Below are 112188 nucleotides of genomic sequence, written 5' to 3'. Positions count from 1 at the left end.
TTCATGTTCGACAGCATCAGGTAGGTCACGAACAGCATGCCCAGCCCGCCGATGATCGGAGCGGTCAGCGTCCGCCACCAGTGCGCGGTCTCGGGGTGCTCCTTCTTCACGTGGAAGTAGACGATCGTCGAGACCGAGCAGAGCGTCTGGACGATGAGCAGGCAGATCGTCGCCAGGATCGCGACCAGCACGAAGAGCGTCGCGTAGGGGTCGGCGTCGGTGATCCAGCAGACCACGAGGAGCGCGACCGCGAAGCAGGTCTGCACCAGCGAGGCGACCCAGGGGGAGGCGTGGCGCGGGTGCGCCTCGCCCATCCGGTGCCACAGCAGCCGGTCCCGGCCGAACGCGAAGAGGTAGCGCGCCGCCGAGTTGTGGATCGCCAGGGCGCAGGCGAACGAGCCGAAGACGACCAGCCACTCGAAGGCGGTCACCGCCCAGGCACCGACGTACTCCCGCGTGGGTGCGTAGAGAAGGTCGAACGGAGCCGCGCCGGAGGCGAGCTCGACCGACTTCTGCGCGCCGTTGGCGCTGATCGTCATCCAGGAGATGAACGTGTAGAAGACGCCGATGCCGATCACGGCGATCAGCGTCGCCTGCGGGACGATCCGCTTGGGATCCTTCGACTCCTCGCCGTAGATCGCGGTCGACTCGAAGCCGACCCAGGACCAGAACGCCATCAGCAGGCCGAGGCCGACCACGCCGCCGGCGACACCGTTGGCGCTCAGCGCGCTGAGCGGGTTGACGGAGTCCCAGATGATGCCGTCGGGGCCGCCCCCCTTGAACAGCACGGTGAACGCGGTGCCCGCGAGCACGGCGATCTCGAGGACGAGGACGACGCCGAGCACCTTCGCGGCGACCGAGATGTCGAAGTGGGACAGTACGGCGATCGCGACGGCCGCCACGAGGGCGTAGGGCTGCCAGCCGACGTCGATGCCGAGCTGGACCGAGAACGCCTGGTCGGCGAAGACGGAGAAGATGCCGATCAGGCCGGCCTCCATCGTCATGTAGGTGAACATCGACATCACACCGGCCGCGAGGCCGGGGATGCGGGACCAGCCGCGCGAGACGAACGTGTAGAAGGCACCCGCCGCGGTGATGTGACGGGCCAGCGCCACGAAGCCGACGCTGAAGATCGTCAGCACGACCGTCGCGATCATGAAGCCGGCGGGGGCGCCGACACCGTTGCCGAACCCGACCGCGACCGGGAGGTTGCCGGTCATCGCCGTCGTCGGCGCCGAGAACGCGACGACCATGAAGACGACGCCGACCAGGCCGATGGCGCCGGGCTTGAGCCGGGCCTGCTGCTGGGGGGAGTCGTCGACGCCCGACGGAGAAACGGGGTTTGCAGACATGCGCTGCCACCTTTCGATCAGATGTCGGGAGACTAGGCCGGAAAAAGGTCTAAAGACAAGACCTACAAACCTATTAGTTCGAACATTTACCCTCGCGAAACACCAGGACCAAAAGGTCTATTGACTAGTCCTTAAAGCTCCCCTACGCTCGGCGCGGGCGGAGGACGAGGAGGACGACGATCGTGAGCACCTGCGGCGTGGTGGAGGGCCGGGACACGGTGGGACGGCCCACCGACGGTCTCGTGGAGGCCGCGCGCGCCGCCGCCGACCACGGCCGCGCGGCGGCGAGGACCGGCGAGGTGTCGGCGCAGATCCCCGAGCTCGGCCGGGTCGATCCCGACCGGTTCGGACTCGCGGTGGCGCTCCTCGACGGCACCGAGATCCAGGTCGGCGACGCTGACCAGCCGTTCTCGCTGCAGAGCGTCACCAAGCTCTTCGCGCTGTGCGCCCTGCTCCGCGACGAGCCCACCGCTTGGGAGCACGTCGGCTGGGACGCCTCGGACGCCGGATACGGCTCGGTCTCCGAGCTCGAGGCGCACGCCGGGCGGCCACGCAACCCGTTCGTCAACGCCGGCGCCCTCGTGGTCACCGATCGGCTGCTCCACCACACCGGCGATGCTGCCGGAGCGGTCACCGACCTGCTCCGGGACCTCGGCGGCGAGCACGTCCAGCGCGACCGCCGGGTCGCGCTGTCCGAGGCCGCCCACGACCACCGCAACCGGGCCATCGCCCACGTGCTGGCCGAGCACGGACGCCTCCTGCACGGCGTCGACACCGTGCTCGCCCAGTACTTCGAGCAGTGCTCGATCACCGCGTCCGCGCTCGCCGTCGCCCGGGCGGCGCTCCTCCTCGCCGACCGCACCGGCGGGCGCGGACCACTCGACGCCGCCGCCGTACGACGGGTCAACGCCGTGCTCCTCACCGCGGGGATGTACGGGGCCGCGGGCGACATCGCCTACCGCGTCGGCCTGCCGGCGAAGAGCGGCATCGGCGGGGGCGTCGTGGCCGTCCTCCCCGGGATCGGCTCGATCTGCGTGTGGAGCCCCCGGCTGGACCGCACCGGCAACTCCACCGGCGCCGTGGCAGCCATCGAGGAGTTCGCCCGGCTGGCCGGCTGGTCCGTCTTCTGACCGGCCGAACGACCCTCCCGAACGACCCTCTCCCGAACGACCCCTGGACCGGAGGCCCCATGACCACCCTCCCGATCGACCGGCCGCTGATCGGCATCACCTACAGCTCCGCCGAGCTGGCCGAGTTCCTCCTGTGGCGCAGCATGTTCCGCGGCGTCGTCGCCGCGGGCGGCGTGCCGGTGGCGATCGACTGCCGCGACCCGCAGCCGCACATCGCCGACCTGGTCGGCCGCCTCGACGGCCTCGTCATCAGCGGCGGCGGTGACGTCGACGCCCGTCGGTACGGCGCCTCCCCGGACGACCCGCTGCTGCGCGGCGTCAACCCGCACCGGGACGAGGCCGAGCTCGCCGCCCTCGACGCGGCCGTGGCCCGCGGCCTCCCCGTGCTGGCGATCTGCCGCGGCGCCCAGCTCGTCAACGTCGCCCACGGCGGCACCCTCTACGTCGACCTGGGCCGCGACCTGCCCTCCGAGCTGCGCCACCGGGAGAGCGAGGAGGCGCTCGGCGAGCCCCTGCACGACGTCGAGGTCGTCGCCGGGACGAAGCTGGCGGCCTGGACCGGCGGCGGCACGATCGGCGTCAACAGCCAGCACCACCAAGGGATCCGGACCCTCGCCGAGGGTCTCGTCGCGAGCGCCCACGCCCCCGACGGCCTGGTGGAGGCGTTCGAGCACCCGGCCACCCGGCTCACCGCCATCCAGTGGCACCCCGAGGTGCTCTGGCCGGCCGTGGACCACGCCCTCGGCCTGCTGAGCGGGTTCGTCGGGGAGTGCGGCCGGGCGTCCTAGTCCGCGACGTCCACGCACCCGGTCAGCGGGTCGCTCGACACCGCACCCGCGCCGTCGAGCGCATCGGCGGCCCGGGCCCGACCGAGGTTCCACTCCAGCCAGTCGTCCGCGGCGGCGGTGCGACCGGCCAGCGCGCACACCCGGTCGCGACCGGTGCGCTCGGCGAGCGCCGGGACGGCGTCGTCGGAGAGGTCGCGCAGGTAGGTCCAGTCGATGCGGCCGGTGTCGTCGTACCGCGCCAGGTTGTGCCGCGCGACCCACGCGTCCGGGTTGGCGAGGGCGAGCCCGAGCAGGCCCACGACTCCGCTGAGGAGGGCGAAGCGCGGCAGCCACGCCCCCCGCAGCGCGATCCCGCTGACGACGACGGCGAGGACGAGGACGCCGAGCCAGCCCTCGAAGACGTCGACGAGCAGCCGCAGCCGGGTGAAGCCGTAGGCCTCCTGGTAGACGTCCATCCGGTACAGCGCGGACGCGACGACGACGAGCGTCTCGACGCACAGCGCGCCGAGGGCGACCCGGAGCCAGAGCCGGTCGGACGCTGTCTCGCGCGGCGCCTTGCGGGCGGCGCCCCAGATCACGAGCAGGGTGAGCGCGGTCGCGACGGTGAGCTGCGCGAAGCCCTCGTGGACGTACTCGGCGTAGGTCAGTCCCGTCGTCCGGCGCAGGTAGGCGTGCCCGCCGAAGACCACGGTCGCCTGCGCGACCAGGAAGACCGCGAACACGCCGACCACGACCAGGACCGGCGCGAGCCACTCGTACCGCCGGGCCACGCTGCGCGCCGCCGGGGCGTCGCGGTCGACCCGCGGCGGGTTGAGGGCGAGGTACGCCGCCGCGAGCACCGTGCCGCCCACCGCGATGGTGACGAAGCCGCGCAGCACGAAGGTGTCGATGGTCAGGTCGGGCAGCAGCGCGTCGACCCACTCGGCGACCAGCGCGTCGGCCGACGCGAACAGCGCACCGAAGACGACCAGGCCCAGGGCCGACCAGACGACGGTGCGCAGCGCCGCCGCACCGTGCCCGACGACGGGGAGAGCGGCGATGGTCCGGCCCAGCCAGGGCATCCCGCGCAGGCCGGCGACCGGCCACATCAGCCCCGCGAGCACGAACCCGCCGAGGCTGCGGCCGCGCGTGACACCGCAGACGCACAGCGCGGCGCCGGCGAGGAGGCACAGCACGACCACCCATTCGGCGTCGCGTACGACGGCCGTGGCGGCCAGCAGCACGCAGAGTCCCGCGCAGGTGAGCGTGAACGGGTCGCGACGGTCCCGACTCGCGGACAGGACGACCGCCCCCGCGGCGAGCAGGACCAGGAAGGTACCGATGCCCAGGGCCCGCTCGGGCAGCACCAGCCCCCCGAGCAGCCCGGCGCCGAGTGCGCCCAGCAGCAGGCCGGTGCGGGCGGGGACGCCGCGCTCCGGCCAGAAGCCGCCGAGCAGGTCGTCGGTGATCGACGGCGGCGGGGCCGGAGCCGGGAGCGGGGGTGGGGCGGTCGGGACGGGCACGGCGACCTCCGGGTGCGAGGAGACGGGCGGGACGGGTGCGGCCGGGCGGGCCACGGGGTCGAGGGGCAGGTCGACCCGGACCCGGGCGCCGACGGTGCCGGCGGGCGGGTCAAGGAGACCGATCGTGCCGCCGTGCAGGTCGGTGACCCACCGGGCGATGGCGAGACCGAGCCCGGTGCCGCCGGTGTCGGCACCGGCGGCCCCGGCGGCACCGGCGGCCCCGGCGAGTCCCCGCAGCGTGCCGAAGGGCTCGAACACCCGCTCCCGCGCGTCGGACGGGATGCCCGGGCCGTCGTCGCGGACCTCCAAGAGGTACCTGTCGTTCTGGCGCGCGACGGTCACCACCACCGTGCCGCCCGACGGGCTGTGCCGCGAGGCGTTGTCGAGCAGGTTGGCGACCAGCTGGTGCAGCCGGGCCGGGTCCGCGGTCACCACCAGGTCGGCCGGGACGACGCGGACGTCGTACTCCACGTCGCGTCCGAGCACCGCGGCCTCGGCCACGCACCGGTCGAGCAGGTCCGCGACCCGGACCGGCTGCGGCGAGAGCGGCGCCCGGCCGGCATCGACCCGGGCGAGGTCGAGCAGGTCCTCGACCAGGCCGCTCATCCGCTCCGCCTGGGCCAGGGCGGTCGCCAGCACGGCCGGGTCGTCGGGGACGACGCCGTCGACCACGTTCTCCAGCACGGCACGCAGGCCGGCGAGCGGCGTGCGCAGCTCGTGGCTGACGTTGGCGACCAGCTCGCGCCGCTGCCGATCGACGCCGGCGAGGTCGTGCGCCATCGTGTTGAACGCGCGGGCCAGCTCGCCGACCTCGTCGCCCGAGCCGTCCGGCACCCGGACGTCGTAGTCGCCCGTCGCCATCCGGCGCGCGGCGGCGGTCATCTGCCGCAGCGGCGAGGTCATGCCGACCGCGAGCAGCTGGGTCAGCGCGAGCGCGAGGCCGATGGTGACGGGGATGGTCAGCCACGCGGGGACGCCGCCGGCCCGGCCGAGTGCGGCGACCAGGGCGGCGAGGGTCGCGCTGGCCGCCACCAGGAGGCCGAGCTTGACCTTGATCGAGCGGACGCCGACCAGGGGCTGCGGCGTGCTCATGTCGTGCCCTCCGGGACCTCGAGCGCGTAGCCCACGCCGTGGGCGGTGCGGACCAGGTCCGCGCCGACCTTCGCCCGCAGCCCCTTCACATGGCTGTCGACGGTGCGGGTCCCGGTCGCGCCGGCCCAGCCCCACACCTCGGCGAGCAGCCTCTCGCGGGTCACGACCGCGCCGGGGGTGGCGGCGAGACAGAGCAGCAGGTCGAACTCCGTCGGCGTCAGCCGCACCTCCTCCGCACCGCGCCACACCCGACGCGCCGGCCCGTCGACCCGCAGGTCGCCGAGCTCCAGCGCCCGGCGGCCGGCGAGCTCCGCGGCGCGGTCCACCCGCCGCAGCAGGGCGGCCACCCGGGCGACCAGCTCGCGCATCCGGAACGGCTTGGTCAGGTAGTCGTCGGCCCCGACCCCCAGGCCGACCAGCACGTCGGCCTCGTCCGTGCGGGCGGTGAGCATGAGCACCGGCACCGGGCGGTCGGCCTGGATCCGGCGACACACCTCGTGGCCGTCGTACCCGGGCAGCATGACGTCGAGCAGGACCAGGTCCGGGGCGTGCTCGCCGTACGCCGCGACCGCACCCGGTCCGTCGAAGGCCCGCACGACGTCGTACCCCTCGGCCCGGAGCCGGTCGGCGACCGCCTGGTTGATGACCGGATCGTCCTCGACGACGAGGACCCGGCGGTGCACGCTCTGCGCTGGCATGACCCCGAGGCTACGAGTGCGGAGGGCCGGGAGGCGGGGACGACGTGTGCAGGTTCTGTGCAGATCACCGGCGGGTCAGGCGCGCGCCGCCAGCTCGTCCTCGATGTAGCGGTCCCGGGTGGCGTAGAGCCCGCACAGGAGGAGCGGCACGCACAGCGCGAGGAGGATCAGGATCGACAGGGTCCAGGTCCCGGTCGCGGCGTGCAGCACGCCGACGCCGAACGGGCCCACCGCGGCGAGCAGGTAGCCCGCGGACTGGGTGAAGCCGGAGAGCGCCGCGGTGCCCTCCGCGGTCCGGCTGCGCAGGCCGATCAGGGTCAGCACGAGCGGGAAGGTGCTGCACCCGACGCCGATGGCGAGTGCCCACAGCCAGCCCAGTGGCCGCGGATCCGCCAGGAAGCCGAGGTACCCGATCGGGTAGCACGCGAGGAGCGCGACGAGCAGCCAACGCTGGTCGCGCAGGCGGCCGGCCAGGATCGGGATGAGCAGCGACAGCGGGATGCTCGCGCCGGTGACGACGCCGAGCAGGACGCCCGCGGTCTCGGCGGAGTAGCCCGCGTCGCGACACATCTGCGCGAACCAGCCGAAGACGGCGTACGCCTGCAGGGACTGGAGCCCGAACGCGACGGCCATCGCCCACCCGAGCCGGGTGCGGGCGATCGCGGTGATCCCGAGGGAGCGGGTCCGGCGGCCCTCGTGGAGGTCGTGCCCGATCAGACCGATCCACGGCAGGATGGCGATGGCGGCGGTCACGGCCCAGGCGCCGAGACCGGCCGTGTAGTCGACATCGCCGCCGCCGGCACCGGCGATCGGCACGCTGAGCGCCGAGGAGAGCGTGAGGCCGATCGCCATCGACGTCGAGTAGACCGCGGTCAGGAGCCCGACGTGGCCGGGGAAGTGCAGCTTGACCAGCGAGGGCATCAGCACGTTGGCGGCCGCGGCGCCGGCCAGGGCCGCGAAGGACAGCACGAGGAAGAGCCACCCCTGGTGGACCTGGCCGCGCCACCACAGGCAGCCGGCCAGCAGCACCAGCCCCAGCAGCGCCACCCGGTGCAGCCCCAGCCAGGACGCGAGCCGCGGCGCCGCACCGCCGACGAGCGCGAAGCAGAGGACGGGCAGCGTGGTGAGCAGGCCCGCCTCGAAGTCGCCGAGCGGCACTCCGGCGCGGATCTCCTCCAGCAGCGGACCGACGCTCGACGCCGCCGGTCGCAGGTTGAACGCCAGCACCACGATCCCGAGGACGACCAGGAGGCGTTGGACGCGGTTGTCCCGGACGACGTCGGTGGAGGCGGGCGCGGTCACGACGTCATGTAACACGCCCGGACCGGCGCAGCTTCCGGCGGGCTACCGTCGAGTGCCGCTCAGCGGTAGGTGACGCGACGGACCAGCACCTCGAACGGACCGCGCCGGTCCCGACGTGCCAACAGGTCCGCGAGGGCGACCGAGGCGACCCAGGTGGCGACCGCGAGCAGCGCCGTGCCGGTGACGGTGAGGGTGCCCGCCAGGTCGAGCAGGTACGGCGTGAACACCACCGCCCACACCACCGACTGCAGGAGGTAGCAGGTCATCGACCGCTGGCCGGTCGCCGCCAGCGCGTCGATCAGCCGGCCGCGCCGGCCCTCGACCAGTCCCTCGAGCGGGCGCGCGAGGAGGACGATCAGCGCGGCGTACCCGAGCCCGCCGAGGACGCCGGCGGCGTCGTGCAGCGGCCCGATCAGCTCGAGCACGTCGGCGGACGGTACGGCGGTGGCGCCGGCCAGCATCAACGCGACCGGCTGGGCGCCGAGGACCGCGACGGTGATGCCGACGGCCGCGACGGCGCTGAGCAGGCCGCGGTAGCGCTCGGGCTGCTCGAGCACCCGGCGGCGACCGGCCCACAGACCCAGGAGGTACGGGCAGGCGAACCCGATCGGCCCGAGCAGCGCGATGAGCGCCACCGCCGCCGGCCGCTCCGCGAGCTGGGTCGCCAGGTCGGGCGGCAGCATCGCCACGTCCGGCGGGTCGGTGCTGACCGACGAGGAGTCCGCCGACGGCAGCGCGGTGAGCACGAAGAGGAGGCCGGCCACGACCAGCAGCCAGCGGTCCGACCAGCGCACGGCCCAGGCGCCGACCAGCAGCAGCACGCCGTACATCGCGAGGATGTCGCCGACGAAGAACAGCATCGCGTCGACCACGCCGACGGCCACGAGCACCGCGCCGCGCCGCCAGAGCAGCCGGCGCACCTCCCGCGGCGCGGCGCCGGACGCGGTCTGGCGGCGCACGATGTGCGCGACGCCGTACCCGAACAGGAAGCCGAACAACGGGAACGCCCGGCCGTCGACGAAGGTCGCGACCACCCACGTGACCGCGGAGTCGAGCGCCGAGACGTCCACCGGGAAGCCGCCCCGGACCGACGCGCCGGCCGACGTGCCGGCCGACGTGCCCGTCAGGAAGTAGTGGGAGTTGGCGAGCGCGATGAACAGCAGCATGCAGCCGCGCGCGAGGTCCGGCCCGAGCGCCCGTGCCGAGAGCGCGACAGGACCTTCGCTGATGGTGCGCACCCGTCCAGTCAAGCCGCGGTCCCGGCGCCCGCACATCGGACCACGGTCGCGGACCGCCCCTACTTCGGTCGGGCCTTCCAGCCGCGTGCTAGCGTCCGCCTCGCCAGTCGTACTCACGTAACTCGTGGGTCAGGGAACCCGGTGAGAGTCCGGGACTGACGCGCAGCGGTGAGGGTGACGGGCGGGGCAACACGCCACTGGTGACGGACAGCTGACACTCGGCTGACCGGCACTGGGAAGGCGCTCCGTCCGGTCGATCCCGAGTCCGAAGACCTGCTGGCCGTGGACCCGCTCGGGTCCGCGTCACCCACCCATACAGGCTTCGCGCACGAGCCTCGGACCGAAAGAGTGACCCCGATGATCAGGCCGTCCCGTCGTACCCGGACTCTCCCTGCCCTGCTCGCCCTCCCCCTCGCCCTCACCACACTCTCCGCCTGCGCCGGCGCTCCCGAGCCGGAGCCGAGGAAGGTCGCCGACGACGGCTTCCCGGTCGAGGTCACCAGCTGCGACTTCACCTCCACCGTCACGGCGCCGCCCGAGAGTGCCGTGACCATGAACCAGGGCGCGACCGAGGTGATGCTGGCGCTCGACCTCGCCGACCACATGGCGGGAACGGCGTACCTCGACGACGCCGTCCCCGAGCGGTGGCAGGCCGCGTACGACGAGGTGGCGGTGCTCTCGAAGGAGTACCCCGACAACGAGACCCTGCTCGCGGCGGAGCCGGACTTCGTCTACTCCTCCTACCTCAGCGCCTTCGACGCCGACGCCGCCGGCCCGCGCGACGAGCTGGCCGACCTCGGCATCGCGACGTACAACTCCCCGTTCGGCTGCGGCGAGGGGCACGAGCGCGCGGAGATCGCCTTCGACTCGGTCTGGGGCGAGATCGAGACCGTGGCCACGGCGTTCGGCGTGCCCGAGCGCGCGCAGGCGATCGAGGAGGGACAGCAGGCGGCGCTCGACGAGCTCGCCGACAGCCGGCCCGGCGAGGGGCACACCGCCTTCTGGTTCGACTCCGGCGACAAGACGGCGTTCGCCGGCGCGGGTCAGGGCGGGCCGCAGCTGATCCTGGACGCGGTCGGCGCGACCAACGTCTTCGCCGACCTCGAGGGGAGCTGGGCCGACGTCAGCTGGGAGCGGGTGGTCAAGGCCGACCCCGACGTCATCGTGCTCGCCGACGCGAGCTGGTCCACCGCCGACGACAAGATCGCCCTGCTCGAGAAGGACCCGGCGCTCAAGGAGCTGCGGGCCGTGCGGGCCGGGGCCTATGTCGTCGTGCCCTTCTCCGAGTCCACCCCCGGCGTCCGGCTGGCCGACGGCGCGGTGTCGGTCGGCGCGCAGCTGGCCGAGCTGAACCTGGGCTGATGCTCCAGGCGACCCGGGCGACCCGGGCGACCCGGCCCAGGACGCGGGCGTCCCTGTCCCGGTCGGCGCGGAGCCGGCCGGGGACCGGGCTGGCGGCCGGTGCGGTGCTGACCGCCACCCTGGCCGTGAGCATCGTCGTGGCGGTCGGGATCGGCTCCGTCACGGTGCCGATCGGCGACGTCATCGACGTCGTGCTGCGCCGCCTCGGGCTGCCGGCCGACGGCGTGACCGCTATCGACGACCGGATCGTGTGGCAGCTGCGGATGCCCCGGATCCTCGGCGCGGCCGCCACCGGGGCGGGACTCGCCCTGGCCGGCGCCGTGCTGCAGTCGCTGACCCGCAACGACCTCGCCGACCCCTACCTGCTGGGCATCTCCGGCGGCGCCGCGGTCGGCGCGGTGAGCGTGATCGTGCTGGGGGTGAGCGTTGCCGGCCTGGTCGGCGGCGCCGCGCTCGGCACGGCGGCGTTCGTCGGCGCGCTGGTCGCGCTGGTGCTCGTCCTGGCCCTCGCCACCGGCCGCACCGGCGACCTCCCGCCGGCGCGGACCGTGCTGGCGGGGGTCGCGATCGGCCAGGTCTGCGCGGCCTACACGTCCTTCGCGGTGATGATGAGCGGCCAGCACGATGCCGCGCGACGGGTGCTGGCCTGGACGATGGGCTCGCTCGCCGGCGTGCGCTGGCACAGCGCGACGGTGCTGATCGTCGTCGCCCTGGTGGCGCTGGTCGGCATCATCGCCCACGCGGGGGACCTGGACGCGTTCGCGTTCGGCGACGCCTCGGCGGCGTCGCTCGGCGTCTCCCTCCGGCGTACCCGGTGGGTCCTGCTCGTCGGTACGGCACTGCTGACCGCGTGCCTGGTCGCCTACACCGGGGCGATCGGGTTCGTGGGGCTGGTCATCCCCCACGTCGTCCGGTTGGTCTGCGGCCCCCTCCACCGGCGGCTGCTGCCGCTCAGCGCCCTCGCCGGCGCGGTGCTGATGATCTGGGCCGACACGGCCGCCCGCTCGCTGGTCGAGGGCCAGGAGATCCCCATCGGCGTGGTGACCGCCGTCCTCGGCGCGCCGCTGTTCGCGTACCTGCTGCGGCGCGAGTCGAGGTCGGCGTGATGGGCTCATGAGACTGACCGCGGAGGGTGTCTCCTGGGGTGTGCGGGAACGCACGATCCTCGACGACGTGTCGCTGGACTGCGCCCCGGGGACGGTCACCGGGCTGCTCGGCCCCAACGGCTCGGGCAAGACGTCGCTGCTGCACGTGATGGCCGGGCTACGGCGCCCTGGCGCCGGCACGGTCCGGCTCGGCCCGGACGACGTGCACGAGCTGCGGACGCGGGTACGGGCGCAACGGATCGCCGTCCTCGAGCAGCACTCCTCGACGTCCCTGCCCCTGACCGTGCGGCAGGTCGTCGAGCTCGGCCGGATCCCGCACCGCGGGCGCTGGCCGGCCTCCCGGGACGAGGGCGCCGCCGAGGTGGCCGAGGCGATGCGGCTCAGCGGGATCACCCACCTCGCCGACCGGGACTGGCACACGCTGTCGGGCGGCGAGCGACAGCGGGTGCAGCTGGCGCGCGCACTCACCCAGCAGCCTGCCGTCCTCATGCTCGACGAGCCGACCAACCACCTCGACCTGTCCCACCAGCTCGACCTGCTCGCCGCCGTACGCGAGCTCGGCCTCACCACGCTCGCCGCGCTCCACGACCTCGACCTGGCCGCGGCCTTCTGCGACCGGCTCGTGGTCCTGCAGGACGGCCGGGTGGCCGCGGCCGGTCCCCCGGAGGAGGTGCTCACGGCGGAGCTGGTCGACCGGGTCTACGGCGTCGAGGCCACCGTCGGGCGCCACGAGCACTCGGGTCGCCTGCACGTCGTGTGGCACGACGCGAGGGCCGCCCGGTGAGCCGCGCCGTCGTCCTCGTCCCGCTCGGCGTCGACGCCGAGCGCCACGCCGACGAGCTGCGCGCCATCGCCGCGGCGACCGGGGCGTCGGTGGCCTTCCTCCAGGCGGGGACGCCGAGCCTGGCCGACGAGCTCGACCGGCTGGCCGGCACGGGGACGCAGCGGATCGAGCTGGTCGGCCTCGGGCTCGGGGCGCCGACCGCCCGCTCCTGGCTGCGCCGGGTCGCCGGGCACTGGCAGCGGGAGAACGACGCCGTCGAGCTGGTCGTCGCCGGCCGCGCCGTGACCGGCGACGAGGCGCCGCTGACCTCGCCGGCCTGGGAGGACGTGCCCGGGCATGCCCGGCAGGTGCTGGTCTGCCGCGGGCCCCGCTGCTCGGCGCGCGGCTCCGCGGCCACCGCGGCGGCGCTCGACGCCGAGCTGCGCCGCCGCGGGCTGGGCGACGACGACGTGCTCGTCACCCAGACCGGATGCCTGTTCCCCTGCAACCAGGGCCCGGTGCTGGTGGTCCACCCCGACGACATCTGGTACGGCGACGTCCGGCCCGGCGTCGTACCGGACCTCGTCGGCGAGCACCTCGTCCGCGGCAGGCCGCTCGCGGAGCGCCGGCTGCACCGGCCGGGAGCGTGACCGGGGGCCGGAACTGTAACTGTCTTTTGTTGCCACTACCGCACCCGTAGACCGGTACGGCAGTGGCAAGAACGGATAGTTACAGCTCCTCGGGCCGGCCGGGCGGGAGCCGGCCACTCAGCGCACGCCCGGTCCCTGTCCGGCGCCCTGCAGCAGGCGGACCACCTCGCGCGGCTCGTCGACCCAGAACCCGACCCGGTCGACGACCCGCTCGCCGTCGTTCGTGACGAGCGGGGTCGGCCCGACCAGGGTCAGCTCCACATTGGTGCGGTTGCCCGGGCCGACGAGCAGCAGGCCGTCCTCCTCGTGGACCGACCTGATCATGCCCTCGAACTCGTGCTCGACGCCGCGACTGTGCGTGATCGCGTCCAGCGGTACGTCGACGTGGAACCGGGGGCCGCTGCGGATCCGGATCCGGTCGGGGAGCACCAGGTGGCGGCGGACGTAGAACGAGCCGGCCATGCCGAGCATCCACAACGCACCCCAGAGCCCGACCACGAGGAGCGGGACTCGGACGGCGTGCGCCCAGGTGGCGTCGACGGAGCGCAGGACCAGCTCGAGGGCGATGACCTCGACGAAGGAGCCGAAGATCCACAGCCACATGACGGGGGCGGTCAGCTGGGCGTAGCCGATCTGGACCGCCCCCTCGGGGGCGTCGGGACGCCGGGTGATCCAGCGAGCGAGGTTGCGCCAGATCGCCAGCTCGAGCAGGACGATCTCCTTGACGATGCGCCAGGTGCGGTTCATGACCGCGCTCATGACTGGCCCTCCTCCGACTGGGCCTCCTCCATGAGTGCGGCGAAGCGCGCGATCGTCACGTCGAGGACCGCGGCGAAGTCGGCCAGCCTCCGGGCCGGGAGGTCGCCGAAGAGCTGCCGGGCCAGGTCGTCGTAGCTCTCCTGGTTCTCCTCGATGACCGCGAGCCCGGCGGCGGTGGGCGTCACCAGGGTCGCCCGCCGGTCGGTCGGGTGCGGCTCGCGGGTGACGTGGCCGGAGGCGACCAGGCCGTCGACCAGGCCGGTCACATTGCGTGGCGTCACGTCCATCGCCGCCGCGAGCTGCTGCTGGGTCGTCGGGCCGCCGAGGCCGAGCTGCCAGAGCAGGTGGATCCGCGGCGCGGTGAGCCCGGACGCCTTCTCGTAGCGGCCGAGGTCGCTGGAGATCAGCATCGACAGCTGCATCAGGCGGTCGATCGCGTCGCGGGGGGTCGTTCGCTGCATATGGTGAAGTTACTACATCATTACGTCACTTCACAATCAGGAGGCGGACAGCCGACGACCTGGTCGACGACCTTGCGCAGCGCGGTCCTGAGCACCCGCTGCTCCTCGTCGTCGAGGACGTCGAAGACGAGCCGACGCACCTGGGCGACGTGACCCGGCGCCGCCTTCACCAGCTCGGCGCGCCCCGCCGGCAGGAGGATCGCGTTGGTGAACCGCCCGTCGGTCGGGTCCGGCTCCCGCCGGACGAGCCCGCGGTCCTCGAGCCGCCGGACCAGGTGCGAGAGCCGGGACAGCTCGGCGTTGGCGAGCAGCGCGAGCCGGCTCAGCCGCATGGTGTGGTCCGGCTGGTCCGCGAGGCCGGCCAGGACGTAGTACTCGAGGAAGCTCAGCCGGGCGTCCGCCTGGAGCTGGCTGCCGAGGGCGCCCGGCAGGGTCGCGAGCACGAGGTGCAGGGCCTGCCAGGTCTCCAGCTCCTCGGGCGTCAGCCAGCGCGGCTCGCCCGCGCTCCGCGTCGCCTTCCGCGTCATGGGTGCAGCATAGGTCGGCGGCGAGATGACTTGAACATTCATGTGTCTTGCCCGTACCCTCGATGACATGAGCCTTCACGTCGAAGGTCGCGAAGGAGTCACCCCATGAACGTCGTCGTCTGGATCGCCACCGGCCTGCTCGCCGCACTGTTCTTGATGGCCGGCTCGATGAAGGTGGCCAAGTCCAAGGAGCAGATCCTCGCCGACCCGCGGATGGGCTGGGCCGAGGACTTCTCCGGCGGGGCGATCAAGCTGATCGGCGCGGTCGAGGTCCTCGGCGCGATCGGCCTGATCCTGCCCGGCGCCTTCGACGTCGCCACCGGCCTGGTGCCGGCCGCGGCCATCGGGCTCGCGATCACCATGGTGGGCGCGATCATCGTCCACGCCCGGCGCGGCGAGACCCAGAGCCTCGTGATGAACCTCGTCCTGCTCGCGCTCTCGGTCTTCGTCGCCGTCGAGCGGCTCGGCCCGCAGGCTTTCTGAGCCCCCGGTCCCACTGCCTCCGATCGCGTCGACCCACCTGACGCGATCGGGGGCGCTACCCGGTCAGTGGGCGGCAGCGGCCTGCCCGGCGCCGCCCTCCCGGTCGGCGCGCAGGATGCTGTAGGAGTAGCAGTCGCGGAAGGCGCCGGCCCGCCACTGCGCACCCCGCACCGTGCCCTCGCGGGTGAAGCCGGCCCGCTCCAGCGCCCGCTGCTCGGCGATGTTCTCGACGTCCGTGCACGCCTCGACCCGGTTGACGGTGGTGTGCTGGAAGAACAGCTCGGCCAGCGCCCGCTGGGCCGCCGTACCCGCGCCGCGGCCGCGCGCCTCGGGGCGCAGCCAGATGCCGATCATCGGGTTGCGCGACTCCGGCATCGGCCCCCACTGCTGCCAGACCCAGCTCACGCTGCCGAGCAGCTGGCCACCCGCGGCGGCGCACACGGCGAGGCCGCCGAACTCACGCAGCGCCGGGGAGTAGGGCTCGGTGCGCGGTGGACGCGGGCCGAAGTCGTCGTACGTCACGTCGCCGCCCGCCAGCAGCGGCAGGTCCTCGACCACGACCGGGCGCAACACGATCTCCACTTTCCTCATCCCTTCGGGTGGTCCGGCGCTGTAACTAACTGTCCTTGCCACTGCCGTACCGGTCTACGGATCAGGTACTGGCAACGACAGGTAGTTACAGCTCCTCCACAGCAGCACGGCCGCGGCGAGCTGCAACGCACCGATCACGACCGCGAGGAGCGTGACGTGCCCGTCGACCAGCGCGCCCGCGAGCACGCCGCCGGCCAGCGCGCCGATGCCCTGCACCGCCGCGAAGACACCGTACGCCGTGGCCCGGCGCCCGACGGGGACCAGATCGGCGACATACGCCTTGACGGCGGAGTCCTGCACGCCCGCGCCCGCGCCCCACACGACCACGCCGGCCAGGACGAGCCCCAGCCGGTCGGTGAAGACGCACAGCGGCACCACCGCCACGAGGACCGGTACGACGAGCAGGACGCGGCCGCCCCAGCGGTCGAACAGACCGCCGGTCGCCAGCGCGGCGACGGCCCCGACCGCCATCGCGAGCGCATAGACCAGGGGGACGGCGGCCGCGGCGACCAGGCCCGCCTCGACGAAGCGGTACGACATCACGCCGAAGGTCATCAGGCCGGCGGTGGTGAGCGCGGCGGCCAACGAGAACAGGTGGAACGCACGGGGCAGATCGGCGCCCACGGCCGCCGTGCGGACCTCGGCCCAGGCGCTGCGCGGTGGGCGCCCGCCCGGCTCGTCCTCGGACTCGTCGGTCCCGGCCAGGGTCGCGATCGGTGCCCGGCGGCGCAGCTGGGCGAGCAGCAGCATCGCCAGTGCGCCGGGGATCGCGAGCACCGCGAAGCCGGGCCAGAGCAGGCCGGTGAGCGCGGCGATCCCGGCGAGCAGCAGCGGACCGGAGAAGGCCCCGATCTGGTCCAGCGCCTTGTGGACCGCGAAGCCCTTGCCGCGTCCGGTCGAGGTCGCCATGCCCGCCAGCAGCGCGGACTTCGCGGGACTGCGGACCGCCTTGCCGGTGCGCTCCAGCACGATCAGGGTGGCCGCGACCGCCAGCCCCGCGCTGCCGAGGAAGGGCGTAACGGCGAGCAGCGGCACGCACACCGCCGTCATCGCGTACCCGACGACGGTGAGCCGCCAGTGCCGCCGGCTCCGGTCCGCCCAGGGCCCGGTCGCCAGGCGCAGCACCAGCGCCACCGCCTCGCCGGCACCGGTGACGATCCCGACGGTCAGCGCCGACGCCCCGAGGCTGCCGAGGAAGGGGCCGGCCATGGCCCGCATCCCCTCGTAGACCATGTCCGCCGCCAGGCTCACCAGCCCGAACGCGAACACCGTGCGCCACGGGCTCCACGCCGGCCGGACCCGGACCCGGGCCCCGGCCCCGGCCGAGGCGGGGACCGGGGTCGATGGCGGGGTCGGGGCCTCGGGACTCACCCTCAGATCCAACCAGCCCCACTGACGATGAGCAGCAGCCCGAAGAGCGCGAAGAGCGCGGCGGCGCCGTACTTGATGACCCGCTCCGGCAGCTTCCTGCCGAGCACGGCGCCCACGCCGATCGCGAGCGCGTCGGCCGCGACCATGCCGACCGTGGAGCCGAGCCAGGTGCCGAACCAGCCCTCCTGCGTGGCCAGGGTGATGGTGGCGAGCATCGTCTTGTCACCCAGCTCGGCGAGGAAGAAGAAGACGCCGACGACGAGGATCGCCCGGCCGGTCGCGCCCGCCGCCTTGCGCTCGTCGTCCTCGGTCAGCTCGTCGCCGCGCAGCGTCCACAGCGCGAAGCCGAGGAACGCGATGCCCGCGCAGACCTCGATCGTGCCCTGGTAGTCGCCGAACGCGTCGCCGATGGCGTACCCGATCCCGACCGACGCGAGGTGCACGATCGCGGTGGCGGCCGTCAGGCCGATGATCACGTCCCGGGCGCGGTAGCGGGTGGCGAAGGTCATCGCCATCAGCTGGCTCTTGTCGCCGAGCTCGGCCACGAAGATGACCGCGGTGCTCAACAAGAAGGCGTACATCTGGTTCCTCTCCGGCGCCCGGCCGGAGGCGCTCGAGCACCCCGACGCGGAACCCGTCGCGATGACGTGCCTTCGACCAGGCACGTCCATCTCTCATGGGTCGCGCATCTGGTCGAAAGTCTCGTCCGCCACCGGAGGTGGCCTGCTGCGCCGGGCCCGCAAACGTCACGGGCCAGTGTGTCGACACAGCCGTTGAGGACTACTCCCCTTCGATGTCGTCAGTCTAGGCGGGCGTCGTCCCGGCACCCAATCGGGGTGCGGGCCCCTCAGTCCGCGCCGGGCGCCAGCGCCGCCGCCAGCGACCGCAGCACGTCGGGAGCGACGCGGTAGTAGGCCCACCGGCCGCGCTGCTCCCGCGTCGCCAGTCCCGCCTCGACGAGCAGCCTCATGTGGTGCGACACGGTGGGCTGGCTGAGCCCGACCGGCTCGGTCAGGTCGCAGATGCACGCCTCGCCGCCGGGCGCGGCCGCGATCAGCGAGAGCAGCTTGACCCGGGTCGGGTCGCCGAGCGCCTTGAACATCCGCGCCAGCAGCTCGGCCGTGGCGTCGGAGACCAGGCCGCCGGTGACGGGCGCGCAGCAGGCGGCCAGGTCGCTGGGCTGGATCACCGGCAGGGAGGGGGCCATGGCGCCATTCTGCCTGATCCATTGACATCTGTCGATACGTCAGCCAGGCTGTCGCATCGAAGAACGTCGATGCAATAGGGTCCCGAGTGGAGGAGTACGTGATGAGTGAGCGTCCCGTCGTGGTGATCGGCGCCGGCCCGCAGGGCCTGGCCGCCGCCGCCCATCTGGTCGAGCGCGGCCTGGAGCCGCTGGTTCTGGAATCCGGCGCCGGCCCGGCGTCCGCCGTCGCGGAGTGGGGACACGTCCGGCTGTTCTCGGCGTGGCCGGAGCTGGTCGACGCCGCGGCGGCGCGGCTCCTCGAACCGACCGGCTGGTCGGCCCCGGCGGGGGGCTACCCGACCGGAGCCGAGTGGATCGCCGGCTACCTCGCGCCGCTGGCGGAGGCCCTCGGCGACCGGGTGCGGTACGACGCCCGCGTGACCGGGGTGTCGCGCAAGGGCCGCGACCGGCTGGTCGACGCCGAGCGGGCGGCGCAGCCGTTCACCGTCCACGTCGTCGACGCCGCGGGCACCGAGGCGCGCCTCGAGGCGCGCGCCGTGATCGACGCCTCCGGCAGCTGGCGCGGGCCGAACCCGGCCGGCGCGGACGGGCTGCCCGCCCTGGGCGAGCGGGCCGCCGCCGGCGCGATCGCCTACCAGGTCCCCGACCAGGCCCACCCCGAGCGCTACGCCGGACGCCACACCGTCGTGGTCGGGGCCGGCGACTCCGCCTTCAACGCGATCCACGAGCTGGTCCGGATCGCCGACCAGGCCCCCGGCACCCGGATCACCTGGGCCATCCGCCGCGTGGTCGGCGACGGCACCTTCGGCGGCGGCGCGGCCGATGAGCTGCCCGAGCGTGGTGCCCTCGGCCAGCGGGCGAGGCGGGCCGTCGAGTCAGGTGTGGTCGAGCTGGTGACCGGATTCCGCACCGCGGAGATCCGCCAGGAGGACGGGCGGGCGGTGCTGGTCGGCGAGGACGGCCGGGCGCTGCCCGCCGCCGACACCGTCGTGGTGCTGACCGGGTTCCGCCCCGACCTGTCCTTCCTCTCCGAGATGCGCCTCGACCTCGACCCGACCCTCGAGGCGCCCCGCCGGATCGCGGCCGAGGTCGACCCCAACCTCCACTCCTGCGGCTCGGTCCGCGCCACGGGTGCCGCGGATCTCGCCCAGCCGGAGCCGGACCTGTACCTCGTCGGCATGAAGTCCTACGGCCGGGCGCCGACCTTCCTCGCCCTGACCGGCTACGAGCAGGTGCGCAGCGTCGTCGCCGCCATCGCCGGAGACCACGAGGCCGCCGCGCGGGTCGAGCTCGTGCTGCCCGACACCGGGGTGTGCGGTGGCGCGGGCGTGTTCGACGACCCCGACGCGGCCGGCGGTGGCTGCTGCGGGCCCGCACCGGCGTCCGCCCCGGCCCTGGAGGTGTTCGAGATCGGCCGGTCCCCTGTCGACGCCTGACCTCCCCTCGCGGTCCCGCCGCGTGCTGGTCACGCTGTGCGTCACGGTCACCGTCGCGTACGGCGTCCTCTACTACGCCTTCACCGTGCTCGCCACGGGGATCGCGGCGGACACCGGGTGGTCGGGGACCGCCGTCACCGCGGCGTTCTCGGCGGGCAGCCTGTTCGGTGCCATCGCCGGCATCGCGGCGGGCCGCGCCCTGCAGCACCGCGGCCCTCGGGTGGTGATGACCGCGGGCAGCGTCGTGGGGGCGGCAGGCGTCGCGGTGGTCGCGACCGCACCGTCGCTGCCGGTCTTCGCCGTCGGCTGGCTGATCGCCGGCGCGGGGAGTGCCGGCACCTTCTACCCGCCGGCCTTCGCGGCCCTCACCCACTGGTACGGCGCCCGCCGGGTCCAGGCGATCACGACCCTCACCCTGGTGGCCGGGTTCTCCTCGACCGTCTTCGCGCCGTTGACCGCCGCCCTCGGCGACCGGACCGGGTGGCGGGCCACCTATCTGGTCCTCGGCGGGCTGTTGGCGCTCACGGCACCCGCCCACGCCGCCGCGCTGCGGCTGCCGTGGCATCCGGAGCCGGCCGCCGACGCGCGCCCGGCCCGGCCGATCTCGGACCGGAGCATCCTGGCCAGCCGCACCTTCGTGCTCCTGGCCGCGTCGGGAGCGCTGACGTCACTGGTCATGTACGCCTCGCTGGTGCACCTCGTCCCGCTCCTGCAGGACCGCGGCACGAGCGTCCAGCTCGCGGCGTGGGCGGTCGGCCTCAGCGGCGCCGGACAGGTCGTGGGCCGCCTGCTCTACCCGGCGCTGGATCGCCGGATGGCACCGAACCCCCGCGCCGCGGCGATCATCCTCGTCCTCTCCGTCACGGTGCTCGCGCTCGCGGTGGTCCCCGGCCCGGTGCCGCTGCTGATCGCGATCGCGGTCGTCGCCGGCGCCGCCCGCGGCCTCTTCACCCTCATCGGCGCCACCGTCGTGAGCGAGCACTGGGGGCCCGACCGGTACGCCGCCCTGAACGGCGTCTACAACGCGCCCCTGGGCGTGGCCGCCGCGCTCGCTCCGGCGGCCGGCGCCGCGGTCGCGGCCGGGACCGGCGGCAGCACCGGCCTGTTCGTCGTCCTCGGGTGTCTCGGCCTGGTGGCGGCCGCGCTGACGGCGGCGGCCGGCGCTGGGCCGGCCGTCAGGACGCCGGGCGCAGGAGCGGCACGAGTCGGTGGACCCGGGTCGCGAGCTCGTCGTGGGCGCGGTCGAACGCGGCCTTCGTCCCGGCCGTGACCGGGTCGGGGACCGACCAGTGCACCGGCGCGACGGAGCCGAGCTCCTCGTGCGCGCGGTCGCAGACGGTGACCAGCAGGTCGTCTCCCCGGGGCGCGTGGTCGAGGTCGCCGAGGTGCCGCGGCGTCACGTCAGGCAGGTCGAGACGATGGCGGCGCGCGGTGGCGCGAGCGCCCGGCGCGATCCGGTCGGCGGGGTGGGTGCCCGCCGACGCCACCGGGATCGCGCTGGCCCGGCGCCACAGCGCCGCTGCGAGCTGGGAGCGCGCGGTGTTGGCGGTGCACACGAACACCACCCGGCCCGGCATCGCGAGGGGCGGGCCGCTCAGTGAGGCGACGGCGTCCGGCAGGAGCCGCCAGTAGCTGCGACGCCGGTCGCCCTCCGAGCGGTGCCGCTCGATCACGCCGGCGAGCTCGAGGATCCCCAGGTGGTGGGCGAGCAGGTTGGACGGCGTACCGAGGCGGGTGGACAGCTCCGACGACGCGGCGTCCCCGACCGTGAGCAGGTCGACGACCTGCAATCGGGTCGGGTCGGCGAGCGCGGCGTACACCTCGACCCGACGGCCCACCTTCGCCATTTGCTCAGCGTTCATTGCCTCAATATTGACTGAGCAATCTCGCTCGGTCAAGATGTCCGGCGTGAGCCTCGCCGTCCCGCTGTCGCGCCGCCTCCTGGCCGAGTTCCTCGGCACCGCCCTCCTCGTTGCGGTCGTGGTCGGCTCCGGCATCGCGGCCGAGACGCTCTCGCCCGAGGACGTGGGCCTGCAGCTGCTCCAGAACTCCACGGCGACCGTCCTCGGCCTCGCCGTGCTGATCGTGTGGTTCGGGCCGGTGTCGGGGGCGCACTTCAACCCCGTCGTCTCCGTCGCCGACTGGTTCCTCGGTCGGCGCTCCGGGACCGGTCTGCGACCGCGCGAGGTCGCCGCGTACGCCGTCGCCCAGGTCGGTGGCGGCATCGCCGGCGCCGTGCTCGCCAATGTGATGTTCGAGGTCGACCAGCGCCTCTCGACCAAGGACCGGCTCGGCAGCGGGCACCTGGTCGCCGAGGTGGTCGCGACGGCGGGCCTGGTCGCGCTGATCTTCGCGCTGGTCCGGACGGGTCGTGGCGCCCTGGCCGCACCGGCCGTGGGTGCCTACATCGGCGCGGCCTACTGGTTCACCAGCTCCACCTCGTTCGCCAACCCCGCCGTGACGATCGGCCGGGTGTTCACCGACACCTTCGCCGGCATCGCGCCGGGGTCCGCTCCCGCCTTCGTCGGCATGCAGCTCCTCGGCCTGGTCGTCGGCGTCGCCCTGACCCTCGCGCTGCATCCGACTCCCACGCCGACCCCCACTCCGACCGTCGAGGAGAACCGATGACCACGCCCACCGTCCTGTTCGTCTGCGTCCACAACGCCGGCCGGTCCCAGATGGCCGCGGGCTGGCTCCAGCACCTGGCCGGCGACCGGATCGAGGTGCTCTCCGCCGGCTCGCAGCCGGCCGACCGGATCAACCCGGTCGCCGTCGCCGCGATGGCCGAGGAAGGCATCGACATCGCGACCGAGCAGCCCAAGGTGCTCACCGAGTCGGCCGTGCGGGAGGCCGATGTCGTGATCACGATGGGCTGCGGGGACGAGTGCCCGTTCTTCCCGGGCAAGCGCTACGAGGACTGGGTCCTCGACGACCCGGCCGGCCAGGGCATCGACGCCGTGCGGCCGATCCGCGACGAGATCCGCCGCCGCGTCGAGACCCTGGTCGCCGAACTGCTCTAGCCGTCTGGTGCTGATCGGCCGTATCGACCACGCTAGAACGCAACAGGCAGTCCTGTGGTCCCCCCGAATCGTGGCGATCTTCCTTATGCGCCGAGCCGGGGGGGTAGGTCCAGGGCGGCTCAGAGGTCAGGTGTTGTTGCGGATGTAGGCCGCGAAGCCGGGGATGGTGAAGCGGAGCTTCCCGCGCCCGGTCGGTTCGATGAAGCCTCGGTCGATGAACTGTTGCCGTGGTCGGCTCACTGCGGTGGTCGGCACACCGAGTTCGGCGGCGATCGCGGCGCGCTCCACTGGTCCATCCCCTACGGCTGCCATGGCTGTGAGGAACCGCTGCTGCTCAGGGGTTGCGCGGGCAAGACGGGTGCGGAACAGGCCTGTCATGCGGTCCTCGATCTCGTCTTCAGCCTGCCGGACGTGACCGATCGTGATCGTGGTCCCCGGACCCGGGCGAGCAATCCCCCAGGTGGCGTCGCCGATGAGCTGCACCTTGTGCGGGTAGCCGCCGGCCAGGTCGATCGCGGCCATGATCGCGTCGTCTGACCATGCGACCTGGTGATGCTCTGCGGGCAGCCGGATCGCTTCGGCAACGGCTACGTCGTTGAGGAGGCCAAGCTCGACGAACCGTGACCGCTCGCCGAATGTGGCTGCTTCGGTAACTGCCGGTGGGAGTGAGGGCAATCCGGCGGCGATGATCGCGACTGGGGTTGGGTCCGGTGCGCCGTCGAAGTGCTGTAGTCCGATGAGGAGGCTCTTGCGGTCCCCCAGCTGTGCTTCCTGGAACTCGTCGACGAACACGACGAGCCCCTTTGCGTCGTGGTTGTGGGCGAACCGTCCAGCGTGCTCGAGCAGCTCGTCGAGCACGGCGGTGCCCGTCGTGGTCTTGTCGTCGGATGTCAGGGTGGCGCCGACCTTGACGCCCGGGATCCCGAGCTCGACCTGTACCTGGTCCAGGCGGTGCAGCAGCGCTTTGGATCGTTCACCGAAGGAGCGCTCCTTGAGGGCGGCGCTCAGTGCCTGGACGAGATCGGGTGACATCGGGCGGTCATCGCGGCCGGTGACCCACACGGTGAGGAATCCGTCGGCGATGGCGTCGCGCTGGGCCATGCGCAGCAGGGATGTCTTTCCCAGTCCCCGAGGTGCGTGGAAGGCGAGCAGCGGTCCGCCTGATCGGCCGAGCATGCTCAGTCGGGAGACCCTGTCGCGGATCAGCTCGCGTTCACGGCCGCGGCCGGCCAGGTACTCGGGCAACGAGCCAGGTGCGTACGGACTCGGTTCCATCGAGACCACCTTCACCGCATAGATCGGTATAGATCACCGAGAAGTATACGCATCTATACGGCGATAGGGGTATGGAGCAGGCGTAACGGTTCCCTCGGGCGCCGACGTCGGGCCGCCCCGCCGTGGCCTTGGTTGAGGATCTCAGTGTTAAGAGGTTCCGCCAGTTGAGAAGATCTCGTCCGCCACGCCTCAAGTTGACGGCATCGGGTCTAGCCGGGGGTGCTCCACCGCGGCGCGTGGTCCTTGTCGACCAGCACCGCGCGGACGCCCTCGACGAAGTCGTCGCTCGCGATCATCGCGCGGGCCGCCTCCAGCTCGGCGCGCAGGCACTCCTCCAGCGAGCGGCCGCGGCCCTCGACGAGCAGGCGGTCGGTCACCGCCAGGCTGGACGGCGACGCGGCGTCGAGCGCCGCGCGCGTGTCGCGCGCCCAGCCGGCCGCCGGGCCGCCGTCGCCGACGAGCCGGGCCAGACGACTCCGGATGCCCGCGAGGTCGGGGGCGCTGAACACCCATTCCAGCTCGGGCCGCACCGGCGCCAGCGCTCCGGCCTCCCCCGGCTCGTCGGGGGCGAGCTCGCGCAGCAGCTGCTCGAGCGGACCGTCGTAGGACGCGATCAGGTCGGGCAGCCGCGCCAGGTCGGCGGCCGAGCAGGCATGGGTGGCGAGGCCCAGCGCGAGCGCGTCGGCGGCGCCGATCCGGGCACCGGTCAGGCCGAGGTAGCGGCCGGTGTGGCCGGGCAGCCGGGGCAGGAAGTGGGAGCCGCCGACGTCGGGGAAGAAGCCGATCTTGGTCTCCGGCATCGCGAACGACGCCTCCGGCGAGACCACGACGAAGGTGCCGTGCACGCTGAGGCCCATCCCGCCGCCCAGGCAGATCCCGCCGACCAGCGCCACGACCGGCACCGGGTAGCTGCCGAGCAGCGCGTTGACGGCGTACTCCGTCTCGAAGAACCGCAGGCTCTCGTCGTGGCGTCCGGCGAGGGAGTTCTCGCGGACCTGACGGATGTCGCCGCCGGCGGAGAACGCCCGCTCCGAGGCGCTCTCGACGATCACGGCGCGCAGGCCGGCGTCGCGCCACTCGTCCAGTGCGGTCCGGATCCGCTCGACCATGCCGAGGGTGATCGCGTTGAGGGCGCGGGGGCGGTCGAGCACGATCCGCCCCACCGGCCCGAGCCGTTCGATGCGTACGTCGTCGCCCGGGTCCACCACGGACCGCAGTCTCCCAGAGGCCGCGCCCGGCCTCGCCCGAGGGCGGCTGGGTACCGTTCACGGCGACACGCGATGACCAGCCGAGCCCGAGGAGACACCCCGTGGACGACCTGTTCGAGATCGACCAGACCCAGCGCCTGCGTCGCGAGGAGGCCGCCGCCCGGCTCCGTGCGCTGGCCGACTCGCTGGAGCGGCACAACAGCGTCACCTTCGAGCGCGAGGGTCGCCGGATCACGGTCGACGTCCCGGACGAGGTCGAGCTCACGGTCGAGGTCGAGATCGGCGAGGAGAGCGAGCTGGAGATCGAGCTCCGCTGGTGAGCCGGCCCCGTGCGAGGCTGACCCCCGTGGACGGCGAGCAGCTGGCGGGGTGGCTCGAGGGGCTCGGGCTGGCCGACCAGCTCGGCGCGGCGGGGCTGCCGAGCTTCGAGCGCGACCTCGGCGGCGTCGCCCGCTGGCGCGACCCGGGGACCGGTGCCCCGCTCACCGACGACCAGCTCGCCGACCTGGACCGGGTGCTCCACCAGGACGGCGACGACCCGGCCCACGCCGTGCCCCTCGCGCTGGTGCAGCTGCGCCGCCGGGCCGAGGTCCGCGCCGGGCTCCTCGCGTCACCGACCCACACCTACGCGAGCCTCGCCGAGGTGCGCGGGGTGTCGGAGAACGCCGCCCGGTTCGCGGTCCACAAGGCGGCCGAGCGGGGCGCGCTGCTCGTCGTACCGCATGACGGAGGCGTGCTCGTGCCGGCCTTCCAGCTCGACGAGGACGGCGAGCTGCGACCTGAGCTGGCGGCGGTCCTGGAGCCGCTGCTCGCCTCGACGATGGATCCGTGGCAGGTGTGGACCTGGCTCACCCAGCCCGCCGGGCTGCTCGGCGGGCTGGTTCCCCACGAGGCCGTGCGGGACGCCGACGAGGCGCCGATCGTGCGGCACGCCGCCGTCCGGCTGGCCGAGCGCGCGACGCGCTGACCCCCCGGCCGGTCTGGTGGCCCGGCCGGGCTAGTGCCCGGCCAGCCGGCCGGTGAGCCGGCCGTGGAACTCCGCGCTGACCTCGTCGAGGCCGTGGATCTCGACCGCGACGCCCCGACGCTGGTACTTGGTCGTGACCGCGTCCAGCGCGGCCACCGTCGAGGCGTCCCACACGTGCGAGGCGGACAGGTCGATGACGACACGGTCCGGGTCCTCGGCGTACGCGAACTGCGCGTAGAGGTCGTTGCTGGAGGCGAAGAACAGCTCGCCGGTGACCCGGTAGTACGCGACCACGCTGCCGTCCTCGGCGGTGACCAGCTCGCGCTCGACCCGGGCGAGGTGGGCGACCCGGCGGGCGAAGAGCACCATCGCGACGAGGACGCCGACGACCACGCCGATCGCCAGGTTGTGGCTGACGACCGTGACCACGACGGTCGCGAGCATGACCGTCGTCTCGGAGCGCGGCATCCGGCGCAGCATCCGCAGCGAGTGCCAGTCGAAGGTGCCGACGGAGACCATCACCATCACCGCGACGAGCGCGGCCATCGGGATCAGCGCGACGACGTCACCGAAGCCGACGACCAGCACCAGCAGGAAGACACCGGCGAGGAAGGTCGAGATCCGGGTGCGGGCCCCGGAGACCTTCACGTTGATCATCGTCTGGCCGATCATGGCGCAGCCGCCCATGCCGCCGAAGAACCCGGTGATCACGTTGGCGGCGCCCTGGCCCATCGCCTCGCGGGTCTTGTCGGAGTGGGTGTCGGTGATGTCGTCGACGAGCTTCGCGGTCAGCAGCGACTCGAGCAGGCCGACGAGCGCCATCGCGAGGGCGTACGGCGCGATCGTCTGCAGGGTGTCGAGCGTGAACGGGACGTCCGGCACGAACCAGGCCGGCAGGCTGTCGGGCAGCGCCCCCTCGTCCCCGACGTCCGGTACGTCGACGCCCGCCGCGAGCACGAACCCGGTCAGGGCGACAATCGCCACCAGGGGAGCCGGCAGCACCGCGTTGATCCGCGGGAACCCGACGATGACGGCGATCCCGACCGCGGTCAGGGGATAGACGGCCCACGGCACGTCGATCAGGTGGTCGAGCTGCGCCTGGAAGATCAAGATGGCCAGCGCGTTGACGAAGCCCACCATGACCGAGCGTGGGATGAACCGCATCAGCCGCGCGATCCCGGCGACGGCCAGGATGACCTGGATCAGGCCGCCGAGCAGCACGGTCGCGATGAGGTGGTCGTAGCCGTGGTCGCGCATGACCGGGGCGATCACCAGCGCGACCGCCCCGGTGGCCGCCGAGATCATCGCCGGGCGGCCGCCGAGGAAGGAGATCGCCACGGCCATGGTGAACGACGCGAACAGCCCGACCCGCGGGTCGACCCCGGCGATGATCGAGAACGAGATCGCCTCGGGGATCAGCGCCAGTGCGACGACCAGGCCGGCGAGGACCTCCGTGCGCAGCAGCCGCGGCGACCGCAGCGCGGACCGGACGGAGATGGAGTCGCTCACGGTCACTGGACCCTACCCTCACGTAACGTGAGAGTTGGCATCGCCAGCGCGTACGGCAGGATCGGCCCATGATGCAGATCGGTGAGGTCGCCGCCCGCACCGAGCTGTCCCTGCGCAGCCTGCGCCACTGGGACGAGGTCGGCCTGCTGCGCCCCTCCGGCCGGTCGGACGGCGGGTTCCGGCTCTACACCGAGGACGACGTCGAGAAGATCCTGGTGATCCGGCGGATGAAGCCGCTGGGCTTCACCCTCGACCAGATGAGCGCCGCCATGCGCGACCTCGAGACGCTGCGCGACCCGGCCGCGCGGCAGCGCCATGCTGCCGCCCGGGCGCGGCTGGGCGCGGTCCTCGCCGAGGCCACCGAACGTCGCGCCCGACTGGTCGTCCAGCTGGGGATGGCCGACGAGTTCCTCGACCAGCTCGGCGCCCAGCTCGGCTCTCGCTGAGCTACGCCAGCCCACCCTCGGGCTGCAGGTGGGTGGTGATCCCCGCCATGTTCCAGGTGTTGATGGTGCCGACCGCCACGATCAGGTCGGCCCGCCGCTCCTCGCCGAGCAGTCGGCCGGCCTCGGCCCACAGGTCGTCGTCAATCGCGCCGATGCCGCCGGTCAGCCGCTCGGTGAAGGCGAGGGCGACCCGCTCGGTCTCGTCGAAGAACGGGCTCTCCTGCCAGGCGGCGACGCCGTGCAGCTTGCGGCTCGGCGTACCACGCCGCTCCAGGTCGGTGGCGTGCATGTCGACGCAGTACGCACAGCCGTTGAGCTGCGAGGCGCGCAGCTTGACCAGGTCGTAGAGCACCGGGCCGAGGGACTTCTTCATCCGGGTGTCGAGCGCGAGCAGCGCCTGGAAGGTCTCCGGGGACGCATCGCGGATCGGGGATCGGGTCATGGCTCTTTCCTCTCTGTCTTGGATACTTGATATCCAGTTTTGGGGTGAGCGGCCGGGCCCGGCAGGCCCGGCCGCCGGATCAGGCGCGGGCGAAGTGCCGCCGCACGTCGGTCGCGACCCGGCGCGGCGTGGCGGTGGCGAGGTCGAGCACGGAGGTCGCGGCCAGCTCCCGGCGCCACGCGAGCTCGGCGCCGCGCATGGCGTGGGCGATGCCGCAGGGCTTGGCGAACTCCCGGGCGGGCCGGCCCTCGTTCATCCCACGTTGCCGGATCTCGGTGCACGCGAACGCGTCGTCGGGTCCCTCGATCGCCGCGACCACGTCCATCAGGGTGATCCGGTCAGCGGGTCGGGCCAGCCGCACCCCGCCGTTCTTGCCGGGCACCGACTCCGTGATCCCGGCCCGGGTGAGGGCCTGGACCTGCTTGACGAGGTACGGCGCCGGCAGGTCGTAGACCTCCGCCAGCCGGGCCACGGGGACCGGCGCGGGGACGCGCTGCTCCTCGTGGAGCCAGTGCAGCACCACGCAGACGTGGGCGGCCCACTCGACGCCCTCGTTCATCCGCACGACCGCTCTCCTCTTCTTAACTGGATAGAGGCTATCCAGGTAAGAGAGACCGCGCAAGATCGCTCAGGCCGACCGCGGCGCGTACATGATGATCGCGACGCCCACGAGGCACACCAGCGCGCCGGCGACGTCGTACCGGTCCGGCCGGAAGCCGTCGAGCGCCATCCCCCACAGCAGCGAGCCCGCGACGAACACCCCGCCGTACGCCGCCAGGATCCGCCCGAAGTGCGCGTCCGGCTGGAGGGTCGCGACGAAGCCGTAGAGGCCGAGGGCGATCACGCCCGCACCGATCCAGAGCCAGCCGCGGTGCTCGCGGACGCCCTGCCAGACCAGCCAGGCGCCGCCGATCTCAGCGACGGCCGCCAGCACGAACAGCGGGATCGAGCGCACCAGGTCCATGTGCCCGATCCTCCCAGGCACCCGGCCCGCGGGCCGGGCCCCGCTCAGAAGTACCCGTGGGGACGCTCGGCGGTGTCGCCGGGCCGGTGGCCGTCCTGCCAGTCGGTGATGGTGCTCCGGGCGTCGAGATCGACGTCCGGGTTGGCCCGGATGAACTCGTGGACGACCCGCTCGGGGTCGACCCGCTCGCGGTTCACGATCAACCGCCCGTACGCGACCAGCTCGCGCACCGTGAAGGTCCGGAAGGAGTCGCCGTCCGGTGCCTGGGTCGCCGATCCGAAGTGCGCTCCGTAGCCCTGTGCCCGAGTCATGGGTCCACGGTACCCGTGGGCGCCGGACGGCCCGCACCCGAGCACGGTGCGACGGCTCACCAGGACGATGCCGGATCGGGGGCTTGACCTTGACGCAGCGTCAACCCCGCACCCTTCTTCTGGGGCCCCGGCCTCCTTCGCGACAGGGTCGCGATGCCCGCGACGAAGGGAAGCGCAGTCATGGAACGACCAGCCACGGAACGGCAGGGAGCGGCGGCCATCCACGTCGCCGGCGTCGAGAAGTCCTTCGGCGACCTGCAGGTCCTGCGCGGCGTCGATCTCGACGTCGCGCCGGGCAGCATCGCCGCCCTGCTCGGCTCCAACGGGGCCGGCAAGACGACACTGATCCGGATCCTCGCGACCCTGACCAGGGCCGACGCCGGGACCGCCACCGTGCAGGGCTTCGACGTCGCCACCCAGCCGGCCGAGGTGCGCGAGTCCTTCAGCCTGACCGGGCAGTTCGCCGCGGTCGACGAGATCCTGACCGGGCGCGAGAACCTCGTCCTGGTCGCGCGACTGCGCCACCTGCCCGATCCCGGGGCGGTGGCCGACGACCTGCTCGCCCGCTTCTCGCTCACCGACGCGGGCGGGCGGCGGACGGCGACGTACTCGGGCGGCATGCGGCGGCGCCTCGACATCGCGATGAGCCTGATCGGCGACCCGCCGGTGATCTTCCTGGACGAGCCGACGACGGGCCTCGACCCGCAGGGGCGGATCGAGGTGTGGCAGGCCGTCCGGGACCTCGCCGCGAGCGGCACCACGGTGCTGCTCACCACGCAGTACCTCGACGAGGCCGAGGAGCTGGCCGACCGGATCGCGATCCTCCACGAGGGCCGGATCATCGTCGACGGGACCCTCGCCGAGCTCAAGCAGCTGCTCCCGCCCGCCAAGGTCGAGTACGTCGAGAAGCAGCCGACGCTCGAGGAGGTCTTCCTCGCGCTGGTCGGCGCCACCCCCACCGACGCCACCGACGGCACCGACGCCACCACCGACACCGCCGCCGGCGCGGAGAAGTGAGGACCCGACCATGAGCACCCACCTCGTGAGCGACACCCGCACGCTGCTGGGCCGGTCGCTGCGCCACATCCTGCGCAGCCCGGACACCATCATCACCACCGCGATCACACCGATCGCGATGATGCTGCTCTTCGTCTACGTCTTCGGCGCCGCGATCGAGACCGGCGACGGCGAGTACGTGAACTACCTGCTGCCCGGCATCCTCCTGATGACGATCGCCTCCGGCATCGCCTACACGTCCTACCGGCTCTTCCTGGACCTGAAGGGCGGCATCTTCGAGCGGTTCCTGTCGATGCCGATCGCCCGGTCCGCGGCCCTGTGGGGCCATGTCCTGACCTCGCTCGTGGCGAACCTGATGTCGGTCGTCCTGGTGGTCCTGGTCGCGGTGCTGATGGGCTTCCGGTCCGGTGCCGGGGTGCTCGCCTGGCTCGCGGTCGCCGGGATCCTGGTCCTGTTCACGCTGGCCCTGACCTGGCTGGCCGTCATCGCCGGGCTGGCCGCCAAGTCACCCGACGGCGCGGGCGGCTTCGCCTACCCGATCATCTTCCTGCCCTTCGTCAGCTCGGCGTTCGTACCGACCGACGGGATGCCGGGACCGGTGCGCTGGTTCGCCGAGAACCAGCCCGTCACCTCGATCGTCGACACGCTGCGCAGCCTGTTCGCCGAGCAGCCGGTCGGCGACGACGGCTGGCTCGCGCTGGCCTGGTGCACCGGTCTGCTCGTGATCGCCTACGGACTTGCGACGAGGGTCTATCGCCGCCGGTTCGCGTGAGGGCAGGCTGGAGTCGTGCTCACGATCGGACAGCTGGCGTCGTACGCGGGGGTGACCATCCGCGCGGTGCGGCACTACCACCAGGTGGGGCTGCTCCCGGAGCCGGAGCGCGACCGCTCCGGCTACCGGTCCTACGACGCCGGTGCCGTGGTCCGGCTGATCCGGATCCGGACGCTGGCCGACGCCGGGGTGCCGCTGGCCCGGGTGCAGGAGCTGCTCGCCGCCGACCCGGCGACGTTCAGCGTCGCGATCGACGAGATCGACCGGCGGCTGCGCGCGGAGATCCGCGAGCTGCGGGAGCACCGGCGGCGGATCGCGCAGCTCGAGTCCGGCGACTCCCTGGCGGTGCCGGACGAGGTGGCGGACTACCTCGACCGGGTGCGGAGCATCGGCGCGCCCGACATGCTGCTCGAGGGCGAGCGGGACGCCTGGATCCTGATCGCGGCCCGCTACCCCGACCAGATCCCCGCGTTCATGGCCGACAAGCGGGCCCAGCTGGAGGACGAGCGGAACGTCCGGTTCTACCAGCTGATCGGCGAGCTGGTCCGCGGCGACGGCGCCGACCACGAGCGGCTCGTGCACGAGATGGCGGACCTGCTCGTGGAGCTCTTCGAGGAGGCGGCCGCGACCGGCCAGCTCGCTCAGCAGGACGAGTTCATGGACGACTCCGCCTTCATCCGCCTGCTGGACTCGATGGCGAACGAGCACCCTCCCGTCCGGCGACTGCGCGAGCTCCTCGCCGAGCGCGGGTGGGCGGGGTGGACCCGCATCGAACGACTCGAGACGTGAGCGATGATTCCGCCACGCCGTACCGGTCGACCCTGCATGGCGGTCCTCGATGACGTCCGGTCGCTCGGCGACGAGCTGGAGCGGTCGTACCCCGTCTATGTCCGCGACCGGCTCAAGTTCCGGGTCGGGCAGATCGTGTACGTCGCGTTCTCCCGCGACGAGACCGTGATGGGCTTCGCGTTCCCCAAGGAGGAGCGGGCCGCACTCGTCGCCGGCGCGCCGGAGCGGTTCCGGCTCCCCGGGGAGTCCGACCTCCGGTTCAACTGGGTCGACGCCGAGCTGGCCGCCCTGGAGCCGGCCGAGGCGCGCGAGCTCGTCGTCGACGCGTGGCGGATGGTCGTGCCGCTCAAGGTGTCCCGCGCCTGGGACCTCACCCACCCCGACGGCCCGGGCTGAGTCCCGTGCCCCGGGCCGGCTCAGTGGATGATGACCGGGGCACCCGTGGTGCCCGGTCCGGCCTCGTCCTGGTCGTCGAGGAGATGGGACTCCTCGCGCCGGCGCGGCAGGAACGCGACCGGGATCAGGGTCAGGACCAGCGCCACCGTCGCCACCCCGTAGGCCGACGAGAACGAGTCGGCGAGGTCGTTCAGCGCCAGGCCCTGGGCCGCATCGCCGAGGCGCTGCATCGTCTCCGTGGCCCAGGCGGGCGGCTGGATGCCCAGCCGCTCGGCGTCGGCCAGGGATCGGACCGCCTTGAGCGCCTCGGACGCGTTCTGCTGGTTGGTCAGCACCACCGACATGACGGCCACGCCGACCGACGCCGCGACCTGCTGGATGACGTTGATCAGCGTGGTGCCGCGGGCGACATGGTGGGACTGGAGCGTCTTCAGCGCGGAGGTGAAGACCGGCATCATCGTGCCGCCCATGCCCAGGCCCATGATGAACAGGAAGGTGATGAGCTGCCAGTACGGCGTGTCGGGATCGGTGCTGAACGCGAGACCCGCGACGCCGACGATGATGCCGATGAAGCCGAACGGCACGACCCGGCCGACCGGGTACTTGTCGGCGAGGGTTCCCGCCAGGGGCATGGTGAGCATCGCGCCCAGTCCCTGGGGCGCCACCAGCAGCCCGGCGTGCAGGACGTCCTCGCCCCGGACCTGCTGGAAGTAGGTCGGCACCAGAAGCATCGCGCCGAAGAAGGAGCCGGCGAAGAAGAACATGACCAGGGTGGCGACGGTCAGGTTGCGGTCCCGGAACAGCCGCAGGTCGAGCAGCGGGTGCTCGGGCCGGAACGACCAGACCACGAAGCCGACGATGAGGGCCAGCCCGACCAGCCCGGGGACGAGGACCTTCGCCGCCGCGACCGTCCCCTCCTCGGGGATCGTCGAGACGCCGTACAGGAACAGCGCCAGACCGGGCGACATGAGGGCCATCCCGACGAAGTCGAACCTCTCCCCCGGCTGCGGCGCGTCCTTGGGCAGCGCGTAGAGGGAGTAGACGATCGCCGCGATGCCGAGCGGCAGGTTGATGATGAAGATCCAGTGCCAGGAGACGGAGTCGATGATCCAGCCGCCGAGGATGGGGCCGAGGATCGGGCCCAGCAGCATCGGGATGCCCATGATCGCCATCAGCCGGCCGAGCCGGTGCGGGCCGGCGATCCGGGTCAGGATCATCATGCCCAGGGGCATCAGCATGCCGCCGCCCAGACCCTGCACCACCCGGAAGGCGATGAGCGCCTCGATGTTCCAGGCGAGCGCGCACAGGACCGAGCCGAGGGTGAACAGCACCAGGGCCATCAGGTAGAGGCGCTTGGTGCCGAAGCGGTCCGCCGCCCAGCCGGTGACCGGGATGATGGCCGCCAGCGCGAGGGTGTACCCGGTGATGGTCCAGGCCACGGTCGAGTAGGCGTCGACCTCGAACTCGGTCAGGAACGTCGGCAGCGCGACATTGACCACCGTGGTGTCGAGGATCGCCATGATCGACCCGAGGACGACGACGGCCGCGACCTTGAGGATGTCGGGCGTGATCCTGTTGTCCTCGTCACCGAGGCCGGGAGCCGGCCCTCGCGGCGTACTGGCGGTACTGGTCATCGAGTCTCCTCTGTTCCGTCCTGGGTCGGTGTCACGGCGTCAGTGCGCGACCGGCTGCGGGGCGCCGCTCGGCGCGAGCAGGTCGTCGCTGGCGAGCAGGCGGTGCAGCACCGTGTTGAACGCGCCGACCTCGTCGTCGGGCAGCCGGCTGATGAAGGTGCGCAGCGCCGCCCTTCGTGGCTCCTGGTGACGGTCGACCATGTCGCGGCCCTTCGCGGTGATGGACACCAGCCGCACCCGGCGGTCCTCACGACTCTCCCGGCGCTCCAGCAGCCCGAGCCGGACCAGCCGGTGGATGTTGCGGCAGGCCGCGGGCGCGGACAGGTCCAGCCGGTCCGCGATCTGGTTCACGGGCAGGGCCGTGTCGGCCATGGTCAGCATCAGCAGCGTGCGCACCTGGGTCAGCGAGAGGTCGCGGTCGGCCAGATAGCTGAGCCCCTCGCGCTCCGCGAGCGTCCACAAGGACTGCAGGAACTGCTCCAACCCCTCGAACAACTCATCGCGCTCGGCCACGGGCCGACACGCTACCTAATTCGTTGCGCGCTCGCAATCATTCCTGTAGGACAGTGTTTGCGGTGGCGAACGGTAAGGACAGGAGGGCGCACGGCCGATGACACTTCGTGACCTCGCGGCGGGAGGCATGGACGGACCGGACGCCGCCTCGACCGTTCGCTCGGCCGCGGTCGCCCGGCCCAGGACCCCCGGCCGGTGGACCATCACGCTGCTCGAAGCCGGGGCACTGCTGGTGCTCGCCGTGGCCTACACGCTCATCCGCGCCGCGCAGGGCGAGGACGTCGCCGGCGCCCTCACCCACTCGCGGGCGATCGCGGACCTCGAGCACTGGCTGATCCAGCACCTGGAGCGTCCCGCCAACAGCTGGCTGGCCTCGGTGCCGGCCATCGCCGTACCGGCCTGCTACTTCTACGCCGTCTTCCACTACGCTGCCACGCCGCTGGTCCTCTACCGCTCCTGGCGCCTCGGCGGCTGGGTCCACCAGCGCGGCTACTGGACCCTGATCATCGCCTCGGCGATCGCGCTGGTGATCTACGCCCGCTTCCCCGTCGCCCCGCCCCGGCTGCTCCCCGACCTGGGGATGGTCGACGTGATGCGCGCGTACGCCGACTACGGCTGGTGGGGCGACGCCGCGTCCGCGCCGCGCGGCATCGGGGACGCGACCAACCAGTACGCCGCCATGCCCTCGCTCCACTTCGGCTGGTCGCTGTGGTGCGCCATCCAGATGTGGAGCTTCCCCGGCACGTGGTGGCGGGTCGCCGCCGTCGTCTACCCGACCGTCCAGGTCCTCGTGGTGATCGCCACGGCCAACCACTACCTCCTCGACGTGGTCGCGGGGGGACTGTGCGTCCTCGTGGCGATGGGCCTCGTGGTCGGGTTTCGCCGCCTGCGCAGCCGGCGCGCGCAGGCCTAGGGAGGAGACAAGGAGCCGAGTCCGGCAGCACGATCAGCGCGGGTGCTCCCCGGTCCGTCACTGAATGGTCGCCCAAGGACTAGTTCGGCAGCACCGTCGTGACCTCGATCGGACCGCTGACGGCCTTCAGGCAGCCGAACGGGTCGCTGACAGCTGCGGCGTCAGTCGTCGACAGGGTGACGTACCCGCCCGCGCCTCGGACAACGCTGCCGAAGTCGAAGGTCCCGGCGTTGGGGAACTCAACGCCTGTGTCGTCGGGAGTGATCCGCGACCCGTGTGGCGCGAGCAGCAACCGCCCCTCGATGGTGACGCAGCCGTCCGCATTGACCTCGAGACGCCCTTCGACCAGGGCGTGGGGTGTGATGTCCGACGGCGGAGCCACCAGCAGACCGACGGACGGAACCGATGGTGCAGGCGAGTCGGGTCCGTTGGCTGGCGGAGGCTCGTCGGGAGCGGTGCTCGCAAGGAGAGCGACAGTGGCACACAGCAACGCGACCGACGCGGCCGCTGCGATCGCGATCCAGCGGCCACGTCGACGGCCGCCAGATGTAGGCCCGTCAGCGAGGTCCCCAGCGGGGACGGCCCCCTGATAGGGAGGGGTCGACTGAGCCACCTTCTGATACAAGCTCCGCAGTTCGCCTTCGAGTTCCTGATCTGTCGGGATCACTTGACCGTCTCCTTGTCCATGTCGTCGTGGCTGCGGCGGAGGGCTGCGAGCGCGCGTGACGCCGTGGCCCGCACCGTGACCGCGCGGACGCCGAGGATGTCCGCGATGTCCTCGTCGGCCAGATCCTCGAAGTAGCGCAGCGCCAGAACCGCTCGCTGGCGGACCGGCAGCTCCTGGACCTGTCGCCACAGCGTGTCGTGGAGCAGAACGTTGTCCAGGTCCTGCGCCGCACGTTCATCGACGCGCTCGGCGGATGCTCCACCGTCAGGGCGCTCGCGTTGACTGCGGCGGTGGCGGTCGGTGCATTCGGAGATGACGACCCGGCGGGCGTAGGCGCGAGGATGATCGATGTCCGACCAGTGCCGCATCATCTTCAGCAACGCGGACTGGGTGACGTCCTCAGCGATCTGCGGATTGCCGACGATGGTGTGCGCGAGAGCCTTCATGGTGTCGGCGTACGTCGCGACGAATTCCTCGAAGTCGGAGCGCTGTGGACTCACCCTCATGCTCCTTAGACGGCCAACGGGCCCAGATTGTTGCGTTGACCGTCGATCCCGAGCGGCTGATCGATTCACTCGACAACGTGAGGTCGGCATCGAGATCGCGCAGACGAGCTGCCCGCCAGTCGAACCAGCGCCTTTGGCCAGTCGTCCCCACGATCAACTCATCCAGGGGCGGACCTCGTCGAAGAGCTCATTGAGCATCGTCTCCGGCCCCTGGTCTTGACGCCCAGGACCCGGTTCACCCAACCGGGTCAGCCGTCTTGAGCGTGCAGCTGCTCCAGGTGCGGGCCGAGGAGCTCGACGAGCTGACGATGAGTGGCCTGGTCAGCGGCGGCGATGAGGCCCCGACCGGTGTGAACGGGGTCGCCGGCGAAGTCTGTGACGACGCAGCCGGCCGCCTGGCAGATCGCGATCCCGGCGGCGAAGTGCACGCTGCCCTCCAGGTGTCCGTCGGTGACGTAGGCCGCCCGGCGTCCAGCTGCGACCCAAGCGACGGCGAGGGTGCTCGACAGCACACGTGGGGCGAAGACGTCACGGAAGCCTTGGTCGGCGATCAGTTGTGCGCCGACGAACAAGGCGTCGCGTTTGCCGTCGCAGTTCACGTCGACGATCAGGGAGCGCGGAGATGGTTCCAGCGGCCGATCCGTGTCGCCGTACCGCACCCAGGCGCCCGAGCCGTCGGTCCAGAAGAATTCCTCCGCGATCGGATCTGCGGAGACGGCGGCCGTGACGCCAACCGGCGTGTCGAGCGCGACGTTGACCGCCGCAAGCGGCGTCGCGGCAGCGAAGTTGAGGGTCCCGCACAAGGGGTCGACAAGCCACCGCCGCCCGCTATGGCCACCCGTCGTCCCGGTCTCCTCTCCCACGAACCCATCGCTGGGTCGTGCGGCCGAGATGACGCGGTGGATCTCCTCCTCGGCGGCGAGATCGGCCTCGGTCACGAAGTCGGTTGGCGACTTCGCGAGCGGCGCCAGATCCGTTCCGTACCGGCTCCTGACCGCGGCGGCACCGGCTACGGCTGCTGCCAACGCGACCTCGGCATCGGTGTGGTCGCTTGGCATCGTCGGATTGCTCCTCATCCGTGGGCGGTCCATCCAGCTCAGGAGGAGGGGCGCCAGGTCTGGCGGGGCGCGAAGCCCGTGCGGCGTAGCCAGTGTTCCGTGTAGAGGATCCGGTGAGGGGTGATCACCGTCAGCGGGTCGTTGGGCGGCTCGCTCAGTGGCCGCCCTCGTTCGACATGATCCGACTGCCAGCGGAACGCCTCCCAGTAGTCAACGCTCGCCGGGTTGCCCCGTTCCAAGGTGCGCGCGGTTCCGAACAGCTGCGCGCCCCGGCTGCTCGCCTGGCCGACGAGCGGCGTGAAAATCCCGGCTGAGACCCTGGCGTCACGCTGGAGGTTGCGTGACTTCACGGAGGCGTTCCAGCTCGTGAAGAAGATCTCGAACCCGAGGCTGTAGAAACGCACTGGCGTGGCGGCCGGCGAGCCATCACTGTTGATGGTCGCGATCACCGCCATGTTCTGGATGGAGAACAGGTTGAGGATGCGCTCCTCGAGAGCCTCTTGAGGCAGCACCGCTTCCGGCGATGGTCCAGCGAGCCAGGGGTTGGTCAGCGGCATACCCGATTCTCTCAGCACCTCGAACACGAATACGGTGCGGCGCACACGTGCCGACGTTCGGGGTTTGAGGCGCGGCCGCCGGCCGCTCCCGGTCAAGTCCCGCGTAGTGGTGTAGCGCTGCGTTCTCCTCGATGAGGTGTCAGGCGGTCAGCGCGGGCAGGTCATCAGCTCCGATTTCGGGTTCGGTGGTGGGCACGATGTTCATCTGCGAGCGGCCCAAGACGTCGAGTCCGAGATAGCGGCGGCCAGTTGAGTCCCCGATAGTGGTGTAGCCACTATCGGGGACTCAACTGAGGAAGCGTGCTCAGGCCGTGTCGCCGCTGGGGAGGATGGCGCAGCGGGTGGGCCGGGTGAACGGGTCCCGCTGGTCCCGCACGATCCGGACTGCTGTACCCGGCTCGAGCGGGCCCAGCTCCTCGGGCAGTCGTCGACACTCGCTCACCAGGAGCAGGCGATCCGCCGTGCGGACGGTGACCTCCGTGGGCCACCAGTCGCCATCGGGCTCACCGGTGACGCGCAGCGAGACCACGTCGGCGTCCTCCAGCACGCTGCCACCCCTGACGGGTTCGCGGAGGCGGACCAGGGCGACCGGGTCCACGCAACGCTCGAGCCGGACCAGGTGCTTCATGGTCGGGAACCTGCGGATGCCGATCAGGGTTCCCGGCCTCGCGGACCAGCCATCACCCGCACGGAACCGGTGATCGCCGTGGACCAGCTCGGACGTCGCCGATCCCAAGGGGCGGGCGATCACGCGGACCCGGTGCTGATCGTCCGCGCCGGCATTGCCCCAGTCGGCGATCTCGACCCCGACCACGACGGCCACCTCCAGGTCCGTCCCGGGTCGCGGTCGCTCCGCGTCGTCGTCGGAGACGACGAGCACGGCGCCGACCAGGCTCGTCGCCGTCGCGGCGCCGAACAGCACCCACGACCAGTGCGCGTCGGTCAGCAGCAGGATCGCGACGGTCGCCACGACGGTGAGGACCTCGAGGGGCAGTGCGACGCGGATGCGCCGGCGGACCCGCTGCAGCTGCCGCGCGTTGACCGCCTTCATGAATGCATCGGGCTCGCCGGTGTCTCGCGGGATGCTCATCAGAACCACATGGGCCACAACGCCCAGCGCCCATCCCGACCCGACCGCCGCACGGTCAGCTCGGTCACGACCACGTCACCGGAGTGGCGTACGGCGGCGATCTCCTCGGGCCTCAGGAAGCCCCGGACACTCAGCGCGGAACCGGTGCGCATGAAGGTGACCACGACCTCCACCTGACCGGCGCGAACCGTGCCGGTCGGCCGGATCCTCGAGATCGGGAACCGCTCGGGGCGGGGATCGCGCAGCAGCTCCTCGGCACCATCGTCGAGCAGACCGAGCGCACGACGGTGCCCCAACATCACCCGGGCGACGGCGACCGCATCCAGGTGCCAGGCCGGACGCCAGGTGTTGCCGCGCAGGTCCGAGAAGCCCGGTGGCTCCGGATAGACCGGCAAGAAGGTGCCCGGGCGCAGGTTGACGGCGTCATTCGCATCCAGCCGAATCGTCGTCCGCTCCCCGTCTGGAAGCCGGAGACGCAACGCCGTCGGGACGGTCCCGGTCTCGTCCGCGCCGCTGCCATCGGGCAGCTCGACGAGCTCGGCCACCACCGGATCGACGGCACAGACGCGGTCGTCGGGATAGGGCCCGCCGGCGAGCCAGTCGTGCACCGCCATCGGGCCCCTCGCCCAGCGCGAGACCACGGCGTCGAAGTAGCTTGCGGGATCGTGCGGTGCGGGCGGACCTGCCTTCAACTCACGCCACGCCGCGATCTCGAAGCCCCAGACCATCAGGCAGACCAGCGCCGCGACGACGAACAGGATGACGGCGACGATCTGGTCCGCGTCCATCGTTGTCCTCGCTCCCGGCTCCCTCGCTCTTCCGTACGACGGGAGTTCATCGCAGGGGCGGCGCTACCGATCCCAACATCGCCGATCCGGCTCAGAAGTCGTCGTCCGCGGCGAGCATCTCGGCGACGAAGGCGTCCGCGGGCGGTGCGGCCAGCCGCGTGCGGACGAACCTGCGGACCCGATCGCGGGTCTCGCGGGTCTCGCCCTCGCCGACCCCGACCCGAATGCTGGTCGCGGCCCAGTCGTGGTTCCATGCCGCGGACTCGGTGAGCGCCAGCGGCAAGGTGGCGTCCCCGTCGGCGCCGAGCTCACCCGCCGCGGCGACGTCGCCGCTGCGCAGGGCGACCCGGATGCCAGCGCTGAGCGGGTGACCCGCAGCCGGGTCGGTGAGCGCGGCCCGTACCCGGGCGACGAGGCCCTCCCCGGCCGGTCCGGTCATGGCGACCGACCACGTCACGGTGTCCTCCGCTGCGTCGAAGACCCCCGGGGGGACCGCGGTCCAGCTCACCGAGTCGGTACCCGAGGCGAGGGCGGCGGACGGGTCGAGGCGAGGATCCCCGCCGGCGACCAGCGCAAAGTCGGCGCGCCACCGGGTGGGCGTCGTACCGATGTCCGGCAGGTCGCCGAGCTCGGCGCACGCGTCGAGCAGGTCGGCGACCCGCGGATCGGCGGTGTACGACGTCAGGCCGGCCAGTCCCGCCAGCAGCCCGTCGACGTCGGAGTCGAAGGTGTCCTCGGCGAAGTACTCCTCGAGAGCGGCCGTCAGGACGGCGAGCTCGGCGCCGAGCACCGCCCCGTCCAGGGCGACGATGCCGTCGCGGGCACTCGCCGGCCACCACCGGCTCATCCAGTGCCCGAGGGCGAGTCGGCGCAACGGCGCCAGCGCCTCGTGGTCCAGGTCCACCTCGAGCGGCGTGGTGCTGTCGGCCTCGAGCAACCGGGCGTGGCCCTCGGCACCGACCAGACGCCACAGCCAGTCCGCGGCGTCGAGGTCGGTGAGGGTGATCCGGGGCAGGCTGTCCGGCTCGTCGACCGTCCACTCGAGTACGGCGCCGCTCACCTCGAGCACGGCAGCCAGTGGCGGTGGGTCCACGTCGGGCCCGCCGGTCCAGAGTCCTTGTCGCACCGTGAGTCTCATGCCGCCTCCGGGTCGAGCATCGCCTTGATCTGCTGCCGGTGGTCCAGGCTGACCGAACGCGCGATCCCGGTGAGCAGCGCGCACATGTCGGCGGCGTCCGTGCAGGGCTCCTGCCACACGTCACGGCCGTGCAGCCGGGCCCACAAGCGGCTGAGGTAGGGCCGGACGAAGCCGGCGAGCTCGGTGACCACGTGGTGTTGGCGGGGATGCAGTGCCTGGTCGTCGGCGAGGAGACGGCGCGCATGCAGCACGTAGGCCTCCTTGCGGAGCCGGGCCTGGATGCCCGACACCAGTGCGGTGTCGGCCTCGGCGTGCGTGTCGAGCGGCGCCAGCTGCACGCCGACGACGACCCCGTTGACCATCGTCGCCTGGAGGTCCTCGGCCAGCAGGCCCCACGGCGCACAGGCCCGGTCGGCCTCCTCGGCGCACAGCTCGGGCACCGCGGGCAGGCGCTCGCGGTCGCGCGAGCGGCGCAAGGTGGCCCGGACCCGCTCGGCGACGCTGCGATCCAACGGCCGGTTCGACCGATCGTCGACCACGTCGGGGCGCTGCTGGGGCGCGGTGGCGCAGAGCCCCAGGTCGACGACGGACCACGGCGCGGTGCCCGCGGTGCGGATCCGCACACCCAGCGCGTGGGGGGCGTCCTCGGTCACGAGCGCGCTCCACGCCTGCTGTCGTTCGTGGCGCTCCCGACGCGTGGAGGCATCGCCGTGGACCGCCCGCAGCCGGTCGAGGAATCCGTCGACGTCGGCCGGTGCCGGTCGTACGTCGGCCCAGGCCCGCTCGACCTGCGCGGCCAGCTCGCGGAGGCCGGCCGGATCGACGAGGAGCGCGTCGAGGGCCTCGACCGCATGGGTGTCGCGGCCGCCGTGGACCTCGCGCAGGATCGCGTCGGGTCCGTCGGTGTCACCGCCGCGAGGCTCGCCGCGGGTGACGGCGAGCTCGAAGCACACCGTGAAATAGAGCTCCTGTGCATTCCCGTCGGTGATCCTCAGCGCGCGCCGACGCGCCTTGAGGACGGCGAACCAGGCCGCGCAGGCGCGCAGGGTGTCGGCGTGCGCGAGCAGCTCGGTGTGCAGGGCCTGGGCGACGTCGGCGCTCAGCAGGGGCGCGGAGAACTCCGGATGCACCCGGAGCCGGAACACCAGCGGATCGAGGATCCGCTTCACCGTACGGCTCAGCGGTCCGCCGTCGCGACCGCTCAACACCTCGACACCGGCGCCGATCTCGCGCCACGCGCCATCGATCACGGCCCGTCGGGGCAGCCCCGACGCCGGTGACGGGGCCGCTGACGGGGACCGGGCCGGGGCAGTCATCGAGTGCCCCCCTCGCTGAACCGGTAGGTCACGACCGCGGCCCAGTAGATCGGACTGACCCGCAGGTCCCCCTCCCGCCAGCGCCGCATCTGCGCACGCTGCCAGGTGTTGACCGCCCGCCCCGGATCGGCGGCCCGGTGGGCGGTGTCGACCGCTTCGACCAGCTCGGACATCAGGTCCTCACTGCCGGCAGCCGGGAGTGCCGACGGATCCGGAGCAGCCTGCCGGAAGCCGGCGGCGGTCGGCAGCGACCACAACGTCGCGGTCACCACCTCGGCTCCACCGAGCACCATCGCCGCGACCAGTCCGGCCGCCTCGTCGAAGCGGTAGTCGCCACCGGACGCGCACGCCAACAGGGCCACCCGCGGCGGGATCGGCGCGCCGAGCTCGAGCAGGTCGCGCACCTGGAGCGGCCGGTGCTCGCCGACCGGATCGGCCGCCCCCTCGAGGTCGGCCCGGCACGCCAGGTGCAACGCCGTGCCCTCCGCACCACCTCCGTCGGGGGCGGCGCTGACGTGTCCTACGAACACCATCCGGCTGGGCCGCTGCGCAAGCTGATCGGCGAGCCAGCGGCGATCGGTGTCGGTGCGCCGGAAGAGCTCGACCGGGTCCGCGACCACGGGCAGGGTCGCCGCCTGGGCGACTGCCGCTGCGTAGTGACGGCTGAGCCGGGTGTCGGGAGCGGGCCGGCCGAGCACCGAGCCGAGCGCGCCGTCCGCGCGTTGCCCGGGCACCCGCGGGTCGAGCACCAGCAGCGGGCGCTCCTCGTCGACCGGTCCCGTCGACCGGTGGTGCGCGGCGATATTGGCCGGGACCGCCATCGCGACGTCGGCCAGCTCCATCAGCCGGAACCGCTCGCGGAAGGTGTGCCGGCGTGCGTCCGGCCACTCGATCCGGGCGGCGCCGGTGCCGGCGGTGGTGATCGCCTCGGCGCTCGAGCGCAGCATCGAGAGGAAGTCCGGCGCCGAGGTGGGCACGGCGAGCTGTCCCCACGGCACCCGGCCCAGCCGGGCGCTGGGCGCCACGAAGAGGGACGGCCGCGGCTCGGCGACGCAGTCGAGGACCAGCTTCCACGCCTCCATCGGGATCAGGAGCACGGCGAGGCGATAGGCGAGCGTGAGCTCGGCGTCCGGATCCCTGAACCCACCGTGGTTGCGGGCACGTGCCACTGCTTCGGCGGTGGTCTCGCCGCCCCGCGGCTCGGGCAGGGCGTCGGCCAGCTCGTCGAGCGCGGCGAGGAGCAGCGGCTCCTCGAGGGTCCAGGTGACGCTGCGCTCGGGCGCTCCGACCACCCGCAGGCTGGCGTACGTCGCCACGCCCACGTCGGCGTACCGCAGGACGAGGACGGTGGGACCGGTCATGGCCAGGTCCGCCACATCGGCTCGTCGGTCGTGATGGTGCGGCCGTAGCGGGACGTGGCGAGGTCGCGGTAGCGGCGCAGGATCGGCGGCGCGCCGGGGTCCATCTGCAACGCGGGCGCCGGGCCGATCCGGGTCAACGAGACCGATGTCCTGGACACGCTCAGCGTGCCTCCCGGGTGCTCCGGGAGGACGGCGAAGGGCAGGTCGGTGGTCCCCGGGACGGGTCCGCCGTGCTCAGGCTCGGCGGTGTCGAAGGCGCCACGGACCGCGTGGTGCTCGATCAGCTCGGCGATGAGGGCGGTGTTCTCCCACGCGTGTGCGATGGCGAACGCGCCGGCGTACATCGGCGCGGAGATGCTGGTGGCCCACCGCGCGCGGGCCGCCGGGTCCGCGATGGCGTGCCGTTCGGCGTCGACGGCCAGCGCGGCCGGGACGATCAGCTCCGCTGCCTGCTCCAGCTTGCCCATGGCGCGCCGGTGCATCCGCGACCCCGGGCGCGAGGAGTAGACGGCGAGCTCGCCCTGGGGGTCGAACCCCAGGTCGGCCAGGGCATCAGCGCGCCACACCATGCCGAGCTGGAAGTCGAGCCGGGCGTACTGCACCCACGTGCTGCGCGGCCACCCGTCGAGGACCTCGCGTGCCTGGGCGAGGTACTCGACGGCCGCCGGGAAGTCGCTGCGGAAGATCGGCGCCCAGCTGCGCTGCAGCAACAGCCGATGCACCTGGAGCGACTTGTCGACCTCGCGCCAGTGCCGCTCCGCCTCGTCCCACCACTGTTCGACCATGTCCAGGCGGCCGCACGCCAGCGCGACCAGCCCGCGCTGGTACCAGACGCGCGACACCTCGTGGGCGCGCGCGTGCTCGGCGATCACCGGGTAGCACTCGACGTACAGCTGGTCGGCGGCGATCAGGTCGCCGTCGGTCCACCGGATGATCCCGCGCTCCAGCTGGGCGCGGGCGGCGTCCAGGCGCCATCCGCGGGCCTCGGCGCGCGCCCCGGCCCGGCGCAGCCAGGGCTCGGCCTCGGCGAGGCGGCCGGTCTCGACACAGAAGCGGCCGTAGCCCAGACCCGCGCTCACCAGCAGGCGATCGCCCCAGAGGTCGTCGTCGCCCGACTCGCCCGACTCGCCCGCGCCCGACTCGCCCGACTCGTCGAGGGCCTCCTCCACCACGGCGATCACCTCCTCCCACAAGGGGATCGCGGCGGCATACCGGTCGTCCTCGCACAGTGCGTCGGCGCACCGGATTCGCGCATGGGCCATCAGGTGCCGGCGCTCGCGCACGTGCCCGGTCATCGGTACGGCGTCCAGTGCGGCCAGGGCGGCGCGGGCCCCGTCGTGATCGCCCCGGGCCGCGGCCAGGCCGGACTCCAGATAGGGGGGCCACCCGGCGTACTGCTCGATCATGGACTCGATCTGCGGGACCGTCAGCGTGAGCTCGGCAGGCGGGTCGGGGTGGGTGCCGGCCAGGATGGCGGCGTACTGCGTGAGGACGTGGTCGAGCTGGCGGGCACAGTCGGCGGCCCGGTCGTGGGCGGTGCGGACCAGGAAGATCTCGCCGAGCTGGGCGAACACCGCGGACATCCAGTCGTCGCGATCGGCCTCCTCGATCGTCGGCACGAGCGGCATCAGCAGGGCGTGGGCGGCCTCCTCGTTGCCTGCGAAGGCCAGCTGCCGGGCCCGATCCAGGTCAGCACGCATGGCTCCAACCTATGGGTCGCGAAAACGGCGACCTCCCCGGCATCGCGACCGTGGGCCACGGTGCCGGGGAGGGCTGCGCCGGAAGGGGCGGCGCGATCACGTGCAGCTGATCGTGATCTCGAACGCCTTGGTGATCATCTCGCCGGTCGGGTCCGTCATGTCGGCACCGGCCGCCTCGCCGGTGAGCGTGTAGGTGTCACCGTCGACGCTGACCTCGGCGGAGCCGACCTCCATGCCACCCATCGAGGAGACCGCGAGCGCGGTGCCGTCGACCACCATCGAGAACGCCTCCACCTTGGGTGCGTCCTCGTCGGTCAGCACGATGCCGAGGCCCTGCTGACCGCCGGCCGCCCCGCTGGCGATGGTGATCTTGCCGCCCTGCCTGACGCACGTGACGGTGCTGAGGTCGAGGCCCTCGAGGTCCTTGCCCTCGACCTTGACCGAGGTGTCGCCGCCGGAGCTGACGCTCGTGTCGCCCTCGTCCACCGCGGCGTCGCCCTCGTCCGCCTCGTCCACCGGTGCCTCGTCCTTCGACCCGGAGTCCTCGGTGCTGCCCTGGCTGGTGGAGTCGGTCGTGGTGTCGCCCTCGTCCTCGGAGCAGGCGGTCATCGTGCCGGCCAGAGCGAGGACGGCGATGCCAGCGGTCAGGAGGTTCTTGAGCTTCATGGGTTGTCCCTTCTCACTACGTCGCCCGAGTGGCGTCGTCATGCAGGGAGTCCATCCCCTCGCCCCAGCTACCGATCCCAACTTCCGGTGGGCCGCAGCGCGCCGCTGAGCGGGTCGACGTGCGTGACGGGTTCGTCAAACGACGCGGCGTACGTTCCTGCCCGTCACGCCTGAGCGACCACCCCCAGATGAGTCTGGTGGTGCGACGCGTCCACTGCCTCGTCGACGAGGGCGATGGCGTGGTCGGCATACGTGATCCGCGCAGCGGCGTCACCGGGAGCCAACTGGTATCCGCCAGTAGGTGCGCCGCCATGATCGAAGTCGCCGCTCGGGCTGATCGCCACCCAGCCGAGGCCCGACGCGCGCAGTACGTCGAGGGCGGCGAGGTGGCTCAGATAGAACGAGCGGTACTCCTGCGGGTACTCGAAGGTGTCCATGAGCGGTGTCCCGGTCGCGTCCGGGAGCAGCGCCGCGAGGCCGACCCAGACCAGCCGGGCACTCCTCACGACCTCAGCCAGTCCCTGTGCGGCGGCGGGAAGGAAGACTGCTGGGTCGCTGGCCGCGTCGTAGACGGCGGCGATCACGGCGTCCTGACCGCTGACCGCAGCGGCCAGCGTCGCGGGGTCGGTGATGTCACCGGCCCTCACCGTCACGTCCGCCGGGGCCTCGTACCCTGCTGGGTCTCGCACCACCGCGGTGACTTCGTGGCCTCGGGCCACTGCCTCGGCCACTGCGGCGCTCCCCGCGCGCCCGCGGGCCCCGATCACCACGATCCTCTTCGTTGCTGCCATGGGGTGAGGCTAGATCGACCGTCGGTTACCGACCGGATACCTACAGTGGCGCCATGACGCCGTTGCGAGCCGACATGTTCGATGAGATCTGCCCGTCGACCCTGCTCCCGCTCCGCATGGCTGACAAGTGGGCCCCGCTGGTCATCCGTTGCCTCGAGGAGGGGCCTCGTCGCTTCTCCGAGCTCCGGGTACCGATCAGGGCGAGCGCGAAGGCGCTGACCACGTCCCTGCGGCGCCTGGAACGTGACGGCTTCGTGTCACGTTCGGCTGTTGGACGTTCGGTGACCTACGCGCTGACGCCGCTGGGCGAGAGCCTCCTGGCCCAACTCGAGGTGTGGTGCGCGTGGGCTTCCGAACACTGGGACGACCTCCTCGACGCCCGCGACCCGGTCGGCTGATTGCTGGAAACGGCCTCACCACGCCCGAGGTCGTCCGTCCGGTCGACCTCGGTGCCGACTCGGAGGACGACGCAACACGGGGACGGCACGCCATGGGGCACGGCTCCGGCGAGGCGGGTTGAACCCGTGCCCTTCCCGCCATGGGTCCCCGTCCCGCCCCTGACGTCGGGTGTCTTCACACCCTCGTCTCGACGGCTTGTCCACCGGACCTGTCGATCTTGACCGTGACAGCCAGTTGTCACGATTCCCTGCCCCTCGACAACAGTGTCGAGTTGCAGCCAGGATTGACGAGCCTTCCGCAACGCACCTTGACGGAAAGCAATAGCTGGAACGAAGTCGTCAAAGTAGGCGCGCGCACTGCTGCGCCGAATGAGGGAGGGTCGCCGGGAATCATGCCGGACGGGTCTTGCGGGACGCCGGTGGTCGCTCATGACTGGCGAACTGCGGCGATCCCGTTGGTGGTTCCTCAAGAGGACGGTGCTGCGAGCGCGAAGTAGGCGAGGAGACGCAATTCCTGGCCGTACCTGCAGTGGGATGTCGCGAGATAGAGGCCGGGCTCGATGCGCACGAGCTCGTCGTGGAAGCGCCTGATGCGGTCTGGGTTCTCCGGTGAGTCATGGTCCAGGCACAGGACCTCGCGGTCGGAGAACAGCGACGTGGCTCGGCGGGCGGTGAATCGGTAGCGGCGGACCTCGACCGGGCCGATTCCGAGGCGGTTGATGCCACTCACCTCGCCTGCCTGTTCATCGAAGATCTTGCCGCGCCAGATTCCGAGTGATCGGACCCCAACGAGGGCAAGGCTTCCGGTCAGGACCGCGCCGTCCATGGTGCCCGCGAGCTCGCCGGGGGCGGGGCACACCCCGGCCCTGTGTAGATCATCGAGATCCGTGCCACGCAAGGCGTTGAGGCGGCGGTCAGCTGCCTTGTTCACGATGTTCTCGGTTCCTGGGCTCGGAGCGGGGTGGGCTGCGGCATCTTCGGCGCTCCCGGCTCGGTCGGGATCGCGAGGACGTTGCAGATCGCGGAGATGCCAAGGTACTGCGAGGCGACGGCGAGGATCTCCACGCGTTCGGCGTCGTCGAGGGCGTCGTCGATCTGGCGCTGCTGCTCATTGGTCAGGGCCCGGACGTCGGCCACGGCGTCGGCCAAGGCGATGGTCGCGGACTGCCGTGCTGACCAGGGAGGTGTCGGCTCGGCGTCGGTGGCGGTGGCTTCGACCTGGCTCGGGGCGAGACCGGATGTCTTGCCGAAGTACGCGACGTGCACACCCCATCCGTGCTCGGCGCCACGGCGGGCGGTGACGCGCAGGATGACCAGCTCGCGGTCGCCGGGGCTGAGCTGTCCGGTGTGCAGCAGTCCACGCAGACTCAGGATCGGGCCTTCGACGTACTGACGCAGGATCTCGGTGTTCGCGGCCATCGCGAGGTACAGCAGAGGTGGTCGGTTCGGTGGCGGCACGACGCGTTCGAGCAGCTCGCGCGAGGAGTCTGGTAGCTCGGGGAGTCGAAAGTTGGGCATGGGTCGCTCCTCGCAGGTCGGCAACAGGGTAGAGGTCAGGCGATCCGGAGCAGGCGAGCGGCGTTGTCGTGCAGCACACTGCGGTTCCACGCGGCGCCGAGGTCGAGGGCAAGGATCGCGTCCACGGCGCTGAGATAGGGGTAGGGGATGTTCGGGTAGTCGCTCCCGAAGAGGATCCGCTCGCTGATGTCCAGGAGGCGGCTGCGTTGGGTCGGCGGGAAGGGGCTGCTCTGTTCGGTGAACTCGGTGAAGACCATCGTGGTGTCGAGGTGGACCTGGGTGTGCTTGTCGGCGAGGTCGAGGAAGTCGGCGTAGTCGGGCAGTCCGAGGTGGGCGACGACAAGCACGAGGCGGGGGAAACGGGCAAGGAGCCTAGCGATCGTGCTGGGGCCAGTGAACCTACCCGGGGCAGGGCCATGCCCGCCGTGAATGACGACGGGGGTCGCAGACTCCTGCAGCAGCCCCCAGACGTCGTCGAGCAGCGCGTCGTTGGGGTCGTAGTCGCCGACCTGGACGTGGGCCTTGAACACACGGGCACCGCGGTCGAGGGCTTGCGCGACGTACGCCGCCGCGCCGGGCTCGGGGTAGAACGTGGCCGACTGCACGCAGTCCGGCGTCGCCGCGGCGAAGCTGGCACACCAGTCGTTGAGCCACGTCGCCATACCGGGCCTGTGGGGGTAGGTAAGGGAGGTGAAAGCGCGAACACCGAAGGAGCGCAGCACATGCAACCGTTCGGCCTCATCAAGCCGGTACGCGATCGGCCACGGGCGACCGGTGAGCGGACCGACCTGATCGAAGTAGGCCCACACCTTGTCCAGCATCGGCTTCGGCATGAAGTGGGTATGGATGTCGATCATCTGTTCCAGCCCGACTCCGGTCAGACGGTCTCGGACCTGCTCGGCCTCATCGGCCGGCGCCCGGACCTCGGGCCTGCGCCCGCTTGCCCCCAAGTCGATGGGCGGGGGTTGGGCGGTCATGCGGTGCGGCGTTCAACGAGGACGCTTTGGTCGACCCGCCCGACGGGACCGGTCTCCGAGTGCAGGACTGCACTGCTGATGGCGATACCGTCGGAGCCGACGGAGGTCTCGGCCTCGACCCCGAACCAGTGGCCGGTGGGGGGCTGGTGTAGGTGCACGGTCAGCTCGGTATTGAGGAACAGGAAGCGGTGCGGGTCGAGGCGTGCGCCGACGCCGTTGGCGGTGTCGGCGATCGCCATCAATCGTTCGAGAGGTGAGGCGGCCTCGCCTTCGACCAGGTCGCGAGTCAGGTTGGCCCAGGCCAAGGTCGGCTCGCCTGGCGGGCCACCGCGGTGTGAGACCCGCCAGTCCAGGGCGCCGACGAACCCGCCCTGACGCCATGACACCGGGAGCACCTGATCGAGCAGCCCTGCTGTCTCCGGGCCAGGCAGGGGCCGGGTGGCGTCGGCGTCCCTGGCCATATCGCTAGTGTCCTGGCAGGCCAGCCGCCACGCGGAGCCGGCCGCGAAGCGGCGCCAGTTGCCGTCGGGCAGCCTGGCCTCCAGTTCGGCCGCGAGCAGCTCGATTCGCCGACCGGGTCGCGCGATGCGTGCATGGACCCGGAGCTCGGTGATCGGGACCGGCCCGAGCAGCTCGATTGTGATGCGGGCCAGCCGCGTGTCGGGTCGTGGGGCACAGCGATCCAGCGCCCGGGCGAGCAGCCCGGCCATGGCGCCGCCGTGCTGCATCGGCCCCCACGGCCCCTGGACCGCGTCGGTGGACTCGAAGGTCTCGATCCGCGCCCGCGGTTCGTCACCGGCGTCAGCGGGAAGGTCGCTGTCGAGCAGCCGAAAGAGCGCGTTGTCACCCATCGCGGTAGCTCTCTGTGCGGCTCCCGCTGGTCAGCCCTGGCCCTTGGCGAGGGCGACGAGGTCGGCGTAGCGGAAGATCTGGCCTCCGGCGCCCCAGGTGCCGTCGGCCTGCTCGTGGATCAGCACCCATACCCGCAGCGCCTGGTCCTGGCCGAGCCCGGCGGCGGCTAGGACCTGCTCGGTGGCCTCTCGTGCCAGCCCGGCCTTGCGCTCGTCGTTCAGCGCGCCCGCTGGGACGGTGACGTCGATGCGGAAGCGGGGGTCGTCGTCGCCTGCAGTGATCTGGGTACCCGCGGGCAGCTGGTGAAGGTAGGACCAGGCGAGGGACTTGAAGAAGTCGTTGTCTGGGGCGCCTTCCCACTTCAGCAGCGTGGCGGCCAGGGTGGACTGGATTCCGGCGGCGCCCTCGGGGGTGAGGGCACCTTCGGGGACGGTGAGCTGGATCTGCGGCATGGTGGATCTCCTCAGGGGCCGGAGCGGTGGCCAGGGTGGGGTCTGGGTAGCGGTTGGAGCAATTCAGCTGTCGAGGGAGAAGATGGGCTTGTGCCCGGGGTCCTCGCTGGTCAGGACCTCGGGGATCTGGTCCCATTCGTAGATGCCGCTGGTGACGATCTCGGGGTGGAGGTTGCCGTTGACGACGTTCTCGAGGATGGGCGTCATGGCGGGACGGGCCTGGCCCTTGCCGTTGTGGAAGTTCACGCCGCGCAGGTACAGGCTGAGCAGCGGGATCTCGACGGGCTTGAAGTAGATGCCGACCGAGTTGACGTAGCCCTCGGGCCGCACCGACTCCAGAACCTTGTTCAGCTTCAGGGGGTCGCACGTCGCGTCGACGGACAGGTCGTGGTCGGTGTCGTAGCCCTCGCGCAGGTCGCGGACCTCGATGCCGAGCTTCTCGGCGACCCCCGTGCGGACGGGGTCGTCGTCGTAGTAGATGGCGTGGCCGGGGGCGAGGTGCTGGGCGACGTCCGCGACGTAGAGGCCGATGGAGCCGGTGCCGCCGAAGACGCCGATCTTGGGCTCGCTCATACCGGCAATCGTGGGCATGACGGTCTCCCAGCCGAGGGCGAAGTTGTCGCCGATGGATGCCAGGTGAACCGGGTTGACCGTGTCGGGGAGCTTGAGGAGGTTGTAGTCGGCGTACGGCACGCGGATGAGCTCGGAGAACGTGCCACCCCACAGGCCGTTGACTGGGAGCCCGTATTGGGCGTCCCCGTGCAGGAGACAACGCGCGGGATGGTCGCGGCGGCATTCCTCACAGGTTCCGCAGGCGATGTGCCAGGCGACGCCGACGACGTCGCCGACCTGGATGCCGGTGCAGTCAGGGCCGACCTCGACGACCCGGCCGACACACTCGTGACCCAGCGGGAACGGCCCGAACGGCGAGAAGGGCGTCTTGTCCTGGATCACGTGATGGTCCAGGTCGCACGTGGTTGCCGCGATCGGGCGAACCAGGGCGTCCGTGGCCTGCACGATGGTCGGCGCATCGACCTCATCGAAGCGAAGCTCACCGGGACGAACGAACATCAGTGCTCTCATGGCCACAGCATTGTCCGAAGCGCCGATTTCTGTTTACCCGTGCACGACAGCTTCTTAACTGTGCGCGACAATGGGTCACATGACGTTCGTGCGGTCGGCAACCTTGCGCGGGTTCCGAGAAGTTGTTGCGGGGCTGGGTGGTGACCCGGAGGCCTACCGCATCCAGGCCGGGCTTCCGGCGGGATGTCTCGACCAGGACGACATCACCGTCGCACCCGAGTCGGCCGCGGCCATGATCGAGACCGCCGCCACCGACTTGAGCTGCCACGACTTCGGGCTGCGGATCGCGGCCAAGCAGTCGCTCTCGGTGCTGGGGCCCCTTGCTGTCGCTTTGACGAACTCACGCACCCTCGGCGACGCCCTGGACTGCCTGACCCGGTACATGTGCGTCCACAGCCAGGCCGTCACCCTCACCCTCGGCGAGGACCCCCGCTCGAGGGCCGGCACCGTCGCGCTGTACTACCGCCCCGTCAACGAGCACGGGCCCGTGCAGACCACCGACATGGGATTGGGCTTCGCCCACCGTGTGCTCAACCAGGTCGGCGGCGGCTCCTACGGGCTGCGCAGTGTCGAGCTGCCCTACGTGCCGCCCGGCCCGCTGGAGACCTACCGGGACTTCTTCGGCGCACCTGTGCACGTCGGGCGACCGTTGCGGGCCGCCGTCCTCCGCTTCCCGCCCGAGGTCGCGCGGCGCGAGCTCCGACAAGGAGACGACACCATCTATCAGCTCGCGATCGCCTACCTGGCCCGCCGGGCGGCCGACCGCGGAGAGGACATCGTCTCACGCGTACGCGTGCCGGTCCTCGACTCGCTCGGCACCACGCCTCCCAGCCTCGACGGCGTCGCCAGGCTGCTGCTGATCCACCCGCGAACCCTGCAGCGCCAGCTATCCGACGCGGGCACAAGCTTCGGCGAGATCGTTGACGACGCGAGACGCGAGAAGGCTCTACGGCTCCTGCTCGGCACCGACCTGCCCGTCGGGCATGTGAGCGCAATGGTCGGCTTCGACCACCAGCCGTCCTTCACCCGAGCAGCACACCGCTGGTGGGGAGAAGCCCCCAGCCGGATGAGGGCGAAAGCCACAGACGGAGCAAGGTAGTAGCCGGTCGGCGGCTGTCGCGCCAAGAAAAAACTCTGTCGTGATGAGGTAAACGACCGGCTCGCGTGGCGCGCACAGTCAGAGGATGAGCGAACGCGCCTCCACCCTTCCGGTCCACGTTGACGTCCTCGTCATCGGAGCCGGGCTCTCCGGCATCGGTGCCGCCTACCGACTCCAGACCGAATGCCCCGACCGGACCTACGCCATCCTCGAAGCCCGTGACGAGCTCGGCGGCACCTGGGACCTGTTCCGCTATCCCGGGGTGCGCTCGGACTCCGACATGTACACACTCGGCTACCCGTTCAAGCCCTGGCGCGAGGCCCAGTCCATCGCGAGCGGCGAGGCCATCCTCGCCTACATTCGCGAGACCGCCGTCGAGAACGGCATCGAGGAGAAGATCACCTTCGGCACACGGGTCACCGCTGCCGACTGGTCAACCGAGGACCAGGTCTGGACCGTCACCGTCGACCAGGCCGGCGAGACCCGCACGATGCTCGCCTCGTTCATCTACGCCTGCGCCGGCTACTACGACTACGACAAAGGACACGCGCCGCCTTTTCCCGGCGTCGACACCTTCGACGGCACGGTGGTCCACCCACAGTTCTGGCCCGACGACCTCGCCTACGAGGGCAAGCGCGTCGTGGTCATCGGTAGCGGGGCGACCGCCGTGACGCTGGTGCCGGCGATGGCCTCAGCCACCACGCCCGTCACGATGCTGCAACGCAGCGCCACCTGGATCAGTGCCGTCCCGAGCAAGGACACGAAGGCCGACTGGCTGCGCGAACACCTCCCCGAGAAGGCGGCTCACCGCTTCGCGCGCGCGAAGAACGTCGCATTCAGCATCGCCTTCCACCAATACTGCGAACGCTTCCCCGACCGCGCCCGCAAGCTGCTCCTCGCCCAGACCCACCGGATCCTCGGCCCCGACGCGGTCGAGGAGCACTTCACACCCACCTACCGTCCCTGGGAGCAGCGACTCTGCGCCGCGCCCGGCGCCGACATCTTCAAGGCCATCAAAGCCGGCCACGCCGAGGTGGTCACCGACACCATCGACACCATCGTCCCCAACGGCATCCGACTGACCTCGGGACGGGTTCTCGAGGCCGACATCGTCATCAGCGCCACCGGCCTCGAGCTCAAGACCTTCGGAGGCCTCGAACCCAGCATCAACGGGGTGAAGGTGAATGTCGCGGACGAGTTCGTCTGGAAAGGAGCGATGGTCAGCGGCATCCCGAACTTCGCCTTCTGCATCGGCTACACCCGGCTCTCCTGGACCCTCCGCGCAGACCTTTCATCAAGACTGGTGTGCAAGGTCCTCAACTGGATGACCGCCAAAGGCATCGACGCCGTAACGCCGCAGGCCGACAAGACCTTGGAGCCGCTGCCGCTGTTCGGACTCACCTCCGGCTACATCCAGCGATCGGTCGGCGCGTTCCCCAAGCAAGGCCCACGTGCCCCCTGGCAGATGCAACAGAACTACCTCCTCGACGCCATCGCCACGCTCCGAAACGACTTCAGCCACACGCTTCGCGCCGAACCGAGGACCGGCGATAGCAATGCCGCTTGACGAAGGTATCCGCGAACTTCTGAGGGCGATTCAGTCGGCGCAGTACCCACCGATCGCCCGATCAACACCAGAGGACGCCCGTAAGGCGATGCGCGCGATGAGCGCTGACATCGTGCCCCCAAATCTCAGGCAGCCGGTCGGGGCTGTCGAGAACGTCACCGCCGGGAGTCGGCCCGGACGGCTGTACCGCCCGGCATGCAACGGGCCATTCCCGACCCTGGTGTACTTCCACGGCGGCGGCTTCGTCCTCGGCGACCTGGACACCCACGACCAGCTGTGCCGACGGATCTGCGCTGGCGCCGAGACCGTCGTCGTCTCCGTCGACTACCGTCTGGCGCGCGAACACCCGTTCGCAGCGGCCGTGAACGACGCACTCGAAGCCGTCACCTGGGCCAGCAGTCAGCGGCGGGAACTTGGCGGAACGGACGTCCTCGCCGTCGGCGGAGACTCCTCGGGCGCAAACCTCGCAGCCGTGGTCGTCCAAGCGCACCTCGACCGCCGCCCAGGTCCTGATCTACCCCGCGGCAGACCCCTTCGGATCACATCCATCACGCCACGAATGCGGCTCCGGCTACTTCCTTGAGGCAGACACCGTCGACTGGTTCATGGGCCACTACCTGTCCGAGCTTGCGGCTGAGGACGACCTCCGGCACTCGCCACTCCTTGCACCACCGCACGTCCTCGCCAATCAACCGCCAACACTCGTCGCCACCGCCGAGTTCGACCCCCTACGAGATGAAGGCAGGGCGTACGCAGACGCTCTCCGCGAGGCCGGTGTGCACGTCGACTATCAGTGCTACGAAGCAATGATCCACGGCTTCGCAGACATGGGACACCTCAGTCGAGGAGCTCGGGCAGCCAGTGATGACCTCATCCACCGAATCCGCGACCTCCTCCGACGAGTCCTGTGAGGCCATAGCGGGCCTGCCAGAGCAGCGGATGCGAACCTGCCGCGCAACCGACTGTGCGTATTGCCTGTCCACTCCCGAGCAGAACCGAACCGGCACGGGGCCCGGTTGCCGATCCTCACCCGGTGCACCGCGCCGCACGAGGCGGGTGCTCTCAACGCGTGGCTGGTTCCTCTCGTCTCTCGCGCCTGCGGTCTGACACTGCTCTGTTCTACGTGCCCTCACGGCTGCGTTCCCCGGCCGCAGGCAGCCGACCGTGCTTACCAGCGTGTAGCTCAGCCGTCACCGCACCCAAGTCCGGAAAGTCGACCGCTCTTGTAGATCTTGACATTGACGGCCAGTTGTCAATGTTCGCTGCATCTCGACATCGAACAGGTGTCGAGATGCAGCGAAGATTGACGAACCTTCCGCGGGGAAGCTTGACCAAAAAGGCTGGGCGCGCCGAGTCCGTCAAAGTTCGCCGGCGTAGACAGCGACGGCGGCGACACTAGATCGACTACCGATGTGACCGCTTGGCGTGAAGCTTCACCACCTCATCGATGAGCCGAGTCGCGGTGAGAGCAAGCATCACGATCCGGCTGAGGTCGTTGGTGAACTTCACCGCCAACACGTCGGGGTCTGCAGTCGGAAAGGTCTCCCTCAGGCCCCAGGACAACGCCGCCCACTGCCTTCCATGCGCGAAGCCTGAGCACATGCGCCAAACGAGCAAGACCTTGAGGTCATCGCGAGTGTTCTGGTCGGCATAATCCACCATTGTTGTGCTGTTGAGCCTCTTCTTCAGCACACCGGCATCCACTTCGGTGTGGCGACCTGCCACCTCTAGGAGACGAGCTGTCCGAACTGCCTTCTTCTCGTCCGCGTTGGGGTTGATGCCCGAGAGAGCGACGTGTTCATCGTGGGAGTCCTGGGCATGCCATTGCAGCGCGCGAACAACCCTCGCCCCGCGTTCCTTCGGGTGGAGCATCCAGAACCCGGCGGCTGCACTCTCCAGGGAGCCGCGGACCAGCGATGCGGGAGCCGCCAGGTGCATCGCTCCAGCGTCAGCTACCAGAACCTTGCATGCGTGAAGGTGATCCACTGCAGCGACGAGGCATTGCTTGACGGCGTGTGAGACTTGAAACGGGTCGGCCCATTCGTCGTCGGTTCCCAACCACGACTTGGGATGCACCCGGAAGTCGTTCAGGTCGTCCATCCGCGCCATCAGCTTCTCGATATCGGGGCATAGGTTGCGATCCCAAATCAGCTTGAACTGCGCGTCGGTCGGTCCAGGGTCGGGAGTCACGGCGTTTGGGCTCGATCGCGCGGCCCAGGAGCGCCGTCATGCGGCTCGGCCGGCACGTTGTCCGACGCCGCCACGAATGCTGCCAACAGCTCCTGGTTGAGCCGCCCGCGCACGCCGACCTCCCAGCCGTTCTGTCGTCCCCATTCGCGAACGTCGGCAGGGGTGACGTCTTCGGGCAAGTCGACGGGGGCCGAGGTGGCTGCCTTGGGCGGTGCCGCCTTCTGCGGCTTCGGCGGTGCCTTCACTTCGCGCGGCCGCGCGGGTTGGAGGTGGTCGAGCAAGAGGCGGAAGTCGTCCGGGTGCACGACACGTGCGCCGAGCTCCCGCGCTCGACCAGCCTTGCCGCCGTCCATGGTGCCATCGCTGACCAGGAGGGCGACCTTCGGTGACATCGAGCCGATGACCAGGACACCGAGCGATTCTGCTCGCTGCTCCATGCCGGGTCGGTCGAACGCGGCGCATCCGGTGAACACGACCTTGTCACCGACGCGCAGCGGCTCACCGAGCGACCAGTCGTCGGGAAGCGGAGCGAGGCCTGCGCTCATGCGCTGCTCGCGGGCGGCTTCAGCCTTGTCGAGGACGGTCGGCACGACCTTCGGGTTGATGTTGAGGAGGTCCGCAACTCGCAGGAGCTCGGCCTTCTCGGCACGAGACACCTTGCCGTCGTCGAGTGCCTCGATGGCGAGGGCCTGGACGAAGCCTTCGTTCGCGGCGGTGACGTCCTCTGCCGTGAGGCCCATCGTCAGTGCGAACGCCACTAGACCAGCCGCTTCTTCGTCTGAGATCTCGCCGTCCTCGAGTGCCTCTGCCAGCGTTTCGAGGTAGGCGATGCCGCTCTCTGGCGCGCCCATCGCGACGGCGTCGAGCAGGGAGAAGTGGTCGACCATCGAGACGAGGGCCTCGGGCGCGGTGGAGGCCGGCGCCGTCGACGGCGTGTAGGCCGGGTTGTCGGTGCGCGGCATGGCGACGTCACGAAGGACGGCGCCGTTGGGCTCCGCTGGCCAGCGGACTCGTATCGCCTGCTCCGGGAGAGCCAAGTGCTCGGCCAGCGGAGTTGCACCGATGTGCGGGTGCATGAACGCGGCAAGGAGAACAGCGGTCGCCCGCGCGTCACCCAGCGCGGAGTGAGCACCTGTCAAAGGCGTCCCGACGGCCCAGCAGCAGTCGGCGAGACGGCGGCGGTCAAGGTTGGGCAGGTGGTAATCGGATGCGCGGAGCGTGCACAGCGATGGCGCGGCCGGCATGTCCCAGCCCGCGCGTCGGAACTCTTCGCGGACGAACGCGAGATCGAACTCGGCGTTGTGTGCAACGAGGGCTGCCCCGGCGAGTTGCTGAGTGAGTGCCGCGATGACGTCACGGAAGACCGGCGCTCCTGCGACGTCCGCAGCGCTGATGCCGTGGATGTGGGTGGCTCCGACCGGGCCCTCGGGATTGATTCGGGTTGACCACTCGCCGAGGACCCTGCCCCACGGGTCGGTCGTGACGACCGCGATCTCGACGATGCGATCCAACTGTGGCGACAGGCCGGTGGTCTCGATATCGATGACCGCGAAACGCGGCTGATCGAGCCGCACCGGCAGCTGCGGCTGCTCGGGCGGCGTCTCATGCTTGCGGAACCGGTCCATGAATCCCATGGTCAGCACTGTCCCAGCACTGGCCGACACATTCGACGGGTTCTGCATTTCGGCGAAGCGGGCCGCCCCACCGGCCGCGTTAGCGCTTCGCCGCAACGATCGCGTCTCGCAGACCCGCATCAATGCGGGACCCGCGCCGTCGCCAGCCGAGCTCGTCCATCGCGTCGCGGATGAGGTCTTCCTCAGTTCGCAACAGGCCGTCGCTTTGAATCCAACGGACGACCGCGACGAGTTCGGATCGGCTGTAGGTCGTGATCGGCTGGCCGTACCAGATCTTCGGCGTCGGCAAGGTCCTGGTCGGCTGCCCTGTCGCCGGCTCAACCGTGGTTGGTGATGCGATCGGGTGAGCGCGTTGGCCCGTGGCCCCGCCTTTGTCGGCAGCCTCGACCGCAGCATTGAACGCCTGGAGCACGCGCTCGACCTCGGCTTGCGGGTTGCGGAACCAGTCGGTGGACCAGATGCGGTGGAAGCGCCAGCCGAGTCGTTCGAGGTGTTCCTGGCGGAGGCGGTCGCGATCTCGGGCGGTGGCCGAGGAGTGGTAGCTCGCGCCGTCAGCCTCGATCGCGAGGACGTACTGGCCGCGCTTCTCGGGGTGGGAGGCGACGAAGTCCATGCGATAGCCGGAGACTCCGAACTGAGGTGTGAGGTTGAGGCCGGCGTGGGTCAGTCGGTCGCGGATGTCCTGTTCGAAGGCGTTGAGGCGCGGCGGCGGGGTTGCGATCGATCCGAGGTCGGTGCCACCCGATTCCATGAAGGACACATACGCGCCGAGCAGCTCGGCGCCGCGTGCGTTGAGCTTGCTCGGATCGAGGTCGGCGGAGGCGAACGACGAGACCAGCGTCATGCGTCGCTTCGCTCGGGAGACTGCGACGTTGAGGCGACGCTCGCCGCCTTGGGTGTTGATGGGGCCGAATCGGTAGAGCATGCGGCCATCCGCGCTCTTCCCGTAGCCGACCGACATGATGATCGCGTCGCGTTCATCGCCCTGCACGCGTTCGAGGTTCTTGACGAAAAACCGCTCCTCTTGGGCTTCGGAGAAGTATGACTCGAGGTCGCTGCGATCCCGCAGGCGCTCACGGACCGCCGCGTCGATGCGGTCCGCGTGCTTGATGCCCATCGCGATAACGCCAAGGGACTCTTCGGGACGGTTCTCGGCATGGTCGAGGACGAGGTCGACGACCTTCTCCACCTCGGCGCTAGTGGAACCGGCGACGCCGTTCCCGCCGGGGGCCCATGGCACGTGGACGTGCTTGAGGACTCCGTCCTGCTGCGCGCCTGGGAACGTGGTGAGTGAGGAGTCGTAGATGTGGACGTTGCTGAACGCGATGAGCTTCTCGTCGCGGCTGCGGTAGTGCCACTGCAGATTCCGTGTCGATATCAGCGGAGCAAGTGCGTCCAGGATCGATTCGAAGCCACTCGTGAGCGTGATGTTCTCGATGTCGTCTTCCTCGTCGCTGTCATCAACAGTGCTGCCGAAGAACGCGGTCGGCGGGAGTTGGCGCTCGTCGCCGGCGACGACCAGTTTGTGCCCTCGAGCGATGGACGGGATGGCATCCGCTGGGGGGATCTGACTGGCTTCGTCGAAGATCACGACGTCGAACATGCGTCGCATCGGGAGTACCTGGCTGACGACCAGTGGAGACATCGCCCAACAGGGCTTGGCAGCGAGGAGCACGTCGCCTGCCTGCTCGAGCAGTTCCCGCATCGGCATGTGCCGCCGCTTGAGATTGGCCTGCTTCCGGATCAGCAGTGTTTGTTCCGGATGGGCATCCAACGCCGCATAGAGCGCCTCTGCCGCCTTCCGCTGCACCCGTGCGCCCGCGGACTGAATGTGCTGCGTGTCTGCGGCTTGGAAGGTACTGACGGTCCGGTCGAGGGTCGTGCCCTGGAACGCTCCGTATTTGGCGTCGGTTAGCGCCACGTCTTCGAGGATTGAGTCGAGCCACGCTGCTTCCAGGAGCGGGCGTACGTCTTGTGGCTGGACCTCTCGCCTGCGGCATTCGTCGGCGAAGGCATCGAGTCCGAGGTCGTGGATCTTGCGGTGCAGCTCGCGCAGTCGAGGAAGCTTGGACAGCTGCGTGTGGTCCCGGACCAGAGCGTCCAGTCGCTGTGGGAGCTCGGTGGTGGGGTCGAGTGAGCCGAGTTCGCTAGACGCGACGAATGCCCCGAGCCCGCGCAGCTCGGTCGTCATCTGCTCGAGTTGAGCATGCGTCCCAGCAAGGTCGGCGGGCAACCGTGGTTCTCCACCGTCGACGGATGCGGCTCGCCAGGCGGCGCTGAGTTCGGTCGCATGGACAAGTTTGGTGTGGAGCTCGCTCTTGCTCGGCTTGCCTGCCACGACGAGTGTCTTCGCGGCCTTGACGGCGCGTCTACGCTCGCCCCAGGCCATGCTCACGCCGCGCTCCTTTCGCCAGCGAGCGGTGGCTGTCGCTGCGACAAGCGTCTCCTGTCCCTCCCTGAACGCTGCCTCCGACAGTTGCTGGCAAAGAGCCGCGACTTGGTTCGCGAGGGAAAGGAGACCGCCCCACTGATCGACAGACGTCGGCCGGCGCAGCCCGAGAGTCTCGACGAGCAAGTTCAGTTTCGCGCCAGCATCGGGCACAGTGCGATCGCGGAGTTGGCGCACGATCTCGATGGCCTGGCGCGCCTGGTCGGCCGTGTCGACTTGCGCGCCTGACCATGCACCGGCCTCGGCCGCCTTGAGTCCGTCGAGCTCGGCGTACTCGGTCAAGACTGCGATGGCGTCTTCGACCATCTCCTGGGTCGCGGCGGTAAGCCTCGGCCCGCGGAACCGGTAGGTCGGCTTGATGTCACCGAGTTGGAGCCGGAGGGCTTGGAGATCGTAGACGCTGAATCCCCAAGGTTCCCGCGGTCGGTGCATCATCTGTGAGTGGTTAGTCAGCCGATCACGGCTGGCGACCAACTCCCGATGAAGAGCCCCGACATCTGGGACGCCCGTGCGAGACGCGCGCTCGAGAGTCTCGGAGAGTTGCTGTGCAACGCGGCGCCGGTTCGACAGGCCGTCGTGGAGGTCCATGACCCAGGTGTCCAGTTCGGCGCCGCCGAGACGGCCCAGTACGGCGTCGATGGCGGCGCGCTTCTCCGCGACGAACAGGACACGCTTGCCTCGCGCCATCAGGCCGGCGATGAGGTTGGTGATCGTCTGGCTCTTGCCCGTGCCGGGCGGGCCTTTGACAACGACGTGGCTGCCGCCGAAGGCCGCGTTGATCGCGTAGTTCTGCGAGGAGTCGGCATCCAGGACGAGGAACTCGTCGACCGGCGGTGTGTGGTCTGGTCGTGACGGTTCGAGCGCGTCCGTGTGGCCCACGTTGCCACGAAGTGTCGCTTGCGCCTGGGCATCGCCAGCCAAGGCAGCGATCACGTCGGACTCGAGAAGCAGCTCGATGTCCGCCTTGAGGTCGTTGACCATCGGCAGCTTCTGGTACGCGAAGCTGCCAACAGTCAAGGTCCTCTCGGTCGCGAAGCCCGGGACCTGGGCGCAAGCCGACTCGAGAGCCCCGATGGATTCGGCGATGCCGGGCCAGCTCTTCTCGTCCGGGTCCTCCGGCAGGCCACTGAAGTCGACTGATGACCCGAAGCGTTCGTTGAGGTAGTGGAGCAGGACCGGGTTGTACTCGGCCTCCTCTGCCAGCGTCAGATCGAAGTCGCTTTCGGACGCGCTGCGCGGCTTGATCCAGATCTCGCGCAGCAGGATCGGGGCAGCCGGCGCTCGTTCTGTCGCGGCCGTTCCTTCCTCGGTCCACGTCGCCATTCCGATGGCGAGGTAGCCGGTCTGGATGCCGCGCTCCTCCTCGAGTGTGAGGATCTTCTTGCGGATCGTTCGGATTCGCTTGAGCGCATCGGCGGAAACTGTCGGTGTCGGGAACAGCGCCGACAGCTTGATCTGGCTCCCTGCGAGGAACGCCGTCAATGCCGCCGTATCCGCGTGATCGAACGACAGGGTTCCGGCCTGCAAAGGCCGGTAGTAGAGCAGCGGGTTGCGCTTGCCTGTGTCGACCAGATCCTTCGCCCATCGCTCGACGGCCGCGGCCACCAACTCCTTGCGCGACTGTCGTTGCGTCGTCTCCACCGTCACTCCTCATCGACCCTTCTGCTGCGGGCATCAGGCTATGCGTCGGGTCCGACCGATTGGGCACGAATTTGGGAACTCGCCCGACGTCGACTTGTCTGAGAATGCAGAGCGTGCGCGAGGACGCAGTCATCGAGATCTGGCAGCGAACGACTGGTCACGTTCTGGTCGACGGCCGCCTCGAGGAATTTCGCGCTCGAGGCGAGTTCCACTCGCTGGCCATGTTCTCGACCAGAGTCCTGGAACTGGCTGCTCGCTCCGTGGCAGAAAGCAACCTCGCCATGGCCTACTCCTGGTCGACTGGCTGAAACGGTGCCGGGAGCTGCGAACAGGTTTCGAAGATGCCGGGAGATCGGGGCCCACTGGTTACGGGCCGTCAGACGAAGGCGGCCAATGGGGCTGGCACCCCACCTCAAGGCCAGGACAGTGGTAAGTCGTTGGCGCGTCCGCGGTCGGTCATTGGCGTGCCACGCCGACCTTCGGCCGCGTACGGCGGCGGGGCGCTTGGCGCTCGCACCGCGATCTGGGGCAGGCGGGGCGCGGGTTGGGTGCGTCTCCGTCTGCCTTTCCGTCGGCGATCCATTGGAGCGTTTTCGCATTGCTGCATCAAACGGCTGGCCATGCCGATGAGCTGCTCCGGAGGTAGCTCGGCGGAGGTCCTGCGGCGCTCGAGCTCCCGGCGGCGTGTGTGTTGCTACGTCGACTGGAATCTGCCCCTTGAAGACAGGATCGACTGACTGGAGCCCGCCCTGGATGCGGGTAGGACTAGACCTTAGAAGAGTGAAAGTTGGTCGGCCTTGAATGCCCGCGCTGGGGGAACCGGCTGCTCGAAGGCCGACTCGATCTGACCTTCGATTTGGTCCGCAGACTCAAGTGCTCGAGCGCCAAGGTCGACGAGCGCACGGTTGCCCTGAGCGGATCCTTGGCCCGTCCATGACACGACGGTGGTGAACTTGCCTCGGATGGCTTCGGTTGCACCGCCCCAGGTCCCCCCGCTGCCCTCCTCGCTCCGTACGACGACAACGCATCGCGAGAGCGCGTAGATGATCTTATTGCGCCCCATCGCGTTCCCGGCGGAGAACGGTGCCTTGGGCGTGTAGGGGGTCACCAGGCAGATCTGTCCACTCGCGATGCCTTGTCGCGTACTCGGCTTGGCCACTGTCCGTTCGAGTGAGTCCGCGAGTACACCGATGACGTGGCCGCCGAACTCGAAGGCGGCGTTCATCGCGTGTTGGTCGACGCCGCGGGCTGCGCCAGAGACGATCGGCAGCCGCTGATGGACCGCCGCTCGTGCGACTTCGCGTGCTACGTCGGCTGATTCGGGTCCGATGTCGCGCGAACCGACCACCCCCACGCCGTCGGTCTGCCAGAGATTGGCGTCGCCGACGCCATGGAGCAGCGGCGGAGCGGCGTCGCCCAGTCGCCGACGAAGCATCTCGGGGTATCGGTCAGCCATGCCGGTCGTCGTCCAGACGCCGGTGTGTTCAAGTTGCTCCATCGCGAGCGCGAGTGCGGCGCCACGGTCGAGGAGGCGGGCAACTCGTTCCGCGTCCTCGCCGGCAATGGAGAGCTCGACCGCGATCTCGGCGGCTGATCGACCCATCAACCAGGGCAGATCGACCGCTCGGGTGAGCGGCCAGTACTGCCGCGCCGTCAAGGGCGCGACCTGGCTGGGCACGATGCGACTCGTCAGCGCGAGCGTGACTAGGTCTGCCTGATCCAGCACTGCTATCCCTTGGTCTTTGCGATTGCGAATGGGTACACCGGGCCAACTCCTGCTTCAGCAAGGAGAGCCCCGATCACTGTCATTGTCCACCTTGAGTCCGAAACGTCGTCGACCAAGAGGACCGGACCGGTCGGTGTCGGACCGACGACCCGGTAGGAGCCGTGGACGTTCATGAACTGCTGGACGCTGTTCTCCATCAGCTTCTGGGGCTGCGTGGGCGCCACCTTTTCAACGCAGCCGGAGATCGAGATCTTGAGCGTGGCCGCAAGACGGCGGGCGAAATCCGGGACCAGAGATCGCGCCGGGTCCGAGTTGGGAACGAAGACGACGGTCAACTGCGGTTCGTTCTCGAGCCAGTCCTCGACGAGTGCGGCCGCGGCCTCCACCATGGAATCGTCGACGTGCCTGCCGGCGTGTTTCGCCTGCAGGAGGTCTCGTCCCCAGCCTGGATCAGACAAGTACGCGAGGGCGCGACCGGGCTGGAGCCGCTGGTCGAGTGCGACTCCTCCGGTTCGACCGCCGCCGACCCATCGCCGCCGTGGGTCGATCTCAACCGGCCTGCGGCGGATGAACTCGACGGCCTCGACGATCCGTTCCTTCGGGAGTGCGCCGTCTGCGACGCTCCCGTTGCAGTTGTCGCAGCGGCCGCATTGGGGCGGTGAAGGATCGTCGAGGGTGCTCCGGATGTAGGCCATGCGGCAGTCCGGCGAATCTGCGTAGTCCTTCATCGTCTGCTGTTCGCGCACGCGGGCGTCCCGTACGCGGTCCACGCGTTCCTCGTCGAATTCCCAGAGGCGCAGCGTTCGCCGGTACGAGGTTCCGCTTCGTTCAACTGCTCCTTCGATCTCGAGAATCTTGAGCAGGCCTGTCAGGCGGGCTGTCTTGATGTTGACTGCCGATTCGATGTCGCGTTGCGGGGTCCAATCAGCACGACTGGCGAGGAACTCGGTGACCGCTTCGGCATGCCATTGGACCGGCAGGCTGTTGGCCAGGAAGTACTCCCAGATGTCCGAGTCCTCTGCCCCGACCAAGAGGACGGCTGTCGCGCGATCGATCGCGCGCCCGGCACGTCCAACCTGCTGGTAGTAGGCAACCGGCGAGTCCGGCGACTGGAAATGGACCACGAACGCAAGGTCCGGCTTGTCGTACCCCATCCCCAGAGCGGAGGTGGCGACAACGACCTTCACGTCATTGCTCTTGAGGCGCCGTTCGATATCGAGCCTCACCTCGGCATCCGTGTCGCCGGAGTAGGCGACTGCGCTGATGCCGCGGGCGTTGAGCCAGTCGGCTACTCGCCTGGTGTCGGCTACGGTCAGGCAATAGATGATCCCGGATCCACTTGTGGTCGGCAGCCACTCGGCGAGCCATGCGAGGCGCTCGGGCTGGGTATCCAGCCTGCGCACGTGCAGCGACAGGCTTTCGCGGTCCAAAGATCCGCGGATGACCTCGAGCCCGGTGCCGAGTTGGCCCACGATGTCGGTGACTACGCGGTCGTTCGCGGTGGCCGTGGTGCATAGGACTGGAACAGTCGAGGGCATCAAGTCGAGAACACGGACGATGCGACGGTAATCCGGTCGGAAGTCGTGTCCCCAGTCGCTGATGCAGTGCGCTTCGTCGATCACGAGAAGGCCGGCGGCGCTTGCCAGGGGAGTCAGGAGACGGTCGCGAAACTCGGTGTTGTTGAGACGCTCGGGTGAGATCAGGAGCAAGTCGATGGAGCCGCTGAGGAGACCGGCCTCGACACGGTCCCAATCGTCTCGGTTGCTGCTATTGATCGTCTCCGCGACCAGCCCGATGCGTTTCGCTGCCTCGATCTGGTCACGCATCAGGGCGAGAAGCGGCGAGATGATGATCGACGGTCCAGCTCCCTCGTCGCGAAGGAGTCGGGTGGAAACGAAGTAGACCGCGCTCTTCCCCCAGCCGGTCCGCTGAACGACCAGCAGCCGCCCGCGCCTCGCGACGATCGTTTCAATGGCTTCCAGCTGCTGCGGTCGAAAGGCGGCGTCGCCTCCCAGCGCCTGTCGCAGCACCTGCTGGGCACGGTGCGCGAAGCCACCGGCGCTCATGTCTCGTGCCTTTCGCTCGAAGGTGATTTGACTTGAGGCCGACTCAGGCGGCCGATCGGACGGTACTGGCAGTCGCCGACACATTCCTGAGGTTCTGGAAAAGGCGCCTGACTCGTGCCGCGCGCCTCAGTTCACTCAAGCGCCTTCTCGTACTCGTCCAGATCTATCGCGAGGGCTGTGCCCATTCGCTGGAGGCGTCGGAACAGGCGGAGGGCGAACCAGATCAATTGGGTGCCGTCGGCGCTGTAGGCGAGTTCGATCGCCGGCGCGGTCGACTCGAAGGCCTTCGTATCCAGGGCGAGCCCGAGGTCGAGTCGCCGGTCGGGCTCGGCGCTCGTGATCGCGCGGGTGGCTGCACGTCCTTCCATGTCGGTCCAGTCAGACCGGGCGGCGAGCAAACCACCGATGATCGACTTGTCGGCTGGGTCCTGGGGTGGATAGACGCCCCCCGCGTGCCGGATCTCTGCGGAAGTCCGGTGGAGAGCGCGGACGCTGGCGACCTTGCTTCCCGCGTACTCGACATACTCCTTATCGACGACGGGCTTGACCTCGAAGGCGGCGTAGATGCTCTCAGCCGGTACGACCAGGTCGCCCCCGGAGGTCTCGAAGAAGAGCGGGGCGTACTGACGGTCGTAGATCGCGATGTCGATCTGGTCGCTTCGCTGGCCTCGCGAGTCGACGGCGAAGATCGGCCCAACGCCGTAACGCCCTGGCAAGAAGCCACTGAGCATGGCCCGCCAGTCAACCTCCGAGGCATCCCCCTTGGCGGAGGGGTGATCGATGAATCCGGCGGTGACGTTGAGCGCGGCGAGAAGCTGGTCCTGACGCCGGAGGTATGCGTCCCGGAGGTCGAACTTCGTCAGGTCGTCTGGCCGCTGTGCCGTGCTCATGACGCTGCCACATCGCTGAAGGGCGGGGTGGGGCCGAGATCTTCTGCGACGGTGATCAGGAGATCGGCGGTGATCGGCTCATCCGGATACGCGGCGAGAACTGCTGTCGGAACAAGCCGCTGCGTCAGGTCTGAGTACGTAAAACCCGGCAGACCGTCACCACGCTCGCCAGTCGCGAGGACCAGCTTCTCGATTGTCTCGTCGGCGAGCTCGAAGCCCTCGAAGGCACCGGAGAGCACCTGCCTGCGCTGGTCGGCGTTCGGTCGCCCGAACGTGAAGGTGGCCGCGGCACGACGCTTCACTGCAGGGTCGAGCGCTGCGAGGCGGTTGGTACACATCACGACGAGCAGCGGGATCCCTGAGCCAGCAAACTGGTCGATGCCGGCGAGGAAGGCATCGACACCGGCGCGGTCCTCGTGGTGCATCTGGCTAGCCTCTCGCGACTGGACCAGAGCGTCTGCCTCGTCGATCACGAGAATGGTGACGGCTTGGAGCTTGCCTGCTGCGGTCCGGCCGATGCGCGCCTCGGCGCCGACCTTCTGGAAGGCCTCATCGATGAGGGCCGTCATTTCGCCGACGTGGCCTGTGCCGCGGGCGGAGAGCTTGAGGCGGTAGAGGTTTACGTCGACGTCCAAGAAGGTGGCGAGGTCGCAACCGAAGCTCTCGGCGAGCGCCGACTTGCCCGACCCCACGTCACCGGCGAAGAGCAACAGCGGCGCACGGTCGCGCAGGAGTGTGAAGGCCGCATTGTCGGAGGAGACGCCGCGGTGATTGGCAGCGGCCCATCGCGTCAGAACGGCTGGATCTGCGAGGACCGCGGCCTCCTTTCGGAGGCGGGTCTTGATGTCGTCGAGGCCGACGAGCCGCTTGTATCGGTCTACGCGGACAGGCTCGGGCAGGCTAATGACGGGGTGGAAGAGTTCCGTGGTGCTGGTCACGAACGTGACCTCCTTGGCATGTTGGCCGGCATGGAGCGGCCGCCGCGTTCAGCGGCGGCCGCTCTGTGCCACGGGTCAGAATGCGGTGTAGACGTTGCGGCCGAGGCCGGCGCCGTTGCGGGAGTACTGAGAGGATCCGCCAGTGCTGCCGGCGAATGCCGTCGGTTCGGCGCCAGCGGTGCGCTGGATGGGAAGAGTCGCGTTGAACTCAGCACGCTGAGCATCGCTCAGGTTCCAGTACGCATCGTTCCGAACTAGATAGCTGTGGAACGAGTGCCCCGCAACGTCGTAGGCGCTGGGCAACCCACCTGGTGTCTCGTCGCGCAACTGCCCCCCGGCGACTGCCGTGTATCGCAGCCGAAGCACCCAACGATCACCGTCCTTGAAGCCGAAGTCGACGGTGTCCAGGTAGCCGTGCCGTAGGTATTGCGCGGTCTCTTCCACGTAGTCGTCGACGTCGGCACGAAGCGGGTGGCCGTAGCGGGCGTGCAGGTTGAGAAGGTCGGCTCCTAGCTTGCTCGCGACGTACTTCGCGTCGGTGTAGGTGAAGGTCGAGGAGCGGGTCAGAGAAGTCGTCATCTCACGCTCCCGGGAAGCTCGGGCCGAGGAGCGTCCGCCAGGCGTCGACCGCGGCGGTCTTCGTGGGGGCCATGCCCGCCCAGGTGATCTGGTCCAGAGCCTTGGCACATCGGTCGACGATGCGCTGACGGTCGCTGTCGGTGTACGAGCCGGCGACGTTGTTGTCGGGGTTGACCGGGTCCCAGACCCGCACAGGGTCATTGGAGGCCCCGACGGCCGAGGCCGCGTAGTAGTCGGTGAACTGAATCGGCTGTTTAAGGCCGGTGTGCACGATGTAGGCGAGGAACTGCTCGAAGGCTTGCGGGTAGTCCTTGACCGCCAGGGGCTGGCCGTTCCAGCCATGGTCGTAGAGGTGCGCGACGATGAGCTCGGCGAGGAAGCTCTTGAATCGCAACTCGGGCCCAGTAGCAGCGGCTTCCATCTTGGCGCGAGCGATGAACGCCTTCACCAGACGGATGAACTCCTTGTACTCGGCGCCGGCGACCGTCTTGCGCTTGTTGAGGAACGCGAGGTGCAGCGTGACCGAAGTCAGGACGCGCTCGCCGTTGCGGGTCACGAGGTATCCGCGGTCGTCTGGCTCGTCCTCGTAGAGGACGGGCGCGACGTCGATCTTCAGGCCACTGCCGTGCATCGTTATGGCGACAGCGTGCTGCGAGATCTCGAAGTCGGAGGCATCCTTCGTAGCGCCGTACACCTCGATGCACCGTTCGCGAAGCCAGGCGAGGAGATCGGCCTCGTTGGCCATCACCCCGCCAACGGCCGAGGCCCGAACATAGGCGGCAATGTCGGTGTCGGAACTGGACCTGATCGCGGTGTGCTTGGCGACGCTGCCTGAAGCCCGCATCTTGACGAGGTCGTAGTCGGGGTGGTCTGCGATGTAGGACTGGAGGCGGGTGCGCAGGTGAGTTACCTGATCACGCCGCGCCTTCGCCTTGTCTGCCGGGACGTTGACCTTCTCGGCCGCGTAGGCCGCGAGGTCAGAGTGCTGGACGTGGTCGTGCATGGGACTCCTTGGTCGTCTTGAGCGTTGCGCTCGAAGACACGCCATGAGTCGAGCCGTGAACTTGATCTCGTATGACGGAAAAGACACCGAAACGCGTGTGTTTCCGTCATGGGAGTCCTACACTGGCCGCGACCAAGCAGTACCACGTAGGCCCTGAGATCAGACTTCACGTCGCCTCAGGGCCTTCGTCTTGTCTGCGCTCTTGGTGTTCTGTTGTTCCCGCCCCGAGTCGGCGCCTCGCCGGGTGGTCGGCCCTTACAGGCTACCGGCCGTCCCCGACAAATCAGCACTCTACCGTGGCGACTGCCAATCATAGTTACATCGATGTAGTTATCCACAGGTTAGCACTGGCGGACGCCGCCGGCACCACATCTAGGGCGTCGAGGACCAGTCGCTTCCAGATCTAGTGGTCAGGTGCCATCATTGGCGAGATCACACAGGACACTTTCGTCCCGCAGCAACCACCTGCCCCAGCATCCTCAAGAATTTCCACAGGGGCAACTCGACATCGAACAGGTCGCCGTCAGTGCGCCATGTCGACGAACCGGCTGTAGTGACCCTGGAAGGCGACGACGATGTCGCGGGTCGCGCCGTTGCGGTGCTTGGCGACGATCAGGTCGGCCTCGCCGGGGCGGGTCGACTCCTTCTCGTAGACGTCGTCACGGTGGAGCAGGATCACCATGTCGGCGTCCTGTTCTATGGAGTTGTGCAGGGCGATGCCCTCAGCAACGAAGTTGTGGACGCCGAGCACGGTGGCGTCGTAGACGGGCTGCTCGCCGATCGCCTCGATGGACTTGATGCTGTCCCAGTAGACGTCGTTCGTGGCGAGCACCTCAAGGTCGGCGTGGTCGAGGACGGCAGCAACCTTGCCGAGGCGCTGGCGGCTCGGGGCGTGCTTCCACATGGTCGAGCCACAGAACTGCGTGCCCATAGCGGCGGCGAACTCACGGTGCGACATACCCTGGTGGCTGAGGATCGATCGGACATCGTCCCAGACCTCGACAGGCACAGTGTCGGCGTTGGTGTTGGGAGTGACGTCGCGGATGAGCTCACCGATCCGTGCCGCGGTCACGCCGCGGGCGCCGTGCACGCCGATCTCGTCGATGAACCTCAGCTGGTTCTCCACGCCGTAGACGTGGAGGTGGTAGCCGTCGCGGTAGCCGTCCTTCCGAGCGGTCTTGATCCGGGTGAAGATGTTGTAGCGGCCGAGCAGCCGGGCCAGATCATCGACCAGGCGCCGACTCGTCGAGGCGTAGTAGATCCGCCCGAGCGCGCGCTTCTCGTCCCAGTGAACGCACCCGTCGGTGGCCCAGATGTGACGCAGGAAGAGCCCGACCTGGTCCTTGGGCAGCGAGAAGACCCAGTCGGGGACGAACTTCTCGTGGCTGCGCAGCCCGAACAGGCCGTCGGCATCGAGCCACTCGGCGATGGGGTTGCGGCGACCACGCGCGAGCCGGAAGGGAGCGGGCAGGCGCAGGGTCGTCACCCGCGCCGCGGCGTACTCGTCGCGGACCGCCGTGATGCCGAAGCGCCGCCCCGCGGCCTCAGCGACCACGTCAAGGTTGGCCTCGTCCTGGCTGGCGTACCGGATCGGCTGACGCTTGACGAACGACCCATCGCCCAGCAGGTGCGCGAGCACGACGATCTCGTCCTCGTCACGAGGCGCGATCTCCAGCGGCGGCGGGACGTGCCGGATGGCGCCGACCCGGCTGCCGACCTCGAGCTCGGCCAGCGGCATCCAGCCGTCGTAGGTCAGGAAGGGGTGGTTGCCGGTCGCCTTCACGCGGCGGCCGGAGGCCAGCGTCACCTCGAACACCGGCTTGGTGCCGCTGGGGAACGCGTGGGTCAACGTGCGCGGAACCAGCTTGAGCCGGTCATCCAGCGCCCAGACGGGGATATCGCGAACGTCGTCCTGCATCAGCTCGCCGAGCGTGATCTCGGCGTTGGTGTCGGCACGCAGCAGGCGAGTGTCAGCAGTGAGGCAGCCCGACTCACGCAGGTCCGACATGGCCGGACGCTTGTCGGCACGCTGCTCGGGACCACGGTTGAGCTGGGACAGGGCGATGATCGGGATCTCGAGCTCCTTGGCGAGGAGCTTCATCTGCCGGGAGAACTCGGAGACCTCGAGCTGGCGGGACTCGACCTTCTTGCCCGACGACATCAGCTGGAGGTAGTCGATGACCATCAGCTTGAGATCGTGCTTCTGCTTGAGCCGACGCGCCTTGGCGCGGATCTCGGTCATCGTCATGTTGGGCGAGTCGTCGACGAACATCGGCGCGGCCGAGACCTTGGCGACGTGGCGGGCCAGGCGGTCCCACTCCTCGGTGCCCATCTTGCCGTTGCGGATGTGATTGAGCGGGATGCGCGCCTCGGCGGAGAGCAGGCGCATCACGATCTCGGCGCGCGTCATCTCCAGGCTGAAGAAGGCGCTGGTCAGGTTGTGCCCGACGGACGCGGCGCGGCAGAAGTCGAGCGCGAGGGTCGAGTTGTGCGTCGGGATCATGGACCGGCCGGCCAGGTAGAGATGGTCGGCGTTGTCCACCTGGACACAGCGCACCGGGACGGATGGCACCGGCTGCACTGCGTCGATCTTCACCGCAGAACCGTCGGGCATAGCGATGGCGTTGACCGCGTCGACGGTCGACGCGAGCTCGAGCGTGGTGCGGACCTGGGGCTCGCCGCCGACCGTCTCCGTCAGCCACTGGTGCTGGGCGTCGGCGACGATCGTCGAGCCGTCGGAGAACTCGACCTCGAAGCACGGCCGGTCGACCATCACCTCGGTGGCCGCCACGACACGGGTCGGACGCCCCTGCGCGTCGTACAGCTCGTCACCGACCCGGACCTCACCCATCGTGGTCCACCCGGTGGGGGTCGGCAGCGGGGTGTCGAGCGCCAGCGCCTTGCCCATGGCGGGACGCGCCGCGACGACGATCATCTGGCCGGAGTGCAGGCCGTTGGTCAGCTCGTCGAGGTCGGCGAACCCGGTGGGGACGCCGTAGATGCCGGCCTCGCGGTTCTCGATGGCCTCGATCTCGTCGAGGACGCCGTCCATGATGTCGCTGAGCGGGGCGTAGTCCTCCGACTTGTTGCGGTCGGTGACCTTGTAGATCTCCGACTGCGCCTCGTTGACGATGCCGTCGACCTCGCCCTCGCCGGCGTAGCTGATCTGGACGATCTTGGTGCCCGCGTTGACGAGGCGGCGCAGGATCGCCTTCTCATAGACGATCTCGGCGTAGAACCCGGCGTTGGCCGCGATCGGGACGTTGGCCGCGAGGGTGTGGAGGTAGGGCGCCCCGCCGATCTTCTGCAGCTGGCCGCGCCGCTGGAGCTCGCCGGCGACGGTCACCATGTCGGCCGGCTCGCCGCGACTGTAGAGGTCGAGGATCGCCTCGTGGATCTCCTCGTGGGCCGGCCGGTAGTAGTCGGGCCCGCGGAGCACCTCGACGACGTCGGCGATGGCGTCCTTGGAGATCATCATCGCGCCGAGCACCGACTGCTCGGCGGCCATGTCCTGCGGCGGCGTGCGGCCACCGCTGGGTGCCTCTCCCGGTGCGTACGCCGCCGGGCCGTCACCCCAGTTGCTGGGTGGCTCGGTGGTCCAGGCGGGGGGGTCGTCCGTGAGGCTCACGGTCCTCCCACCTCCTGATCTCGTCGCCGTCTCGTCGGTATCCGGTCCGGGTCCGCTCGCCCGGGTCGTGCGGTGGCCAGCGTCTCGACCGGGTCCGACACAATCACCCGAGCGGGTCGACCGCACGGGCCACCAGTGCGGCAACCTACGGGCAGGACGGGCTCGCCGAAAGCGCCTTATCCACAAGGGTTGGGGATAACTCGGGGTAGGGCGTGGACGACACGCGGAGATGGTGTGCACGGGGTGGGGAGGAACCTGTGGAGACGAAGCGGCCAGGGAGGCCTAAGTTGCGGCTGACCTGCGGAAACGTGGATCCACGCCTGTGGATGACAAAAAACAGCGGTGTGATCCTGTTCACCTTCCGGTCACCGGGGGGTCGGTCGGCGTCTCCCGTCGCAGTGGTTCCGCTACCACACACCCGACCCTCATTTCCACAGGGGGACCCGACTTATCCACCGGCCCGGGTACGGTCCTGGTGAGCTCTCCGCGCGCACTCGACCGGGAGATCGCCCGGCTCGCGTTCCCGGCCTTCCTGGCCCTGATCGCCGAGCCGCTGTTCCTGCTCGGCGACGCGGTCGTCGTCGGCCACCTCGGCACCCCGGAGCTGGCCGGCCTCGGGATCGCCGGCACCGTCGTGACCACGGTCGTCGGCCTGTGCATCTTCCTGGCCTACGGCACCACTGCCGGCGTCGCGCGCCAGATCGGCGCCGGTCACCGCGACGCCGCCCTCGCCCAGGGCCTCGACGGGCTGTGGCTGGCCGTCCTCATCGGCGTGCCCGCCACCCTGGTCACCGCGCTCGGCGCCGACCCGCTCGTGGCCCTGTTCGGGGCATCGCCCGACGTCGTCGAGCCCGCGACGACGTACCTGCGGGTCGCCGCCCTCGGCCTGGTCCCGCTCCTGCTGATCCTCGCGGGCACCGGCGTGCTGCGCGGCCTCCAGGACACCCGCACCCCGCTGGTGGTGGCCGTGGCAGGCAATGTCGCCAACCTCGTGCTCAACGTGGTCCTCGTGTACGGCGCCGGGCCGGTGCCGGAGCTCGGGATCGCCGGGTCGGCGCTCGGGTCGGTGCTCGCCCAGACGGCGATGGCCGTCGCCCTCGTCCTGACCGTGGTCCGGGCCGCCCGCCGGGAGGGCGCGAGCCTACGGCCCCACCTGCCCGGCGTGCGCGCGGCGGCTCGCGCCGGCGTCCCCCTGATCGTGCGGACCCTCACCCTGCGCGCCTCCCTGCTGGTGACGACGTACGCCGTCGTGCTGACCGCGACCTCCGACCGCACCCTCGACAGCACCGCGGTCCCGATCGCGACCCACCAGCTCGCGATGACGCTGTGGGGCTTCCTGGCCTTCGTGCTCGACGCGATAGCGATCGCCGCGCAGGCGATCACCGGGCGCTACCTGGGCGCGGGCGACGTGGCCGGCACCCGCGACGTCACCCGGCGGATGGTGGGCTGGGGGGTGGTCAGCGGGATCGTGACCGGGCTGCTGCTGGCGGCGGCGAGCCCCTGGCTCGGCGCGCTGTTCACACCCGACACCGGAGTCCGGGACGCCCTCGTGCCGGTGCTGCTGGTCGCCGCCCTCGCCCAGCCGGTCGCGGGGGTCGTGTTCGTCCTCGACGGCGTCCTGATCGGCGCCGGCGACGGCCGCTACCTGGCCTGGGCGGGCGTGGCCGTGCTGGCGGGCTACGCTCCGGTCGTGCTGCTGACGAGTGGACTGGGCGCGGGCCTGCCCTGGCTGTGGGCCGTGTTCTCCGCGGTGTTCATGGGCGGGCGGCTGGTCACCCTGGTGCACCGCGCCCGCGGCGACGCCTGGCTCGTCACCGGGACGACCGGTACGACGGGGGGCGGGTCGCGATGAGACCGCTGCACCTGTTCGCGTTCGGCCTGGTCCTGGTCGCGCTCGAGCTGCGCGTCGGCGACTGGGACCTGCTGCCCGGGCCGCTCGGCTGGCTGCTGACCCTGCTGGCCGTGCACCGGATCAGCCGGCGAACCGACCTGCAGCGCACCGGTCTGATCTGGGCGCTGGGCCTGGCCACCGTGGCCGCGGCCGCGCTGACCTGGCTGCCCGTCGGCGCGGACTGGGTCGAGGACGCCGAGGACGCCGTGCGGTGGGCTGTCGGCCTGCCCGCGATGCTCTACAGCGGTCTGGTCTGCATCGAGCTGTCGCGCCTCGCCCGCGCCGACAGCTACAGCACGCCCACCGGCCTGCTGCAATGGACCGGGATCGGCTTCTTCGTCAGCGGCGTGGCTCCGGTGCTGATCATCGGCGGCGGTCAGAGCTGGCTCGAGGTGCCCGCGCTGGCGGTCAACGCGCTGGCGCAGCTGTCGCTGTTCGTGCTCTGCCTCGTGTACGGCGCGAGGGCGTGGGCCGGCGTACCGGTCACCACGCCCCCCGACGTCGTCAGCCCTTGATCGCGGCGAGGATCTTCTCGGCGAGCCCGACCGACTGGTTGAGCGGGTCGCCCTCGTACTGGACGCCCTCCTCGTAGTCGAGGTCGATCTGCAGCAGCACCGCGTCGGTGCAGGCGCGCAGCTCGCCCTCGAACTCCGGCGGGCTGCTCACCTTCCACCAGCCGCCGGTCGCGCCGGCGATGTCTTGTGCGGGCTCGACGACCCCGGTCACGTCCAAGGGCTGCGGGCAGCCGAAGGAGCCCTTGACGAAGTCCTCGGGCCCGGTCAGCTTCACGGTCACCTCGGCCAGGTCGTCTGCCTCGAACGAGCAGTCGTCACTCGACCACTCCACGTCCTGCTCGGTGGTGGAGCCGCCGCCGACCTCCGGAGCGCCGAAGGGCATGCCGTACGCCTCGTCGAGGTCGGCGGCGCTCACCACGTCGCAGGCCGCGGGCAGGGTGCCGGCGGCGCTCGACGGCGCGGTGGGCGTCGAGCTCGGCGGCGGGGTCGGGGTGGGGGTGGGAGTCGCCTCGGTCGGGGTCGACTCCGCGGTCGAGGTGTCGTCCGCGTCCGGGTCGTCGTCGCCACAGGCCGCCAGGACCGGGGTCAGCAGCAGGAGGGCAGCGGGCCAGAGCCGTCGTACACGCATGGGAGTTGCTCCTGGTTAGCAGGGGAAGGAAGGAGTGCTCCAAAAGTAGCGGCGTGGCCGGCCCCGGAGGGACCGGCCACGCCGTCGTACGTCGATCAGGTCAGACCGGGATGACGTTGAGCGCCACCGCGGCGGACACGTCGTCGTGGAGCTTGACCGACACCGCGTGGTTGCCCAGCGACTTGATCGGGTTGCCGAGGACGATGGTCCGCTTGTCGATCGCCTCGCCGGCGGCGTCGCCGAGCGCGGCGGCGATGTCGGCGGGGGTGACCGCACCGAACAGGCGGCCGCCCTGGCCGGCCTTGACCTTGACGTCGACCGGCGAGCCCTCGAGCTTGGCCTTCAGCTCGGCGGCGTGGGCCTCGTCGCGGACGGCCCGGGCCGAGCGGGCGGACTTGATCGAGTCGGCCTGCGCCTGGGCGCCCCGGGTCCACCGGATCGCGAAGCCGCGGGGGATGAGGTAGTTGCGGCCGTAGCCGTCCTTGACCTCCACCACGTCGCCGGCAGCGCCGAGGTTCTCGACCTCCTGGGTCAGGATGATCTTCATGAGTTCAGCTCTCCTTCTCTGACGCTGCTCAGCGGCCGGCGGAGGTGTAGGGCAGCAGTGCGACCTCGCGGGCGTTCTTCACCGCGATCGCGACGTCCCGCTGGTGCTGGACGCAGTTGCCGGTCACCCGACGGGCGCGGATCTTGCCGCGGTCGGAGATGAACTTCTTCAGAAGGCCGGTGTCCTTGTAGTCGACACCGGTGGCCTTCTCCTTGCAGAACTGGCAAACCTTCTTCTTCGGCTTGCGGACGACTGCCTTCGCCATTGTGGTGCTCCTCCTCAGAGCCCGGCCGCGTCAGTCAACGTCGGCCGGAATGGTTGGGTTGTGATGCTTGATCAGAACGGGGGCTCGTCGCTCGATGCGACTCCCGGCGCGGCCCACGGGTCGTTGGCCGGGGCGCCGCCCCCGTAGTTGGAACCGCCACCCTGCTGCTGGCCACCACCGGCGGGGGCACCGCCAGCGGGGGCACCGCCAGCGGGGGCACCGCCCCACGGGTCCTGACCCGCGGGACGTCCACCGCCCTGGTTGCCGCCACCTTGGCCGCCACCCTGGCTGCCGTAGCCACCGCCACCGCCGGAGCGGCTCGCGCGGGTGACCTTGGCGGTCGCCCACGTCAGCGACGGGCCGATCTCGTCGACCTGCAGCTCGTTGACGGTGCGCTTCTGGCCCTCACGGTCCTCGTAGGACCGCGAGACGAGCCGTCCCTGCACGACGACCCGCATGCCCTTCTGGAGGGACTCGGCGACGTTCTCGGCGACCTGGCGCCAGACCGAGCAGCGCAGGAACAGGGTCTCCCCGTCCTTCCACTCGTTGGTCTGACGGTCGAAGGACCGCGGCGTGGACGCCACCGTGAAGTTGGCGACGGCCGCACCCGACGGGGTGAAGCGCAGCTCCGGGTCGTCGGTGAGGTTTCCGATGACGGTGATGACGGTGTCGCCAGCCATGGTGCTCTCCTGTGAGGGTGGGTTCGAGTGGCCCGCCCGGGTCAGTCCCGGGCAACGGCCCCCATGGTGTCCCGTGGCGCCGACAATCGGTAGTCGCGCTCCACAGGTTGGGGGCCGGGCTGCCTCAGACGGTGGGTCGCAGGACCTTGGTCCGCAGGACGGACTCGTTGAGGGTCAGCTGGCGGTCGAGCTCGTCGACGGTCGCCGGGGCGGCCGTCAGCTTGATGATCGCGTAGATGCCCTCGGCGTTCTTCTTGATCTCGTACGCCAGACGACGCTTGCCCCACACGTCGACGTTGTCGACCGTGCCGCCGTCGTTGCGGACGACGTTCAGGTACTTGTCGAGCGACGGCTGGACCGTCCGCTCGTCGAGGCTCGGGTCGAGGATGACCACGACTTCGTAGTTGCGCAAAGCGGTCTCCACCTCCTCTGGACTCAGGCGGCCGCGGACTTTCCGCGGCAGGAGGGCCTTGCTTGCCCGCTGGTTCGGCCCAGCGGACGGTACGGCGCCAGTGGCACCGGACAGGAGAGGTTAACAGCGCCCGCCCGACCGGGCCGAATCGCCACCGACCCGGCGCAGATGAAGTCGCAACACCCGCCGACCCGGCGCGGATGAAACTCGAGCAGAGTTCACTTTGCGCCGGGTCGGTGCGTTCTCGGGTTCAGTTTGCGCCGGGTCAGTGCGATCTGAGACTCAATCTGTGCCGGGTCGGTGAGGGCTGCGCACCCCGCGGCAGGGTGCTACCCGAACAGCACCGGGTTGCGGATCGACGAGTCGTCGATGACGAGCACTGCGATCGCGCCCGCCAGGCCCTCGGGTACGTCGAGGGACACCGCCGCGCACACGTCGTCGGAGCCGAGGTCCCACGCGCCGTCGAGGGAGCCGAGCAGCTCGCCGTCGGGGTTGTAGAGCTCGATCGTGAACGGCGTGCCGTCCGGCAGCCCCGTCACGGCGAAGTGCGCGTACAGGGTGGCCGGGAGGACGACGCCGCTGAGCACCTGGGGGTCGTCCATGGTGCTGGTCGTCGAGCAGTCGCTGTTGCCGTCGGAGCTCCAGCCGGCGGGGGAGGCGGTGGCCTGGCCCATCGGGTCGGTGGGCGGCTCCGGCACGTCGTCGAGGTACGGCGACACGTAGTCCGGGTCGCCGCCGTCCTTCGCGATGTCGATGATGTCGCCGGTCAGGTTGACCGGGCGGATCCGGGCCGAGCCGCCGGTGAAGGCACCGCCCTCGCCGCTGTCGCCGATCGTCGACTCGGTGACCACGGCGCTGTTGACGCCGACGAGCTCGCCGTCGTCGTTGATCGACGCGCCACCGGAGTTGCCGGAGCCGATCCGGATGTCGCTGTCGATCCAGGCCCGGTTGCCGGGCACGGCGGTCTCGGTGAGGAAGGTCGACACGACGCCCCGGGTGACGGTGAGCGCCCGGTCGAGGCCGTCGCCCGACGCGACGTGCGCGACGGCCGGGAACCCGAGCGCGGTGAGCTCGTCGCCGGTGCGCAGGTCGTCGCTGTCACCGAGCGGGACCGGGGTGGGCAGGTCGAGGTCCTTCTCGTCGATCTCCTTGCCGTCGGCGTCGGCGGCGATCCGGAGGACCGCGAGGTCGAGGACCCCGTCGGCGATGATCGCCTCCGCGGTGTACGACGGCGCTGCCGGCTTGTCGTCCTCGGCCGAGGTGAGCGCGACCAGCAGGCCCGCCGGGTCCTCGGCCGGCGGCAGCTGGCCGGGGGCGCTGGGCTTGCCGACGTGGGCGTTGGTGAGGATCAGGCCGTCCTCGCTGATGATCGTGCCGGAGCCGGTGTACAGCGGCTCTCCGCTGTCGTCGACGGCGATGATCAGCACGCTCGCGAGCTTGGCCCGGTCGAGCTCCTGGGTGCTCAGGCCGGCGGTCCCGGACGGACCGCCCCCGCCGCCGGAGTCGTCGTCGCCCAGCACGATCGCCGCGGTGACGCCGCCACCCGCGAGGACCAGCGCGGCCACGATGCCGCCGACCAGAGTGGCGGTGCGCCTGCGCTTCTTCTTCGCTATCGACTTCTGCGCGGCACCGGCGGCCACGATCGGGACGACCTCCACCTCGGCACCCGCCGTGGGATGGCCGAGCATCAGGGTGGTCGGGTCCTCGAGCCGGCGCTGGACGACCCGGTCCTCCTCGAGGAAGGTGCCGGCACTCGACCGGTCGACGTACCACCAGCCGTCGGGGCGGCCCTCGACCACGCCGTGCAGCCGGGAGACCGACGGGTCGTCGACGACGACCTCGTTGCCCGGGTCGCGGCCGATCCGGACGACCACCCCTGGCGGGAACCGGCGCGACGTGCCTCCGGCACGGACCAGCAGCCCGGGTCCGCCGCCGAAGCCGGGCGCGCCGCCCGGGCCCGGACCGACCGGGCCGACGGCACCCGGCAGCATCGTCTGCTCGAGCGCGGCAGGGGGCGGCACGGCGGGCGCGGGCGCGACCGGACGGGGGGCCACGGCCGGGGTCAGGGTCAGCTCCTCGCCGTTCACCCCGCCGCACCGGACCGTGGTCGGGCCGTTGAGCCGGACCTCGGTCACCCGGTTCCCCTGGAGGAAGGTCCCGCCGCTGGAGCCGACGTCGACGAGCACCCAGCCGGAGCCGTCCGAGCGGAGCTCGGCGTGCCGTCGGGACGCCGAGGGCGCGGTGAGGAGGATGTCGGATCCGGCGTCTCGACCGATGGTGACGACGCGTGGCTCCTCGAACGACCAGGTCCGGTCGCCCGCGGAGACGTGGAGAGTGCTCACGCGAGGAAGGTAATGCCCCGGCGCCCGATCCACGAGTGTCGCCGCCGGTCGATACGGTGGCGGACATGAGCGAGCTGCGCATCGGAGCCCACGTCGACCAGACCGACCCGGTCGCCGAGGCGGCGGCCCGCAACGCTCCGCTGGTCCAGTTCTTCCTCGGCAATCCCCAGTCCTACAAGGGTCCCGTCCTGTCGTACGACGGCGGCCCGGCCGCCCTGCGCGCCGCGGCGGAGACGGCCGGTGTCGACCTGTACGTGCACGCGCCGTACCTGATCAACGTCGCCACGACCAACAACCGCCAGCGGATCCCCAGCCGCAAGCTCCTGCAGCAGCACATGGACGCCGCCGCCGAGCTCGGCGCGAAGGGGCTGATCGTCCACGGCGGGCATGTGACCGACGAGGACGACCCGGCGAAGGGCTTCGACAACTGGCGCAAGGCGATCGAGGCCACCGACCTCAAGATCCCGCTGCTCATCGAGAACACCGCGGGCGGCACCAACGCGATGACCCGCTACCTCGACCGGATCAAGGGCACCTGGGACGCCATCGCCTCCGCCGAGGGCGCCGACATGGTGGGCTTCTGCCTGGACACCTGCCATGCCCATGCCGGCGGCAACGCGCTGGAGACGATCGTCGACGACGTGCGCGCCATCACCGGCCGGATCGACCTGGTCCACGCCAACGACAGCCGTGACTCCTTCGACTCCGGCGCCGACCGGCACGCCAACTTCGGCGCCGGCCAGATCGACCCCGACCTGCTCGCCCAGGTCGTCCGCGACGCCGGCGCGCCGGTCGTGTGCGAGACGCCGGGTGGCGCCGACGAGCACCTCGCCGACTTCGCCTGGCTGCGCGAGCGCCTCTGACTGGCGTCCCGGCATGCTTCAGGCCCGCCGCGCGCAACGCGTAGACTCCGCCTATGAACGAAGCCGTCAGCCGTCTTGACCGGATCACGGTCGACCCGTCGATCTGCCACGGTGCGCCGACGATCCGGGGGATGCGCCTGCGGGTGCAGGACATCCTCGAATTGCTGGCCTCCGGCATGACCTATGACGAGATCCTCACCGACTATGACGAGCTCGAACGAGACGACATCCTCGCTGTCCTCGAGTTCGCGGCGCTCGACTCCGCCGGCCGCCTCCGACGCATCGTCGCGTGACCGGTTTCCTTGTCGACCAGCAACTGCCCAGGGCGCTCGCGCACTACTTGACCGAGCGCGGTCACGACGCGCGGCATATCAAGGACTACCCCGGCGGCACCACGATGCCGGATCCGGAGGTCGCCCGATGGGCAGACACCGAGGACCGCTTCGTGGTGACCAAGGACGACGACTTCCGGATCTCACATCTGCTGCGAAAGCGTCCGGCGAGACTCCTCCACATCACGTGCGGCAAACATCTCGACCCGTGACCTGCTCGCCATGTTCGATCAGCACTGGTTCGAGCTCGCGGCTTCGATCACCAGCTACCAGTACCTGGAGATCAACCGGCCAGGCGTGATCATCCACGACGCTGATTGACTCGCCGGCCGAGCAAGCGACGCGTACTAGTCCGCCTGCCGCCGACCGGTGGATCAGGTCCGGGCTCGAACAGATCACCGACGGCGACCGGTACGCGATCACGGGCCAGGCCGTCGGCGTCGACACCAGCAACCCGACCAACGGGATGCTCTCCAAGACCTTCGAGCTCGTCGTCACCTGCCGCTGACCCGGCGGCAGCGCCCGATAGCCTGATCTCCATGCCCAGCGTGCGCCCGATCTCCCCGACCGAGCACCGCGACCACCTCGCCACACTCCCGTCCGCCAGCTTCCTGCAGACACCCGGCTGGGCCCAGGTGAAGAGCGAGTGGCGCAGCGAGTCGCTCGGCTGGTTCGACGACGCCGGACGGCAGGTCGGCGTCGCGCTGGTCCTCTACCGGAAGCTCCCCAAGCTCAACCGCTTCCTCGCCTACCTGCCCGAGGGCCCGGTCATCGACTGGGGCAGCGACGACCTCCACGGCTGGTTGGCCCCGATGGTGGCGCACCTCAAGAAGCAGGGCGCCTTCGCCGTCCGGATCGGGCCGCCGGTCGTCACCCGCCGCTGGACCACCGCGCAGGTGAAGGAGGGCATCGCCGACCCGGCGGTCCGCCTCCTCGGCGAGATCCCGCCGGCCGAGCGCACCCCCGCGGGCGCCCGGGTGGTCGCCCAGCTGCACGAGCTCGGCTGGCGCCACCAGGGGGTCGAGGGCGGCTTCGCGGCAGGTCAGCCGCAGTTCGTCTTCCAGATCCCCCTGCGCCACCCCGACGGCACGCAGCGCACCGAGGACGAGGTCCTCAAGGGGATGAACCAGCTGTGGCGCCGCAACATCAAGAAGGCCGCCAAGGAGGGCGTCGAGGTCGTCCGCGGCACCCGCGAGGACCTGTCGGCCTTCCACGAGCTGTACGCGCACACCGCCGAGCGCGACCACTTCACGCCGCGTCCGCTGCGCTACTTCGAGACGATGTACGACGCCCTGCAGGCCGACAGCGACGAGCGCTTCACCCTCTGGCTGGCCCGCCACGACGGCGACCTGGTCGCCTCCACCATCGCGATCCGGGTCGGCGAGCACGCCTGGTACTCCTACGGCGCCTCGTCCACCGAGAAGCGCGAGGTCCGCGGCTCCAACGCGATCCAGTGGACGATGATCCGCGACGCGATCGCGGCCGGCGCGGCGGTCTACGACCTGCGCGGCATCACGGAGACCCTCGACGCCGACGACGCCCACGTGGGCCTGATCCAGTTCAAGGTCGGCACCGGCGGCGAGGCCGTCGAGTACGCCGGCGAGTGGGACCTGCCGATCAACCGGGCGCTCTACAAGGCGTTCCAGGTCTACCTGCAGCGGAGGGGCTGAGCATGAGCCTCACGCTCACCGTCGACGGCCCGCGCTGGCGGGCCCACCTCGAGTCGGTCGCCGACGCGCAGCCGGGCATCGTGCCGGTCGCGAAGGGCAACGGCTACGGGTTCACGCTGGGCCGACTGGCCCGCAAGGCCCAGTGGCTGGCCGAGCGCGGCCACGACGTGCGCACCCTCGCCGTCGGCACCTACGACGAGCTGCCCGAGGTCGCCCAGCGCTGGCACGGCGACCTGCTCGTGCTCACCCCGTGGCGGCCCTGGGTGGCGCTGCCCGAGCCCGCGGTCGCGACGCGCCTGGTCCACACCGTCAGCCGGCTGGCGGACCTGCGCGACCTGCTGCACCGCGACCCGACGGCGCGGATCGTGCTCGAGCGGATGACGTCGATGCGCCGCCACGGCATGGCCGCCCGCGAGCTGTGGGAGGCGGGCGACCTGCTGCGCAAGCATCCCGGCGCCCGGGTCGAGGGCCTCGCCCTCCACCTGCCGCTCGGCCAGGGCACCCACCTGGGCGAGGTCACCCGGCTGGTCAACGACTTCGTCGGCGCGGAGATCCCCTCCCGCGCGAACCCGGAGGTGTGGGTCAGCCACCTGACCGACGCCGAGCTGGCCACCCTGCGCACCCAGTACGGCGACTTCGCGATCCGTCCCCGGATCGGCACCGGCCTGTGGCTCGGCGACCGGGCCGCGCTGCGCGTGACGGCGACCGTCCTCGACGTGCACCCGGTGGAGCGCGGCGACGCGTTCGGCTACCGCGGCCGCACCGCGCCCAAGTCGGGCCACGTCCTCGTCGTCAGCGGCGGCACCGCCCACGGGATCGGCCTGGAGGCGCCCACCGGGGAGCAGTCGATCAGGGCCCGGGCGGCGACCATCGCGCGCGGCGGGATGGACGCGGTCGGGTTCGTGCGCTCGCCGTACTCCATCGACGGCAAGCAGCGGCTCTTCGCCGAGCCGCCGCACATGCAGGCGTCGATGCTGTTCCTCCCGCACGGCGCGCGGGTGCCGGAGGTCGGGGAGGACGTGGACGTCCGGGTCCGCTACACCGCCACGTCGTTCGACCGGGTCGTCGTCGCCGGCTGAGCGAGGCTCACGCGGGCCGGGTCCAGTCGCCGTAGCGCACGCCCAGGCCCGTGAGCGTGACACCGTTCTGCCCGGCATGGGTCACCCCCAGCGGCGTCAGCTCCGCCGCCGCGGCCCGCAGGTCGACGCCGACCGCGGCGGCGGGGTCGGCCGCGTCGGTGACGGCGACCAGGCTCAGGGCGTTCACCTCCCAGGGGATGGTGGCCCAGATCGCCCGGACGACGTCGTCGAGCTGCGCGGCGGTGAACGGGTCGACGGAGTCCGTGACGAGCGTGAAGTCCACCGCGTAGGAGAACCCGTTCCTCGATCGGCCGGGGTCGGTCACCGCCGTCACCCGGGGTACGGCGGCCGGCACCGCGCTCGCCACGTCGCCGAAGCCGATCCCCCCGCCGTTCCGCTTCTCGTCGAACTCGGTGCGCAGCCCCGCGCACCCGGACAGGGCACCGGCGACGACCACCAGCCCCGCGGTCGCCAGCAGCCCTCGTCTGCGCAGCTCAGCCATCCGTACGCCGGCCCCGGCCGGCGCCCACGGTCTCGAACCGTTCGAGCGCGACCGGGTCGTGGTCGGGCCGGTAGAGATCGCGCACGATCACCGCGGCGAGGTAGAGCTCGCCGAGGATCCGCACCACGATGCCGACCCAGTAGAACCCGGCGTCGCCGCCGCCCGCGGGGGCGAGATAGCCGCCGAGGTACCACCACACCGTGCAGAAGTAGAAGACCTCGCTCGCCTGCCACACGATCTGGTCGCGCCACCGCGGCCGGGCCAGGACGGCGAGGGGGAGCAGCCACAGCACGTACTGCGGCGAGTAGACCTTGTTGACGACCAGGAAGCCGACCACGATCAGGTAGCCCAGCTGCGCGAGGCGGGGGACCACCGCGACCGGCCCTCGGCGCCCGGCGGTCATGCCGATCACGAACACGACGACGCACCAGGCCCCGAAGAGGATCCAGGACCACACGTTGATCGTGTGCGCCGAGAACCCGACGTCGCCGGCCTGGTCGACCAGCATCCACAACGACCCGAGGTCCGCGGCCCGCTCGGAGTTGAAGGACCAGAACACCTTCCACTGCTCCGGACCGGTCAGGTACGCCGGCGCATTGGCCGCCGCCCAGGCCGCCGCTGCCCACACGGACGCGATCGCGAACCGCCCGACCTGGCGCCGCCGCAGGCAGATCACCAGCAGTCCGCCGAGCAGGAACAGCGGATACAGCTTGGTCGCCGTCCCCAGCCCGATGAGGATGCCGGTCAGCACCGGCCGGTCCCGCGACCACGCCCACAGCGCCCCCGCCACCAGGGCGACCGCGAGCAGGTCCCAGTTGATCAGGCCGGTGAGCAGCAGGGTCGGCGAGAGCGCGAACGCCGCCGCGTCCCAGGGCCGGGTGCGATGGACCCCGGCGAGCAGCCAGGTGGCCAGCAGCGCCAGCGCTCCGAAGCCGACGGCGTTGACCAGCAGGAAGATCGTCTGCTCGTCCTCGACCTCCGGATCGCCGTACAGCAGGTCGACCGGGGTCCGGGAGCGCTCGTCGAGGTCGGGCGAGCCGTTGAGCCACTGGGTGACCCACGCGGTGCCCCACGCCCAGTAGGCGATGCCGGCGGGGTACTCCATCTCGTCGTAGCGGGACCGGACCTGCTCGTCGTCGGAGTACGGCCAGGCCTTCTCCACCAGGCCCCGCGGCACGTAGAGCGGGCGCAGGTCGGTGTAGCACATGTGGGAGTAGACCCAGTTCTGGTCACGTCCCTGCGCCAGTGAGCACGGCGCCTTCTGGACCAGTCCCGCCGCGAACACCACCGCGGTGAGCAGGAGCAGCACCCGGGTCGGCGTCCACCACCGGTGGGGCCGCGCCCGCTCGCCCATCGGCCCGCCGACGACCTCGCTCAGCGCCGTGACGACCGCGTCGTCGCGGGTCGGGTGGACGTGGCCCACTAGTCGCTCACCGGGTCAGCGGGCGCGCGGGCGACCGCCGCCCTGTCCCGGCTGGAGCGTCGGACCACCGGTCGGTGGCGTGGTCACCGGAGGAGGCGTCGACGGGGGCGGCGTGGTCGGCGGCACCGGGATCTCCGTCGTCGGCGGGGGAGGAGGCGGCTGCTCCGTCGGGAGCTCCTGCTTCTTCTCCTTCTTCGGCTTCTTGGTCGGCTTCGGCTTCGGCGGCGGCGGGGGCGGCAGCTTGTCGTGCCCGTCGGACGGCGCCTCGCCGTCGACCCAGGCCGCGGACGGCAGGTCCTCGACGTCCTCGCCCTCGAGCGCGCGGGTCATCACGGCCGTCCAGGTGTCGGCCGGATAGGCGCCACCGAAGTACGACGGCAGCCAGTCCTTGAGCTGCTCGTTGCCCTTGCCGCGCACGTACATCACCGCGGTCGACAGCTGCGGCGTGTAGCCGACGAACCAGGCCGAGGACACCTCGCCGAGGCCGTTGGTGGCCGTTCCCGTCTTGCCGCCGACCGGACGCCGCAGGCCCAGCGCCGACGTACCGGAGCCGGAGCGGACGACCTGCTGGAGGGCGTAGCCCACGTCGTCGGCGATGCCCTCCTCGATCGCCCGGTGCGTGGTGCCCTTGATCTTGCCGTGGTCGTAGCGCTCGATGCCGTCGCGGTCGACGACCTTCTCGATGATGTAGGCGTCGGCGGCGACACCGCGGTTGGCGATGGTCGCGTAGCCGTTGGCCATGTTGATCGGGCTGACCGTCTGCGACCCCAGCGAGACGCCGGTGTTGGCCTGCAGGCCCGGGCTGGAGGTCGGGATGCCGTACGGCTTGGGCGCCGCCTTGTCCGGCGGGATGCCCATGGCGTTGGCGGTCTCGATGATCTGGGTCGGCCCGTCGGGCATCGCCAGGGTCAGGTCGATGTAGGCGGTGTTGATCGAGTCCTCGGTGGCCCGGATCAGGTCGACCCGCCCGTAGCTGCTGTTGCCCTGGTTCTCGATCGGGCGACCGCCGCCGGGCAGGTCGTACGGCGAGTTGCCGTCGAAGGTGTCCTTGAGCTCGAAGCCCGACTCGATGCCGGCCGCGAGCGCGAACGGCTTGAAGGTCGAGCCGGCCTGGCCACCCGCCACCGCCCAGTTGATCTGCGACTGGAGGTAGTCCTGACCGCCGTAGAAGCCGCGCACCGCGCCGGTGCCGGGCTCGACGGAGGCGACCGCGACGTGGAGGTCCTTGGGGCTGAACCCCTCGGGCCGCTGCTCGGCCGCGCCCTGGGCGGCCGCCGACATCGCCTTCTTGGTGAACGTCGTGGTGACCTGGAGGCCGCCACCGTCGATCTCCTGCTCCGAGAAGCCCATGCGGAGCAGCTCCTTGCGGACCATGGTCAGCGCGTGGCCCCGCTGGCCGCCGTACTGCTCGCTCTGCTTGATCTCCGGGAACTTCGGCAGCGCCGCACGCGCCTGCGAGACCTCGCCGGCGGGGGCCGTGTCCATCTCCTCCATCGAGTCGAGCACGTACTGGTAGCGCCCGAGCAGGCGCTGGGCGGTCTCCTCGCCGTCGTCGGGGTCGAGCCCGTTGGGGTTGTTGAGGATCGCGACCAGGGCGGCGGACTGCTTGAGGTTCAGGTCCGCCGCGTCCTTGGCGAAGTAGGCCTTCGAGGCGGCCTGGATGCCGTACGCGCCGCGCCCGAAGTAGACGGTGTTGAGGTAGCCCTCCAGCACCTCCTGCTTGCTCAGCTGGTTCTTCACCTTGAGCGAGAGGATCGCTTCCTTGAGCTTCCGCTTCCAGGTGCGTTCCTGGGTGAGGTAGAGGATCTTGACGTACTGCTGGGTGATGGTCGACGCGCCGCGGGTGGTGTTGCCCTGGGCGTTGCTGAACGCCGCGCTGAGGATGCCCTTGGGGTCGATGCCGTTGTCGGTCCAGAAGGTCCGGTTCTCCGCCGCGACGACGCCGTCCTTCACGTACTGCGGCATCTCGTCGTAGTCGATCGAGTCACGCCGCTGGACGGCGAACTGGCCCAGCTGGCCCTTGCCGTCGGAGTAGTAGACCTGGGTGGTCTCGGTGAGGAACTCGGCGTTCGGGTCGGGGATGTCGATCGAGCGGTAGGCCACGAAGAAGCCGGCGGCACCGAGGAGGCCCATCACCACGCAGGCGACGAGGCCCCACAGCGTGTACCGCTTGAGGCGCTGCTTCCAGGTCCGCGGCGTGCGGTCCTTCGGGCGCGACTTCGAGCGGCCCTTCGACCCCGCGGAGCTCGCTGCGGACTTCCGTTTTCCCTGAACCACGCAGGACAGGGTACGGCGCCCTGGTCAGCCGACCCGATTTCCGGCGATCTGCTCCCGCAGGGTCGCCAGGGCACGCGACGACTGGCTCTTGACCGTGCCCTCGGCGATCCGGAGCTCGACCGCGGTCTCCTTGACCGACAGACCGAGCCAGTGACGCAGCACGACGACGCGGCGCTGGAGCGGGGGCAGCGCCCGGATCGCGGCGAGCAGGTCGGTGCGCTCGTCGGGGGCCAGGCCGGCCCGGGCCGCCGGGTCGTGGCCGTCGAGCCCGGGTCGCTCCCGGCGCCACGGCCGGCGCCGCTCGTCGACGTCGGCGTTCACGATGATGCGGCGGACGTAGGCCAGCTCGGTGCCGCTGCGGTGCACCCGGTGCCAGCTCACGTAGAGCTTCGCCAGGGCGGTCTGGAGCACGTCCTCGGCGCGGTTCCAGTCGCCGCACACGGCGTACGCGATCCGGCGCAGCCGAACCTGGTGCGCCTCCACGAACGCGGTGAAGGCGGCGTCGCGCTCCTGTCGGGCGCTCACCTCAGCCCCTCGCCGGAGGCGTAGGCCTCGCGTGCGTGGGCGAGGAACGCCTCGCGCGTGGGCTCGGGGAGCAGCGCGGCGTCGAACGGGATGCTGTCGGTCGGCCCGCCGGGCGAGCGCCGGGCCAGCACGAAGAAGGTGCGCCCGTCGACCACGACCTTCGCGAGTGCGCTGTCCTCCCCGGGCGCGGCGAAGCCGGGCAGGTCCGGGCCGGGCCACTGCCCGAGGATCCGGACGCCCACCCCCGGCTCGAGCAGGTCACCCGAGGCGGCGAAGGCGACGTACGCCGCCGGCTCGGTGCCGCGCTGCAGGCCGACCATGACGTCGAGCCACTCCTCGAAGCGGGCGTAGGCCTTGCTCGCCGGGTCCCACGAGGCACCACCCCCGTTCCGGCTGTGGTCGAGCAGGTACCAGTACGTCTGCCTCCCGTCGGTGACCACGAGCCCGGCCGAGGCCTCCGGCGCGACCTTGCGCAACGGGTTCGGCACCTCCCGCACGACCCGCCACCCCGGGCGGAGCACGAGCCGGCCCCGACCGTCGTACCCGGCGTGCTGGCCGCGCACGAGGACGTCGGAGATCCTCTCGGGAGGCGCCTCGGTGCTCTCCGGGGCCGTCGCGGTCGCCGAGGCGGCCGGGGTGGCCGGGGTCGGCGCCTGCACCACGGGGGCGCGGTCCGGGGTGGTGCGCGACGCACCGCCCTGGGGGAGCAGCGCGACCGCCAGGGCCGCGGCCACGACCAGGGCGGCCGCGCCCCCCGTGCCGAGGCGGCGGTTGCGGAGGCGCCGCCGCCCGTCCGCGACGTAGTCGGCCGGCGCGCGCAGCGCGGGCTCGTCGGCGTACCCCGTCTCGAGGGCGGTGGCGATCTCGTCCTCCACGTCGGTGCTCATGACCCTCCTACGTAGGAACCCGGTGATCGGTTGCCCGGACGACCGTTCGACACCCCCGATCCATCGGGAGTTCACGTCCCGCGGATATATCGCTACGATAGGTCGCATGGCACGGCGCGGGGACACCATCGAGCTCGCAGTCCTCGGACTGCTGCACGAGGGACCCATGCACGGCTACGAGCTGCGCAAGCGGCTCAACCTGATGCTGGGCTGGGGCCGCCTGCTGTCGTACGGCTCGCTCTATCCCGCGCTGAAGAAGATGCTCCGCGGCAACCTCATCGAGGAGACCGTGCCCTCGGGACCCCAGTCCCGTCGGCAGCGGATCGTCTACCAGGTGACCGACCTGGGCACCGAGGAGTTCTCGCGCCTGATGTCGGAGGTGGGTCCGACCGCTTGGGAGGACGACAACTTCGACATCCGGTTCCGGTTCTTCTCCTCCACCGACATGGAGATCCGGCTGCGCGTCCTCGAAGGACGTCGCTCGCGGCTCCAGGAGCGGCTCGACCGCGTCCAGCGCGAGCTGGCCATGACGCAGGCCGAGGCCGACCGGTACGCCGCCGAGCTGCAGCGTCACGGAGTGGAGTCGGTCGAGCGTGAGGTCCGTTGGCTCTCGGAGCTCATCAACGCCGAACGCAGCGTGCAACAGGCAACACCCGGACCGGAGACGCCGACCACAGCAGCACCGTCGGCTCCGTCCTGACCACCGCGGTTCAGGTCAGCACCTGATCATTCACGAGATGTCATGAGTAGCAAGGAAGGTAACCCCATGGGTTCGGTTCGAGTAGCGATCGCCGGCGTGGGCAACTGCGCCACGTCCCTCATCCAGGGCGTGCAGTACTACCGGGGCGCCGATGCCGCGAGCACCGTCCCGGGGCTCATGCACGTCCAGTTCGGCGAGTACCACGTCGGCGACGTCCAGTTCGTCGCCGCGTTCGACGTCGACGACAAGAAGGTCGGCAAGGACCTGTCCGAGGCCATCAACGCCTCGGAGAACAACACCATCAAGATCGCCGACGTCCCCACCCTCGGGGTCGAGGTGCAGCGCGGCCCGACCCTCGACGGTCTGGGCAAGTACTACCGGATGACCATCGAGGAGTCCGGCGCCGACCCGGTCGACGTCGTCCAGGCGCTCAAGGACGCCGAGGTCGACGTCCTGGTGTCCTACCTGCCGGTGGGCTCCGAGGAGGCCGACAAGTTCTACGCGCAGTGCGCGATCGACGCCGGCGTGGCCTTCGTCAACGCGCTGCCCGTCTTCATCGCCTCCGACCCGGTGTGGGCCAAGAAGTTCGAGGACGCCGGCGTCCCGATCGTCGGCGACGACATCAAGTCGCAGGTCGGCGCCACCATCACCCACCGCGTGATGGCGAAGCTGTTCGAGGACCGTGGCGTCGCGCTGGACCGCACCTACCAGCTCAACGTCGGCGGCAACATGGACTTCAAGAACATGCTCGAGCGCGAGCGCCTGGAGTCCAAGAAGGTCTCCAAGACCCAGGCCGTCACCTCGAACCTCAACGGCTCGCTGGCCAACGTCGGCGCCGACGACCGCAACGTCCACATCGGCCCGTCCGACTACGTCGCGTGGCTCGACGACCGCAAGTGGGCCTACGTCCGCCTCGAGGGTCGCGCGTTCGGCGACGTCCCGCTCAACCTCGAGTACAAGCTCGAGGTCTGGGACTCCCCGAACTCGGCCGGCATCATCATCGACGCCGTCCGGGCCGCGAAGATCGCCAAGGACCGCGGCGTCGGCGGCCCGATCATCCCCGCCTCGGCGTACCTCATGAAGAGCCCGCCGGTGCAGATCGAGGACACCGAGGGCCGCGTCCAGCTCGAGGCCTTCATCAAGGGCGTCTGAGACCAGTTCACGCGAGACCCCGCACCCGCTCTCGGGTGCGGGGTCTCGTCGCGTCCGGAGGCGCTCAGCCGGCCAGGGTGTCCTGCGCGAGCGGACCCAGCACGTCGAACTCGTAGTCCTCGGCCCGCGCGATGTGCACCTGCTGGTACGACGACCCGGCGCCGAGGCGGACCGTGCCCCGCGGTCCGTCGTAGGTGACGCCGCGCTCCTCGATGGCCGCGAGCATCCGGGCCGGGTCGGCGCTGCCGACCGCGCTGGCCGCCGCGGCGAGCGCGAGGATGCCCTCGTAGCAGGACTCGGCGGCGTTGTTGAGCGCCGGGGCGCCGGGGCCGAACCGGTCGGCGTAGGAGCCGGTGAAGTCGATCGCCGACGAGGTGACCAGGCTGTTGAAGTAGGCCGCCGCGACGTAGAGGTCGCGGGTGGCGCCGGCACCGGAGGCGAGGAGCATGTTCTCCTCCATGAGCGGGCTGAACCGGACCAGCCCGTCCTGCAGGCCACCGGCCGCGAACTGCCGGTTGAACAGCACGGCGTCGCGCCCCACGAGCAGCATGATCACGCCCTGCGCGCTGCTGCCCCGCACGTCCCGGAGGACGCCGCGGAAGTCGCGGCACCCGTAGCGGACGAACTGCTCGTGCACGATGTCCAGGCCGGTGGCCCGGGCGTAGGCCCGGATCGCCCGCAGGGTGCGGCGCGGCCATACGTAGTCGGCGCCGACGACCGACCAGCGGCGGATGCCGAGGTGCTCGCGCAGCCAGCTCAGCCCCGGCGCGACCTGGAGGGAGGGCGTCTCCCCGGGGCAGAGCACCGCCTCCTGGCCGGCGCCCTCGTGCAGCGAGGTGTAGACGTACGGCACGCCGAGCCCGGCCAGCACCGGCGCCATGTGCTGGCGCACCGAGGAGATGTGCCAGCCGACGACCGCATGGATCCGGCCGGCGGCGACCGCCGCCGCGGTGCTGTCGCAGAACTGCTCGAGCGACGCGCCGGCGTCGAGCACCTCGACGTCGACGGGTCGCCCGAGGATGCCGGCGCGCTGGTTGAGCTGCGCGATGGCGAGATCGGCGACCTTCTCGCACGACGGCCCGAAGATCCCGCCCGGCCCCTGCAGCGGGATCGCCAGCCCGACGCGGAACGCGTCCACACCGCACCCCTCTTCCGGCCAACCCGCGCCGATATCACCGAATGGAATATTCTGGGAGTATGGAGCGCGACATCGGACGGGTCAAGGGATGCAGGAGGCACCGATGACGACCGGGCACGGGGAGCTGGCCGTCCTGCTCATCGGCCGCGCGTCGCGGCTGGAGCGCGCGATCGGCGCCGCGCTCGCGGGCACGCCCCTCAAGACCCCGCACTGGCTGGTGCTCACCGCACTGCACGCGCGGCCCGACGGACAGACGATGACCGATCTCGCCCAGGCCGTCGGCCTGCCCGCACCGACGCTGACGCGCAGCGTCGACCGGCTGGTCGACCACGCGCTGGTGCACCGGGCCCTCGACGGGCTGGACCGGCGTCGGGTGCTGGTCCAGCTCACCGACCGGGGCCGGGCGACGTACGACGACCAGTGCGTCCGCGTGCAGGACGCGATCGCCGCCGAGCTCACCGAGCTCGCGGACTGGGAGCGGGAGGCGCTGCGCGGGCTGCTGACCCGCACCTCTTGATTTAATTCCAAATGGAAGTAATGTGCTCCACGTCACCCCCGACGAACGGAGGCATGAGTCCATGTCCGACAGCACCGACTTCACCCGGTCCGGCGTATCCCGGTTCCCCGACCGCGACCTCGGCATCCAGCGGTTCCGCTGCGAGGTCGGCGTGCCGCTCGCCGAGCAGAAGCACCTCGGCCACAACCGCTGGCACCCCGACATCCCGCCCCTCATCGAGGTCGGCCTCGGCGACGAGCTGATCCTCGAGAGCGGGGGGTACGACGACTACCAGCTCCGCGACGTCGACGACGACCAGGACATCCACACCTTCGACCTGACCCGCACCCACCCGCTGACCGGGCCGGTGAAGGTCGACGGCGTCAAGGCCGGCGACCTGCTGGTCGTCGACATCCTCGACGTCCAGCCGCTCTCGGGCATCGGCTACTCCAACATCCTGCCCGGCATGGGCGGGCCGCTGGCGTCGTCCTTCCCCGACGGCTACAAGACGGTGTGGGACCTGCACGGCCTGTTCGCCACGAGTCGGCAGATCCCCGGCGTCGAGATCCCGGCGATCAGCCACCCCGGCATCATCGGCGTCGCGCCGTCGCACGACCTGCTGCGCACCTGGAACGAGCGCGAGGACCCGTTCATCGCCGACGGTCTCGCCGCGCCGCGTGCCGACGCGCGGGACACCGCGGTGCTCCGCGACCTCGAGGGGGAGGAGTGGGCCCGGGTCGCCGAGACGGCCGCGCGCACCATCCCGCCCCGCGAGAACGGCGGCAACATGGACATCAAGAACCTCTCCCGGGGCTCGCGGGTCTACTTCCCGGTGTTCGTCGACGGCGCGCTCTTCTCCAGCGGCGACTTCCACTTCTCCGAGGGCGACGGCGAGATCACCTGGAACGCCATCGAGATGGACGGCGTCGGCTGGTACCGCTTCGGGGTGATCAAGGACGGCATGGCGCGCTACGGCGTCCGCACGCCGATGTTCCGCCCCTCGCCGGTGGACCCGCAGTTCGGCACCCGGTACCTGTCCTTCACCGGGCTGTCCGCCGGCGGCAAGGAGCAGCGCTACCTCGACACGACCATGGCGGTGACGCAGGTCGTGGAGCAGGCGATCGAGTACCTCGGGAAGTTCGGCTACAGCCCCGAGCAGGCCTACACGATCATCTCGGTCGCTCCCTGCGAGATGCACGTCGGCGGTGTCGTGGACATCCCCAACGCCGCCGTGGTCCTGAAGATCCCGCTCGACATCTTCGACCAGGACATCCTGCCGCAGCCGAAGTGACCGACCCCGTCGCCGCCCGCCCGCGCCGGGCGGGCGGCGACGCTCTCGAAAGGTGAGAAGTCCATGAGCAACATCGGGCTCTTCTACGTCGGCGCGGTCCTCATCGTGAACGGCGTCATGCTGCTGGGCTGGCTGACCCCGCGCGCCGCGGCGCCCCTGAACCTGTTCGTCGGCGCGATGCAGGTCATCACGCCGACGTACCTCGTGATGACCTCGGGCGGCGACCCGCAGGCGATCCTCGGCGCCTCGGCGCTGTACCTGTTCGGCTTCACCTACCTGTGGGTCGGCATCAACGCCCTGGCCGACCTGCCCGGGCACGGACTCGGCTGGTTCTCGCTGTTCGTGGCGGTCTTCGCGGCCGGCCACGGGATCGACAGCCTGCGTGCCGACGCTCCCGTCTTCGGCGTGATCTGGCTGTCCTGGGCGGTCCTGTGGACCCTGTTCTTCCTGCTGCTCGGCCTCGATCGGACCGGGCTCGGCCCGATCACCGGGGCGCTCGCCGCCGTCGAGGGCGTGCTCACCGCCGCGCTGCCGGCGTGGCTGCTCCTCCACGACGGCATCGAGGAGTCGTGGGCGGTCGCCCTCGGCGGCCTCGTCGGCGGCACCGTGCTCGTGGCCCTCGTCCGGCGGTGGTCCGCCCCGCTGCGGGCGCGCCTGGTCCCCGCCGCGGCCTGAGGATCGGCGCCGACCGTCAGCAGGCGGGCGGCGGCTGGAGCTGCATCCGGGTCCACACCGGGCGGTGGTCGGACACGGCGGAGAAGAGCACCTCGGCCTGGAGCGGCGTGAACCAGCCGTCGTGGAGGATGAAGTCGATCCGGCTGCCGGGGCGGTCGGCCGGCACCGTGGCGCCCTTGCCCTTGCCGACGGCCCAGGCGTCGCCGAGGCCCGAACGGCGCAGGATCGTGATCGCGCGGGCGTCCGGTCCGGTGTTGAGGTCCCCGCCGAACAGCTTGGGCAGCGGGTCGGCCGCCATCAGCTGCACGACCGTCCTCGCCGCCACCGTCCGGGCCCGTCGGGAGCGGTGGTCGAAGTGGGTGGCGTACACGCTGACCGGAACCCCGCCGACGTCGACCTGGGCGTGCAGCAGGCCGCGCAGCTCGCGTCCGCCCGCCATCGGGAGGTGCGTGTTGCCCGACGCGGTGATCGGGAACCGGGACAGGATCGCATTGCCCCGGGGTCCGGCGCCGGTGTTGCGCGAGTTGCCGCCGTACGCGTGGTGGAGGCCGGTCCTCTGGCCGAGGACGGCGGCCTGGTCCAGGTTGCCGCTGACCGGGCGCCCCTTGTCGACCTCCTGCAGCAGTACGACGTCCGGCTGCCAGGTGGTGATCTCCTCGGCGATCCGGTCCAGCTGGACCCGGCCGTCGTGTCCGGTGCCGAAGTGGATGTTGAACGTCAGCACCGTCAGCTGCAGCGGCGCCGGGGTCGGGCAGGTCGGCGGCACCGTGGGCGTCGGCGTGGGGGGCGGCGGCTCGGTCCGGGTCGGCGTCGCGCCCGAGGACGGCGGGGGCGGGACCGTGGTCGGGGCCGTGGTCGGCTCGCCCGGTCCTCCGGTCGGCGGACCGCTCGGGTCCTGGAGCAGCAGCACCACCGCCACCGCGACGAGCACGACGAGCGCCACCGCGACGGTCGCGAGCCTCGTCGCGCGGCTGCCCTCGGTCACGCGCCTATTGAACCGGGAGCCCGGCCGGCCTCAGCAGCCGGGCCGGGCGACGCCGGCGGTACGGCGGATCGGCTCAGGCCTCGGCCTCGGCCTTGATCCGCTCGAGGGTCTGCCGGATGCCCCGGCGCAGCTCGTCGGTGAACGGCCGCTGACCGCCGAGCACCAGCTTGGTCAGCACCATCGAGACCCCGGAGACGCCGTCCGGCGTCTCCCGGCGCTCGGTCAGCCGGGTGCCGCCGCCCTCGGTGGGCTCGAGCTGGAAGGACCAGACGGTCCGGTTCTCGCGGATCCGGAAGGCGAAGTCGCCGGGGGTCGAGCCGGTCGGCGGCTGGAACCGGACGACCTTGCCCCCGGTCGGCCACCGCTTGATGCCCTGCTTGTTGAGGTTGCTGAAGACCGCGCCCTGCTTGACCACGCCGCCCTTGACGGTCGACTTCACGACCTGCGGGCTGCGCTTGGCCATGGCCGGGATGTCGGTCACCAGGCTCCACACCTTGTCGGTGGGCGCGGCGATCTCGATGGAGTCCTCGAGGAGCTTCTCGTAGGTGTCGGCCATGGCGGTGCCTTCCGGAGGGAACAGGGTGGTTCCCGGCAACCTACCCGCAGGTAGCAGACCGGCGGTATGTGACCCCGCTCACCGCCGCCGACGGGAGTTGATGAACCATTGTTAGCGTCTGCTCCGTGGCCGACTCGGTGACGTACTCCTACGCAGGCGGATCCCGCCTCGAGCCGCGGGCCGAGGGCTCGACGCTGACCCTGGCGACCAGCGGCGGCCTGCGCGGCGTACGACGCGACCTGGTCCCCGTCGCGCACCCCTTCTTCTTCTCCGGCTTCGTCGAGCATCCCGACGTGGTGGCCGCGGCGCTGCTCGTCGTGGCCCGGGTCGCCCGGACCAGGTACTACGTCCCGCCGGGCATGCTCGCCGCGCTCCTGCGCGCGGCGGACCCGGTCGTGACCTCAACCCCCGAGGGGCTCCGGTTCGAGTCGTTCAGCGCCTGCTGCGGCGTCTACGCCCGCCTGGACGTCGACAGCGGCGCCCTGGACGCCGAGCACCACGCCACCGGCGTGACCAATGTCGACGTGAACCCGCCGCTGCGCCAGGCGCTCGCGGGACTGCGCCCTGCCGAGCCGTTGCACCTCGGGGTCGGCGCCGAGCTGCGGGTCACGACGCTCGACGCGGAGACGGTCGAGGAGCGGGTGCCGCTGCCGAACCGGTGGCTCAAGGGCTTCGCGGAGACCCAGCTGCTGGGCGCGGGGATGCGACTGCGGCACGCCCTCGGGCCCGCCGACCTGCGCCGCTTCGTCCAGTCCCTGCCGAAGAGCTCGGCCACCCGGACGGTCATGTGGGCGACGCCGGCGGTCCGCTCGCTGCGCCTCGCGTCGCGTCCGACGCCCGGAGCGGTGTGCGTGGCGGGACCCGAGCGGCTGCGGGTGCTCGAACCGCTGGTCCGCTTCGCCACCGGCCTGCGGGCGTACGGCGCCGACGCGGCCCCCGGCTCGCCGCCACTGCCGTCCGGCTGGGTGCTCGACCTGCCCGGCGGCAGCGTGACCGTCGCGCTCAGCCCGGAGAAGTCGCGGGGGTTCTCCGGCGAGGGCTCGGTGCTCCATGCCCTGGTCGGCGACGACGTCACCGACGACGCCGACCTGCTCTCCGCGCTGTTGGCCTTCGACCCGCGCATCGACGTCGACCGGCTCGGCGCGGAGGCGGCACTGAGCCCCGACCGGGTCTGCGGCGCGCTCGGCGTGCTCGCCTCGTCGGGCCAGGTCGGTTTCGACCTCGGCGCCGGGGCCTACTTCCACCGGCCCCTGCCGGTGGCGACCGACGCGCTCGGCCGGCTGCATCCACGGCTGGCCGACGCCCACGGCCTGGTCGACGCCGGGGCGGTGACCCGACGTGAGGGCGGCTTCGAGGTCCGGTCCGGCGCGACGACGTACACCGTGCGGCTGACGGACGACCCGGACCGCTGCACCTGCCCGTGGTTCGCCAAGTACCGCGGCTCGCACGGCCCCTGCAAGCACGTGCTGGCCGCGCGGATCGTCGCCGGACGGGAGTCGTCATGACGACCGTGGCCGAACGGCGCGCGCTGCTCAAGACGGCCGCGGACAGCCACGGCGCCGAGGCCCTGGCCGCGCTGCGCACCGCACTGGCCGGCGCGAGCGAGGCCGACCGCAAGACGCTGGCCCGGAGCCGGCCGCCGAGCCGCTGGTTCCTGGCTGAGGGACCGACGCCGCGGGCCTGCCTGGCACTGGGCGGCCTCGGCAGCGCGAAGCTGATCGTGGACACGATCTCCACCGGCGAGGGGTTCGGGCCGACGTACGACGCGCGGGCCGGCGTGCTCACCGACCAGCTGATGGCGGCGGTCGCGGACCGGGACGACGCCTTCCTGCTCGACCTGGTCGAGCGGGTCGCCGACTGCTGGTGGCGCTCCTACGCCCTGAAGCAGGCGCTGGTGGTCGGGATCGTGGCGACCGGCCGGGTGCTGCCGCGGTCGGTGGAGTACCTGCGCTTCATGGTCCAGGAGCTGACCCGGGTCGACAGCACGGACGACTGCTACCAGCCCGAGACCGACGTCGCCGGCCGGATAGCGACCTGGCCGCGCTGTCACGACGAGAGCCTGTGGCACCTCTTCGAGACCGAGGGCATCGGCGAGAACCACTTCCTGACTGATCAGGAGGGCGGCCAGTGGGACACCGCGATCGCGACCCTCGCCGCCGATCCCGAGACCCGCGCCCGGCTCCTCGACGCCAGCCTGGGTGCGCTGCTGCGCGACTTCCCGGCCCGCTCGGTGCGCTGGTACCTCCAGGTGCACCGGCTGCTGGACCCGACCGCCGCCGAGATCGGGGAGCGGGCGGCGACCTGCCTGGCCGTGCTGCAGACCCAGCCCGGCACCGCCGTCGGCCTGGCCCAGGAGCTGTTCACCCGGGCCGAGCTGACGACCCTCGACGCCACCGCGCTGGTCGACGCCTCGGCCGCCGTCCTGCGGCGCACCGAGAAGAAGCTGCGCAAGACCCAGCTCGGACTGCTCGCCGCGCTGGTGAAGACCCACCCGGACCTGGCCGCCCGGGTCAGCGACGCGGTCGCGGAGGTGGTCGCCGAGCTGCCCAGCGACCTGGTGCCGGCCGCACGTCGGTTGGTGCTCACCGAGGCCGCCGACGGGGCCAACGCGGAAGGAGCCGACGACCGGAGCGGTACGCCGGTCGTCGTACCGCCGCCGCGGGGGACCGACCTCCCGGTCAGCTGGCCCGCGCCCACGGCCCTGGACCGCGACGAGCTCGCCGACCTGCTCGCCGAGCAGCTCGAGGGCGTCGGCGACGGGGCGGACCTGCCCCGCCTCGTCGAGGCGCTCGACACGACCGCACCCGGTGAGCTCCCGGACGCCCTCCTCGACCGTGCGCGGGCGGTGCTGGCCGTCGTCGTCGATCCCTGGACCCCGGACATCGCCTCGCCCCGCCGCCACGTCGCCGCGATCCTGCTGGCCCGGTCGGGGGAATCACCCCCGATCGTGGACTTCGCCGGCTTCGAGCAGCGGGTGATGCTGCGCGCCGGCGAGCCGGTCCCCGACGACGTCGTGGTCGAGGAGCACACCCTCGACAGCTATCAGCTCGGCGACACCGGGGAGGAGGAGCTCGTCGACACCTGGACGGTGCGCAGTGGCCGCCGGTTCATCCCCACCCACGCCCCGGAGGCGCTCTTCGCGCAGGCCATGACCCAGGGCCGGCTGGGCGGGTGCTCCGGCCACACCGAGACGGCCCGCCGCACGCCGCCCGAGCGACAGGTCGTGGCCTGGCGGCGCGTGCTGCTCAGGCCCGGCCCCGGACCATGGGGCCACGACCCGGTGGTCGGCGGCGGCCGGCGACCGGGCTGGCTCCCCGCCGAGCCGGTGCCGGTGCCGGAGCACCCCGACTTCGCACAAGCCGTCCTCGACGTCGCCGACGTGGGGGCCGAGTTCACCTACCGCGTGCACGCTGCCCGGTGGCAGGACGGCTTCGACCAGATCGTGCAGTGGACCGCCTGGGTGCTCCGCGACAACCCCGACACCCTCGCCGCCCACGCGCACCCGATGCTGTGCGCCGCCACCGAGGTGGCCAACGTGCGCGGGATCGGTCCGCTGTTCGCCGCCCTGGGCCGGTCGCCGTACGTCCTCGCGGGGCCGGGCCTCAGCGCTCTCGCGCTCGGCCTGTCGGCGAAGACGCCTGAGCACCGCACGCTGGCCGCCGAGGCGGTGGCCGAGCTCGCCGAGCGCGGGCTGCTGCGGCCCGACCTGTTCGCCGAGCAGATCGCGACCCACCTCGCCGACGGGTACGTGATCGCGGGCCGGGTGACGCAGGCGCTGAGCGACGCCGCCACGGTCAGCGCGCTCGCCGGACACCGGGTGCTGCTGACCCTCGCCGCGCTCCTCGCCGACGGCGTCGCCGTGAGCAAGCTGGTCGAGCTGACCGCCCGGTTGGCCGCCGACTACGGCACGCCGATCGCCGTACCCGATGCGCTCACGCCGCGGGCGAAGGGCTCCACGGTGCTGGCGGCGGCACTGCGTGCGTTGCGCGACCAGCAGCCGCGGCGCACCGAGCTGGCGGTGCTGGCCGCGGAGCAGGCGGAGCGATGAGGTTCCAGCGGGAGAACGAGTTCTACGCCGCGCTCGGCTCGCTGGTCGAGCGCGGGCTGACGCTGAGCGAGATCCATGCCGCGATGCTCACCGTCGCCGAGAAGGACATGCGGCAGGTCGACGGCTCGCCCGCGCGGATCCACGACCTCGCGACGGGGTGGATGCAGTGGCCGACGTTCGTGCCGATCCGCCTCGCCGAGCGGTACGGCGACCTGGCGGTCGAGCACTCCGACGACTACGTGCTGGCGATGATCGGCGGTGCGGGCGCGCGCGGCGACGGCCGGATCCGGGACCACCTGCTGCGCCACGACGATGCGCTGCGCGAGGAGACCTTCTGGCGGATCTTCGAGGTCGAGGGCGGCGGCGAGGTCTCGCTGGCCAATGTCGACAAGTTCTCCCACGAGGACGCCTCCTGGAAGCTGAGCGTGCTCACCCTGGTCGCCGACGACACCCTCGACCGGGCCCGGGTGCTGCGCGGCTGCCTGCAGGCGCTGGGTCGCGACTTCTCCAGCTATCGCGCCGGGTGGTTCTCCCGGCTGTACGCCGAGCTCGCGCCGAGTGCCGCCGAGGCGGCGGCCGACCAGGACCTGCTGCTGTCCCTGCTGGGGTCGTCGGTGACGGCGACGGTCTCGCTCGCCGCACGTCAGCTCACCGCGCTGCATCGGGCCGGGCTGCTCGACGGGCCGGGATTCACAGCGTCCGCCGCGCCGGCGCTGACGGGAGGCAAGTCGGTCGCGACCGGCGTACTCAAGATCCTCGGCGCCCTCGGCGACGGCCCCGCGGTAACGGCCGCCGCCGGCGCGCTGCAGCATCCGCATCCGGACGTGCAGCGGGCCGCCGTGCGGCTGCTGGAGACGCACGGACGCGGCGACCTGGTGGCCGCCGACCAGGATCTGCTGGCTCCCGCGGTGGCGGCCGAGTCGGCTCCGGCGGCGACGTCCCCGAGCGACCTGCCGACGACCGCGCCACCGCTACCGCAGCCCACGGCGGTGACGCCCTGGACCGACGACGACGCCGTCGAGCGGCTCGCGGCGCTGCTCGAGGACGGTGCCGACCCGATCGAGCTGGAGCTCGCCCTGGCCTGGCTGGCGCGGCTCCCGGACCCGGCCACCGCGCTCGGCCCGCTGGTCAAGCGGGCGCGCAAGCGGCTGAGCTCGGAGAGCCGGTATCTGGCCCACCTGCTCGTGGCTGTGGCGGAGCCCGACGCCGACTTCCTCCCGCAGCAGTCCTACGCCGCCCCGTTCGATCAGGTCGTGGACGGCCTGATCGTCGTCCAGGGCACGCCGGTGTGGCTGCCGACCGAGGAGCAGGCCTCGCCGGTGCCGCTGCTCGTCGCCCGGCTGCGTGAGGTCGCCGCCATCCTGCAGGGCCGGGCCCCACGGCGTACCCTCCTCGCCACGCCGACCGACACCCACGGCGGCCTCGACCCCGAGGTGTACGACGAGCGCCACCGGGCCACGGAGTCGGCCGGCCTGCCACCGCTCCCGGGCGACGAGCGCGCCGCGCGGTGGCGGGTGGACGGCGCCACCCATCCCGAGGTCAGGGTCGAGTGGCTCAGCAGCACCCACAGCTATGAAGAGCGTGGCCGGCAGCGCAGCCACACCTGGTGGCGGCCGAGCATCGTCGGGTCGCCGGACCGGCACTGGTCGGCCGACGACCCCGGCGTGATCCCGTCGGGGGAGCCCTTCTCCCACATCGCGCCCGTCGCGCTGCGCGCCCTCGGCACCCTGCACCCGAGGTCCACGCTGCCGTTGGCGGCCGCGACCATCGGCCTACTGAACGCGGCGGCCCAGGAGCCGACTCCGGTGGGCGAGGACCACGTCCTGGCCGCGCTCGCCGAGCATGCCGGCTCCTGGAGCCCGGTCACCGCCCAGCTGGTCGGCCTGGGCCTGTCGGCGAGCCGGGCCGAGGTCCGCGCAGTCGCCGCGGAGCTGCTCGTCGCCGCGGTGCCGACCCGGATCGACGTCACCGGCCTCACGGTCGGGCTGGCGGCGTGCGCCCCGGCCTGCACGCTGAGCCGCTGGGCCTCGTCGTTCGCCGACGCGGCCACGATCTCCGGGCACGGCAACGCGGTCGTGGTCGACGTCCTCACCCGCCTGCTGCCGGCGCTCGATCCCAGCGACCGGGCGATGGGCAGGCTGCTCACCGTGCTGGCCGACGAGTCGATCCGCGGCGGGCGGCCCGTCCTGGACGCGGCGCTGCGCGGCTGGCTCACCGGGTTCACCGGGTCCTCCGGGGCCGCCAAGACCGCGAAGGCGCTGCTGGCGCGGGGCTGACGACGCCTCGGCCTGGATCCGGCCTCAGCCTGAATCCACCGATTTCCCGCTGCTACGCGCCACCAGCCGGGCGCGTTGGCTGCGTTGCCGACGCTCGACAGACGCCCAGTCTGGCTTCGCGCCGGACGCCTTGCCACCGCACCCGTCTGGTGGCGCTCGCGACGCGGCAGATCGGTGGATTCAGGCTCAGCCGCGCGCGGCCCACCACTCCCGGAGCGCGGCGGCCGCGGCGTCCTGCGCCATCGGGCCGTTGTCGAGGCGCAGCTCGAGCAGGAACTTGTAGGCCTCGCCGACCTCGCGGCCCGGGCCGATGCCCAGGATCGTCATGATCTGGTTGCCGTCGAGGTCGGGCCGGATCGAGGCCAGCTCCTCCTCGCCCGCGAGCCGGTCGATCCGGGCCTCCAGGTCGTCATAGGTACGACGGAGCCGGTCGGCCTTCTTCTTGTTGCGGGTCGTGCAGTCGGCGCGGGTCAGCACGTGCAACCGCTCGAGCTGGTCGCCGGCGTCGCGCACGTAGCGACGCACGGCGGAGTCGGTCCACTCGCCGGAGCCGTAGCCGTGGAACCGCAGGTGCAGCTCGACCAGGTCGCCGACGGCGTCGATCTGGTCGTTGCTGAACTTGAGCGCCCTCATCCGCTTGCGGGTCAGCTTGGCGCCGACCACGTCGTGGTGGTGGAAGGTGACGATGCCGTCGTCCTGGAACCGCCGGGTCTTCGGCTTGCCGACGTCGTGCATGAGCGCGGCGAACCGGGACACGAAGTCGGGCGCGGGGATCTCGGCGCGCTCCGCCAGCCGGGGCTCCAGCTCGATCGCCTGCTCCAGCACGGTGAGGGTGTGCTCGTAGACGTCCTTGTGCCGGTGGTGCTCGTCGCGCTCGAGCTTGAGCGCCGGCAGCTCGGGCAGGACCCGGTCGGCGAGCCCGGTCTCGACGAGGAGCTCGAGCCCCCGCCGGGGGTACGGCGCGCAGATCAGCTTCGTCAGCTCGTCGCGCACCCGCTCGGCCGAGATGATCGTGATCCGGTCCGCCATGTCCGTCATCGCGCGCACGACCGACGGGTCGACCGCGAAGCCGAGCTGCGCGGCGAAGCGGGCGGCCCGCATCATCCGCAGCGGGTCGTCGGAGAAGGACTGCTCGGCCGTCCCCGGCGTGCGGAGCACCCGGTGCGCGAGGTCCACCACCCCGCCGTACGGGTCCTCGAGCTCGCGGCCCGGCAGCCGGACCGCCATCGCGTTGACGGTGAAGTCGCGGCGGCCGAGGTCACCGGCCAGCGTGTCGCCGTACTGGACCTCGGGCTTGCGCGAGTCCGGGTCGTAGGACTCGGAGCGGTAGGTGGTGACCTCGACGATCCAGTCGCCCTTGCGGCAGCCGATGGTGCCGAAGTCGCGGCCCATGTCCCACCAGGCGTCGCCCCAGGACTTGAGGATCTTGTCGGTCTGCTCGGGGCGGGCCGACGTGGTGAGGTCGAGATCGTTGGACGCGCGGCCGAGCATCGCGTCGCGCACCGGCCCACCGACGAGGGCCAGCTCGTGGCCGGCCGCGGCGAAGCGGGCGCCGAGGTCGTCGATGACCGGCGCGATCCGGTCGAGCTCGGCGGCGACAGCGGCCTGGACGTCGACCAGCCTCAGCGGGGCGCCGGGGGGTGTCTGGTCGGGCGTGTCGGTCACGGGCGGAGAGTCTAGGCGGGACGCCGTCAAGGCCCCCACTACCCTCGGGTTCGTGGTCCGCCGTCCTTCCCGCCTGCTCGCAGGCTTGGCGACCGCTCTGCTCCTCGGCCTCGCCACTCCCGCGCTGGCCGGCGTCCCCGCCGCGTCCGCGGCCCCGGGCGGACCCGCGCCGGCGGCCGCGCCCGAGACCGCGCCCAAGACCGCGGAGTACGACCCACCGCTCGAGGTCACCATCGACGAGCTCACGCCCGGCGTGCTCCCCCGCACCGGCCCTCTGGTCATCCGCGGCTGGGTCACCAATGTCGACCTCGAGACGTGGCAGCGCATCAACCTCTACCCGATGTTCGGCGCCGGCGCCGACTGCGTCGGCTGCCCGCCGGCGATGACCACCGAGGCCGAGCTGATCGATGCGGTCGCCACCGACCCCGAGGCCCAGGTCGGTGTGCGCAAGATCGACGACCCGGACGTGCAGGCGCAGATCGAGACCCTCGGCCCGGGCGAGTCCCAGGCGTACTCGATCCGGATCCCGCAGCGGGTGCTGCGCGAGGTCTTCGCGGACCCGACCACCGGCGTGTACTGGTTCGGGGTGCACGCCCTGGGCGAGAACCCCGACGGCCGCGACCTCCTTGCCGACGGGCGGGCCCGCACCTTCCTGCCGTACGTCGAGCCGGGCACCTCCGCCCGGGTCGACACCGCGGTCGTCGTCCCGCTGCGCGGCCGGGTGGCGCACTCGGCCGACGGCGAGCTCGGCCGCACCGACTGGTGGGAGGAGGCGCTCTCGCCGGAGGGCGTCCTCGGCGGCCCGCTCGCGTTCGGGTCGGCGAGCGGCACCGCACCGGTGACCTGGCTGGTCGATCCCGCCGTGCCCGACGCGGTCAACCAGCTCGCGGCCGGCAACCCGGTCCGGGCGATCACGCCCGTCGCCCCCGACGGCGGGTCGGAGGAGAGCGAGGACCCCTCGCCGAGCGGGTCCCCGAGCGACGACGATGCTGACGAGGCCGGCGAGGGCACCGACGACGCGGCCGACCTCGGCGCCGCGACGCTGGACCCCGACGACACCCTGGTCCGCGCGGCCCAGAGCTGGGTCCAGCGCGCGGCGACGGTGCTGCCCGACGACACCGTGGCCGCGCTCCCGTACGGCGACCCGGACCTCTCCGCCGCGGCGCGGGCCCTGCCCAGTCTCTACGCGACCGCCCGCAAGCACGCGGCGCCGACGCTGGCCGCCTGGGGCGTCGAGGCGACCCCCGTCGTCGCGTCCCGCAACGGCTATCTCGACGCCGCGGCGATCGCGGACGTCGACGACGGGGCGACGGTGCTGCTCGGCGAGCAGATGTTCTCGGCAGAGGCCTTCCCTGACGGCGCCCCGGTCGGCGGCCTCGTGGACGACCGGCCGATCGTGCCCACCAGCACCGCGACCGCCCGCGGCGGTCCGGGCCCCGACCCGGCCCTGGCGCCGGTCGCCCTGCGCCAGCGGCTGCTCAGCGAGGCGGTCGTACGGATCCTGCGGGCCGGTGACGAGCGACCCGATCCGCTCGTGGTCGTCCTGCCCTCCAGCATCGACGCCGCCGGCGCCCGGGACTTCTGGTCCGGGCTCGACACCGACCTGGTCACCCTCGTCGACCTCCCGACCCTCACCCGCACCAACGACCTCGCCGTCAACACCGCCGACGCCGACGAGCGCCAGCTCGACCCGGACGACCTCGCCTACCCGCAGGGCCAGGTCGCCGCGCAGCTCGACGCGAGCGTGTTCAACGAGGCCGGCAGCCTGATCCGCGCGGGCCGCTCGCTGCAGAGCATCCTCGGCGAGGCCTACACGATCGGCGACACGCTGGTCGGCGAGGCGCTCGCCGGGACGTCGTACGCCATGCGCGACGACGCCGACGCCGGGCCGCGCCTGGGCCGCTCCCGCGCGTGGGTGGAGGACCAGCTCGACCAGGTCGGCCTCGACGCGCCCCAGGGGGTCACCCTGTCGAGCAGCTCGGGCAGCTTCAACGTCGCGGTCAGCAACACCCTCGACCACGCGGTGACGGTCCGGATCGAGGTCGCGACCGACGACGGCGCGACGATCTCGGTGGCCAACCCCATCGTCCTGGCGGCCAACAGCCGATCGTCGGTCCCGGTCAGCGCCGACATGCGCGGCACCGGCGTCCACAACGTGCGGCTGCGCCTCACCGACGCCGACGGCACGCCGCTCGGCGCCGAGGACGAGCTGCCGATCCGCTCCGGGCAGGTGGGCGTCGTGATCTGGGCGATCATCGGCACCGGCGCCGGCATCCTCTTCGTCGCCATCGGCATCCGCCTGGTCCGCCGGTTCCGTGCCGCGCGCGGCGAGGCCGCCTCGTGACCGACGGCGACACCACGGGAGGCGCCGCCGGCGAGCAGCGCCGGATCCTCGCCAACACCGCCGTGATGGCGGCCGGCACCGTCGTGTCCCGGTTCAGCGGGTTCATCCGCTCGACGCTGCTCGCCGCGGCACTCGGCATCTCCCTGCACGCCGACATCTTCACCGTGGCCAACACGGTGCCGAACATGCTCTACATCCTGCTCGCCGGCGGCGTGTTCAACGCGGTGCTGGTGCCGCAGATCGTCCGCGCGATGAAGAACGACGCCGACGACGGCGCGGCGTACGTCAACCGGGTGATCACCCTCGCGGCCTGCTTCCTCGGCCTGGTGACCGTGCTGCTCGTCCTCGCCGCGCCGTTCGTCATGCACGTCCTGGTGCCGAGCTACGACGCCCCGCACCTCGCCGAGCAGCGGCAGTCCGCCATCGACTTCGCCCGCTTCTGCCTGCCCCAGGTCTTCTTCTACGGCATGTTCGTGCTGTTCGGGCAGGTGCTCAACGCCCGGGGCCGGTTCGGGCCGATGATGTGGGCGCCGATCGCCAACAACCTGATCTCCATCGCGGTCCTGGTGACCTACCTCGTCGCGTTCGGCCCGGCCAGTCCCGCCGAGCAGCTGGCGGCATTCACCCCCGGCCAGGAGCGGCTGCTCGGCATCGGCTCCACCATCGGGATCGCGGCCCAGCTGCTGGTCCTGGTGCCCTACCTGCGCAGCAGCGGCGTGCGGATCCGGCCGCGCTTCGACTGGCGGGGCGTCGGCCTCGGCCACACCTTCAAGCTCGGCCTGTGGACCGTGCTGTTCGTGGTCGTCAACCAGATCGCGTACGTCGTCGTGGTGCGTCTCGCGTCCGGCGGCACGGCCTCCGCCGCCGACGGCACCGGCATCACGATCTACTCCAACGTGATGCTCGTGGTGATGGTGCCCCACTCGATCATCACCGTCTCCCTGGCGACCGCGATCCTGCCGCGCCTGTCCGCCGCCGCGGCCGCCGCCGACATGGGCCGGCTGGCCACCACGCTCGGCAGCACGCTGCGCACGGCGCTCGTCGTCGTCGTACCGTTCTCGGCCCTGCTGCCCTCGATCGCGCTGCCGCTGGCCCAGGTCGTGTGGGGGCACGGCGCGACGGCCCCCTATGTCTACCGCTTCGAGTCGTCGATGGTGCTCTTCGGCTTCGCTGTCGTCGCGTTCACCGTGCACTACCTGGTGCTGCGCGGGTTCTATGCGCTCGAGCTCAACCGGCTGGTGTTCTACGTGCAGTGCGCGATCGCGGCCACCAACATCGGTCTCGCGATCCTCCTCGTCGCCCAGGTCGACCCGTGGGACACCGCACCGATGCTGGTGCTGGCCTACGCCGGCGCGTACGCGGTCGGCGCGACGATCTCGTCGGTCGTGCTCGTCCGCCGGCTGCGCCGAGGTGGCGCGGCGCGCGGCGTCGCCCGCCGCTGGCAGGGGTTCGTGCTGCGCCTGCTGGGAGCGAGCGTGGTCGTGTTCGTGGTCGCCCGGTTCCTCGACATCGTGGTCACCGACACCGTCGTCGAGCTGGTCGGCCGGCATCCGCACTGGACCCTGGCGGCGGTCGAGGTGGCGATCGTCAGCGCGGGCGCGGGGGCTGCGCTGCTGACCGTCGCGGGGCCGCTGCGGCTGACCGAGGTGACCTCCGTGGCCGACACCGTCGCCGGGCGGCTGCGGCGGCGCTGAGCCGGTCTAAGGTGACCCGGAGGGACAAGCAGAGGGACACCTGAGGGACACGAGGGCGAGCAGGGGGTCGAGGTGGCGACGTCGACGCGGTCGGGCGATGTCCTCGCGGGCCGCTACCGGTTGATCGACCTGCTGAGCGAGAGCGGGGGCGGGCGGTTCTGGCGCGCCCACGACGGGATCCTCGAGCGCTTCGTCGCACTGCACGTCATCGCCCACGACGACGCCCGCGCCCACGCGCTGGTGGAGGCGGCGCGCACCTCCGCGCAGGTCCTCGACCCGCGGATCCTGCGGGTCCTGGACGCCGAGGAGGAGGACGGCCGCTGCTTCGTGGTCAACGAGTGGGGCACCGGCATCTCCCTCGACATCCTGGTCACCCACGACGGGCCGCTGGCCCCGCGCAACGCGGCCTGGCTGGTCGCCGACGTCGCCGACGCGCTGGCCCGCGCCCACGCGGCGGGCGTCACGCACGGCCGGCTCAACCCGGAGAACGTCCTCATCGACCGGTACGGCGCCGTGCGGATCATCGGGATGTGCGTCGATGCCGCCCTGCACGGACTCTCGCCCGGCGACGTCCAGGGCGACCTGGAGGACCTCGGCGGCCTGCTCCACTGCGCGCTCACCGCGACCTGGCCCGGCCCGTCCGGCTCGATCGTCCCCGCCGCCCCCCGCGAGAACGACACGACCCTCAGCCCCCGCCAGGTCGTGGCGGGCGTCCCGCAGCCCCTGGACGTGCTGTGGCGCGAGCTCGACCAGCGCGCGGGGGCGCCCGTCCCGTCGCGCCGCCGACGGCGCGGCAGCGATCATCCCGACGTGTCCACGGCCGCGGCGATCGCCGCGGAGCTGGTCGCCTTCGTCGGGGATCCGGCCGGGATGCCCGAGCAGCTGGCGCGGGCGGTGCCCCCGATCAACGAGCTGCGGCCGGTGTGGCTGCCGGCGCTCGCCGACCCGCTGCCGCACGACGCGTCGCGCGACGACATCCCCGTCGTACCGCCCGCCGCGGCCGTCGCGCCCGACCGGGCGCCGGACCCGGAGCCTGACAGGGGACCGGAGCCTGACAGGGAGCCCGACCGGGGACCGGAGCCCCACGAGCCCGACGAGTCCGACATCCCCCTGGTGACCGAGCTCCCCACCGAGGCCGGCATGCCGGTCTTCGGCGAGGAGGACGTCACCTGGCTGCGCACCCGCAGCACGCCACCGCCGCCACCGCCGCCGTTCGAGGACCTGCCCGAGCGCCCGCTGTTCGCTCCCGACCCGCCGGGCGGCGTACGACGCCCGCGGCTGCCACCCGTCCCGTCGGGGGAGGTGCCCGGCGGCCCGCCGTCCAGCGGCTTCTGGCCGTGGGAGACCGGCGCCGGCCCGGACGACGGCGGCTCGACCGACAACCTCGAGAAGGTGCCGGGTCGGAGCTGGCTGCGCCTGGCCATGGCGGTCGCGCTGGCGGTGCTGCTCCTGGTCGCGATCGCGATCGCGTTCAACCTCGGCCGGGGCCGCACCGCACTCGGCGGCGACCCGGAGGAGACCCCGACCACGGTGGAGACCAGCACCGGCCGGGCCGCGGTCCTCGACGGGATCGCGCTCGACGACCTCGACCCCCTGGGCGACGGCGAGGAGGACCCGGGGTCCCTCGAGAACCTGACCGACGGCGACGTCCGCACCACGTGGAGCACGCAGACCTACTTCGACAACCAGCTGGGTCCGCCGCCGGGCCTCAAGACGGGTGTCGGCCTGGTGATCGACCTGGGCGCGGTCCGCACGGTCGACAGCGTCACGGTGCGGATGGTCGACGAGGGGTCGATGGAGCCCAACCAGGTGTCCCTCCACGCGGTGCCGGGCACCGCCGCGCCCACCGACGCACCGACCGGCACCCCGGCCGCCACCCAGGCCGGCGGCGGCGTCCTGACCCTCGCGGGGGCGGATCCGGTCCGGTCTCGCTACCTTGTCCTGTGGTGGACGGCCCTGCCCGAGGTCGACGGCGACTTCCGGGCCGAGGTATCCGAGGTGGTGGTCC

The 112188-nt window shown here is 71.2% G+C and carries 107 protein-coding genes, 1 pseudogene and 1 riboswitch (2 of these 109 running past the window's edge); of the genes and pseudogenes, 43 read left to right on the top strand and 65 right to left on the bottom strand.

Translation table 11 applies throughout. From position 1 onward, the window contains the following. Nucleotides 1-1352, bottom strand: the 5' portion of a protein-coding gene (locus KVF89_RS23720) for an APC family permease (protein WP_257429130.1). Its footprint begins 175 nt before the window's first position; 1352 of the gene's 1527 nt are visible here — the first part of the coding sequence; it begins with the start codon at nucleotides 1350-1352; the stop codon falls past the left edge of the window. A 182-nt stretch (nucleotides 1353-1534) separates the two neighbouring features. Between KVF89_RS23720 and glsA the strand changes: the two genes are divergently transcribed. Together glsA and KVF89_RS23710 are read left to right on the top strand one after the other, a co-directional pair. Beyond that, nucleotides 1535-2482 (top strand): glutaminase A, encoded by a 948-nt coding sequence (glsA, locus tag KVF89_RS23715; RefSeq protein ID WP_257429129.1) that lies wholly within the window; start codon nucleotides 1535-1537, stop codon nucleotides 2480-2482. Nucleotides 2483-2541: 59 nt separating this feature from the next. Then, nucleotides 2542-3270 (top strand): gamma-glutamyl-gamma-aminobutyrate hydrolase family protein, encoded by a 729-nt coding sequence (locus KVF89_RS23710; protein WP_257429127.1) that lies wholly within the window; start codon nucleotides 2542-2544, stop codon nucleotides 3268-3270. Here KVF89_RS23710 and KVF89_RS23705 read toward each other — a convergent pair. The 4 genes from KVF89_RS23705 to KVF89_RS23690 all read right to left on the bottom strand — a co-directional run bounded on the left by KVF89_RS23705 (nucleotide 3267) and on the right by KVF89_RS23690 (nucleotide 9102). Continuing rightward, the gene (locus tag KVF89_RS23705; RefSeq protein WP_257429126.1) at nucleotides 3267-5864 is read right to left on the bottom strand and encodes a DUF4153 domain-containing protein; all 2598 of its coding nucleotides are present in this window, start codon (nucleotides 5862-5864) and stop codon (nucleotides 3267-3269) included. The genes KVF89_RS23710 and KVF89_RS23705 overlap by 4 nt on opposite strands. Continuing rightward, complete coding sequence (locus KVF89_RS23700) at nucleotides 5861-6562, bottom strand: response regulator (protein WP_257429124.1); 702 nt, start codon at nucleotides 6560-6562, stop codon at nucleotides 5861-5863. The genes KVF89_RS23705 and KVF89_RS23700 overlap by 4 nt, the downstream gene beginning before the upstream one ends. A 75-nt stretch (nucleotides 6563-6637) precedes the next feature. Continuing rightward, nucleotides 6638-7864, bottom strand: coding sequence for an MFS transporter (locus tag KVF89_RS23695; protein ID WP_257429123.1), 1227 nt, complete (start codon nucleotides 7862-7864; stop codon nucleotides 6638-6640). Nucleotides 7865-7923: 59 nt separating this feature from the next. After that, nucleotides 7924-9102: a DUF418 domain-containing protein gene (locus tag KVF89_RS23690; protein WP_257429106.1), complete on the bottom strand. Its 1179-nt coding sequence runs from the start codon at nucleotides 9100-9102 to the stop codon at nucleotides 7924-7926. An 87-nt stretch (nucleotides 9103-9189) separates the two neighbouring features. Beyond that, nucleotides 9190-9397: riboswitch (cobalamin riboswitch) on the top strand. Nucleotides 9398-9459: 62 nt separating this feature from the next. On the opposite strand from KVF89_RS23690, the gene KVF89_RS23685 reads away from it, so the two are divergent. The 4 genes from KVF89_RS23685 to KVF89_RS23670 are packed head-to-tail and all read left to right on the top strand — an operon-like array spanning nucleotide 9460 to nucleotide 12983. Further along, nucleotides 9460-10464 (top strand): ABC transporter substrate-binding protein, encoded by a 1005-nt coding sequence (locus tag KVF89_RS23685; RefSeq protein ID WP_257429104.1) that lies wholly within the window; start codon nucleotides 9460-9462, stop codon nucleotides 10462-10464. Further along, entirely contained in the window at nucleotides 10464-11570 is a 1107-nt protein-coding gene (locus KVF89_RS23680; RefSeq protein ID WP_257429102.1) for a FecCD family ABC transporter permease, read from the top strand. Before KVF89_RS23685 ends, KVF89_RS23680 begins: the two co-directional genes overlap by 1 nt. 7 nt (nucleotides 11571-11577) lie before the next feature. Further along, complete coding sequence (locus KVF89_RS23675; protein ID WP_257429100.1) at nucleotides 11578-12354, top strand: ABC transporter ATP-binding protein; 777 nt, start codon at nucleotides 11578-11580, stop codon at nucleotides 12352-12354. Further along, entirely contained in the window at nucleotides 12351-12983 is a 633-nt protein-coding gene (locus KVF89_RS23670) for a (2Fe-2S) ferredoxin domain-containing protein (protein ID WP_257429098.1), read from the top strand. The genes KVF89_RS23675 and KVF89_RS23670 overlap by 4 nt, the downstream gene beginning before the upstream one ends. 117 nt (nucleotides 12984-13100) lie before the next feature. Here the strand turns inward: KVF89_RS23670 and KVF89_RS23665 are convergent, their stop codons facing one another. From KVF89_RS23665 to KVF89_RS23655, 3 genes are read right to left on the bottom strand one after another with little or no spacing between them, the layout of a single operon-like run. Next, nucleotides 13101-13742, bottom strand: coding sequence for a hypothetical protein (locus KVF89_RS23665; RefSeq protein WP_257429089.1), 642 nt, complete (start codon nucleotides 13740-13742; stop codon nucleotides 13101-13103). After that, nucleotides 13739-14203 carry a MarR family winged helix-turn-helix transcriptional regulator gene (locus KVF89_RS23660; protein ID WP_257429087.1) on the bottom strand — a complete coding sequence of 155 codons (465 nt, stop codon included), beginning with the start codon at nucleotides 14201-14203 and terminating at the stop codon, nucleotides 13739-13741. The genes KVF89_RS23665 and KVF89_RS23660 overlap by 4 nt, the downstream gene beginning before the upstream one ends. Nucleotides 14204-14223: 20 nt before the next feature. Further along, complete coding sequence (locus KVF89_RS23655; protein WP_257429085.1) at nucleotides 14224-14730, bottom strand: MarR family winged helix-turn-helix transcriptional regulator; 507 nt, start codon at nucleotides 14728-14730, stop codon at nucleotides 14224-14226. 105 nt (nucleotides 14731-14835) lie between these two features. Between KVF89_RS23655 and KVF89_RS23650 the strand changes: the two genes are divergently transcribed. Beyond that, a complete protein-coding gene (locus tag KVF89_RS23650; protein WP_257429083.1) occupies nucleotides 14836-15213 on the top strand; it encodes a DoxX family protein in 378 nt (125 codons plus the stop codon). A 63-nt stretch (nucleotides 15214-15276) separates the two neighbouring features. Here KVF89_RS23650 and KVF89_RS23645 read toward each other — a convergent pair whose 3' ends face one another. From KVF89_RS23645 to KVF89_RS23630, 4 genes are all read right to left on the bottom strand, one after another. Then, a complete protein-coding gene (locus tag KVF89_RS23645; RefSeq protein WP_257429082.1) occupies nucleotides 15277-15795 on the bottom strand; it encodes a GNAT family N-acetyltransferase in 519 nt (172 codons plus the stop codon). A gap of 63 nt (nucleotides 15796-15858) precedes the next feature. Beyond that, on the bottom strand, nucleotides 15859-17175 hold the full coding sequence (locus KVF89_RS23640) for an MFS transporter (protein ID WP_257429081.1): 1317 nt from the start codon (nucleotides 17173-17175) through the stop codon (nucleotides 15859-15861). A 2-nt stretch (nucleotides 17176-17177) separates the two neighbouring features. Further along, nucleotides 17178-17756, bottom strand: a complete 579-nt coding sequence (locus KVF89_RS23635) for a TMEM165/GDT1 family protein (RefSeq protein WP_257429078.1) — start codon at nucleotides 17754-17756, stop codon at nucleotides 17178-17180. A gap of 266 nt (nucleotides 17757-18022) precedes the next feature. Then, the gene (locus KVF89_RS23630) at nucleotides 18023-18382 is read right to left on the bottom strand and encodes an ArsR/SmtB family transcription factor (protein WP_257429077.1); all 360 of its coding nucleotides are present in this window, start codon (nucleotides 18380-18382) and stop codon (nucleotides 18023-18025) included. A 101-nt stretch (nucleotides 18383-18483) separates the two neighbouring features. Here KVF89_RS23630 and KVF89_RS23625 point away from each other — a divergent pair, with 101 nt between their 5' ends. Together KVF89_RS23625 and KVF89_RS23620 are read left to right on the top strand one after the other, a co-directional pair. Beyond that, entirely contained in the window at nucleotides 18484-19818 is a 1335-nt protein-coding gene (locus KVF89_RS23625) for an NAD(P)-binding domain-containing protein (RefSeq protein ID WP_257429076.1), read from the top strand. 22 nt (nucleotides 19819-19840) lie between these two features. After that, nucleotides 19841-21088, top strand: coding sequence for an MFS transporter (locus KVF89_RS23620; protein ID WP_257429075.1), 1248 nt, complete (start codon nucleotides 19841-19843; stop codon nucleotides 21086-21088). Here KVF89_RS23620 and KVF89_RS23615 read toward each other — a convergent pair. Further along, nucleotides 20994-21680 carry an arsenate reductase/protein-tyrosine-phosphatase family protein gene (locus tag KVF89_RS23615; protein ID WP_257429074.1) on the bottom strand — a complete coding sequence of 229 codons (687 nt, stop codon included), beginning with the start codon at nucleotides 21678-21680 and terminating at the stop codon, nucleotides 20994-20996. The two genes, KVF89_RS23620 and KVF89_RS23615, sit on opposite strands and share 95 nt — an antisense overlap. Before the next feature lie 37 nt (nucleotides 21681-21717). Between KVF89_RS23615 and KVF89_RS23610 the strand changes: the two genes are divergently transcribed. Together KVF89_RS23610 and KVF89_RS23605 are read left to right on the top strand one after the other, a co-directional pair. Then, nucleotides 21718-22446: an aquaporin gene (locus tag KVF89_RS23610; protein ID WP_257429073.1), complete on the top strand. Its 729-nt coding sequence runs from the start codon at nucleotides 21718-21720 to the stop codon at nucleotides 22444-22446. Then, the gene (locus tag KVF89_RS23605) at nucleotides 22443-22838 is read left to right on the top strand and encodes an arsenate reductase ArsC (RefSeq protein WP_257429072.1); all 396 of its coding nucleotides are present in this window, start codon (nucleotides 22443-22445) and stop codon (nucleotides 22836-22838) included. Before KVF89_RS23610 ends, KVF89_RS23605 begins: the two co-directional genes overlap by 4 nt. 126 nt (nucleotides 22839-22964) lie before the next feature. Here KVF89_RS23605 and KVF89_RS23600 read toward each other — a convergent pair whose 3' ends face one another. Further along, nucleotides 22965-24113 carry an ATP-binding protein gene (locus tag KVF89_RS23600; RefSeq protein WP_257429071.1) on the bottom strand — a complete coding sequence of 383 codons (1149 nt, stop codon included), beginning with the start codon at nucleotides 24111-24113 and terminating at the stop codon, nucleotides 22965-22967. A gap of 209 nt (nucleotides 24114-24322) precedes the next feature. Continuing rightward, nucleotides 24323-25321, bottom strand: coding sequence for an enoyl-CoA hydratase/isomerase family protein (locus tag KVF89_RS23595; protein ID WP_257429070.1), 999 nt, complete (start codon nucleotides 25319-25321; stop codon nucleotides 24323-24325). Nucleotides 25322-25422: 101 nt separating this feature from the next. On the opposite strand from KVF89_RS23595, the gene KVF89_RS23590 reads away from it, so the two are divergent. Both KVF89_RS23590 and KVF89_RS23585 read left to right on the top strand, forming a co-directional pair. After that, nucleotides 25423-25641 carry an amphi-Trp domain-containing protein gene (locus KVF89_RS23590; protein WP_257429069.1) on the top strand — a complete coding sequence of 73 codons (219 nt, stop codon included), beginning with the start codon at nucleotides 25423-25425 and terminating at the stop codon, nucleotides 25639-25641. 26 nt (nucleotides 25642-25667) lie between these two features. Then, the gene (locus tag KVF89_RS23585; RefSeq protein ID WP_257429068.1) at nucleotides 25668-26288 is read left to right on the top strand and encodes a hypothetical protein; all 621 of its coding nucleotides are present in this window, start codon (nucleotides 25668-25670) and stop codon (nucleotides 26286-26288) included. Between the two features lie 30 nt (nucleotides 26289-26318). On the opposite strand, the gene KVF89_RS23580 is transcribed toward KVF89_RS23585, so the two are convergent. Further along, nucleotides 26319-27797, bottom strand: a complete 1479-nt coding sequence (locus tag KVF89_RS23580) for a SulP family inorganic anion transporter (RefSeq protein WP_257429067.1) — start codon at nucleotides 27795-27797, stop codon at nucleotides 26319-26321. A gap of 68 nt (nucleotides 27798-27865) precedes the next feature. Here KVF89_RS23580 and KVF89_RS23575 point away from each other — a divergent pair, with 68 nt between their 5' ends. After that, nucleotides 27866-28243, top strand: a complete 378-nt coding sequence (locus KVF89_RS23575; protein WP_257429066.1) for a MerR family transcriptional regulator — start codon at nucleotides 27866-27868, stop codon at nucleotides 28241-28243. 1 nt (nucleotide 28244) lies between these two features. Here KVF89_RS23575 and KVF89_RS23570 read toward each other — a convergent pair whose 3' ends face one another. The 4 genes from KVF89_RS23570 to KVF89_RS23555 all read right to left on the bottom strand — a co-directional run bounded on the left by KVF89_RS23570 (nucleotide 28245) and on the right by KVF89_RS23555 (nucleotide 29960). Then, nucleotides 28245-28685, bottom strand: coding sequence for a carboxymuconolactone decarboxylase family protein (locus tag KVF89_RS23570; protein ID WP_257429065.1), 441 nt, complete (start codon nucleotides 28683-28685; stop codon nucleotides 28245-28247). Between the two features lie 79 nt (nucleotides 28686-28764). Then, on the bottom strand, nucleotides 28765-29244 hold the full coding sequence (locus KVF89_RS23565; RefSeq protein ID WP_257429188.1) for an RrF2 family transcriptional regulator: 480 nt from the start codon (nucleotides 29242-29244) through the stop codon (nucleotides 28765-28767). A 69-nt stretch (nucleotides 29245-29313) separates the two neighbouring features. Beyond that, nucleotides 29314-29649: a YnfA family protein gene (locus KVF89_RS23560; RefSeq protein WP_257429064.1), complete on the bottom strand. Its 336-nt coding sequence runs from the start codon at nucleotides 29647-29649 to the stop codon at nucleotides 29314-29316. A gap of 44 nt (nucleotides 29650-29693) precedes the next feature. Continuing rightward, nucleotides 29694-29960, bottom strand: coding sequence for a hypothetical protein (locus KVF89_RS23555; protein WP_257429063.1), 267 nt, complete (start codon nucleotides 29958-29960; stop codon nucleotides 29694-29696). A gap of 180 nt (nucleotides 29961-30140) precedes the next feature. On the opposite strand from KVF89_RS23555, the gene KVF89_RS23550 reads away from it, so the two are divergent. Genes KVF89_RS23550 through KVF89_RS23535 form a run of 4 tightly spaced genes read left to right on the top strand, consistent with a single transcriptional unit; the run spans nucleotide 30141 to nucleotide 32934 of the window. Next, the gene (locus KVF89_RS23550; protein WP_257429062.1) at nucleotides 30141-30977 is read left to right on the top strand and encodes an ABC transporter ATP-binding protein; all 837 of its coding nucleotides are present in this window, start codon (nucleotides 30141-30143) and stop codon (nucleotides 30975-30977) included. Nucleotides 30978-30987: 10 nt separating this feature from the next. Continuing rightward, nucleotides 30988-31749 carry an ABC transporter permease gene (locus tag KVF89_RS23545; protein WP_257429061.1) on the top strand — a complete coding sequence of 254 codons (762 nt, stop codon included), beginning with the start codon at nucleotides 30988-30990 and terminating at the stop codon, nucleotides 31747-31749. A 15-nt stretch (nucleotides 31750-31764) separates the two neighbouring features. Next, nucleotides 31765-32538, top strand: coding sequence for a MerR family transcriptional regulator (locus KVF89_RS23540; RefSeq protein ID WP_257429060.1), 774 nt, complete (start codon nucleotides 31765-31767; stop codon nucleotides 32536-32538). 36 nt (nucleotides 32539-32574) lie between these two features. Continuing rightward, complete coding sequence (locus KVF89_RS23535) at nucleotides 32575-32934, top strand: MmcQ/YjbR family DNA-binding protein (protein WP_257429059.1); 360 nt, start codon at nucleotides 32575-32577, stop codon at nucleotides 32932-32934. Nucleotides 32935-32954: 20 nt separating this feature from the next. On the opposite strand, the gene KVF89_RS23530 is transcribed toward KVF89_RS23535, so the two are convergent. Then, nucleotides 32955-34568: a DHA2 family efflux MFS transporter permease subunit gene (locus tag KVF89_RS23530; RefSeq protein ID WP_257429058.1), complete on the bottom strand. Its 1614-nt coding sequence runs from the start codon at nucleotides 34566-34568 to the stop codon at nucleotides 32955-32957. A gap of 39 nt (nucleotides 34569-34607) precedes the next feature. Next, a complete protein-coding gene (locus tag KVF89_RS23525) occupies nucleotides 34608-35081 on the bottom strand; it encodes a MarR family winged helix-turn-helix transcriptional regulator (RefSeq protein WP_257429056.1) in 474 nt (157 codons plus the stop codon). A 97-nt stretch (nucleotides 35082-35178) separates the two neighbouring features. Between KVF89_RS23525 and KVF89_RS23520 the strand changes: the two genes are divergently transcribed. After that, nucleotides 35179-35994 (top strand): phosphatase PAP2 family protein, encoded by an 816-nt coding sequence (locus tag KVF89_RS23520; RefSeq protein ID WP_257429054.1) that lies wholly within the window; start codon nucleotides 35179-35181, stop codon nucleotides 35992-35994. 79 nt (nucleotides 35995-36073) lie between these two features. Here the strand turns inward: KVF89_RS23520 and KVF89_RS23515 are convergent, their stop codons facing one another. From KVF89_RS23515 to KVF89_RS23460, 12 genes are all read right to left on the bottom strand, one after another. Beyond that, nucleotides 36074-36376, bottom strand: coding sequence for a hypothetical protein (locus KVF89_RS23515; RefSeq protein WP_257429052.1), 303 nt, complete (start codon nucleotides 36374-36376; stop codon nucleotides 36074-36076). Nucleotides 36377-36657: 281 nt separating this feature from the next. Further along, complete coding sequence (locus tag KVF89_RS23510; RefSeq protein ID WP_257429051.1) at nucleotides 36658-37161, bottom strand: sigma-70 family RNA polymerase sigma factor; 504 nt, start codon at nucleotides 37159-37161, stop codon at nucleotides 36658-36660. A gap of 254 nt (nucleotides 37162-37415) precedes the next feature. After that, on the bottom strand, nucleotides 37416-38258 hold the full coding sequence (locus tag KVF89_RS23505) for an inositol monophosphatase family protein (RefSeq protein WP_257429050.1): 843 nt from the start codon (nucleotides 38256-38258) through the stop codon (nucleotides 37416-37418). Nucleotides 38259-38263: 5 nt separating this feature from the next. Beyond that, entirely contained in the window at nucleotides 38264-38827 is a 564-nt protein-coding gene (locus KVF89_RS23500; RefSeq protein ID WP_257429048.1) for a pyridoxamine 5'-phosphate oxidase family protein, read from the bottom strand. Between the two features lie 259 nt (nucleotides 38828-39086). Then, nucleotides 39087-39872 carry a hypothetical protein gene (locus KVF89_RS23495; RefSeq protein ID WP_257429046.1) on the bottom strand — a complete coding sequence of 262 codons (786 nt, stop codon included), beginning with the start codon at nucleotides 39870-39872 and terminating at the stop codon, nucleotides 39087-39089. Then, nucleotides 39872-40660, bottom strand: coding sequence for a hypothetical protein (locus KVF89_RS23490; protein WP_257429044.1), 789 nt, complete (start codon nucleotides 40658-40660; stop codon nucleotides 39872-39874). The genes KVF89_RS23495 and KVF89_RS23490 overlap by 1 nt, the downstream gene beginning before the upstream one ends. Before the next feature lie 91 nt (nucleotides 40661-40751). Beyond that, a complete protein-coding gene (locus tag KVF89_RS23485; RefSeq protein WP_257429042.1) occupies nucleotides 40752-41798 on the bottom strand; it encodes a hypothetical protein in 1047 nt (348 codons plus the stop codon). Continuing rightward, complete coding sequence (locus KVF89_RS23480; RefSeq protein WP_257429041.1) at nucleotides 41795-43048, bottom strand: hypothetical protein; 1254 nt, start codon at nucleotides 43046-43048, stop codon at nucleotides 41795-41797. Before KVF89_RS23480 ends, KVF89_RS23485 begins: the two co-directional genes overlap by 4 nt. 62 nt (nucleotides 43049-43110) lie before the next feature. Next, nucleotides 43111-44475, bottom strand: a complete 1365-nt coding sequence (locus tag KVF89_RS23475) for a CHAT domain-containing protein (protein ID WP_257429040.1) — start codon at nucleotides 44473-44475, stop codon at nucleotides 43111-43113. After that, entirely contained in the window at nucleotides 44472-46175 is a 1704-nt protein-coding gene (locus KVF89_RS23470) for a hypothetical protein (protein WP_257429039.1), read from the bottom strand. Before KVF89_RS23470 ends, KVF89_RS23475 begins: the two co-directional genes overlap by 4 nt. Before the next feature lie 96 nt (nucleotides 46176-46271). Then, nucleotides 46272-46841, bottom strand: coding sequence for a lipoprotein LpqH (locus tag KVF89_RS23465; RefSeq protein ID WP_257429037.1), 570 nt, complete (start codon nucleotides 46839-46841; stop codon nucleotides 46272-46274). 164 nt (nucleotides 46842-47005) lie between these two features. Then, nucleotides 47006-47632, bottom strand: a complete 627-nt coding sequence (locus tag KVF89_RS23460) for an NAD(P)-dependent oxidoreductase (protein WP_257429035.1) — start codon at nucleotides 47630-47632, stop codon at nucleotides 47006-47008. Between the two features lie 53 nt (nucleotides 47633-47685). Between KVF89_RS23460 and KVF89_RS23455 the strand changes: the two genes are divergently transcribed. Further along, nucleotides 47686-48030, top strand: a complete 345-nt coding sequence (locus KVF89_RS23455; protein ID WP_257429034.1) for a winged helix-turn-helix transcriptional regulator — start codon at nucleotides 47686-47688, stop codon at nucleotides 48028-48030. Between the two features lie 466 nt (nucleotides 48031-48496). Here KVF89_RS23455 and KVF89_RS23450 read toward each other — a convergent pair whose 3' ends face one another. The 6 genes from KVF89_RS23450 to KVF89_RS23425 all read right to left on the bottom strand — a co-directional run bounded on the left by KVF89_RS23450 (nucleotide 48497) and on the right by KVF89_RS23425 (nucleotide 52912). After that, nucleotides 48497-48961, bottom strand: coding sequence for a hypothetical protein (locus KVF89_RS23450; protein ID WP_257429033.1), 465 nt, complete (start codon nucleotides 48959-48961; stop codon nucleotides 48497-48499). Further along, on the bottom strand, nucleotides 48958-49548 hold the full coding sequence (locus KVF89_RS23445; protein WP_257429031.1) for a carboxymuconolactone decarboxylase family protein: 591 nt from the start codon (nucleotides 49546-49548) through the stop codon (nucleotides 48958-48960). The genes KVF89_RS23450 and KVF89_RS23445 overlap by 4 nt, the downstream gene beginning before the upstream one ends. A 35-nt stretch (nucleotides 49549-49583) precedes the next feature. Next, nucleotides 49584-50405: an amidohydrolase family protein gene (locus KVF89_RS23440; RefSeq protein WP_257429029.1), complete on the bottom strand. Its 822-nt coding sequence runs from the start codon at nucleotides 50403-50405 to the stop codon at nucleotides 49584-49586. A gap of 116 nt (nucleotides 50406-50521) precedes the next feature. Then, on the bottom strand, nucleotides 50522-51376 hold the full coding sequence (locus tag KVF89_RS23435) for a thioesterase family protein (protein ID WP_257429024.1): 855 nt from the start codon (nucleotides 51374-51376) through the stop codon (nucleotides 50522-50524). Nucleotides 51377-51406: 30 nt separating this feature from the next. Next, a complete protein-coding gene (locus KVF89_RS23430) occupies nucleotides 51407-51829 on the bottom strand; it encodes a tautomerase family protein (protein ID WP_257429022.1) in 423 nt (140 codons plus the stop codon). A gap of 63 nt (nucleotides 51830-51892) precedes the next feature. Next, nucleotides 51893-52912 carry a zinc-dependent alcohol dehydrogenase gene (locus KVF89_RS23425; protein WP_257429021.1) on the bottom strand — a complete coding sequence of 340 codons (1020 nt, stop codon included), beginning with the start codon at nucleotides 52910-52912 and terminating at the stop codon, nucleotides 51893-51895. A 79-nt stretch (nucleotides 52913-52991) separates the two neighbouring features. Here KVF89_RS23425 and KVF89_RS23420 point away from each other — a divergent pair, with 79 nt between their 5' ends. From KVF89_RS23420 to KVF89_RS30645, 3 genes and pseudogenes are all read left to right on the top strand, one after another. Then, nucleotides 52992-54011 carry an AraC family transcriptional regulator gene (locus KVF89_RS23420; RefSeq protein WP_257429019.1) on the top strand — a complete coding sequence of 340 codons (1020 nt, stop codon included), beginning with the start codon at nucleotides 52992-52994 and terminating at the stop codon, nucleotides 54009-54011. An 85-nt stretch (nucleotides 54012-54096) separates the two neighbouring features. Then, a complete protein-coding gene (locus KVF89_RS23415; protein WP_257429017.1) occupies nucleotides 54097-55578 on the top strand; it encodes a flavin-containing monooxygenase in 1482 nt (493 codons plus the stop codon). Next, nucleotides 55568-56489 (top strand): annotated as a pseudogene (locus KVF89_RS30645) (alpha/beta hydrolase). The gene KVF89_RS23415 and the pseudogene KVF89_RS30645 overlap by 11 nt, the downstream one beginning before the upstream one ends. A 493-nt stretch (nucleotides 56490-56982) precedes the next feature. Here the strand turns inward: KVF89_RS30645 and KVF89_RS23405 are convergent. From KVF89_RS23405 to KVF89_RS23395, 3 genes are all read right to left on the bottom strand, one after another. Next, complete coding sequence (locus tag KVF89_RS23405) at nucleotides 56983-57768, bottom strand: hypothetical protein (RefSeq protein WP_257429013.1); 786 nt, start codon at nucleotides 57766-57768, stop codon at nucleotides 56983-56985. Beyond that, on the bottom strand, nucleotides 57765-59402 hold the full coding sequence (locus tag KVF89_RS23400) for an exonuclease domain-containing protein (RefSeq protein ID WP_257429011.1): 1638 nt from the start codon (nucleotides 59400-59402) through the stop codon (nucleotides 57765-57767). Before KVF89_RS23400 ends, KVF89_RS23405 begins: the two co-directional genes overlap by 4 nt. A gap of 79 nt (nucleotides 59403-59481) precedes the next feature. Then, nucleotides 59482-63492 carry a PDDEXK-like endonuclease domain-containing protein gene (locus KVF89_RS23395; RefSeq protein WP_257429009.1) on the bottom strand — a complete coding sequence of 1337 codons (4011 nt, stop codon included), beginning with the start codon at nucleotides 63490-63492 and terminating at the stop codon, nucleotides 59482-59484. A 113-nt stretch (nucleotides 63493-63605) separates the two neighbouring features. On the opposite strand from KVF89_RS23395, the gene KVF89_RS23390 reads away from it, so the two are divergent. Further along, complete coding sequence (locus KVF89_RS23390) at nucleotides 63606-63800, top strand: hypothetical protein (protein WP_257429008.1); 195 nt, start codon at nucleotides 63606-63608, stop codon at nucleotides 63798-63800. A 464-nt stretch (nucleotides 63801-64264) separates the two neighbouring features. On the opposite strand, the gene KVF89_RS23385 is transcribed toward KVF89_RS23390, so the two are convergent. The 7 genes from KVF89_RS23385 to KVF89_RS23355 all read right to left on the bottom strand — a co-directional run bounded on the left by KVF89_RS23385 (nucleotide 64265) and on the right by KVF89_RS23355 (nucleotide 74169). Then, entirely contained in the window at nucleotides 64265-65218 is a 954-nt protein-coding gene (locus tag KVF89_RS23385) for a DNA-processing protein DprA (protein ID WP_257429006.1), read from the bottom strand. Nucleotides 65219-65220: 2 nt separating this feature from the next. After that, nucleotides 65221-67284 carry a RecQ family ATP-dependent DNA helicase gene (locus KVF89_RS23380; RefSeq protein WP_257429004.1) on the bottom strand — a complete coding sequence of 688 codons (2064 nt, stop codon included), beginning with the start codon at nucleotides 67282-67284 and terminating at the stop codon, nucleotides 65221-65223. 131 nt (nucleotides 67285-67415) lie between these two features. Then, nucleotides 67416-68174, bottom strand: a complete 759-nt coding sequence (locus KVF89_RS23375) for a DUF6602 domain-containing protein (protein WP_257429003.1) — start codon at nucleotides 68172-68174, stop codon at nucleotides 67416-67418. After that, nucleotides 68171-69112 carry an AAA family ATPase gene (locus KVF89_RS23370; RefSeq protein ID WP_257429002.1) on the bottom strand — a complete coding sequence of 314 codons (942 nt, stop codon included), beginning with the start codon at nucleotides 69110-69112 and terminating at the stop codon, nucleotides 68171-68173. The genes KVF89_RS23375 and KVF89_RS23370 overlap by 4 nt, the downstream gene beginning before the upstream one ends. A 75-nt stretch (nucleotides 69113-69187) precedes the next feature. Continuing rightward, a complete protein-coding gene (locus KVF89_RS23365; protein ID WP_257429001.1) occupies nucleotides 69188-69691 on the bottom strand; it encodes an HORMA-1 domain-containing protein in 504 nt (167 codons plus the stop codon). Nucleotide 69692: 1 nt separating this feature from the next. Beyond that, nucleotides 69693-70694 (bottom strand): CBASS oligonucleotide cyclase, encoded by a 1002-nt coding sequence (locus KVF89_RS23360; RefSeq protein WP_257429000.1) that lies wholly within the window; start codon nucleotides 70692-70694, stop codon nucleotides 69693-69695. A gap of 523 nt (nucleotides 70695-71217) precedes the next feature. Further along, the gene (locus KVF89_RS23355) at nucleotides 71218-74169 is read right to left on the bottom strand and encodes a replicative DNA helicase (RefSeq protein ID WP_443690004.1); all 2952 of its coding nucleotides are present in this window, start codon (nucleotides 74167-74169) and stop codon (nucleotides 71218-71220) included. A 628-nt stretch (nucleotides 74170-74797) separates the two neighbouring features. Here KVF89_RS23355 and KVF89_RS23350 point away from each other — a divergent pair. Both KVF89_RS23350 and KVF89_RS23345 read left to right on the top strand, forming a co-directional pair. Then, complete coding sequence (locus KVF89_RS23350) at nucleotides 74798-76174, top strand: MATE family efflux transporter (protein ID WP_257428999.1); 1377 nt, start codon at nucleotides 74798-74800, stop codon at nucleotides 76172-76174. Continuing rightward, complete coding sequence (locus KVF89_RS23345) at nucleotides 76171-76728, top strand: hypothetical protein (protein WP_257428997.1); 558 nt, start codon at nucleotides 76171-76173, stop codon at nucleotides 76726-76728. Before KVF89_RS23350 ends, KVF89_RS23345 begins: the two co-directional genes overlap by 4 nt. Here the strand turns inward: KVF89_RS23345 and KVF89_RS23340 are convergent. From KVF89_RS23340 to KVF89_RS23315, 6 genes are all read right to left on the bottom strand, one after another. Next, nucleotides 76718-77356, bottom strand: coding sequence for a hypothetical protein (locus KVF89_RS23340; protein WP_257428996.1), 639 nt, complete (start codon nucleotides 77354-77356; stop codon nucleotides 76718-76720). The two genes, KVF89_RS23345 and KVF89_RS23340, sit on opposite strands and share 11 nt — an antisense overlap. A gap of 100 nt (nucleotides 77357-77456) precedes the next feature. Further along, on the bottom strand, nucleotides 77457-77903 hold the full coding sequence (gene rplI / locus KVF89_RS23335; RefSeq protein WP_257428994.1) for a 50S ribosomal protein L9: 447 nt from the start codon (nucleotides 77901-77903) through the stop codon (nucleotides 77457-77459). 28 nt (nucleotides 77904-77931) lie between these two features. Next, the gene (gene rpsR, locus KVF89_RS23330) at nucleotides 77932-78168 is read right to left on the bottom strand and encodes a 30S ribosomal protein S18 (protein ID WP_182378637.1); all 237 of its coding nucleotides are present in this window, start codon (nucleotides 78166-78168) and stop codon (nucleotides 77932-77934) included. 71 nt (nucleotides 78169-78239) lie between these two features. Beyond that, nucleotides 78240-78848 (bottom strand): single-stranded DNA-binding protein, encoded by a 609-nt coding sequence (locus KVF89_RS23325; RefSeq protein ID WP_257428992.1) that lies wholly within the window; start codon nucleotides 78846-78848, stop codon nucleotides 78240-78242. 124 nt (nucleotides 78849-78972) lie between these two features. Further along, complete coding sequence (rpsF, locus tag KVF89_RS23320) at nucleotides 78973-79260, bottom strand: 30S ribosomal protein S6 (protein ID WP_056897082.1); 288 nt, start codon at nucleotides 79258-79260, stop codon at nucleotides 78973-78975. A gap of 329 nt (nucleotides 79261-79589) precedes the next feature. Beyond that, complete coding sequence (locus KVF89_RS23315; protein WP_257428989.1) at nucleotides 79590-81602, bottom strand: FHA domain-containing protein; 2013 nt, start codon at nucleotides 81600-81602, stop codon at nucleotides 79590-79592. Between the two features lie 65 nt (nucleotides 81603-81667). Here KVF89_RS23315 and KVF89_RS23310 point away from each other — a divergent pair, with 65 nt between their 5' ends. The 6 genes from KVF89_RS23310 (at nucleotide 81668) to KVF89_RS23290 (ending at nucleotide 85546) form a co-directional block, all read left to right on the top strand. Then, complete coding sequence (locus tag KVF89_RS23310) at nucleotides 81668-82465, top strand: deoxyribonuclease IV (protein ID WP_257428986.1); 798 nt, start codon at nucleotides 81668-81670, stop codon at nucleotides 82463-82465. A 53-nt stretch (nucleotides 82466-82518) separates the two neighbouring features. After that, nucleotides 82519-82758 carry a DUF433 domain-containing protein gene (locus KVF89_RS23305; RefSeq protein ID WP_257428984.1) on the top strand — a complete coding sequence of 80 codons (240 nt, stop codon included), beginning with the start codon at nucleotides 82519-82521 and terminating at the stop codon, nucleotides 82756-82758. Continuing rightward, the gene (locus KVF89_RS23300) at nucleotides 82755-83009 is read left to right on the top strand and encodes a DUF5615 family PIN-like protein (protein ID WP_257428982.1); all 255 of its coding nucleotides are present in this window, start codon (nucleotides 82755-82757) and stop codon (nucleotides 83007-83009) included. The genes KVF89_RS23305 and KVF89_RS23300 overlap by 4 nt, the downstream gene beginning before the upstream one ends. Before the next feature lie 101 nt (nucleotides 83010-83110). Beyond that, nucleotides 83111-83305, top strand: coding sequence for a lipoprotein LpqH (locus KVF89_RS30640; protein ID WP_372497964.1), 195 nt, complete (start codon nucleotides 83111-83113; stop codon nucleotides 83303-83305). A gap of 31 nt (nucleotides 83306-83336) precedes the next feature. Beyond that, entirely contained in the window at nucleotides 83337-84467 is a 1131-nt protein-coding gene (locus KVF89_RS23295; RefSeq protein WP_257428980.1) for a lipid II:glycine glycyltransferase FemX, read from the top strand. Between the two features lie 2 nt (nucleotides 84468-84469). Beyond that, complete coding sequence (locus tag KVF89_RS23290) at nucleotides 84470-85546, top strand: alanine racemase (RefSeq protein ID WP_257428978.1); 1077 nt, start codon at nucleotides 84470-84472, stop codon at nucleotides 85544-85546. 7 nt (nucleotides 85547-85553) lie between these two features. Here the strand turns inward: KVF89_RS23290 and KVF89_RS23285 are convergent, their stop codons facing one another. From KVF89_RS23285 to KVF89_RS23265, 5 genes are read right to left on the bottom strand one after another with little or no spacing between them, the layout of a single operon-like run. After that, on the bottom strand, nucleotides 85554-86048 hold the full coding sequence (locus KVF89_RS23285) for a hypothetical protein (protein ID WP_257428976.1): 495 nt from the start codon (nucleotides 86046-86048) through the stop codon (nucleotides 85554-85556). Continuing rightward, complete coding sequence (locus KVF89_RS23280; RefSeq protein WP_257428974.1) at nucleotides 86041-87471, bottom strand: glycosyltransferase family 87 protein; 1431 nt, start codon at nucleotides 87469-87471, stop codon at nucleotides 86041-86043. The genes KVF89_RS23285 and KVF89_RS23280 overlap by 8 nt, the downstream gene beginning before the upstream one ends. A gap of 15 nt (nucleotides 87472-87486) precedes the next feature. Next, the gene (locus KVF89_RS23275) at nucleotides 87487-89748 is read right to left on the bottom strand and encodes a transglycosylase domain-containing protein (protein WP_257428971.1); all 2262 of its coding nucleotides are present in this window, start codon (nucleotides 89746-89748) and stop codon (nucleotides 87487-87489) included. Between the two features lie 24 nt (nucleotides 89749-89772). Continuing rightward, nucleotides 89773-90273, bottom strand: a complete 501-nt coding sequence (locus tag KVF89_RS23270) for a SigE family RNA polymerase sigma factor (RefSeq protein WP_257428970.1) — start codon at nucleotides 90271-90273, stop codon at nucleotides 89773-89775. Further along, nucleotides 90270-91160, bottom strand: coding sequence for a hypothetical protein (locus KVF89_RS23265; protein WP_257428968.1), 891 nt, complete (start codon nucleotides 91158-91160; stop codon nucleotides 90270-90272). The genes KVF89_RS23270 and KVF89_RS23265 overlap by 4 nt, the downstream gene beginning before the upstream one ends. Nucleotides 91161-91266: 106 nt before the next feature. Between KVF89_RS23265 and KVF89_RS23260 the strand changes: the two genes are divergently transcribed. Further along, nucleotides 91267-91860, top strand: coding sequence for a PadR family transcriptional regulator (locus tag KVF89_RS23260; protein WP_257428967.1), 594 nt, complete (start codon nucleotides 91267-91269; stop codon nucleotides 91858-91860). 66 nt (nucleotides 91861-91926) lie between these two features. After that, nucleotides 91927-93012, top strand: coding sequence for an inositol-3-phosphate synthase (locus KVF89_RS23255; RefSeq protein WP_257428965.1), 1086 nt, complete (start codon nucleotides 91927-91929; stop codon nucleotides 93010-93012). Between the two features lie 64 nt (nucleotides 93013-93076). Here the strand turns inward: KVF89_RS23255 and KVF89_RS23250 are convergent, their stop codons facing one another. After that, nucleotides 93077-94150, bottom strand: a complete 1074-nt coding sequence (locus tag KVF89_RS23250) for a substrate-binding domain-containing protein (protein ID WP_257428963.1) — start codon at nucleotides 94148-94150, stop codon at nucleotides 93077-93079. Between the two features lie 103 nt (nucleotides 94151-94253). Between KVF89_RS23250 and KVF89_RS23245 the strand changes: the two genes are divergently transcribed. The 3 genes from KVF89_RS23245 to KVF89_RS23235 all read left to right on the top strand — a co-directional run bounded on the left by KVF89_RS23245 (nucleotide 94254) and on the right by KVF89_RS23235 (nucleotide 96612). Next, nucleotides 94254-94667, top strand: coding sequence for a MarR family winged helix-turn-helix transcriptional regulator (locus tag KVF89_RS23245; RefSeq protein WP_257428956.1), 414 nt, complete (start codon nucleotides 94254-94256; stop codon nucleotides 94665-94667). A gap of 61 nt (nucleotides 94668-94728) precedes the next feature. Then, nucleotides 94729-95937, top strand: coding sequence for an acetamidase/formamidase family protein (locus KVF89_RS23240; protein WP_257428954.1), 1209 nt, complete (start codon nucleotides 94729-94731; stop codon nucleotides 95935-95937). 63 nt (nucleotides 95938-96000) lie between these two features. Beyond that, nucleotides 96001-96612, top strand: coding sequence for an AmiS/UreI family transporter (locus KVF89_RS23235; RefSeq protein WP_257428952.1), 612 nt, complete (start codon nucleotides 96001-96003; stop codon nucleotides 96610-96612). Between the two features lie 16 nt (nucleotides 96613-96628). Here KVF89_RS23235 and KVF89_RS23230 read toward each other — a convergent pair whose 3' ends face one another. Both KVF89_RS23230 and KVF89_RS23225 read right to left on the bottom strand, forming a co-directional pair. Then, nucleotides 96629-97597: an endonuclease/exonuclease/phosphatase family protein gene (locus KVF89_RS23230; RefSeq protein WP_257428950.1), complete on the bottom strand. Its 969-nt coding sequence runs from the start codon at nucleotides 97595-97597 to the stop codon at nucleotides 96629-96631. A gap of 73 nt (nucleotides 97598-97670) precedes the next feature. Continuing rightward, nucleotides 97671-98153, bottom strand: coding sequence for an SRPBCC family protein (locus KVF89_RS23225; RefSeq protein ID WP_257428949.1), 483 nt, complete (start codon nucleotides 98151-98153; stop codon nucleotides 97671-97673). 125 nt (nucleotides 98154-98278) lie between these two features. Here KVF89_RS23225 and KVF89_RS23220 point away from each other — a divergent pair, with 125 nt between their 5' ends. From KVF89_RS23220 to KVF89_RS23210, 3 genes are read left to right on the top strand one after another with little or no spacing between them, the layout of a single operon-like run. After that, complete coding sequence (locus tag KVF89_RS23220; RefSeq protein ID WP_257428948.1) at nucleotides 98279-99658, top strand: SWIM zinc finger family protein; 1380 nt, start codon at nucleotides 98279-98281, stop codon at nucleotides 99656-99658. Further along, on the top strand, nucleotides 99655-102201 hold the full coding sequence (locus tag KVF89_RS23215; protein ID WP_257428946.1) for a DUF6493 family protein: 2547 nt from the start codon (nucleotides 99655-99657) through the stop codon (nucleotides 102199-102201). The genes KVF89_RS23220 and KVF89_RS23215 overlap by 4 nt, the downstream gene beginning before the upstream one ends. Continuing rightward, nucleotides 102198-104477, top strand: coding sequence for a DUF6493 family protein (locus tag KVF89_RS23210; protein ID WP_257428944.1), 2280 nt, complete (start codon nucleotides 102198-102200; stop codon nucleotides 104475-104477). The genes KVF89_RS23215 and KVF89_RS23210 overlap by 4 nt, the downstream gene beginning before the upstream one ends. A gap of 186 nt (nucleotides 104478-104663) precedes the next feature. Here the strand turns inward: KVF89_RS23210 and KVF89_RS23205 are convergent, their stop codons facing one another. Beyond that, complete coding sequence (locus KVF89_RS23205) at nucleotides 104664-106103, bottom strand: CCA tRNA nucleotidyltransferase (protein ID WP_257429186.1); 1440 nt, start codon at nucleotides 106101-106103, stop codon at nucleotides 104664-104666. A 91-nt stretch (nucleotides 106104-106194) separates the two neighbouring features. Between KVF89_RS23205 and KVF89_RS23200 the strand changes: the two genes are divergently transcribed. The 3 genes from KVF89_RS23200 to KVF89_RS23190 form a co-directional block, all read left to right on the top strand. Continuing rightward, entirely contained in the window at nucleotides 106195-108486 is a 2292-nt protein-coding gene (locus KVF89_RS23200; protein WP_257428942.1) for a DUF6049 family protein, read from the top strand. Then, on the top strand, nucleotides 108483-110180 hold the full coding sequence (murJ, locus tag KVF89_RS23195) for a murein biosynthesis integral membrane protein MurJ (protein WP_257428941.1): 1698 nt from the start codon (nucleotides 108483-108485) through the stop codon (nucleotides 110178-110180). Before KVF89_RS23200 ends, murJ begins: the two co-directional genes overlap by 4 nt. Nucleotides 110181-110252: 72 nt before the next feature. Next, nucleotides 110253-112188, top strand: partial view of a protein kinase family protein gene (locus KVF89_RS23190; RefSeq protein WP_257428933.1) — the 5' portion only. The gene runs 11 nt beyond the window's last position; only the first 1936 of its 1947 coding nucleotides appear in the window; its start codon is at nucleotides 110253-110255; its stop codon lies beyond the right edge, outside the window.

The sequence above is a fragment of the Nocardioides carbamazepini genome (assembly GCF_024614185.1).
Taxonomy (GTDB): Bacteria; Actinomycetota; Actinomycetes; order Propionibacteriales; family Nocardioidaceae; genus Nocardioides; species Nocardioides carbamazepini.
This window is presented reverse-complemented; position numbering and strand designations above follow the sequence as displayed.

Excerpts from the sequence above, each read along its gene's own strand:
- KVF89_RS23710 (WP_257429127.1), top strand. The coding sequence starts at position 2,542 with ATGACCACCCTCCCGATCGACCGGCCGCTGATCGGCATCACCTACAGC.
- KVF89_RS23705 (WP_257429126.1), bottom strand. The coding sequence starts at position 5,864 with ATGAGCACGCCGCAGCCCCTGGTCGGCGTCCGCTCGATCAAGGTCAAG.
- KVF89_RS23700 (WP_257429124.1), bottom strand. The coding sequence starts at position 6,562 with ATGCCAGCGCAGAGCGTGCACCGCCGGGTCCTCGTCGTCGAGGACGAT.
- KVF89_RS23685 (WP_257429104.1), top strand. The coding sequence starts at position 9,460 with ATGATCAGGCCGTCCCGTCGTACCCGGACTCTCCCTGCCCTGCTCGCC.
- KVF89_RS23680 (WP_257429102.1), top strand. The coding sequence starts at position 10,464 with ATGCTCCAGGCGACCCGGGCGACCCGGGCGACCCGGCCCAGGACGCGG.
- KVF89_RS23675 (WP_257429100.1), top strand. The coding sequence starts at position 11,578 with ATGAGACTGACCGCGGAGGGTGTCTCCTGGGGTGTGCGGGAACGCACG.
- KVF89_RS23665 (WP_257429089.1), bottom strand. The coding sequence starts at position 13,742 with ATGAGCGCGGTCATGAACCGCACCTGGCGCATCGTCAAGGAGATCGTC.
- KVF89_RS23660 (WP_257429087.1), bottom strand. The coding sequence starts at position 14,203 with ATGCAGCGAACGACCCCCCGCGACGCGATCGACCGCCTGATGCAGCTG.
- KVF89_RS23655 (WP_257429085.1), bottom strand. The coding sequence starts at position 14,730 with ATGACGCGGAAGGCGACGCGGAGCGCGGGCGAGCCGCGCTGGCTGACG.
- KVF89_RS23650 (WP_257429083.1), top strand. The coding sequence starts at position 14,836 with ATGAACGTCGTCGTCTGGATCGCCACCGGCCTGCTCGCCGCACTGTTC.
- KVF89_RS23635 (WP_257429078.1), bottom strand. The coding sequence starts at position 17,756 with ATGTACGCCTTCTTGTTGAGCACCGCGGTCATCTTCGTGGCCGAGCTC.
- KVF89_RS23630 (WP_257429077.1), bottom strand. The coding sequence starts at position 18,382 with ATGGCCCCCTCCCTGCCGGTGATCCAGCCCAGCGACCTGGCCGCCTGC.
- KVF89_RS23625 (WP_257429076.1), top strand. The coding sequence starts at position 18,484 with ATGAGTGAGCGTCCCGTCGTGGTGATCGGCGCCGGCCCGCAGGGCCTG.
- KVF89_RS23615 (WP_257429074.1), bottom strand. The coding sequence starts at position 21,680 with ATGAACGCTGAGCAAATGGCGAAGGTGGGCCGTCGGGTCGAGGTGTAC.
- KVF89_RS23610 (WP_257429073.1), top strand. The coding sequence starts at position 21,718 with ATGTCCGGCGTGAGCCTCGCCGTCCCGCTGTCGCGCCGCCTCCTGGCC.
- KVF89_RS23605 (WP_257429072.1), top strand. The coding sequence starts at position 22,443 with ATGACCACGCCCACCGTCCTGTTCGTCTGCGTCCACAACGCCGGCCGG.
- KVF89_RS23600 (WP_257429071.1), bottom strand. The coding sequence starts at position 24,113 with ATGGAACCGAGTCCGTACGCACCTGGCTCGTTGCCCGAGTACCTGGCC.
- KVF89_RS23575 (WP_257429066.1), top strand. The coding sequence starts at position 27,866 with ATGATGCAGATCGGTGAGGTCGCCGCCCGCACCGAGCTGTCCCTGCGC.
- KVF89_RS23570 (WP_257429065.1), bottom strand. The coding sequence starts at position 28,685 with ATGACCCGATCCCCGATCCGCGATGCGTCCCCGGAGACCTTCCAGGCG.
- KVF89_RS23565 (WP_257429188.1), bottom strand. The coding sequence starts at position 29,244 with ATGAACGAGGGCGTCGAGTGGGCCGCCCACGTCTGCGTGGTGCTGCAC.
- KVF89_RS23560 (WP_257429064.1), bottom strand. The coding sequence starts at position 29,649 with ATGGACCTGGTGCGCTCGATCCCGCTGTTCGTGCTGGCGGCCGTCGCT.
- KVF89_RS23555 (WP_257429063.1), bottom strand. The coding sequence starts at position 29,960 with ATGACTCGGGCACAGGGCTACGGAGCGCACTTCGGATCGGCGACCCAG.
- KVF89_RS23550 (WP_257429062.1), top strand. The coding sequence starts at position 30,141 with ATGGAACGACCAGCCACGGAACGGCAGGGAGCGGCGGCCATCCACGTC.
- KVF89_RS23545 (WP_257429061.1), top strand. The coding sequence starts at position 30,988 with ATGAGCACCCACCTCGTGAGCGACACCCGCACGCTGCTGGGCCGGTCG.
- KVF89_RS23535 (WP_257429059.1), top strand. The coding sequence starts at position 32,575 with ATGGCGGTCCTCGATGACGTCCGGTCGCTCGGCGACGAGCTGGAGCGG.
- KVF89_RS23530 (WP_257429058.1), bottom strand. The coding sequence starts at position 34,568 with ATGACCAGTACCGCCAGTACGCCGCGAGGGCCGGCTCCCGGCCTCGGT.
- KVF89_RS23520 (WP_257429054.1), top strand. The coding sequence starts at position 35,179 with ATGACACTTCGTGACCTCGCGGCGGGAGGCATGGACGGACCGGACGCC.
- KVF89_RS23505 (WP_257429050.1), bottom strand. The coding sequence starts at position 38,258 with ATGGACCGCCCACGGATGAGGAGCAATCCGACGATGCCAAGCGACCAC.
- KVF89_RS23495 (WP_257429046.1), bottom strand. The coding sequence starts at position 39,872 with ATGAGCATCCCGCGAGACACCGGCGAGCCCGATGCATTCATGAAGGCG.
- KVF89_RS23490 (WP_257429044.1), bottom strand. The coding sequence starts at position 40,660 with ATGGACGCGGACCAGATCGTCGCCGTCATCCTGTTCGTCGTCGCGGCG.
- KVF89_RS23485 (WP_257429042.1), bottom strand. The coding sequence starts at position 41,798 with ATGAGACTCACGGTGCGACAAGGACTCTGGACCGGCGGGCCCGACGTG.
- KVF89_RS23475 (WP_257429040.1), bottom strand. The coding sequence starts at position 44,475 with ATGACCGGTCCCACCGTCCTCGTCCTGCGGTACGCCGACGTGGGCGTG.
- KVF89_RS23470 (WP_257429039.1), bottom strand. The coding sequence starts at position 46,175 with ATGCGTGCTGACCTGGATCGGGCCCGGCAGCTGGCCTTCGCAGGCAAC.
- KVF89_RS23465 (WP_257429037.1), bottom strand. The coding sequence starts at position 46,841 with ATGAAGCTCAAGAACCTCCTGACCGCTGGCATCGCCGTCCTCGCTCTG.
- KVF89_RS23460 (WP_257429035.1), bottom strand. The coding sequence starts at position 47,632 with ATGGCAGCAACGAAGAGGATCGTGGTGATCGGGGCCCGCGGGCGCGCG.
- KVF89_RS23455 (WP_257429034.1), top strand. The coding sequence starts at position 47,686 with ATGACGCCGTTGCGAGCCGACATGTTCGATGAGATCTGCCCGTCGACC.
- KVF89_RS23445 (WP_257429031.1), bottom strand. The coding sequence starts at position 49,548 with ATGCCCAACTTTCGACTCCCCGAGCTACCAGACTCCTCGCGCGAGCTG.
- KVF89_RS23440 (WP_257429029.1), bottom strand. The coding sequence starts at position 50,405 with ATGATCGACATCCATACCCACTTCATGCCGAAGCCGATGCTGGACAAG.
- KVF89_RS23435 (WP_257429024.1), bottom strand. The coding sequence starts at position 51,376 with ATGGGTGACAACGCGCTCTTTCGGCTGCTCGACAGCGACCTTCCCGCT.
- KVF89_RS23430 (WP_257429022.1), bottom strand. The coding sequence starts at position 51,829 with ATGCCGCAGATCCAGCTCACCGTCCCCGAAGGTGCCCTCACCCCCGAG.
- KVF89_RS23425 (WP_257429021.1), bottom strand. The coding sequence starts at position 52,912 with ATGAGAGCACTGATGTTCGTTCGTCCCGGTGAGCTTCGCTTCGATGAG.
- KVF89_RS23420 (WP_257429019.1), top strand. The coding sequence starts at position 52,992 with ATGACGTTCGTGCGGTCGGCAACCTTGCGCGGGTTCCGAGAAGTTGTT.
- KVF89_RS23415 (WP_257429017.1), top strand. The coding sequence starts at position 54,097 with ATGAGCGAACGCGCCTCCACCCTTCCGGTCCACGTTGACGTCCTCGTC.
- KVF89_RS23400 (WP_257429011.1), bottom strand. The coding sequence starts at position 59,402 with ATGGGATTCATGGACCGGTTCCGCAAGCATGAGACGCCGCCCGAGCAG.
- KVF89_RS23380 (WP_257429004.1), bottom strand. The coding sequence starts at position 67,284 with ATGAGCGCCGGTGGCTTCGCGCACCGTGCCCAGCAGGTGCTGCGACAG.
- KVF89_RS23375 (WP_257429003.1), bottom strand. The coding sequence starts at position 68,174 with ATGAGCACGGCACAGCGGCCAGACGACCTGACGAAGTTCGACCTCCGG.
- KVF89_RS23365 (WP_257429001.1), bottom strand. The coding sequence starts at position 69,691 with ATGACGACTTCTCTGACCCGCTCCTCGACCTTCACCTACACCGACGCG.
- KVF89_RS23360 (WP_257429000.1), bottom strand. The coding sequence starts at position 70,694 with ATGCACGACCACGTCCAGCACTCTGACCTCGCGGCCTACGCGGCCGAG.
- KVF89_RS23355 (WP_443690004.1), bottom strand. The coding sequence starts at position 74,169 with ATGATCTCCAAGGACGCCATCGCCGACGTCGTCGAGGTGCTCCGCGGG.
- KVF89_RS23345 (WP_257428997.1), top strand. The coding sequence starts at position 76,171 with ATGAGACCGCTGCACCTGTTCGCGTTCGGCCTGGTCCTGGTCGCGCTC.
- KVF89_RS23340 (WP_257428996.1), bottom strand. The coding sequence starts at position 77,356 with ATGCGTGTACGACGGCTCTGGCCCGCTGCCCTCCTGCTGCTGACCCCG.
- rplI (WP_257428994.1), bottom strand. The coding sequence starts at position 77,903 with ATGAAGATCATCCTGACCCAGGAGGTCGAGAACCTCGGCGCTGCCGGC.
- rpsR (WP_182378637.1), bottom strand. The coding sequence starts at position 78,168 with ATGGCGAAGGCAGTCGTCCGCAAGCCGAAGAAGAAGGTTTGCCAGTTC.
- KVF89_RS23325 (WP_257428992.1), bottom strand. The coding sequence starts at position 78,848 with ATGGCTGGCGACACCGTCATCACCGTCATCGGAAACCTCACCGACGAC.
- KVF89_RS23310 (WP_257428986.1), top strand. The coding sequence starts at position 81,668 with ATGAGCGAGCTGCGCATCGGAGCCCACGTCGACCAGACCGACCCGGTC.
- KVF89_RS23305 (WP_257428984.1), top strand. The coding sequence starts at position 82,519 with ATGAACGAAGCCGTCAGCCGTCTTGACCGGATCACGGTCGACCCGTCG.
- KVF89_RS23295 (WP_257428980.1), top strand. The coding sequence starts at position 83,337 with ATGCCCAGCGTGCGCCCGATCTCCCCGACCGAGCACCGCGACCACCTC.
- KVF89_RS23290 (WP_257428978.1), top strand. The coding sequence starts at position 84,470 with ATGAGCCTCACGCTCACCGTCGACGGCCCGCGCTGGCGGGCCCACCTC.
- KVF89_RS23285 (WP_257428976.1), bottom strand. The coding sequence starts at position 86,048 with ATGGCTGAGCTGCGCAGACGAGGGCTGCTGGCGACCGCGGGGCTGGTG.
- KVF89_RS23265 (WP_257428968.1), bottom strand. The coding sequence starts at position 91,160 with ATGAGCACCGACGTGGAGGACGAGATCGCCACCGCCCTCGAGACGGGG.
- KVF89_RS23260 (WP_257428967.1), top strand. The coding sequence starts at position 91,267 with ATGGCACGGCGCGGGGACACCATCGAGCTCGCAGTCCTCGGACTGCTG.
- KVF89_RS23255 (WP_257428965.1), top strand. The coding sequence starts at position 91,927 with ATGGGTTCGGTTCGAGTAGCGATCGCCGGCGTGGGCAACTGCGCCACG.
- KVF89_RS23245 (WP_257428956.1), top strand. The coding sequence starts at position 94,254 with ATGACGACCGGGCACGGGGAGCTGGCCGTCCTGCTCATCGGCCGCGCG.
- KVF89_RS23240 (WP_257428954.1), top strand. The coding sequence starts at position 94,729 with ATGTCCGACAGCACCGACTTCACCCGGTCCGGCGTATCCCGGTTCCCC.
- KVF89_RS23235 (WP_257428952.1), top strand. The coding sequence starts at position 96,001 with ATGAGCAACATCGGGCTCTTCTACGTCGGCGCGGTCCTCATCGTGAAC.
- KVF89_RS23225 (WP_257428949.1), bottom strand. The coding sequence starts at position 98,153 with ATGGCCGACACCTACGAGAAGCTCCTCGAGGACTCCATCGAGATCGCC.
- KVF89_RS23215 (WP_257428946.1), top strand. The coding sequence starts at position 99,655 with ATGACGACCGTGGCCGAACGGCGCGCGCTGCTCAAGACGGCCGCGGAC.
- KVF89_RS23210 (WP_257428944.1), top strand. The coding sequence starts at position 102,198 with ATGAGGTTCCAGCGGGAGAACGAGTTCTACGCCGCGCTCGGCTCGCTG.